This is a genomic window from Chryseobacterium sp. JM1 (genome assembly GCF_000737715.1).
In the GTDB taxonomy this organism is placed as follows: Bacteria; Bacteroidota; Bacteroidia; order Flavobacteriales; family Weeksellaceae; genus Chryseobacterium.
The window spans coordinates 115,344-230,686 of sequence record NZ_JPRN01000001.1; the positions used below are offsets into that span (position 1 = coordinate 115,344).

Sequence of the window (115,343 nt, forward strand, 5' to 3'; positions counted from 1 at the left end):
GAAGGGCATAAAAAAAGCACCTTTTTCAGATGCTTGTGTTTTTAGATATTCTTTTGTTAAACTTCGTCGTCAGAATCAATAGTGAATGATTTGCTTTTGAAGTCTTTGTCGTGTTTTTCTGATATTACATCCTCACCCTTTTCATTAATGATGAAATCTGTGGATTCATTAAACATCTCCTGAAAACTTTTAAAATCTTCTTTGTAAAGATAAATTTTGTGCTTCTCGAATGTAGCTTCCCCATTCTCCCCGAAGTTCTTTTTACTTTCGGTAATCGTAAGATAATAATCTCCTGCTTTCGTCTCGCGCACATCAAAGAAATAAGTTCTTCTCCCTGCTTTTAACACCTTAGTGAAAATTTCATTTTCATGGCGTTCCTTGTATTCACTCATTGTTAGATATTTTTTAATCTTGTTAAGAACAAATATAAAAGAATTCTTTTAATCACAAAATTTTTTTTATGATTTATTTAACAATTGAGAATGAAACGGCTAAGCAGTTACAGAATTGGCAATTTCGGTAAGGTTGATGATTTTATCGGCTTTTTGAGCGCTAGACTCTCTGTGTGTGATAATTATGGACGTGGCATTGTTGATTTTCCTGTCGATATTTTCAAGGATATTCTGTTCCGTTTCCGTATCCAGAGCAGACAGGGAATCATCAAAAATGATGATATTCGGATCCTTTATTAAAGCTCTTGCGATACAAATCCTTTGCTTCTGGCCTCCCGAAAGCATTACCCCGCGTTCACCAACAAGTGTTTTATACTGCTCTTTAAATTCAACAATATTCTTATCTACGTCTGCAATTTTAGCATATTCCACCACTTTTTCATGGGAAGGATGATCAATGGCAAAACCAATATTATTTTCAATAGAATCTGAGAATAAGTAGCTTTCCTGAGGAATATACCCAATGAAATTTCTGTAATTGGTCAGATTATGCTCTTTCAGATTTTTCCCGTCAATCAGGATTTCACCTTCCGTAGGATCAATCAGTCTGCACAGCAGAAGGGCAATCGTAGATTTTCCGCTTCCCGTTTTACCCATGATCGCTAAAGACTCACCTGCTTTGATTGTAAAGCTTAAATTATCTAATGCTTTGATGCCTGTATTCGGATAAACGTAGGAAACATTCCTGAATTCAATATCACCTTTAATAGGGTAGTTTTCAAAGTTGGTGTTAATAACTTCCGACTTTTTATCAAGAAATTCATTAATTCTCTGCATCGAAGCCTCCGCTCTCTGATTCACGGAAGTTACCCAGCCCACCATGGAGAATGGCCAGATCAGGATATTGATATACATAAAGAAATCGGCAATTTTACCCACGCTCAGTTCTCCGGCAATATATTTCTGTCCGCCTACAAGAATAACAGCCACGTTCAGTAGTCCGATTACAAATAAGATAATGGTAAAGAAATACGCTTCTGTTTTCGCTAAATCCAAAGCTTTGTTTTGATAATCAGTAACTTTGATGCCGTAATTCTTCTTGATATAATTTTCTTTAGCAAAAAACTTCACCACTCTGATTCCCGAAAAACTGTCCTGTACAAAAGTAGAAATCGCAGACTGACTTTTCTGCATGATCTTCGACTTCTGATTGATGATCGAACTTACCTTAAATATAATATAGGATAGAATAGGAAGTGGTAGTAACGTCCATACCGTCATAGACGTGTCCGTTTTCAACATATATATACTGGTGATCACAAGCAGAATCACCAAGTTCACAACGTACATCACCCCCGGTCCAAGATACATTCGTACTGCAACCACGTCTTCACTTAACCTGTTCATAAGGTCACCGATGGTAGTTTGCTTGTAGTCTGTAAGCGAAAGTTCCTGATAATGTCTGTAGATCTTGTTTTTCAGTTCATATTCAATTCTTCTGGATGCAACGATGATCGTCTGGCGCATCATAAAAGTGAAAAATCCGGTCAGAAGTGAACAGCCTACAATAATGGCAACATACACCAAAACCTGCTTGTTGAAGCCCAGGTTGCCGCTTTTGGTAAGTTCGTCCACAGATTTTCCTACAAACTGAACTTTATATATATTGAAGAAATTACTGGCAATGATAAATAACAACCCCCAAAACAATAATATTTTGTGCTTCCAAAAGTAAGGGTTTAAGGTTTTTAGCGCTTTCATAAAGTTTTACAAATTTACAAAAATGTAGGCAGACTACGAATTTCATCAATTTTAATTTTTGTATCTTTGCACCCATAAAAAGCTCTTTGAATGTTAGGAAGACGACAAATCCGTGAAAAAGTAGTACAAACAGTGTATTCTTACTATCAGAATCCTGTAAAGTTTGATATTTTAGAAAAAAATATGTTCTCTGGAATAGAGAAAATCTATAATCTCTATATCTATCAGCTTAATTTTTTGGTAGCTCTGAAAGAATTGGCAGAGACTCAGATCGAAATTGGGAAGAATAAATATCTTAAAACCGATGCTGAAATAAATCCTAACCAAAAATTCATCAATAACCAGGTACTGATCAAGCTGGAAGAAAATCCTGAGAGATTGTTTTTCACAGGCCAGCACAAGCAGGTGAAGTGGGATATGCATGATGATATATTGGTGAAAACTTTCCAGAGAATTACTGCAGGAAAGCGTTACCAGGATTTCATGAAGGAAGACGGATATTCTTTTGAAGAAGATCAGAAGTTTATCGGGAAACTGTTTTTAAGATACATCGCTGAGAATGATGATTTTCAGGAATATCTTAGTGATAAAGAACTTTCATGGTACGATGATATCCACATCGCCAACTCTATGGTACAGAAAACAATCGGTTTCCTGAAGGAGGATGAAGAAAGCAGAACATTAATCAAGATGATTAAAGATGAAGAGGATAAAGATTTCGCAGGAAAACTTCTGAGAGATACCCTGAACAACTGGGAAGCTAATGAGAAAAAGCTAAGTGAAAGGTTGGAAAACTGGGATCTTGAAAGAGTTTCTTTAATGGATAAAGTCATTTTGTCTACAGCACTTTCTGAGCTGGATAATTTTCCTTTTACGCCTTCAAGAGTTATTATCAATGAATATATTGAAATTGCAAAAGTATATGCAACGGACCGTTCCAATATCTTCATTAACGGAATTTTGGATAAATATTGTAAAGATCAAAATAGAATTTAACATGAAAAAGACGTTATCAATTATCGCTTTGTCTATTATAGGCCTTGGTTTGGTTTCTTGTAAAAAAGAAAATCAACAAGCTGCTACAGGTGCAGAAGTTGCTAATATTACAGATTCTACAGCGGGTGCTACCAATTTAGCTCCTACTGCCGCTGCTCAGGTTTCGGCTGAAGCTGCTACTACAGCTCCGGCTTCTAACCAGCCATCGACATCTGTTGCTCTATCTGAAAACAACTTCGATTTTGGAAAAATCAAAAAAGGAGATAAAGTACAGCACATTTACGAGATTACAAATACAGGAAAAAATCCTTTAGTAATTTCTGAAGTAAAGCCTGGATGCGGATGTACCGCTCCTGATTTTACAAAAGAGCCAATTCTTCCTGGAAAAAAAGGAAAAATCACTTTGCATTTTGACTCTTCAAGCTTCGACGGAAACGTTCAGAAGTATGCAGATGTATTTGCTAACGTAGATAAGGCTCCTATCAAATTAACGTTCACAGCGAACATCCAACCATAATATAACTATATGTTGACAATCTTTTTACAGGCACAGCAGGGGTCTTCATCTATGATGCTGATCATGATGGGGGTAATGTTTGTGGGGTTTTATTTTCTGATGATAAGACCACAGATGAGAAAGCAGAAGCAGGAGAAAACCTTCCAGGAAACTTTAAAAGTAGGAACCAGAGTAGTCCTTACTTCAGGTCTTCACGGTAGAATTGCTCAGGTTCAGGATGACGGATTCGTGATCGAAACCTTATCTGGAAAACTGAAATTCGAAAAGGCGGCAGTTTCAAGAGAATTTACTGAAACGCGTTTTGGAGAAAAAGCGAAAGCAGCTGCTGAAAAAGCAGCAGAGAAAAAAGAAATTGATACTGAAAAGAAATAATTTTTCAGTTTGAAAATATCGCTCGGCGCGGTGAACGAAGTTCACCGCGCCGAGTTTTTATAGAGCTAAAAGAATCAAGAGCCAAGATTTCAGACACAAGACTTTTCTTAGGTTAAGATTAAGATTGAGAAAGGTCAAGGGTGAATTTTGCTTCGCAAGTGAATGGTGAAACCCTCCAGCTCAGAAACCCACATCAAATAACTCATAACTCATCATTTAAAACTCATAACTTTTAATAATTAGTGTTATCCGTGAACCTATTAGTGAAATTTGTGTTTAAAAATTAAAATCAAATAAAATATCTTTGCACCATGAATCAAATGACAGACAAAACCGTTCTCATTCTGGGCGCCAATTCAGACGTAGCCAAGCAGTGTATCATACAGTACATTCAGAAAGGATTTTCTGTCATTGCAGCTTCAAGAGACACTTCCTCACTTGAAAAATTTTTAGCAGACAACAGACTGGATGCTTCAAAGGTGACCATTCTTTATTTTGACGCTGTAGATTTTGATTCTCATCAGAAATTTTATGATGCTCTTCCGGTAAAACCACATATTGCCGTATATGCAGCAGGTTTTCTTGTTGACAATGAAAAAGCATTGATGGACTTTAAAGGCACCCAACAAATGATGCAGGTCAATTATATGGGAGCCGTTTCCATCCTGAACATCATTGCTATGGATCAGAAAAACACCCATCTGGAAAGAATTATCGGTTTGTCTTCACTGTCGGGAGTAAGAGGAAGGAAAAGCAATTTTGTATATGGAAGTACCAAAGCAGCGTTTACGCAATATTTAGCCGGTTTAAGACAGGAACTGGCTTCAAGAAAAATAAAAGTCAATGCCTTGGTGATCGGTTATATCAGAACAAAAATCAATGAAGGGCTACAGCTCAACGAATCTCTGATTATGGAGCCTGATTATGTCGCAAAACATATTGTCAATGCCGGAAATTCTTTCACTATCGTCCCGAATTTTAAGTGGAAGATGATTTATATGATTTTGAAAATTCTTCCGGAAGGTTTGGTGGCTAAGCTTCCTTAATTTTGTTGTTTTGAATATTTTGCAAGATAGTTTAATACAATGTCAAATTCGTCATTTTTAAATTCTGCTTTTTGAATGATAAAAGATAAAGTATTGATTGGGCTGATGATAATAGTGTCATTTGATCTTATATAGGAAACCTTTTCCCAGACGCAACATATGGTGTAGAATATATTCTTAAATTCAATGCTATGATCATTTAAAATAATGAAAGAAGGTTGGTTTTTGGGTTTGAACTCAGTAATAATCTTATCAACTTCTTTTTTTAATTTCTTCCTGGAAACAAAATAGTGATTAATTAAAATGAAACAGTAGCCGCAGAAAAATATTCCACCATATTTAAATATATAATGAATCAAATTTTTATCAAAATTTTCTATTGGATAGAATCCTAAGAATAAAAAGACTAAGGTAAAAATTGCGATTTTCCACCAGTTTTTTAGCGTTTTATTCCATACATATTTAAAATGAAAATTTTGGTTTTGTCTTTCAAATGTTTCATTAAAAGGAATTTCGATCGTAATAGATTCATTCATAGCTATCAGTAATTATAATCAGTTTTTGACCATGCCAAAAATAGAATTTTATTCCCCATTCTGCAACAATTCCAAGACTTTCATCATATCAATTCCCTTTCCCAAAACGGGTTTAAACAAATCGCCCTTTTCCTTGATTCTCTCCAAAGCGTTATGAATGGTAAAATCAGTTGGTTTCAGACCAGGTTTTACTTCCTCCCACTCCAAAGGCATGGAAACAGAAGCTCCTTCTTTGGGTCTCAAACTGTAGACACTTGCTAAAGTTTGTCCCGTCCGGTTTTGCAGATAATCGAGATATATTTTTTTGTCATCCCTTTTCTGTAAACTTCGTTCAAGAGTGGTCAGTTTCGGCAGCTTTTCATTCACCTGTTTCATCAGGATGTGTGCAAAATCTTTTACCTGGTCAAAATCATATATTCCACCCATTGGAATATAGATATGGATTCCTGTACTTCCGGAAGTCTTACAGTAACCTTTAATTTTAATTGCATCTAAAACTTCATTCACCTGAAGCGCTGTTTCAATCACATCATCAAATGTATTCTTCCTAGAAGGATCTAAATCCAGCACCAGATAATCAGGATGTTCCAGATCAGGAAGCGAACTGTTCCAGGGGTTCAGATCGATGCAGCCTAAATTATTCAGATACGCCAAAGTTGCTTTGTCATTACAGTACACATAATCAATGTATTTATCATTGGATTCCGAGTAGACTTTTGTTGTTTTGATCCAGTCCGGCATACTGTCACCCGCATCCTTCTGATAAAACCCCTGTTCTTCAATGCCGTTAGGGAAACGGTTGAGAGACAGCGGACGGTTTTTCAGATAAGGAAGAATATATGAAGCAACAGACTGATAATAGGCTATCACATCTCCTTTTGTAATGTCATCTTTTGGAAAATAGATCTTATCCTGGTTGGTCAGTTTTACCTTGTGTTTGTCTAAAGTAATTTCCTTTTCTTTTTCAGAATTCTCAGCTTTCTTTAAAGGTGTCTTCGCTTTCATTTCTCTAAGATTTTCGTTGGTTGGGGTATCTGTGTCTTTAGGTTCTTTATCTTCACGGATCGCCACAAAAACAGGATGACGATAAATTCCGTCTTTGGTGATTTCGGAATACTTAATTTCACAAACCAGTTCAGGTTTTGTCCATGTTACAGGCATATTCGTCTTCGGAACCGTTTCAAATGGAGATGTTTTTATGATAAGTTTTTGGAGCCTGTCATGAAGCTGTTTTAAAGATTCATGATTAAACCCTGTTCCTGTATGGCCGCAATAAATCAGCTTTCCTGAAATATATTTTCCCAGAATTAAAGCTCCGAAATTTTCTCGGGAGCCTTTCGGTTCTGTAAATCCACAGATAATGGCTTCATCCGTATTCGTGAATTTTATTTTTAGCCAGTCATTCGTTCTGTGGTTTTCCATATATAAGCTGCCGGCTTTTTTGGCGATCATTCCTTCCAGCTTCATTTTTTTCATTTGGTTAAAAAAAGCAGTTCCTTTTTCAGGAATATGATCGCAATATTTGATCACATCAGTTTCCGTTAAAGCTTCTTTTAAAAGTTCCTTGCGTTGTACGAGAGGGAGTTCTTCTGTAGAATGACCATTCAGCCAGAGAAGATCAAAAACCTGGTAAGTTAAAGCCATGTCAGGATGATCTCCAATCTGTTGCAGAAGCTGAAAATTAGGTTTTCCATGCTCGTCGTAAGCCACAATTTCGCCATCCAGAATCATTTTATGTTTCTGCTGATCAAAGTCTTTCGCAACTTTTTCAAATTTAGATAAAAATGAAATCCCGTTTCTGGAGTAGAACTGGGGATTAGTATGGCTGAGATCGGCAACAGCTCTGTAGCCGTCCCATTTGATTTCAAAAACCCAGTCCTCATCGTCGAATGCCTGATCAAAAGGTTTGGCCAGCATCGGTTTGATGAATGAGCTTAGCTTTTTTTCGTTCGTTAATGAATTGAAATTTTTAAACCTTTTTTCAGAGGTTATGACTTCTTTTTTTCCTTTATTTTTGGGCTTTTTTTTTCCTCTAAGAATTTCGTCACAAGAGATTTGGGTGAAGTGTTTTCCTCAGCATTATAAGGGCTTTCTTCAAATTGGTCTTTGTGTTTAATGAGCAGCCAGGCATTATCCTCCGTGTTTTTCATTTTAACAAGAGCAAATTCTCCCTTCAGCTTTTTTCCGTGCAGAATAAATTTTAATGAACCGGCACCAAGTTCTTTCAGGAGTTCCTTTTCATCCGACAGTTTGCTGTCTTTTTCCAAAGGTTCATACGTTCCACTGTCCCAGACTTCCACCTGGCCGGCTCCGTAATTTCCTTCCGGAATATTTCCTTCAAAATCTTTGTAATCATACGGATGATCTTCCACCATCATCGCCAGTCTTTTATCTTTGGGATCTAATGAAGGGCCTTTCGGAACTGCCCAGCTTTTCAGAACTCCGTCCATTTCCAGACGAAAATCATAATGAAGACGCGATGCGGCATGCCTCTGGATCACGAAAACCAGCTTGTCTTTGCTTTTTTTCGTTTTGCCTTCCGGTTCGGTAGTTTCATCGAACTTTCTTTTATTCTGGTAATCTTTCAGAGCCATTAGGATGCAGATTTAGATTTGGAACTTTGTAAACTGGCTTTCAGCTGAGCCATAAGATCTATCACCTTACCTTCTTTTGCAGGTTCGGCTTTTTTCGTTTTAATGCTTTTGCCTTTTGCTTTTTTTCTGATAATCTTCATCAGTTCATCAGAATAAGTGTCTTTGTACATCGCCGGATCAAAGTCCTGAGAAAGCTGTTTGATAAGACTTACAGCCATTTTCAGTTCTGCGGGTTTGGGGGCTTTTGATGTAGGAATTTTCAGATCTTTATAATCTCTTATCTCCTGATCAAATCTAAGACGGTTCAGAACGAGTATATCTTTGTAAGGCCTGATCATCCCAATCGCTTCACTGTCCCGAAGAACAAAGGTGCCGATTCCTGCCATCTCTGTTTCCTGTAGAGCTTTTAGCAATAGTCTGTATGCGTTTTCACCGTTCTTCTGAGGTTCGAGATAATAAGGATTTTCGAAGTACACACTGTCTACTTCCGCTTCCTTTACAAATTGATCGATGGATAGTATTTTTGTTTTCTCGGGGCTGGCTGCCTCATAATCTTCCTCGTCAAGAACGATATATTTATCATCCATGAGATAGCCTTTCACAATGTTTTCCCATTTCACTTCTTTTCCTGTACTCTCGTTAACTCTTTTAAATTTAATATTGGAAAAATCAGATTTATCGAGCATATCGAGGTCCAGTTTCGTGGTTTCTGTGGCAGAATAGATTTTAACCGGGATATTGACTAAACCGAAGCCAATGGCGCCGTTCCAGATTGCTTTCATTGTCTTACGTTTTTAAAAATCAATCAATTAACATGCCGTGAGGCGGTGATGTGGTATATTTTATATGCTTTGTTGTCAAATGACAATGGCTTCTCCGGCGTATTTTTATACTTTTATAGTTCCGGACTATTCAGGTAAAATAAACATGGAAGAACTTTTTAACTACATCCGCAAATTTGGAATACTCAGTGCCGAGGAAGAACAGCTGATCGCCGAAGGCCTGCAGGAAATCACCATAGAAAAAGGGGAAGCTTTCATAGAAGCCGGAAAGGTAAGCCGAAAGATTGCTTTTGTAAAAGAAGGGGTTTTCCGGTCTCTGTACTACAATAAACTGGGGGATGATTTTACCCGCTACTTCATCTATGAAGGAAGGTTTATTGGAGATTTCCACGGCTTTGCGGATCAGATGCCTTCACTTGAATACATTGAAGCTATCACAGACGGAGTTTTGCTGTCCATAGATCTTGATCATTTTAAAAAGCTGGAAAAAGAAATTACCATCTGGCCCTTTCTCTTCGCCAAAGTACATGCTTTTGTGGCAGAGAACAAACTTAAAGTTGCAAGCACAATGCTCAATCTGGATGCCAAAGCTCGCTACATTCATTTTTTAGATCATTATCCGGGACTTGCCAACAGGGTTCCACAATCTATGCTCGCTTCTTATCTTGGAATTACCCCTTCGTCTTTAAGCCGTATCAGGAGAAGTATTGTATAAAAAATCAATAGGGACAGGTTTTAGCATAAACAAAATTTCCACCAGCTTCAGCCGAAAGTACATCTGTTTAAAGATCAGGTTCTCATCGTCATCAATACTTTTTACATTATACATTAATACACTATACAAAAAAAAGAATTCCTTTTTGCCAAATGACAATGGCCTCATTTCCAAACCATCATAGCTTTGCATCATAAAATTTAAATATATGGACATTGTATTAGGCCTGCAGTGGGGCGATGAAGGTAAAGGAAAATTTATTGATCTCATCAGCGAAGATTATCACATGACGGCCCGTTTTAATGGCGGCGCTAATGCCGGACACAGTATAGAACGAAACGGTAAGAGAATCACTTTAAAATCGCTTCCTTCCGGGATTTTTATGAAAGGCGTTCAGAATGTCATAGGAACAGGAACGGTACTGGATCCGGTAAGCCTGAGAAAAGAAATTTTACATCTTAAACAGTTTGACGAAACGATTGATCCTGAAAACAGTCTGATGATTTCTAAAAAGGCACACCTCGTTCTTCCTACTCATAGACTTTTGGATTGCTTTATGGAAGACAATCCTGATTATACCACCATTGGAACAACGAGAAACGGGATTGCACAGGCGTATTCCAATAAGATCTTAAGACAGAATCTGAGGGTTGGCGATATAGATTCTCCGGATTTTAGCAACAAAGTAGAGCAAATTTTAGAAAGAGATTACAGGCTTCTTGCCGGAGGAGATATGGTGCTTCCTTCATTAGAGAAAATCAGCAGTGAGTTTTTTGAAGCGATAGATTTTCTGAAAAAATTCACCCGTACCGAAACAGAGCTGGTGCTGAATACAGCTTTATCAGAGGGGAAAAAAATTCTTGCAGAAGGATCACAGGCAGCGATGCTGGATATAGATCACGGTACATATCCTTATGTAACTTCCTCATCTACCACAGCGGCAGGAGCATGTGTTGGACTGGGTGTCTCACCTAAGAAAGTCGGTGAGATATTCGGGATTGCAAAAGCATATTGCACAAGGGTAGGGAATGGCATGTTTCCTACAGAAATTTTTGACAGTTTGAGTGAAGAGATCAGACAAAAGGGAAATGAATTCGGCTCCAATACAGGGCGCCCCAGAAGAATCGGATGGCTGGATCTTCCGGCTTTACGATATGCGATTATGATCACTGGAGTTACTCAGGTTATTCTGACTAAAGCCGATGTTTTAAGCGGAATGGAATCCGTGGCCGTCTGTACCCATTATGAGCTTGAAGATGGGAATATGGCCCGAACTTCAGGAACGCTTCCTGATAATGCCCGTCCGGTTTTAAAACAGATGAAAGGCTGGGAAGGAGATATTACCGCTATTCAGGGTTCTTCCAACCTACCCGAAGAATTGAAAGCTTTTCTTTCTTTTCTGAATGATGAACTGGGTGTTCCCATTACTTATCTTTCTACGGGACCTGGAAGAGATGAGATATTGAAATTAAACAGTAAATAATTATAAAACAAAAGAGGTTAAGGAAAATAAATTCCCTAACCTCTTTATCTGGATAAAAAAAATATATTAATTAACTTTTGTAAGTTTAAAACGTTGCTTTGTAGGCGGCTGAACCGTTTGATCCGTACTGCCGATTACAATAGGAGTAAGGTTAGCGGTTAGACCACCCTTCACTTCTAATCTTAGCGATGGTGCATTCTTAGGTGCGAAGCCAAAACCATTATTTCCCAGGTTAAATAATAACCATTTCTGAGCATCGGTATTGGCATTAGATCTTATCTCTACAGCTGTTCCATTCGCTGTTCCGCTACTTTTTACAGTTAAAACCTTTGTAGGATCCAAAGTAGATTTGATGATATAATACCCATGATCTGATTTAGTGAAAGTAAATCTCTGGTTATTTCCTGTAGAGGCTGAATTCAGAACCACGGTTGTACCATCTGTAGTGGAGCTTCCGGAAATATCTAAATTTTTATCATTCGCTAGAGAGGTTGTAAAAGTATAAGTTCCGTTGACTGCAGAAGTCGCGTTAACAGGACCGTACAAATGGTTAATTCCCGCATAGTCACCTGCAGATAATCCTGTTCTTTGTTTGGTAAAAGTAGAACCATCCAGTTTAGTCATTACAGGCTGGCTTGAGTTTATAGCAAAGTCAGTAGACTGATACATCATCACTGAACCGAAATCAAATGCACCATGTCCCGCATAATCATTGTAAAGGTTGAAGTTATGACGGCTTCCTTCTACCGCCCTGTTTACATCTACAATAATATACTGATCTCTGTCCGGACGACACTGTTCATGCATGATTCCCATAGAGTGCATCACTTCATGGGCAATAATGGCCGGATAGGTAATATTATAGATTTTAATACCATTCACCCTGTTTTGTTGCCATCCAAGCGGAGAGCTGTTACCTGTAGAGTAGGTAAAGGTGATATATTCTGTCTGGTTGGTACGTTGAACAAACTGAACACTGGTTTGAGAAGAAATCATATCAAACGCTTTGTTGATGTTGGTAAGAAACGTATTGTAGTTCTGAGTACTCAGTGTTCCCTGGCTGGGTAATGTATAATAGACTGTTGCGCTTGGCCATGTCTTGATAAAGGAGCTTACAATGGTACTTTTCTCCGATGTTGACAGTTCGGAATTGGCCTGCATCTTTAATTTGTTAAACTGTTCAGATGAAATCGTAATGTCATCTGCATAAAAATATTCACCATTGACTTCATTGACATACGTGTAAGTTCCGTTGATTAATAATTTGTGAACCGTCGTATTATCCAGCTTAGCCGTTGTATGATCCATTGGATTGGCTTGGGCATTTTCAATATCCGACCTACAAGAATTCAGTGCCAGGACAAGGCACCCCGATAAGAGTAATAGTTTGCTTTTCATATGATTTAAATATTGGTGTATTGGTATTTTTTTTCAAATATGAACAATGATGTTGTCATCATATTCGCATAAGAATTATAAATGTACTAATAAAACCTGTATTTAAACATAACATAATATAATAGTTGTTTTACTATTTATTTTGTTGAATTGTTTATTTATTTCGTTAATAAATTTATTTCTTGTGATTTTTTACCATTAAACTGCGATTTTAGTTATTTCACATATTTTTGATATAATAACCGAAATGATCCGATGTTATACAAAAACAGAATTAAATAGAATATTATTACAATTTTAGACCTAAAAAAAGCGGAGAAAAATCTCCGCTTTCAGTTTATGCTTTTAAGTTCAGTTGTATTTCCAGTTCATCCAGCTGTGCATCGGCGATAGATGCCGGCGCATCGATCATCACGTCACGCCCTGAATTATTCTTAGGGAATGCGATATAATCCCTGATCACTTCGTTTCCGTCGAGAATAGCCACCAAACGGTCAAATCCGAAAGCTAATCCACCATGAGGCGGTGCTCCGTATTTAAAGGCATTCATCAGGAATCCGAACTGAGCTTTCGCTTCTTCTTTTGTAAATCCTAAAAGGTCAAACATTTTAGACTGAAGATCTTTATCGAAAATTCTGATAGAACCTCCACCGATCTCGTTTCCGTTAAGAACCATATCATAAGCATTGGCTCTTGCTTTGCCCGGATCTGTTTCCAGTAAGTGGATATCTTCAGGCTTAGGAGAGGTGAAAGGGTGGTGCATTGCGTGGTAACGTCCGCTTTCTTCATCGAATTCCAATAATGGGAAGTCTACTACCCAAAGCGGTGCAAATACATCTCCTTTTCTCAGTCCCAAACGGTTTCCAAGTTCCATTCTTAAGGCGGAAAGCTGAGCTCTTACTTTATGTTCGTTTCCGGATAAGATCAGCATTAAGTCACCTTCTTTAGCTCCGAATTTTTCAATGATCTTCGCCAGATCTTCCTCGTTGTAGAATTTGTTGACAGATGAGGTTTTCACACCATCATTCTGGAATTTAGCCCAAACCATGCCGGATGCTCCGATCTGAGGACGTTTTACCCATTCTACCAATTCATCGATCTGCTTTCTTGTATAATCTGCACATCCTGCTACATTGATTCCGATCACCAATTCAGCGTCGTCAAATATTTTGAAATCTTTTCCTTTGACAAGCTCGTTAAGTTCCACGAACTCCATTCCGAAACGGATATCCGGTTTGTCGTTTCCGTATTTTCTCATCGCATCTGCGAAAGTCATTCTAGGGAAAGCACCGAATTCCTGTCCTGTAATATCTTTGATCAGAGTTTTCGTCATGCCTTCAAAGACATTCATAATGTCTTCCTGCTCTACGAAAGCCATCTCACAGTCAATTTGTGTAAATTCCGGCTGTCTGTCCGCTCTTAAATCTTCATCACGGAAACATTTTACGATCTGGAAATATTTATCCATTCCACCTACCATCAGAAGCTGCTTGAACGTCTGTGGCGATTGTGGAAGTGCATAAAACTGTCCCGGATTCATTCTGCTTGGTACCACAAAGTCTCTTGCCCCTTCCGGTGTAGATTTGATTAAAACCGGAGTTTCCACTTCGATAAATCCTTCGTCTGAAAGATAATTTCTCACCTTCTGCGCCATTTTATGACGGAAAATCAGTTTATCTCTTACTGGTGCTCTTCTGATATCCAGGTAACGGTATTTCATTCTTAATTCTTCACCGCCATCTGTTTCATCTTCAATAGTGAAAGGAGGAAGTTGAGACTCATTAAGAACGGCCAGTTTTTCAACTAAAATTTCAATTTCTCCCGTAGGAATATTGGGATTTTTGCTTACTCTTTCGATTACTTTTCCTGTTACCTGAATCACGAATTCGCGTCCCAGTTTTTTAGCTTCTTCCATCAATTGTGCAGAAGAACGGTCCTGGTCAAAAACCAGTTGGGTAATTCCGTAACGATCTCGAAGATCTATCCAAATCATAAATCCTTTATCACGGATAGTCTGTACCCATCCGGAAAGTGTAACTTCTTCATTAAGATTTTTCAGAGATAATTCTCCGTTCGTGTGTGATCGAAACATAATTATTTGTTTAAGGTTCAATGTTTAAGATATAAGGTTAAGCTTTCTGATCGTGAAATTCTCAACCCTAATTTCCGGATGCAAAGATAAGATTTTTGCAGGTTCTGTAAACAAAAAAAACTTCCTTTCGGAAGTCTTGTATATTATTTAAGGGCTTTTTAATTATTGGTAGCGCCTTTTTGTATCAATAGCTGTGCGGTTTCTTCTTTATTTCCCAATTTAGCCCATGAAAGCGGAGTTTTACTATTACACTCTTTATTTACATCTGCTTTATTTTCCAAAAGATATTTTATAATATTATTTCTGCCATAAAGAGAGCTGAAACCCAATGCACTGAACATTTCATCTTTAAGAGCAAAGCATTTGTTGTAATCTGCTTTTGAAAAATTCTTTTTAAATGAAGTAACGTTGTCAGATTGAATAGCCTGCATCTGAGCTGAGCTAAGTGACTGAGCAGAAAGCATACCGGCAGATGCCGAAATGGTAAGTATAAAAACAGTAGAGATTATTTTTTTCATAAGATTCATTTTAAGAATATACAAATCTAAATTATTTTTTTGATATGAGTAACTAAATTTTTATAAGAATTGAATTTGTATTTTTGATAATCAGATAATTATTGATTAGGAAATGACTAGATATATAGATTTTTTGAAAAAAGCATTCAGCGGTGAAGAGGTGGATTATACCAAAATAACGATCAGAAGCGCTGTACTTCTTCTGGCCGTCCCGATGATGCTGGAAATGGCTATGGAATCCGTTTTTGCATTGGTAGACCTGTATTTTGTAGGGCATCTGAAGGAAAGCGGATATGCCATCCAGACGGTAGGTTTGACAGAATCGGTGCTTTCTGTGATGTATTCTATTGCGATAGGGATGAGTATGGCGGCAACAGCTTTGGTGGCCCGGCGGATTGGAGAGAAGAACCCGGAGCAGGCTTCCAGAAGTGCTGCACAGGTCTTGCTCGTTTCATTTGTCATTACTTTTTTGCTGAGTTTATTGGGAGTCATCTATGCAGAAGAAATTTTGATTCTGATGGGTTCAAAGCCTGAAGCTGCGGCTTACGGAAAAGATTTCACGAGGATCATGATGGGAAGCAGTGTTATTATTATGCTTTTATTTTTGATCAACGGAATCTTCAGAGGAGCAGGAAATGCAGCCATTGCAATGAAATCTCTATGGATCGCCAATATTGTGAATATTATTCTTTGCCCTGTCCTGATTAAAGGTTTTGGACCTATTCCTGCTATGGGGCTTACCGGAGCTGCTTTGGCAACTACCATAGGGAGAAGTATCGGGGTGGTTTATCAGCTGTATCACCTTTTGGTTGCGGATACCCAGATTCGTATTGCACTACATTATTTTACTCCGGATTTCAAACAGATTAAATCCATTGTAAAAATAGCAACACCCGGGATTTTCCAATTCGTGATCGCATCATGCAGCTGGATCTTTCTGGCCCAACTGGTAGCAACTACCGGTGGAGAGAATGCTTCCGCAGGATATCAGACGGCTTTGAGACTAATGATGTTCTTTATGCTTCCTGCCTGGGGATTGAGCAATGCCGCGTCTACGCTGGTAGGGCAGAATATGGGTGCTAATGAAATGCTGAGAGCAGAACAGTCGGTGATGAAAACCGTAAAATATAATGTGATCTTCATGCTGGCGGTAAGTTTAATATTTTTCCTGCTTGGAGATTTTCTGGTAGGATTTTTTACGCAAGAAGTCCATATCAAGCAGTTTGCTAAAAATGCACTGCAAATTATGAGTGTAGGATTTATTTTCTATGGAATAGGGATGGTGCTGATCAATGCTTTTAACGGGGCAGGAGATACCTGGACACCTACCTGGGTGAATTTTTTCGGGTTCTGGCTGTTTCAGATTCCGCTGGCTTATTTTCTTTCAAAACATTTCGGAATGGGACCTAAAGGAGTTTTTATCTCCATTCCGGCTGCAGAAACTTTGATTACCATTGTGGCTTTTATCCTGTTTAAAAAAGGGAAATGGAAGACTGTGAAAGTATAATGGGTGAGAAATTGAAAGAGGGAGAAGCTCATGTTTGCGACCTCAATAACTTCCCTCTTCCAGCCTCAAACTTCCTTTCTTGTGTCTATATTTTATAAAAATTTTAACAGCCTTAATTTTTGATTGTAAGCCATATTCCCTAATTTAGTATTTAATCAATAAAACATTTATCATTATGGGAAAAGGAGACAAAAAATCAAGAAGAGGCAAGATCAATTCTGGAAGTTATGGTAAAAGAAGACCTAGAAAAGGTTCTAAGTCCGTTGGTTCCTCTGAAACTAAAGCAAAAAGCTAAAAATAAAAAAGGCTGAAGATCAATCTTCAGCCTTTTTTGATATACAAAATTAAATTATTTTCCTCCTAAAATATTACCAAGGATGCTTCCTAATCCACCTCCCTGCTGCTGTTGCTGTCCTCCGCCACCGCCGAGTACACTTCCTAAAATATCATTAAGCGGATTTCCTCCGGACTGCGATTGGCCGCTTCCCAAAACACTTCCCAAGATATCATTCAATGGACTTGACTGTTGCGTCTGAGCCTGGCTGGATGCATTTCCAAGAATGCCTCCCAAAAGATCTCCTAAACCTCCTGCTCCTACATTATTCTGTTGTTTCTCTTTACCGATATATCCCATGATCACCGGAGCCAGCATGGCTAAAATAGGTCCGATTTTATCGATGGAGATTCCTGTATTCTGAGAAAGTTGATTTTCTACATTGCTTTTCTGCCCTCCGAAAACGTGGTCAAGGATGGATCCTCCTTCAGCCTGTCTTGCTTCAGCCTGTGATGCGTCATCAAGAATACTTCCGTCGTGGTCTTTATCTAGGGCATTGTTTAAGGCTTCTGCTTCGTTGGAATCCTGAGATTTGTTTCTTAGGTAAGAAATTACCAAAGGGGCTGCTACAGCCAATAAGGCAATAATCTGGTTTCTGCTGATCCCGAATTTGTTTTCTGCCTGTTCAGCAACCTGGTTGCTGGTGTTACCTGTAAGTAGGTCAATTAAACTCATAGTTTGTGTTTATTTTAAAGTATTAAGTACATCAAAGTTATCAAAAAATGTGACTCACAAAATCTTTTCACTTCACAATTATTGTTAAAGTTTTTTAATCTCCTCCTCAGTATATCCCTTGCTTTTCATCAGCTTTATGTATTCTACGGCACTTACGGTCATCCAGTTAATAGGTTCCGGTGCGGTCTTTTTATCAATCGTGAACTCCAGGATGCCTTCGTTATTGTTCATCCACGGAAGCATATAATAATTCAGCCCTCCTTTATACTTTTTGAAACTGTGAAATGTTTTTCCTTTTTCTGTCTGCAAAACGGTTTTGTAAATGATGAAATACCCCAGTGGAATAAAAAGGCATGCCCATGAAAGTTTTTTGAGGACAGCGTATTTTGGATGAGTCAATCCATATCCCACAGACAGTGCAAAGATGACATTGAAAGGAAGGAAGAAAACATAATTGTCCGAAACGGCATAAAATGTTGAAAATCCGTATACACAAAGGGATCCGGCGAGAAAAACAAAAAACATTTTTCTATTGGAATTGTACAGAAATACGGCCCCTATCACTCCGAAAAAAGTAAATATATTGAAATTGTAAATAAGGTAAACAAAAGACTGAAAGAAATCTTTTATATACTGCGTAAAAGTCTTTCTGAAAGATTCTTCCACCCAGTTTCCCTGATCGGAGCTGTATGGTGATTTGAAAGGAAGCCCCTGAGACATATTCAGTACGAATAATGACGCGAACAGCAGTCCGAAAATCAATAAGGATGAATAGGCATATTTTTTTTCACTTTTAAAATAAAAAAGGAAAACCAAAAACGCAGGAATCAGTAAAATATTCTGGATATGAACCCAAAGGCTGATGCCAAAAAAGATGCCGGCCCATACGATATACTGTTTTTTATGTTCTGTAAAAGTCTTGATCACTGCAAAGAAAAAAAGGCTTACCCATAAGGTATTGTAGGTATAAACTTCTACTATTTCTGCATTTCTCCAGAACGAGAAACTGAATCCAAACACAAAAGCTGCTGTGATAGAAACCCATTCTGTTCTGGTAATACTTTTAACTGTAAGATAGATCACAGAAACCGTTGCTGCGCCTGAAAGAACGATGAGTAAACGACTGGCATCTATACCATTAAGACTAAATATATTTTTAATTAATATGACAGTATTAATATATAGAAAATGAGAAGTTGCCGTAGCTGTTGTGATGAATGTACCCTTTTCAGCATCCAAAACAAAACCAACGCAGTCTGCAAAAGGAATTTTTGTAAAACTTCCGGCGTAGTACACTGCCAGGCAAATGAAGAATAGAAATAAGGCGGATAAATATCGCTTCATATTAATTCTTTACAATAGGAACAAAGGAGCACGCTTCACCAAACATTAGAGATTTTACTATGGGTTTTAGTTGCTCAACCAGTTCTATATAAGCATTTTCAGGGATTTCTTTATCCGAACAGCCCTTTACCAGAACTCTTTTTCCTCTCATATCTTCAAAATCATGAGTCTGAATAACGTTATGCATAATGATCACTTCCAGATCTTCACGATTCCCGAAAATGATTTTTTTAGCCACATCAGTAAGCTTGGCTGTCAGGACAAAATAAGCCCACAATGGAACAATCGTATCCACAGAATTGTAAATATAGATGTAAGTGTCTTTGTATTCTTCAGGATTTATAGCATCTACTTTCTCCCTGAAGTCTTTTTCCTTCAGGATCATTTCCTGGAAAAGAAAATCCTTAAGGTCAATACCCTTTCTTATCCCCTTAGGAATCAGAGTGGATAAGTCAAAATTCACAAGGCCGCTTTCGGCAACTTTATTTCGGATTTCAAATTCTTCTGACATTTTTTATCATTATCTTTGGACAAATTTACAAATTAAGATCATGTAAACCTTAATTTGTTCTCTATCCTTACCATAGAAACCTCCCATCATTCGAAATCAGTTTGTATAGCGAAATCAGGGAAGGTTTGTGATGGTTATAAAAACAAATAAAAGATTTCGGAAGAAATGAAATATTACATTATTGCAGGAGAAGCCTCCGGTGATCTGCATGGAAGCAATTTAATGAAAGCCCTTTTACAGAAAGATCCGCAGGCGGAAATCAGATTCTGGGGCGGAGATCTTATGACAGCACAGGGTGGTACACTGGTAAAACATTACCGTGATCTTGCATTTATGGGATTCCTGGAAGTGGCGATGAATCTGAGGACCATTCTGAACAATATCAAATTCTGTAAAGAGGACATCAGAAATAATAAACCGGACGTTTTAATCCTGATCGATTATCCCGGATTTAATCTGAGAATTGCCCGTTTTGCAAAAGAACTGGGAATCAAAGTGGTGTATTACATCTCTCCACAGCTTTGGGCGTGGAAAGAAGGCCGCGTAGAGATCATTAAAAAATATGTGGATGAAATGATGGTCATTCTTCCTTTCGAAGAAGATTTTTATAAAAAACATGGGGTTCATTCTCATTTTGTGGGGCATCCGTTGTTAGATGCTATCTCCAGCCTGGAAGAAATCAGCCCGGAAGCATTTAAAAAAGAAAACGGACTGAACGAAAAGGAAATCATAGCCCTTCTTCCCGGTTCCAGAAAACAGGAAGTGGAAAAGATGCTTGAAATCATGCTTTCCGTAAGACCTCATTTTAAAAACTACCAGTTTGTGATTGCAGGCGCACCCAGCCTTCCGAAGGAGTTTTATCAGAAATATGTGGATGACAATGTATATTTTGTTTCCAACAGAACCTATGATCTGCTGCGATGTTCAAAAGCTGCGCTTGTCACTTCAGGAACAGCAACGCTGGAAACGGCCTTGCTGAATGTCCCGGAAGTAGTCTGCTACCGTGGAAGTAAAATTTCATACGCCATCGCAAAAAGGCTGGTGAAAAACATCAAATATATTTCTCTGGTTAATCTGATTATGGATAGAGAGGTAGTAAAGGAATTGATCCAGACTGATCTGAATACCAAAAATCTGGTAGAAGAACTGAATACAATGATAGAAGGCGAAAAAAGAAACAAGGTTCTGGCAGACTACAGTCTTTTAAGAGAGAAACTCGGCGGAAAAGGAGCCAGTGAGAAAGCTGCTGAAGTGATTTTAAGTGTTTAAAAAATAGATAAGACTGTAGAAAAAATCCATGGTTTTTAGATCAGGTGAAATTTATTTTATCGGATAAATTTTTTCTTTTAAAATTTTAATTAAAAATAAGTCTGCATTGGCAGATGTTTTCCAAATATAAAAGCTGTCTCATAAGAGCGGCTTTCTTTTTTGCTTAAATGTAATTTCGTAGTAAATAATCAAGCCGTCAGTTAGTCATTTTGAAGAAGATAGTGTTGGAATTCTGCAAAATCTGTGTTAGTAAAGAATCAGATAAATTAATATTTTTTGATCATCAAGCATGATATCAGTTGAACAAACAGCCACTTCTTATTCTGACCCTATGTTTTATCCTCGGAATCTTTTTTCAGGACGAATTGGTATTGGATAAAATCTTGATTTACATTATTTCTGCTGGCTGCTTATTGATCCTCGTTTTATCTCTTTTTCATTCTTATTTTCTGCATAAAACAAGAGCTTTTCTTCTTTGGCTGATGTTTTTCGGAGCAGGAGTTATTCTTCATTTTCTCAGTACTTTTTCATCTGACCATTCTTCAGTTCCTCAAAACGGAATGATCACTTTTAAGATCTCGAAGAAATTAAATTCTACAGAGAAATATAAAAAATATGAAGCTCTTGTTTCTACAGGAAAAGAAAATTTTAATGCTGTTCTGTATCTCCCGAAAATAGATAAAGAACTGGATTTTAAACATTATTATAAAGCAGATGCCTATCTCTCAAAGCCGAGGTCGCCACAATATGATTTTCAGTTTGATTATGCCGGGTATTTAAAAAGAAAAAAGATTGAATACCAATGCTACCTCTCAAAAGGAATTTCCTCCGTCAAAAGAAATGATCTGACCTTTAATGAAAGGATTCAGCAGCATCGTTTTAAAATACTACGGAAGATCGACCACACGGAAATGTCACCCAAAACCAGAGAGTTTTTAAAAGGAATTATCCTGGCCGACCGAACGGAAACAGATCCGGAAACCGTGCAGGACTTTAACAGGTCCGGAATGGTTCACTTGCTTGCTATTTCAGGAACACATATCGTGGTCATTTTTGGAATATTTTACTTTCTTTTAACCAGATTCAGTCCGGTAAGGTTCAGGAAATATGCAATCATTTCCAGTATTTCATCCATCTGGGTGTTTGCTGCATTTATTGAATTCGGGAATTCTGTGATGCGCTCCTGCATTATGCTGACAATCTATTTTGTGTATGTACTTTTGCAGAGGAAACCTGATTTACTTCACTCACTGTCTTTGTCAGCAATGATTATTCTGGTTGCAGATACACAGCAAATCTTTGACGTAGGTTTTCAGCTTAGCTTTCTGGCCGTTTTAGGAATCTACTGGCTGAATCAGCCACTTTTGAAATACTTTCCCAAACCGGATGGCTACTTTAAAAAGCTCTTCTTTAATATGGTAACGATATCACTTTCTGCACAACTCGCGACACTTCCGTTGGTTCTGTACTATTTTCATCAGTTTTCACTGGTTTCTATTCCTGCGAATATCCTGATTGTCCCGTTTTCAGAGCTGATTATTGTCTTTTCATTTTTGATGACGATTCTTATTGGTCTGCAGGTAAATTTTAGTTTAATCAATGCCATTTACGATGGTTCAATTCAGATTTTACTAAAACTGATCCACTGGTTTGCGGAAACGGATTTGCTCTTTTTTTCCAATATTCCGATGAATATTGCTGAGGTTTTGATTTTATTTGCTGTGGTTTATTGGCTGAGACCATTGCTTTTAAAAATTAATTTTAAAAATTCAATGAAACTTGTAAAAATTGTTCTCCTCTTTTTTATCCTCAGAATCACCTTTACTATTTTTGAAAACAGGAAGAATGAGCTCCTTATTCATGATTTTAATACAACCAAAGTACTGTCCGTAAAGAAGGGAAACAAAGTCTGTTTCTGGACGATTGAAAATTCGGATGAAAAGCAGTTAATGAGTTTTATAGCAGCTCCTTATTGTGCTTCAAGACGTATCCGCAACGTGGAAATTAAGACTTTTCCAAAAGCAGCCCAAAAAGTGGTTTTTAATGGCAAAATATATGATTTAAAATAATAATTGGTATTTTGCATTTTATCCTCACACAATGCCTTAGATTCTTATTTAGAAAGATTACAAACTGGCTAATTGTGAGATTTCTCACTTCCCGATATTGTTAACATTTCTTAATTTTGTGGGAAATTCAAATTTAAACTTATATGGCAGGTTTAACGAGTTCTACGATAGGTAGAAAATATGCGATGGCATTATCAGCTATGTTTTTGCTGATCTTTCTTATACTGCATTTGACGACCAATTTGTTATCAGTCCTGAATCGTGATGCATTCAATACAGCATCAGATTTTATGGGCTATAATCCTTTTGTGCAGTTCTTAATGCAGCCTGTTCTTGGTTTTGCAGTTCTTTTCCATTTCATCATGGGATTTGTACTCGAAATTAAGAACAATAAAGCGCGTCCGGTAAAGTACGCTTCAAACAACCCTTCTGTGAACTCTTCATGGATGTCCCGAAATATGATTATTTCAGGAGCCGTTGTTTTGGCTTTCCTTGCGCTTCACTTATATGATTTCTGGCTACATGAAATCAACTACAAGTATGTGGAAGGAATTGCTCCTGATGCGGAACGTTTCTGGCCGGAGTTACATGAGAAGTTTGCAGACCTTTGGAGAGTAGCACTATACGTGATCTCTTTCGTTTTGCTTGGACTGCATTTGGCTCACGGTTTCCAATCTTCGTTCCAGTCTATTGGTGCCAGACATCCGAAATATACTCCGGTAATTAAAGCTTTTGGAAAATGGTATTCAATCCTTATTCCTGCAGGTTTTATTTTTATTGCAATTTTTCACTTCGTAACTCAATAATATCAATATACCAATATGAGTAAATTAGATTCAAAAATTCCGGCTGGTCCTTTAAAGGATAAATGGAAGCATCATAAAGACCATATGAACCTTGTTGCACCAAACAACAGAGATAAGATTGATATTATTGTTGTAGGTACAGGTTTGGCAGGAGGTTCTGCTGCAGCTACACTGGCTGAGCAGGGATATAATGTAAAAGCATTCTGCTACCAGGATTCTCCAAGAAGAGCACACTCAATTGCTGCACAGGGAGGTATCAACGCCGCTAAGAACTATCAGGGTGACGGTGACTCTACGTACAGATTATTCTATGACACCATCAAAGGTGGTGACTACAGAGCAAGAGAGGCTAACGTTTACAGACTGGCTGAAGTTTCTGCTAATATCATCGACCAGTGTGTTTCTCAGGGAGTACCTTTCGGAAGAGATTACGGCGGTCAGTTAGATAACCGTTCATTTGGTGGGGTTCAGGTAAAAAGAACATTCTACGCAAAAGGACAGACAGGACAGCAGTTATTGCTAGGTGCCTATTCTTCAATGAGCCGTCAGATCGGTAAAGGAAGAATCAAGATGTACAACCGTCATGAAATGCTTGATCTTGTTATTGTAGACGGAAAAGCAAGAGGGATCATCGCAAGAAACCTTGTAACAGGTGAGATCGAAAGACATTCTGCTCATGCAGTAGTTATTGCTTCCGGAGGTTACGGAAACGTATATTTCCTTTCTACCAATGCGATGGGATCCAACGTTTCTGCAGCATGGAAGATTCACAAAAAAGGAGCGTACTTCGCAAACCCTTGTTATGTACAGATTCACCCGACTTGTATTCCGGTTCACGGAACACAGCAGTCTAAACTGACTTTGATGTCTGAATCTCTTAGAAACTCAGGAAGAATTTGGGTTCCTAAGAAAATTGAAGATTCTGTAGCCATCAGAGAAGGTAAATTAAGACCTGAAAATATTAAAGAAGAAGATAGAGATTATTATTTGGAAAGAAGATATCCTGCATTCGGAAACTTAGTGCCTAGAGACGTTGCGTCCAGAGCTGGTAAAGAAAGATGTGATGCTGGTTTCGGAATCGAGAATAATGATACTAAAGAAGGTGTTTACTTAGATTTCTCTACAGAGATTATCAAAAAAGGTAAAGAAGCCGCTATCGAAAAACATATTCACAATCCTACAGATCAGCAGATCTATGATTTAGGAAAAGCTTGGATTGAGGAGAAATACGGTAACTTATTCGTAATGTACGAAAAGATTACAGCCGATGATCCTTATAAAACTCCAATGAAGATCTATCCTGCAGTTCACTACACGATGGGTGGTGTTTGGGTTGATTATAACTTACAGTCTACAATCCCTGGATGTTTCGTAATCGGTGAAGCTAACTTCTCAGACCACGGAGCTAACAGATTGGGAGCTTCTGCTTTGATGCAAGGTTTGGCAGACGGATATTTCGTACTTCCTTACACGATTGCAGATTATCTTTCTGCAGACATCAGAACAGGAACAATTCCTACAAACTCTGCAGATTTTGATCAGGCTGAAAAAGGAATTAAAGATAAAGTAGATTTCTTCTTAAATAATAAAGGAACTCATTCAGTAGATCATTTCCACAAAAAATTAGGACACATCATGTGGAATAAGGTTGGAATGGGAAGAACTCCTGAAGGTTTGAAAGAAGCTATTGCTGAAATCGCTCAGGTGAAAAAAGAATTCTGGGCAGACGTGAAAGTTCCCGGTGATGCCGATGGAATGAATACTGAACTTGAAAAAGCTTTCAGAGTGGCAGATTTCATCGAGCTTGGACAATTGATGGCTATTGATGCTCTACACAGAAACGAATCTTGTGGAGGACACTTCAGAGAAGATCATGCTACTTCAGAAGGGGAAGCAGAAAGAGATGATGTTAACTTCAAATATGTGGGAGCTTGGGAATATCAAACAGATGATATCACCACTGAAGTTCTGCACAAAGAAGATCTGATCTACGAAAACATTGAAGTTAAAGCAAGAAGTTACAAATAATCTCCAACCTATAAATAAATAATTATGAGTGCAAAAAAAGGCCTTCATCTTACCCTAAAAATTTGGAGACAAAAAAATAGCAAAACTAAAGGTCAGTTTGAGACCTACAAAATATCAGATGTTTCTACAGATTCTTCTTTCTTGGAAATGTTAGATATTTTGAACGAAAATATTATTAACGAGGGAAAAGAACCTATCGCTTTCGATCACGACTGTCGTGAAGGAATCTGCGGGATGTGTTCTCTTTACATCAATGGTAGAGCGCACGGTCCGGATACGGGTATCACGACTTGTCAGCTTCACATGAGAATGTTCAAAGACGGTGAAACCATCGTTATTGAGCCTTGGAGAAGTGCTGCTTTCCCGGTTATTAAAGATTTAATGGTAGACAGAAGCGCATTCGATAGAGTAATGGCTGCAGGTGGTTTCATTTCGGTGAACACTTCAGGAAATACTTTGGACGCTAATGCAATTCCGGTTCCTAAAGAAGATGCAGACAAAGCAATGGATGCTGCGGCATGTATCGGATGTGGTGCTTGTGTCGCTACTTGTAAAAACGGATCTGCAATGCTATTCGTTGGAGCAAAAGTTTCTCAGTATGCTCTTTTACCTCAGGGTAGAGTAGAAGCGAGCAGAAGAGTTCTGAACATGGTAAAAGCTATGGACGAAGAAGGATTCGGAAACTGTTCAAATACAGGTGCTTGTGAAGTAGAATGTCCGAAAGGAATTTCTCTTGAAAACATCGCCAGAATGAACAGAGAATATATGGCTGCTATGGTAGACAAAGGATAGAATCTATTCGAAATATATATAAAAATCGTCTTCATTATGGAGACGATTTTTTTTATACTATGCTTTTAGTTGTTAAAATTTGTTAAGTTGTTGAGTACATAAGACATTCTTTATTTAATAAGTCTATATTTGGTGAACACTATTTACGAAAAGAGAAGCAATCCTCATTCATAGATTTTTGTCGAGAAGTAAAAATCTAAGCAGGTAAAATGGCTTCAAAGGCCCTCTCCATAGGATTTCATAAAATTTTCAAAAAAAATAAATAGTGTTAATCAACAAGCCGTAAAAAACGTATTTTTGTGTAATATTAAAATTGAAATGAAAAAATATCTTTTATTGTTTATCATCACAGTATTTGTGATGTCTTGTTCAAAAAAAGTTGAAGTAAAAGGAAAGATTGCCGGAAGTTCACCGCTCGAAAGAATTGAATTCGTTGAAGCTTCTGGTGTAGCAACACTTCCACTTGTTAATATAGGTTTAGATAAAAATGGAAACTTTACAGGAAGCTTTGATGCTCCTAAAGACGGAATGTATGTGATCAACTATGCAGGAAGACAAAATCTGATTTATCTAGAAGGCGGACAGAAATTAAACATTTCTGGAAACTCAATGACCTTTCCAAATGAATTCGTAGTTACAGGAGACGCTAAGAAAAATAATGATTTCCTTCAGGCGAGCCAAAAGTTTTTAGGCGAGTACGGAAGTAAAATCAACATCCAGCAGTTAATGTCAGGTGACGAAAAAACGTTCTTGAAAGGAGCGCAGAAAATCGAAGCTGATATCAACAAAAATGTGGATGATCTTGCTAAGAAAAACAACCCGGGCAAAGGAATGCTTGAGTGGAAAAAGAATGACGTGAAAGTGACTATTCTGAACCTTTTGGCCAACTATGAAATGGCTCAGCGTCAGATGTCAGGAAATCCTTCATTTAAAGTGTCAAAAGCTTTCACGGATTATGAAACTAAATTAGAAGAGAATAAAGACTTAATGGTAAAAACTATCCCATTATACAGACAGTATCTTCTTGTGAAAATGAGTCCGGACTTCCAGAAATTTGCTGAAGCCAAAACGAAAGGAAAAACAGATGTTATCACTTCTGAAGTTTTCGCTCAGTTCCTGAAAGACAGAAAAGAAGTATCGAAGACTGCTAAAGATTATCTTTTGGCATTCGTAGTAGCTCAGGATATTCATCCGGGTGCTCCTGCAAAAAATACCGATAAGATCAAAAAAATCATCGATACAGATATTACTGATGCTGGTATCAAAGCTGACTTAGGTAAAATGCAGATCGCTATCAACGGACTTAAAGTAGGAGAAGTTGCTCCTGAAGGTTCATTGGTAAAAGCAGACGGTAAATCTTACCAGCTTTCTGAAAACAAAGGAAAACCATACATGTTGTTCTTCTATGCATCTTGGAACCCTTACATCAGCGAAGCGACTGTACCGGTATTAAAAGAAGTAGTGAATTTCTACAAATCTAAAATGAACTTTGTTTTTGTCAACGTAGACGATACGAAAGATCAGTTTGTAAAAACAAGCAGCGCATTATTAAAAGGAATTCCTGGAACTAATGTATACGGAGAAAAAGGTTTGGAATCTGATATCGCTAAAAAATATGGCGTGTACGGATTTAAATTACCTTGCTTCATCGTAGTGGATAAAGACGGTAAGATCGCAAGCAGATCTTTTGTAAACTTAGGTGAGCAGGAGGTTGTAACTATCCTTGACAAACTTACAGGTCTTTCTGCACCGAAAGTAGAGCAACAGCCTATGCAGATGCAGCCGGGAATGATGATGGATCCTTCAGGACAACCTGTAAATCCACAGCCCGCTCCTACAAAATAATAAACTTTAATATAGATGGAAACCTTATCTTCGGATAAGGTTTTTTTTTATTGTATTTTTGCAAATTGAAACCGGATGGTTTTCCGGAACATATTAGAAAAAATAGAAATAGAATCAGCGGATGAAACTGGAGAGTTTCGTTCGTAGTTAAAGAAATTGAGTTTACGGATGAGAAAGAAGAAAGATATTATTCTTGAAAATATTAAGCTGTTCGGGGCAGGGGCGAAAGGCGTTGCGATAGGAAGAACAGAAGAAGGTAAAACGGTACTGATCTCTGGAGCCGTTCCCGGAGATGTAGTGAATGCCAGAGTAAAGAAATCCAAGTCCAAATACTACGAAGCGGAAACCGTGGAAGTAGTAGAGCCTTCTCCATACAGAGTGGAAGCCAAATGTATTCATTTCGGAACTTGTGGAGGATGCAAATGGCAGAATATGAGCTATGAAAAACAGCTTGATTTCAAACAGGAAGAAGTATACAATAATATCAAAAGAATCGGCGGAATTGAAGACTTTGAAACCGTTCCGATTTTAGGTGCCGAAGAACAGTATTTCTACAGAAATAAAATGGAGTTTTCTTTCTCCAACGCGAGATGGCTGACCCAATACGAAATAAGCTCTGAAGAGAACTTTGGAAGCAAAGACGCTCTTGGTTTCCATATTCCGGGAATGTGGAGCAAGATCCTGGATCTTAAAGAATGTTTCCTTCAGGAAGAGCCTTCCAATGCGATTCGTCTGGCTGTGAAAAAATTCGGGGTAGACAACGGCCTGGATTTCTTTGATGTGAAAAATCAGGAAGGATTCCTGAGAACGCTGATGATGAGACAGAACTCAAAAGGAGAGTGGATGGTTTTATTCCAGCTGTACAGAGAAGAAAAAGAAAACAGAGAAAAGCTTTTCCAGTTTTTACTTGAAAAATTCCCGCAGATCAAAACGTTGGTGTATGCCATCAATCCAAAACAGAATGATTCCATTTATGATTTAGATGTTAAAATCTATTTCGGAGAAGGATTCCTGATGGAAGAAATGGACGGACTGAAGTTTAAAATCGGACCGAAATCATTCTTTCAGACCAATTACAAACAGGCATTGGAGCTTTACAGAAAAACCCTTGAGTTTGCTGATTTAAAAGGCGATGAAGTAGTATATGATCTATATACAGGGACAGGAACTATTGCCCAGTATGTTGCCAGAAATGCAAAACATGTCATTGGGATAGAATCTGTTCAGGAAGCCATAGACGCTGCCATTGAACATGCTGAATTAAATGGTCTTACCAACACGACTTTCTATTGTGGAGATATGAAAAATGTCTTCAACGATGAATTCCTAGAAAACCACCCGAAAGCAGATGTTTTAATTACCGACCCACCAAGAGACGGAATGCACCAGAAAGTAGTGGAGCAGATTCTGAAACTGGCACCGGAAAAAGTAGTGTATGTAAGCTGTAACTCAGCGACGCAGGCAAGAGATCTGGCTTTGATGAAAGAACATTACACCCTTGTGAAAATACTACCGGTAGATATGTTCCCACAAACGCACCACGTGGAGAATATAGCATTACTAATCAAAAAATAATTACTTAAATTTGAATATATTAATCTGAAAATTTAAATGAAAAGAGTGAAAAACCTGGGTGCCGCTTTCATTGTATTGGTTTTGATGTTGAGTCAGAACGAACTGAAAGGGCAGGAAAAAGATTCTGCAGCGGTAAAAACAGATACTGCAAAAGTAAAAAAAGACGATCCCAAGAAAAAGCCGGTCATAAAATCCTATAAAGAGGTGATTACTGATAAAGCTGTTTCAGACCAGGGCGTTTTCACCGTTCATAAATTGGATGATAAATATTACTTCGAGATTCCTGACAGAATGCTGAAAAAGGAATTTCTTTTAGTAACAAGACTTACAAAAGCTGCTGCCGGCATGCGTTCCGGAAGTACCGGATATGCAGGAGATCAGATCGGCCAGCAGGTAGTGGCTTTTGAAAAAGGTCCCAAAGACAAAATCCTTCTGAGAGCTATTTCTTTTGTAGATTATGCAAAAGATTCCACCTCGGATATGTACAATTCTGTCATCAGAAACAATGTACAGCCTATCATTAAATCCTTTGATGTAAAAACGTACGGAGACAATAAAAAATCTTCAGTCATTGATGTCACGGATCTTCTGAACTCTGATAACGAAACGGTTTCTTTCTCTGTCAATTATAAAGATGCCTTCAAAGTCGGAGCTTTCCAGAAAGATATGTCATTCGTCAACTTTGTAAAATCGTTCCCGAATAATATCGAGATCAATACCACCAAAACTTTCGCCCGTACTTTGGGAAGACCGTTGCCGGGAGCTACTCCTGCCAACACTCCGAAAATAAGCGGAAATTATACAGTAGAGATCAACGCTTCATTTGTTCTTCTTCCGGAAAATAAAATGCAGGCAAGATATTTTGACCCGAGAGTAGGTTATTTCACGGTAGGGTATACAGATTTTGACCTTGATCCTCAGGGTGTAAAAAAGATTTCGCTGGTTAAAAGATGGAGACTGGAGCCAAAACCTCAGGACCTTGAAAAGTACAAAAGAGGAGAACTGGTAGAACCGGCAAAACCAATTGTATTCTATATTGATCCGGCAACCCCAAAAAAATGGGTTCCTTATCTGATTCAGGGAGTGGATGACTGGAAGAAAGCTTTTGAAAAAGCAGGTTTCAAAAATGCCATTTATGCAAAAGTACCGGATTCAAAAGTGGATACGGAATGGAGCCTTGAAGACGCAAGATTTTCTGCCATTGTTTATAAACCTTCAGATGTACCGAATGCTTCCGGACCTTCGATCTCAGATCCTAGAACAGGCGAAATTCTGGAAAGCCATATCAACTGGTATCACAATGTCATGATGCTTCTGAGAAACTGGTATTTTGTGCAGGCTGCACCCAATGATGAAAGAGCACGAAAAATTAAGTTTGATGATAAATTAATGGGTGAGCTGATCCGTTTTGTTTCCTCTCATGAAGTAGGACATACTTTGGGATTAAGACATAACTTCGGTTCAAGTTCTACCGTGCCTGTTGAAAAACTGAGAGATAAAAAATGGCTTGAAAAGAATGGCCACACCCCATCGATCATGGATTATGCAAGATTTAATTATGTGGCACAACCGGAAGATAACATCGGAGATTCAGGAATTATGCCGAGAATCGGAGATTATGATGACTGGGCCATTGAGTGGGGTTACAAAAGATTTTATCAGTACAACACCCCGGATGCAGAAAAAGAATACCTGAATAAATGGGTCATTAAAAATTTAAAAAACGAAAGACTTTGGTTCGGGACAGAATCCAATCCTCTTGATCCGAGATCTCAGAGTGAGCAGGTAGGAGACAATGCCATGATCGCAAGTACCTACGGAATAAAAAACCTGAAGAGAATTGTAGACAATCTTGAAAAGTGGACGGCAAGTCCGAATGAAGATTACGAAAATCTGGGAATGATGTATGATCAGGTAACCGGGCAGTTCAGAAGATATGCCGGTCACGTATCAAAATATATCGGCGGACAGATGGAAACCCCTAAGACCGCTGAACAGTCAGGGCCTGTGTACGAAGCTGTCGCTAAAAAAGATCAGCAGGAAGCGATGAGATTTCTCGAAGAAAACGTTTTCACCACACCACAGTGGCTGATCAAAAAAGAAGTATTTGAGAAGACAGGAAAAACGCCGGTGAAAACCATTGAAGACATTCAGAATGGCGTTCTTTCAAGAATTTTAAGCCCGATTGTTTTACAGAATATGTACCAGATGGAAGCTATTGATCAAAATACCTACACATTGGTTGATCTGTTTTCAGACCTCAATAATTCCATTGTTAAAAAAGCAAATCCGGATGTATACGGAAGAAATGTTCAGAGAAGTTATGTGGATAACCTGATTAAACTTGTTGATGCAAAAAATCCTGATAAATCTGATGTTTCTGCTATTGTAAGAGGAAATCTGATCACAATAAAAAAAGAAATTTCGGCAAAAGCAGATACCAATACAGTAAATAAATACCATTATGAAGATCTTGCTTTCCGAATTGAAAAAGCCTTAGATCCAAAATAAAAAATATGAAATATCTTACATACCTTATAATATTGATAGGCGGTATCTTCATGATCTCATCCTGTGGCGGAGACGATGATATCTGTGAGAGTGGAGAAGGGACACCCCGACTGAAAGTAGCGTTCAAATCTGCAGCAGATGGTAAAACGATGCCTTTGGACTCATTATATGTAGCCGTAGATTATGGTTCCGGAAAGGTGCAGCTGGGTAAGCTTGAGAAGATAGATTCAAGGCTGATCCCGTTAAGGGTAGATGACTCTCCGTATACAGACGTTTATTTCAGGTTAGCAAATAAAGGTTCTGAATCTCACGTACGAATCGGTTATACCACGAAGACTGCCTATGTTTCTCCGGGATGCGGGATCAAAAAAACGTACGAAAATTTAAGTTCGGAATTACAACAATCTAATCCTGTACAGAAAGTAGAAGCAGGGCAAAACCAAATAGTGAATGAAGACAAGATTAATCTTTACCTTCTTTTTTAGCATTTTAGGAATGCTGGGAATGGCTCAGGAAAAAAAGGAAACCAAAGAAACCAAAAAAGTTCAGGAGAAATACAAGCCTAACTTTATGGTGGGCTTTGATGTCCTGAATGCAGGTGTGTCATTTTTCTCAGACAGAGCACTGTATCAGGGATTCATTTCATCCAAGATAAGAGGAAATGTCCATGCAGTTGCCGAAGCCGGCTTCGAGAAAAATGTATACCAGAAGAATGGCTATGATGCAAAAGCAAGCGGTCCATTCGTAAAGCTGGGAGCATTCTATATGCTGGCCAAAGACCCTGAAAATGAATTCAACGGTTTCTATGCCGGAGGTAAAATAGGAGGTGCTTTCTACAATCAGGAGTATATGGCAGTCCCGGTCCGCGGATTTGGGGGTAGTGCATCTTCCGTAGCTTTTCCATCATCATCACAGACCTCTGCATGGCTGGAAGGCACACTGGGAGGAAGAGTACAGTTGTTTGAGTCTAACTTTTATATCGATATCAATCTTCAACCGAAATATTTAGTATATACGTCCAAACAGGATGATATTACACCCATGATTGTCCCTGGATTCGGCAGAAGTTCAGCTAAATTCAATATGGGCTTCGCATGGAATATTGCCTACAAATTTTAAAAAACTGTAAGCATAAAAAAAAATCTCACAGACAATTAATACGGCCTGACAAACGGAGTTTCCGAAAAAATATAAACCTGCAATATATTAATGATTGGAGATTCATATAGAAACTGTTTACTGTAAAATATTCCGGCTACCACCTGTTATACCCAAAGTTGTTCAGGAATTAAAAAACATTTAAATAATATAAAATCCTCAGGCTCTCCTGAGGATTTTATATTTTAATGTATTAAATGTGGAATTATTATAGAATTTTAACAAAAAAATATTTGAATGGATGTATTAATAATGAAAAAATTATTAGATTTGTGTAATTATAAAATTGTTAGCGTATGAATTAAAAAATTATTCTTTTCAATACAGAATATCTGTAAAAAAATGGATGTTTCAAAAAAAACATTTGAACACCAAAAAATAGGAAACACTATACTTACTTACTATTGTTATCACTACTAAACTAAAAAAATATGAGTGGATTTTTACTCTGTAAAATGAGCAGGCCCTTTAGGGTGCTCATAACATTGCTGTGTATGGTCTTCGGGCTATTTTCACAGGCACAAACAGTCACTATTGGTACAGGAACCAGTACTCAGAGATATCCTTTGGCTCCCTATTACGGGCACCAGAGAGATGCTTCACTTTATACTGCAACTGAAATAAACCTTCCGGCAGGCGGAAGTGTCCTGTCAGTAGCATGGAATGCTACAGTAGCTACAACTATAGCTACTCCGGTTAAAATTTATTTAAAAACCGTTCCTGCTGCTACCACTACCATCACGGCACAAAACTGGGCTACGGCTACTACCGGTGCTACCTTAGTGTATGACGGAAACATAGCCAGCATACCTACAGGATGGAATACCGTTACGCTTCAAAACCCTTATTATTATAACGGGGTGGAAAATCTGGTAGTATTGGTTGAAACCAACTACGGAGGAAGTGGAACCGGATCATTGGGTGGAAATTCCTTTACCTATTCCAGTAATACATCAAAACACATGTATATTGAGGCTGACACTACGCCACCTGCGGGTAACGGGACAGTGGATGCCAACAGACCCAATGTTCAGTTAACGTTTGGCCCGCCACCTACTTGTCTGCCACCTATAGGATTAACTCTGGGAGCAATGACAGCAACGACAGCAGCAATCAGCTGGACTGCACCTTCTTCCGCACCGGCAGGAGGATATGATGTATATTACAGTACAACAGCTACAGCACCTACGGCTGCCACTACGCCTTCACAAACGGTTACTACAGGAACAGGGGTGACCCTTTCTCCATTGGTGCCTAGTACAACATACTATGTATGGATAAGATCAAGATGTAGTGCTGCTGACCAAAGTACTTGGATTGGACAGTTAACGGTAACTACACCTCCTTCATGTATGGCCCCGACAGCATTAACTGTAGGAGCCGTTGTGCCTACAAGTGCCAACATCAGCTGGACAGCTCCTTCCATTCCACCTGCACAAGGATATGAAGTATATTACAGTACATCCAATACACCGCCAACAGGTGCAACTGTACCATCACAAACGGTTACAGGAACAACTGCAACACTTTCTCCATTAGTAGCCAATACAACGTATTATGTATGGGTAAGAGCAAAATGTACGGCAACAGATAAGAGTACCTGGACAGGACCTATGACTGTACTTACAGGATACTGTACACCTACAGGAGGTACTTCAACGACATACTTCCTGAAAACGGTTAACACGACAGGAGCTATTACGAATTTAAATTATACAGCGACTTCATATGCAGCATATGTTAACAGTACCGCTTCAGTGATTTCAGCGTTGCCTAGTAACACGGTAACTATGAACCTGAATACCGGAACAAGTACTTATTACTACTATGTTTGGGTTGACTGGAATAATAACATGAACTTTAATGATCCGGGTGAAACTGTTCTGGCAACGACTACTTATGCTACCAATGGAACAGCATTAATTAACATTCCCGCAGCACAGGCACCTGGTAACTATAGAGTAAGAACAGCAACATCATGGTCAGGAGCACTTACTGCTTGTGGACAGGCGACTTCCGGTAATTATGTAGACTTTACATTAAATGTTATCGCGTTACAGCCTTGTACTACGGCGCCTCCGGGGAATATTACCGTGTCAAACCTTACCCCTACTACGGCTCAGATCAACTGGTTGCCTTCAACAGGAGCAACGTATGTACTTCAGTACAGATCGTTACCTGGAGGAGCATGGACGCCGGTAAATATTACAACGCCACTTGCCAGTACTTATACTATTACAAACCTTACGGAGCAGACTCAGTATGAATTTCAGATAGCTACGATTTGTGGAGGAACTCAGGGACCATTCTCTACAGCCACTCCTTTTACAACTCCGGCTATTACCTATTGTACTTCTGCCTCTACAAGTACCACGATTGACGGATTTATCAGCAAGGTTGCCGTAACTCCGAATTCTGCAATACCAATGAACAGTGATTCCGGTTTCAGTAACTATACAGATTATAGCACAGATCCTACAAGACTGGTTACTTTGGTAAGAGGTCTTGGAAGTAATACAGTGACTGTTAATAAAACATGGCCTGGAACTCAATGGTCTTTCGGAACGGGAGTTTGGATTGACTTTAACAGAAACGGGGTTTTTGAAGCCAGTGAGCAGGTATTAAGTTCACCTAGTAATACGACGACTCCGGTCACCGCTACTTTTGCTGTTCCGAACGCTGCCGGCGGTGTTTACATGGGAAATCTTACAACCCGTATGCGTGTAGCATTGAGAGAAAGTGCTGCTGCTGCTGCCTGTGGAACGTTCACTTGGGGTGAAGTAGAAGATTATGCGGTAAAACTTATTGATCAGCCGCCTTGTACTACAGCGCCACCTACAAACATTACAGTAACCAACCTTACAGCAACTACGGCTACAGTATATTGGTTCGGTGCTGCCAATGCTACTTATACCATCAGATGGAAATTAGCAACAGCAGGAACTTATACCATTCCTCCGGTTGTTTTAGCACCTGGTGTCAATACGTATACGATTCCGGGACTTACTGAGCAAACGAAGTATGATGTACAGATTTCCACCACATGTGGAGGTTCTACAGGAGCATACTCTACAGCAGTACAGTTTACAACACCACCACTTTCATACTGTCCTATGACAGGTACAGGAACTAACGACCACATTTCAAATGTAACCGTTACCTCTTCCAACCCTGGCGTACCGGTAATGAATAATACAAGTGTACAGACTAACTATACAAGCTATATAACACCTCAGACACTGATTACCCTTGATGCAGGTTCTGCGAACAATAAGATCTCAGTATCAAAAGGATGGACAGGCGCAACAGCCAATGTGGCGGTTTCAGCTTGGATTGACTATAACAGAAACGGAGTTTTTGAAACATCAGAACAGATTCTGAGTTCGGCAGCGAATACAACAACTCCTGTAACAAATACCAACTTTGCAGTTCCAGCAACCGCTTATACAGGCCCGCTCACAACGACTATGAGAGTTGTGCTTAAACGTACAAGTGCTCCGGTATTGTGTGTGGATGCGGTGAATGGAGAAGTTGAAGATTACGCAGTAAGAATCAGACCATGTGCTAACGGTACACCAAACCAGCCGGGGATTACAGCTACGCATAATTCTGCAACGCTTACCCTTTCTGGTGTTGCGAACACTACTACTTACCTGGTAAGATACAGACTTCAGGGACCTCCTCCGGGAGCCTGGACGGAAGTATATGCTTCAGCATTGCTCAACAACATTCCATTGGTGATTACAGGTTTAACGCCTGCTACCAATTATGAAGTTCAGGTGGCTGCAGTATGTGGAGATGTTATAGGTACATTTACAGCTATTAAGCCATTTGTTACAAGATGTGACCCTACACCTCCGAATGTTACAGTAAGTAATATCACCACCAACTCTGCATTGATTACATGGGCACCGCTTGCTGCGAGCTCTACGTATACACTGGAGTGGAGAAAAGTAGGAGCTCCTACATGGACTCAGGTACCAAACATTGCTCCTCCTACAAACACTTATGCATTAACAAACTTAGACCCATATACTAAATATGAAGTAAGAGTTGCTAACAAGTGTGTTGGTGAAACTGCTCTTAACCCGTATTCAAATCCTAAAGTATTTACTACGGAAAGAACTTGTGATCTTCCTCCTCCGGGATTAACTATTTTACAGCTTACGCCTACATCTGCAGAAGTGACATGGGAAGGTTTCCCTGGTGCAACTTATGTACTGAGATATAGAAAAGTAGGTATTCCTAGCTGGACAAATGTTCCTCTGATTACCAATACATACACCATTACAGGATTATTGGAAGAAACGAAATATGAAATGCAGGTGATGAATATTTGTAACGGTACGCCGGGTACACCTACACCTCCATACTATTTCACAACACCAACGGTGATTTATTGCCAGATGGGATCTCAAAATTCTGTGAACGAGCATATCTCTAAAGTAACAGTGACGCCAAACGGAAGACCTAAAATGGAGAACGCTTCAGGACCGTCAAGCTATACCAATTATACAGGAGTACCTGATACATTTATAGAAATGGTTCAGGGGTCTACAGGAAACCAGATCACGATTGAGAAAAAATGGAACGGAACCAATCATGACGAAGGAATCGCTGTTTGGATTGACTTTAACAGAAACGGATATTTCGATCTTGACGAAAGAGTATTCACCTCACCTCCGAACACGACTAGTCCTGTGACAGGAACATTCAGTGTACCGGTAGATGCTTATGTAAGCATGACAAACTATAAGTATGTGGTGATGAGAGTGGCTATGATGAGAGACGGAGTTCCTGTGAACTGTGCTAATTTTGCCAACGGTGAAGTAGAAGATTACTCAGTAAGAATCGCTAAACCGGGAGTGCCAAACTCTATAAACCAAACTGAAATCCTGATTTACCCTAACCCGGTAAGCTCTGTATTGTATGTGAAAAATATCAGCAAAAAAGCGAAATATAAAATCTACAATTCTGCAGGACAGATTATCGGAGACGGTATCTTACTCAATAACCAGATCAATGTAAGCAAACTGATCAACGGAATTTATGTAATAGATATCGAAGATAACGGTGTAACAGTTCAAAAGAAATTTATCAAAGAATAATATTTAAATTTCAAATAAAAGAAGCCCTCAGAAATGAGGGCTTTTTTTATGATACAAGGTTTTTTTGAAGTGATTATGAATTTTTTTAACTAATAGTTCAATAAATGTTGAATTTTATACATATAAATAGAATTGTTAATTATTTTTTTTAATCTTTTCTGTGTTTTGTTGTTTATTCCTCAATAAATTAATAGTATATGTTTTTTTTTAATAGAAAATAGACTAGATTTGTGAAATTATTACAAAATATTGAAAAAGTTATGAAGAAAATTTCTATTTCTTTCTTTTTCCTTTGTTTGTTTGCAATGATCCATGCACAATGGTCACCTGCAGTATATAATGGAAAAGGAGCTAATGATGGCTCAAAATCAGACAGCTATTACTCTTTGGACATTTCACAGCTGAAATTGCAACTGGCCAAAGCAGAGGAAACTGGTAAAAATGCAAAACCAGTAATCATATCTCTCCCGACCATGAATGGGAAGATTGAAAAATTTGCAGTCTACAGCTTTCCGGTTGTAGTCAAAGAGCTCGCAGATCAGTATCAGTTGGGCTCTTTTGTTGGAGTAGGGATAGACAATCCCTCCAGATACTTAAGATTCAGTTTGGCACCTAATGATTTTCAATCCATGATCATTCAGGACGGGAGCTATGAATTTATAGAGCCTGCCAATGCAGCGAAGACGATCTACAGAGTTCATCCTAAAACAGGAAAAGACAAAAAAGGATTCGTGTGTTCCACTGAGGAAAGCGAAGGCGCCAGACATGATATAGATGAGCTTCGCGAAAAAGGAAAGGCTTTCTTTAATCAGCCCACCGACTTTGCTAAAAACTCAGATAAAAAATACAGAACTTTAAGACTTGCCCTTTCCGTATGCGGAGAATATACACAATTCCACGGAGGGACCGTAGCTGGAGCTCTTGCTGCCATGAATGCTACCCTGACAAGAATCAATGGAGTCTACGAAAAAGATTTTGCACTCCATCTCAATCTACAGAATTATCCGGGCTTAATTTACACCAACGCTGCTACAGACCCTTACTCAGCTACAGAGGGTGGAACTGCCAACGGGATTGTCGGATGGAACTCTCAGGTGCAGAATGTTATTACGGCAGCAGTAGGAAATGCCAACTATGATATAGGACATTTATTTTCTCCTCCGGGAGCCGGTGGAAATGCCGGATGCGTGGGCTGTATATGCCGCGATAATACCGTTCCTACTTCTAATGATAAAGGATCAGGATGGACATCCCCGGGGAATAATCCGCCGACGGGAGATAATTTTGATATTGATTATGTGGCTCACGAAATAGGCCACCAGCTTGGAGGAGTACACAGTTTTTCTTACGACCCTCCACAGTTGGGATCTGCTACCAGTGTAGAACCAGGTTCAGGCTCAAGTATTATGGGTTACGCAGGGATTACGGGCCCTACTACCGATGTGCAGCCCCATTCAGATCCGTACTTTAATGTGACTAATATTACAGCTATTCAGGCGAATCTGATCAATAAAACATGTGATGTGGAAACTGTTATTACCAATACACCTCCGGTAATTGCGGCCCTTCCTACTTACAATATTCCAAAAGGAACAGCTTTCGTCCTTACGGCTTCTGCTACGGATGCTGAGAATGATCCCATGACATTTAACTGGGAAGAAGTAGATATTGCGAACGAAGTAATTAATAATGCTAACTTAGGAAATACAACTTCAGGTCCTTCTTTCAGATCTGTAGCACCAACGGCCAGTCCGACACGTTATTTCCCGAGACTGTCTTCAGTGCTTGCAGGTGTTTTAAATAATGCCAACAGTCTTTGGGAAGCGGTATCTACAGTAGCGAGAACAACCAGATTTACCGTTACTGCCAGAGATAACAATCCTGTGGCCAATCAGCAGCAGACCCAATCTGCAACACAGACGATTATTGTAGGAAACAATGGACCATTTAAAGTAAACCCAACCGTAATATATAACAACGGACCTACCAATGTAACCTGGGATGTAGTGAATACGAACGCGGCACCTTACAATGCGCCCAATGTAAAAATAGATTTTACCACAGATAACGGAACAACATGGAATGTTGTCGCTGCTTCAACACCGAACGACGGAAACCAGGCTGTAGATTTTACTGCCTTTCCTTTAACGGTAGGAGGGACTGCTAAAATTCGTGTAAGTGCGATCAATAATGTATTCTATGCAATCGGAACGGCTTCCATAGAAACGCTTCCTATCTGTACAACTACTGCACCGGGAGGAATTGTGGTTTCGGCCATTACCCAAACGCAGGCAACGATAACCTGGAATGCATCATTTAATGCAACCTATGTTTTCCAGTACCGTCTTGCAGGAACTACAGCATGGACAACAGTTACTCCTGCACCGACTACCAATACAGTTACGCTTTCCACACTTACGGCAGGAACTCACTATGAATTCCAGATCGCTAATGTATGTACCGGAACACAGGGTGCTTTTTCACCGGTTTCAACTTTTGTAACCCTATACTGTGCAGCAACTTCTACGAATACAGATAACGGATATATTTCCAATGTAACCGTAGCTGCTACCAACTCATATACGATGAGTAATACATCAGCAGCAGCTAACTATACCGATTATTCATCCGATGCTACGAAACTGATCACGCTGGTTCGTGGATCAAACAACAACAGTGTAACGATCGCCAAATCATGGCCGGCAGCTGTATCCAGCAAAGCGGTAAGTGTATGGATCGATTTTAATAAGAACGGTACTTTTGAAACGATTGAAAGAGTTCTAAACGCCGCAAATAATACAACGACTCCGGTTACTGCAGCATTTACAGTACCTGCCGGGGCTTACTCAGGACCGCTTACCACCCGTATGCGTGTTGTTCTGAGAGATACTGCCAATCCTGCCGCATGTGGTAACTTTACGAATGGTGAAGTAGAAGATTATGCAGTGAAATTAATAGACCAGCCGGCATGTACAACCGCGGCGCCATCTAATATTACTGTAACAAACCTTAGTCCAGCTACTGCTGACATTTCATGGTCGGCATCAACCGGGGCAACGTATGTATTAAGATATAGAAAAGTAGGAACTGCCACCTGGACTACTGTGGATCCTGTACCTGCTCCTGGAAATACCTACACCATTCCGGGACTTACTGAGCAGACTCTATACGAAGTGCAGATTGCAACAAAATGTAATGGAACTCAGGGAACATTCTCTCCTTCCACACAATTCACAACGCCTCCTGTTACGTACTGCCCGATGACAGGTACCGGAACCAACGACCATATTTCAAATGTAACCGTTACTTCCATCAACCCGGCGCTTGCAGTAATGAACAATACGACGGTACAGAACAACTACACAAGTTACAATACACCGGCTACTCTTATTACCCTGGAAATAGGATCTACCGGAAACAAAATTTCTGTAGCCAAAGGATGGACAGGAGTAACGAGCAGCGATGCTGTGAGTGCCTGGATCGACTTCAACAGAAATGGAGTTTTTGAAACATCAGAACAGATCTTAAGTTCACCATCCAATACAAATACTCCTGTTACCGCTAATTTCGGAGTTCCGGCAGGAGCTTACAACGGACCACTGAACACAACCATGAGAGTGGTATTGAGACGTACAAGTGCTCCTGTAATGTGTCAGAATGCTGTAAACGGAGAAGTGGAGGATTATGTGGTTAAGCTAAGACCATGTAGTACAGATACCCCTACCAATCCTACATTTACAGCAGTAACTCATAATTCAGCTGTCATTAACTGGACAGCAGCAACCAATAACCTTAGTTACCTGCTTCAATACAGAGTACTGGGAACTACTGCATGGACATCGGTATATGTTACAACGGTTCCTCACACTTTAACCAACCTGATTCCTTTTACGACTTATGAGGTACAGATTGCGGCCAACTGTGGAACTTCAACAGGTAGCTTTACAGCGATCAGAGCATTTACTACAAAATGTGATCCTACACCTCCGGGAGTTTCAGTAACGAATATCACAACCAACTCAGCATTGGTTACATGGACCCCATTAGTGACAGGTTCAAGCTACGTGATGAGATGGAGAAAAGTAGGTGCAGCAGCATGGACTCTTGTCAATTTGCCGGCTCCTCCTGCTAATACGTATCCTCTAACTAACCTGGATCCATACACAAAATATGAAGTACAGGTAGCGAATCAGTGTACGGGAGAACCTAATCCGAATCCATATTCAAATCCTGTGGTATTTACAACCCTAAGAACATGTGAATTGCCTCCTCCGGGATTGATGATCACGCAATTGACACCTACATCAGCTGAGGTTACATGGGAAGGATTCACTGGAGCAACTTATATCCTTAGATACAGAAAAGTGGGTATTCCAAGCTGGACTAATATTCCGGTAGCGACTAATGCTCATACAATAACAGGATTACTGGAAGATACGAAATACGAAATGCAGGTAGTGAATATCTGTAACGGAACACCGGGAACTTACACGCCTCCGTATTATTTCACGACACCTACTGTGATCTATTGTCAAATGTCTTCTCAAAATTCTGTGAACGAGCATATCGCTAAAGTGACCGTAACACCGAACGGAAGGCCGAAAATGGAGAACGCTTCGGGACCGTCCAATTATACGGATTATACAGGAGTACCAGATACATTCATAGAAATGGTTCAGGGATCTTCCGGAAACCAAATCACGATTGAGAAAAAATGGAATGGAACCAATCATGACGAAGGAATCGCTGTCTGGATTGATTTCAACAGAAACGGATACTTTGATATTGATGAAAGAGTATTCACCTCACCTCCGAACACGACAAGTCCTGTGACAGGAACATTCAGCATCCCTGCTGATGCCTTTGTGAGCATGACTACTTATAAATATGTTGTGATGAGGGTGGCATTGATGAGAGACGGTATTCCGGTGAACTGTATGAGATTTGCCAATGGGGAAGTAGAGGATTACTCGGTAAGAATCTCTAAACCTGCCACAGCCAATCCAGTGAACCAGACGGATATCATGATTTATCCTAACCCGGTAAGCTCTGTATTGTATGTGAAAAATATCAGCAAAAGAGCGAAGTATAAGATCTACAATGCAGCAGCGCAGATTATTGGCCAGGGTATTTTATTAAACAACCAGATCAATGTAAGCAAACTGATCAACGGAGTTTATGTAATAGATATCGAAGACAACGGTAAATCCGTACAGAAGAAATTCATCAAAGAATAATACGTAAATTTTAAATACAAGGAAGCCCTCAGAAATGAGGGCTTTTTTTATGAGTAATAGGCAAAGAATAATAAGTGATAAATAATAGGTAATGAGTAATAAGATAGGGAATGTTAAATTTTAGATTAATTTTTAGCGGAAGGTTTCAGTCTTGAACTTTTCGTTCTTTTGTTTCAAGACAAAAGGACAAGAAAACTGAAAATAAAAAACCTCGCTAGAGCTATTCTAACGAGGTTCTTTTTTATTCAATACTGAAGATGATCCGTTCGGTCTGTTCCTTAAGGTCCTCCAGGTTGGTATTGTTGTGAATAATGCAGTCTGCCAGTTTGATTTTATCCTTTTCAGACATCTGTTTTTCCATGACGGCTTCTACTTCTCTGTAGGTCTTTCCGTCCCTGTCCATCACTCTTTTGGCTCTGATATTATCTTCTGCAGTCACCAGAAGAGATTTGTAGCATTGTCTGTTCAGTTTTAATTCAAACAGAAGTGCTGTTTCTTTAAAGACTAAATATTTCGTCTGTTTTTTCAGCCATTCTTCAAAATCGATCTTTACAGCGGGGTGTATGATTTCATTTAATTCGTGCAGCTGTTCCTTATTGTTGAAAACCTTTTCTGCGACAAACTTTCTGTCGTAAAGGCCATTGGTATCATACGCTTCCTCGCCAAGGAGTTCTTTGATCCTGATCTTTAAGTCTTCACTCTCATTCACGATCATTTTTGCCCTGTCATCGGAATAATAAACCGGGAATCCGAACTCTTCAATGAAGTGGGCTACGGTCGTCTTTCCTGAACCTATACCACCGGTAAGCCCGATGATCTTGGGTGACGGTTCCGGTTCTGCTTTCTGGGTCTCTGAATGTAATTCTTCCATAATCAAAAATTAATATCCAAAAACATCATTAAAACTGTGGACCGCGTCCAATCTCACTCCTTTTTCAGTCATTTTAAGACTGGCCAGTTCATTATGGGCATCGTGCTCAAAGAACAGTAAATACTCGTTATCTACGCACTGTTTTAGGAACTTTCCTTTCTCTTCCATAGTAAGAAGAGGTCTGGTATCATATCCCATCACATACACCTGGTTGATATGTCCTGCAGTAGGAATAAGGTCTGCTGCGAAAACAATCGTTTTTTCCTGGTACTGGATCACCGGAAGCATTTGTTTTTCCGTGTGTCCGTCTACAAAAATCACATCCATTTTCAGATCAGGAGCAAAACCGTAATTTCCTGTTGTAGGAAGAGGTAAGTAGTTAAGCTGCCCGCTTTCCTGGATCGGAAGGATATTCTCCTTCAGGAAACTTGCTTTTTCTCTTGGATTGGGTTCTGTAGCCCATTTCCAGTGGTTTTCATTGGTCCAGAAATGTGCGTTTTTAAAAGCCGGTCTGTATCCGGTTCTGTCGTCATTCCATTCAATAGCGCCACCACAGTGGTCAAAGTGAAGGTGTGTAAAGAATACATCCGTAATATCTTCTCTTACGAAACCGAATTTCTTTAAATTTTTATCAAGACTGTCATCTCCCCAAAGCGAATAATGCCCGAAGAATTTATCATCTTGTTTATTGCCGAGACCACAGTCCACAAGGATCAGTTTCTTGCCGTCTTCTATAAGCAGGGATCTTGTTCCCAGTTCGATCAGGTTTTTTTCGTCTGCAGGATTGGTTTTTTCCCACAAACTCTTTGGGACGACTCCAAACATGGCACCGCCATCCAGTTTAAATTTTCCACATTGTATTGGATATAGCTTCATATATATTTTGATTATTATTTCTTTATTAATTTCATCTTTTCAGCGATCTTTCTTCCGTTATCATCTGAATTTTCCAGCTCCGAAATGATATTTTGATAATCATGCTCCTTCCTGTTCTGAGAAAGTTTCTGCTTGATGGATATTTCTGTCGGAAATATTTTCATTCCGAAAGCACCTTTCATTTCCTTTTCCACAAACTCACGTCCCATATCTTTGACCATCATCGGACATTTCTGGAAATTTTCGTATTTCGAAGTTAATTTTTCCAGATGACTGTACAGCTCATCGTTATTCATCAACTGTACTTTTCCATGGATCTGTACCGCTTCATAATTCCATGTCGAAACATTGATGTGATCATACCAGCTGCTCGAAATATAGGCATGCGCTCCCAGGAAATCGCAGAGCACTTCATCTCCGTCCTTTATGGTCTTTGCCTGAGGATTGGCTCTGGAAATATGAGTTTCCACATAGATATTCTCAGGATCCTCTTCATTAAGCATCATCATCGCGTGAGTCGCTCTTATTTTATCAACTGAAGAGATAAGTAAGGCAAATGCATTTTCCCTGATGATTTCTTTCATCAGATTGTAATCTTCGCTTCTGTATAATTTGGGAATAAACATAGGTCGTTAAAATAATTCTCCAGGACTTTTCGGTCTGGTTATGTTTAAATGCTGATAAGCTTTGTCGGTCACTTCTCTTCCTCTCGGTGTTCTGATAATGAATCCTTCCTGAATAAGAAACGGTTCGTAAACCTCTTCCAGTGTTTCAGGATTTTCAGCAATGGAAGTTGCCAGTGCGGAAATTCCTACCGGTTTTCCTTTGAAGTTTTCAATCATGACACGCATGATTTTATTATCCATTTCATCTAAACCGAATTCATCCACATTAAGAGAATTCAATGCATATTTTGTAATGTTGATCTCTATTTCTCCATTCCCTTTGATCTCAGCGAAATCACGTACCCTTCTTAGCAAAGCATTCGCAATTCTGGGAGTCCCACGGCTTCTTCTCGCAATTTCTATCGCTGCATCTTCATAAATGGTAGATCCTAAAACCCTTGCACTTCTCTGAATAATCATCGATAAAAGCTCCACCGAATAATATTCAAGTCTGCTTTGAATCCCGAATCTCGCCAGCATTGGCTTCGTCAGCATTCCGCTTCTTGTTGTAGCTCCTACCAAAGTAAAAGGATTCAGCCCGATTTGAACGCTTCTCGCATTAGGTCCGGTTTCCAGCATAATATCTATCTTATAATCCTCCATGGCAGAATACAGGTACTCTTCCACGATAGGAGACAGACGGTGGATTTCATCAATAAAAAGAACGTCATTTTCCTCCAGATTCGTCAGTAGACCAGCTAAACTGCCCGGCTTGTCAAGGACTGGGCCGGAAGTGATCTTACAACTCACTCCAAGTTCATTCGCGATAATATTGGCTAAAGTGGTTTTACCCAGACCCGGCGGACCATGAAGAAGAACATGATCAAGGGCACCACCACGTCTTTTGGCAGCACTTACAAAAACCTCAAGGTTTTCCAAAGTTTTTCTCTGCCCCGCAAAGTCCTTAAAACTCTGGGGACGGATCTGCTCCTCCTGCATAAGCTCATCATGCGAGTAGTTTTCCTTATCTGGATGTAAAAAATCTGGCATTAATTCATTTCATTTACCTCAAAGATAACAAATTTAGACTAAGGTTGAGGTTTAGACTTAGAAATTTCAGAGATAGAAAAAGGCTGAGATAGAGGCTCAGGTTGAGATAAAGGCTAACTTGGATTTAGAGGATTAATATATTTTAAGTATTTTTGAGTGGAAAAATTATAAATCACGATTTGATAAAAGATTTTACCGAAATGCCGGTTTGGCAAAAAGCAATGGATATTGCCGAGCGGTGTTTCCTTATATCTGCTGACTTACCTAAAAAGGAAGATTATGCACTCACTTCGCAACTGAGAAGGTCTGCGCAAAGTATTCCTGCCAATATTGCTGAAGGTTTTGGAAGAAGAAGTGCTAATGATAAAAGCAGATTCTACGATATTTCCAGAGGGTCAGCATTTGAAACGAAAAGTCACCTGATATACGGAAACAGAGTAAAATATTTTTCAGAAAATAATTGTTTAGAAATACAGAAAATGATTGATGAAGTGATATTCGATTTAAATAAAATTACGAACTATCTCAAAAATAACGGTCAGTCTTAACTTAATCTAAACTCAACCTTAGCCTTAATCTAAACCTAAACCTTATCAATGAAATTAATAGGACCCTTTAAACAGATTGTAACATTAGCAGACCTTCCACTGAGAGGAAAATTATCTGATGAACAATTACAAGTTATTACGGACGGAGGAATTGTAGTGAATGACGGTAAAATTCAAAGCATAGGAAATTTCGAAGCACTGAAATCTGAAAATCAAAATATAGAGACTGAAACCATTGAAGGAGAGCAGATTGTACTTCCAGGGTTTGTGGATGCTCATACGCATATTTGTTTTGGAGGAAACCGGGCTAACGATTTCGCGATGCGTAATGCGGGAAAAACCTATCTTGAAATTGCAGAAAGTGGCGGTGGGATCTGGAGTTCCGTACAGCATACAAGAAATGCTTCAGAAGAAGAATTGCTTAGAACTTTACTGGAAAGAATAGGTTTCCTGGTATCACTGGGAATTACGACGATTGAAATAAAAAGCGGTTATGGACTAGACGTGGAAAACGAGCTGAAAATGCTTAGAATAATTAAAAAAGCACAGGATCAGACGAAAGCTAAATTAGTTCCTACGTGTCTTTCCGCACACCTAAAGCCAAGAGATTTTGAAGGAAGTAATACAGAATATTTGAATTATATCCTTACTGAAATTTTACCCAAAGTAAAAGAAGAAGGATTGGCCAGGCGTGTAGATATCTTTATCGAAAAATCTGCGTTCCAGCCGGAAGAAAGTAAAGATTTCCTTCTTAAAACTAAAGATTTAGGTTTTGATATTACCGTTCATGCTGATCAGTTTACACCGGGAAGTTCAAGAATTGCTGTGGAAGTAGGAGCGAAATCTGCAGACCATCTGGAAGCAACCATTGACGAAGATATTGAGTTTTTGGCACAATCAGATACTGTGGCTACGGCACTTCCGGGAGCAAGCTTAGGATTAGGGGAGAAATTTACACCAGCCAGAAAATTACTGGATGCGGGAGCGATCGTAGCGATTGCCAGTGACTGGAATCCGGGATCTGCACCGATGGGAAATTTAATTACCCAGGCTTCTATTTTAGCAACATTTGAAAAACTAACGACCGCTGAGGTATTGGCCGGAATGACTTTCCGTGCTGCCTATGCATTAGGTCTTGAAGACATAGGGAAACTGGAACCCGGTAAAAAGGCAGATTTTGTCACTTTTAAAACCGACAATTTCCAGAATGTTCTTTACAATCAGGGAAGTCTGAATGCAGAACATGTGTATATAGACGGAACTCAAATTCATTAGAGTATGGGAATTTTTGATAAGATTCTGGGTAAAAAACAGCCGGAAAAGGAAACCAGAACCTATAAAGAGTTTTGGGATTGGTTTTTGACCAAAGAGAAGACATTTTTTGAAGTGGTTAAAAACAGAGAACATATTGAAGGACAGTTTTTTGATGTGATGGCTCCGGAGCTTTCCAAAATACATGAGGGGTATTACTTCCTCTCAGGGATGTCTGATGATCATATGGCAGAGCTTATCATTACGGTAGAAGGCGAGATTAAAAAAATGATTTTTGCGGAGGAACTCGTTGCCGCTGCTCCAAAGATGGATCGCTGGAAAATAACCGCTCTTAAACCGGAAACCGATATTGAAAACGTAGGAATCCGGATGAATGACTGCGAGTTCACGAAAGACAATATCTACTTTTACTCCAATGAAATAGAAGGATATCCGGATGAGATAGATCTGGCCTTTGTCTATAGTGATCTGAACGAAGAAAACAGAGGGGCAGCCACAACAGGAATCTGTATTTTTCTGGATAATTTCCTGGGTGAACTGAATTTTGCCACTCAGATTGATACTTTCAGTGTGATGGGTAAAAATGAAGCTGAACAGGAACTTATTCCGATAGAAAAGTTAAAAGAATTTCTTCTCTGGAGAGAAAGGGAATTTACAGAGAAGTATAAAGATATGAAACTGGAAACGGAAGATCAGTTTTCCCTTCTTGAAGCCACTTTGGAAAACGGAATGCCATTGATGGCCACTGTGAATGCTTCTTTGCTGAAATACAATGCAAAAGCTTCCTATCCGTGGATCTCGGTGCTGAAGATTTCTTACGACGGAAACAGGAATGATGGTTTCCCGGAAGAAAAAGATTACAATACGATGAACATCATCGAAGATTATGCAGTAGAAGTTCTGACTCCTGAAAATGGACATCTCTACATCGGGAGAGAAACGGCAGACAGCTGTAAAAGTATTTATTTTGCCAGCAAAGACTTCAGACAACCTTCAAAAGTTTTTGACCGGATCATCAAAGAAAATCCTCAGTATACAATTTCACTTGAAATTTACAAGGATAAATACTGGCAAAGTTTTGAACACTTTAACGTCAGTTAAAGCAGATTTTTAACGGGCTGGGACAGACGGATGAGACCGATTTCCAGCCTTGATTTTTATTTTTTTATATAAGTTTCCTTATATTGTGCCCCCGTTACTGTTCAGTCTTCGAAGAAAACAGTAACTTTCTATAGTTCTTAAGTACACTCCTTGATAAGGAAAATAAAGCAGTCATATTATTCTTTGAGTACTTCAGCCAGGGCTATGCCAGGTGTCTGTCAATATTAAAATACGAAAAAATAAAGGTGATGAAATTTAAAAATCTAAAGTCTACTTTCAATAAAGGTGTAACTGTTCCAAGTCTCATTTTTATTATTGGAACGTGTTTTCTTTCGGCTCTTTATCCCAAACCGACGGAAAATATTCTAAACGGGATTAAGCAGTTTATATTTGTTAATCTCAATTGGGTGTATGTCTGGGCGGTCACTTTATTTGTGGTCTTCCTGGTTTACCTGCTCTTCAGCAAATATGCAAACATAAAGCTGGGCGCTAACGACAGTAAACCGGAATATTCCTTTTTTTCCTGGATTTCAATGCTGTTTGCAGCAGGAATGGGAATCGGGCTGATTTATTTTAGTGTAGCAGAACCTATGCAGCACTATTCTTCTGAAGTTTTTGCCGATAATCATTATGTGAGCAGAGCCAAACAGGCACAATTATATACTTTCTTTCACTGGGGAGTTCATGCCTGGGCGATTTACGGAGTGGTAGGACTTTCCTTATCGTATTTTGCGTATCGCTACAGATTACCGCTTTCCCTACGAAGCTGTTTTTATCCGTTGCTGAAAGATAAAATTAACGGCAAATGGGGAAATGCAATTGATGTATTTGCACTATGCTGTACTTTCTTCGGATTGACCACGACTTTAGGATTTGGCGTGGTACAGATCAGTTCTGGATTAAATATCCTCCACATCACCGCGGAAAACAGTTTTACCAATCAGGTGATAATTGTGATCAGCCTTATTGCGCTTTCTGTTTTTTCAGCGATCAGCGGAGTGGATAAAGGTGTAAAGATCTTAAGTAACATTAATGTAATGAGTGTCATTGTCCTCTTACTTTTTGTCCTGATATTAGGCCCGACGGTCTATCTGATTGGAAGTTTTACAGATGGATTGGGGAATTATATCAATAATTTTTTCAATCTTACTTTCAATACCCATGTTTACGAGAAAAATGCATTGCCATGGTTTTATGACTGGACTATTTTATACTGGGCGTGGTGGATTTCATGGTCGCCTTATGTAGGATTGTTTATCGCAAGAATTTCTAAAGGACGTACCATCAGGGAATTTATTCTGGCAGTTTTGGTCCTTCCTACATTGTTCAATTTTATCTGGATGTCTGTGTTTGGAAACAGTGCCATCTGGTTCGATTTAAATGTAGCCAACGGAAAATTAAGCCAGCTTGCATCTGATCCTGATGCACTGATGTTCCGGTTTTTAGAATATATGCCTTTATCAACCCTGACTGGATTTTTCGTTATTGCCATCATCATTATTTTCTTTGTCACCTCCGCCGATTCCGGAATATTTGTCATGAACAGCATCGCTACTAAAAATTCTACTAAATCTCCGAAATGGCAGATCGTATTTTGGGGTATTTTACTCGCCGTGCTTTCTCTTTTACTGTTAAATGCAGGAGGATTAAAAGCACTCCAAAGCATGACTTTAATTACAGCATTACCCTTTTCAATAATCGTCCTCTTATTTATAGTGAGTCTGATGAAAGGATTGATTATTGACCAGAAATATTATGACACCAACTTTTCTGCTTCAACCGTTCCCTGGTCCGGGGAATTTTGGAAAGAGCGTTTAAAGAATATCGTTTCCTTTAAAGATAATTCCTCAGTAGATCATTTTATTCAGGTTAAAACAAAAGAAGCCTTTACAGATCTCCAGCAGGAATTTGCCGCCAATGGAATTGAAGCGAAAATAAACCATTACGAAAGTCCTGTCAGAACAGAAATAGAAATCCACCAGGGAGTCGTCAACAATTTTATCTATGGTGTTGAAAACAGAGTAAAAACAGTTTCTGAATACATGATCAATGAAGAAAATCTTCCCGATCTGGAGGATAAGAAAACCCACTATCCAAGATCCTATTTTGGAGATGGGAGAGAAGGATATGACGTTCAGTATTTTACAAAGAACGAATTGATTTCTGATGTCCTCAAGCATTATGAGCGGTTCCTGGAAATTGTTTCAGAAGAGCGCAATGAAATGTTCATCAGCAGTAATGCCAATCAGGGAAAAGAATAACCTGAAAAAGCACATTTTTAGGGAATGACGGATGTCATGGAATGCTGTTGAAATTGAATACAGGAGCGTTTTAATATGTTAACAATATTATTTAGATTTACCATATAAAACGATGTCATTAAAAATTTAATTTAAATTCTATGTTTCAGGACACTTGGAAAGGCAGATTAGACGGAGAAGAACTTCTTTTCCACAGAATATTTCAGAGAGTTAAAGAAGAACATAATTACGACCAGATTGCTGCAGATGATTTTGTCCTGCATGGTTTTGCCGTAGATGAAGGAGTTAGACGAAATAAAGGCCGTCAGGGGGCAAAAGATGCTCCGGATGTGATCCGAAAAAATATGTCTAATTTCCCGGTGATCCGTCCGGATTTTTCCCTTCTGGATTTCGGAAATGTGATCTGTGAAGACGGCGACCTCGAAAGTACCCAGAACAGCCTTGCTAAAAATGTATCCAAAGTATTGCTGAAAGGTGGGAAATCACTGGTCTTAGGTGGCGGTCATGAAGTAACATATGCCCATTATTTAGGGGTAAAAACAGCTTTTCCGGAACAGAAAATCGGGATCATTAATATCGATGCTCATTTTGACAACAGACAGCCTGAAGAAGGAGTGGGGCCAAGCTCAGGAACCGGATTCTGGCAGATCGCACAGGAAGGACAGATCAACTCACTGCATATCGGAATTCAGAGAAATTCAAATACCCTGAAACTTTTTGATACAGCCCATCAGTACGGAATGAAATACATTCTTGCAGACGAACTTTTTTTTGAAAATCTTCCTTCGATTTATCAGCGTATTGATGAACTTACGGAAAGTGTAGATTTTATTTATCTTACGATCTGTATGGATGTTTTCAATGCATCCATCGCTCCGGGGGTCTCCGCTTCCGCATATAATGGTATCTTTGCAGATACGCCTTTTATGCATTTGTACAGGCATATTTTAAAAAATAAAAAACTCATAGCGCTGGATGCCGCAGAAGTCAATCCTTCCCTTGATATTCAGGAAAGAACGGCAAGGCTTGCTGCGTGTCTTGTGAATGAATGGTTTATGATCTAGGTAGAAATTATATTATTTCGATAGAGAAAATCATTCCTTTATTTAGCCTTTAAGGAACAAAATTTGTTACTTTCACGGTGCTTTTTAGAATAAAGGCATTAATAAATTCATTTTTGAATTTAAAACAGAAATTAGATTATGGAACAGTTAATTGAAAATAAGCTTATTAAAGCAGATAAGACATTTTCAGAATGGAGAAAAGTACCGTTTGAAGAAAAGCAGAAGCTGATCGCAAAAGCGGCAGAAATTTTAAAGAACAATTCGGAGAAATTTGGCAGGATCATCACGACAGAGATGAATAAACCTATTTCAGAGTCGATTGCTGAGGTGGAGAAATGTGCATTAATGATGAATTATTATGCAAATGCTGAAAATATTTTAAAACCCGAAAAAATTGAATCTGAATTTTCTTATTCTGAAGTTCATTATGTTCCGAAAGGTGTGATTTTAGGAGTAATGCCATGGAATTTTCCTTTCTGGCAGGTACTGAGATTCGCCACACCAGCGATTTTGGCTGGAAATACAGTAGTTCTGAAACATGCTTCCATCTGTTTCGGAAGTGGAAACGCTATTGAACAGGTATTCCTGGAGGCAGGTTTTCCGGAAGGTGTTTTCCTCAATCTGGAAGTGGGACATCAGGCTGTAAAAGAAATTCTTGAGCACGATGCTGTAAAAGGAGTAAGTCTTACCGGCAGCGGAAAAGCGGGTGGAGAAGTAGCTTCCATTGCTGGTTTAAATATCAAAAAATCTTTACTGGAATTAGGCGGAAGTGATGCTTTCATTATTTTCGATGATGCAGATTTAGATGCAGCAGCAAAAGCAGGCGCAAAATCCAGACTTCAGAATTGCGGACAAACCTGTACGGCTGCTAAAAGATTTATTATTGACGAAAAAATTGAAGATGAATTTTTGCCGAAATTCATTGAGGAATATAAAACGTATGAAATTGGAGATCCTTTAAATAAGGAAACTAAATTAGCGGGAATGGCAAGACCGGACCTCGCTGATGAGTTGGAAGCTCAGTTCAACCGCGCACTGGAAAACGGTGCTGAAATTATTATTCCTTTGGAAAGAATTTCTGAAAATGAATTTAAACCCGGTTTAATCCGTGTTCAGGAAGGAAATCCTATTTTAAAGGAAGAACTTTTTGGACCTCTTGGCATGATCATGATTGCTAAAAGTGACGAAGAAGCTTTACAGATGGCGAATGATATCCCTTTTGGACTTTCCAATTCCGTTTGGACGAAAAAAACAGACCGCCAGTTATTTTTTATTGAAAACCTGGAATCAGGAACGGTTAATATCAACAGAATGACGAGTTCTGATCCGCGTTTTCCATTCGGTGGAAGCAAGGCTTCAGGATATGGGACGGAGCTGTCTTTATTGGCTTTAAAAGAGTTTGTAACGGCAAGAACGATTGTGGGAAACTAGTTGTATGGTGTACAATGTAAAAAGTACAATGTACAAAGTATAATGTAAGCTTACGGTTATCAACATAAAAAATCCCGGAAATATCTATTTCCGGGATTTTTTGTATGCTTGTCAAAAAGTAATTTTGCTTATTGCTTATTGCTTATTGCTTATTGCTTATTGCTTATTGCTTATACTGTCGTCAGTCTCAGTGTATTCGTTTTTCCGCCTTCGTAAGATGGAGTAGCATTGATATTGATAACAAAATCTCCGCTTTCGATATACCCATGATTGTGAGTCAGCATATTCACCTGAATGATAGTCTCATCCGTAGACTTTTTCATGTCATAGTAGTAAGCATGAACGCCCCAAAGAAGGTTCAGCATTGTGATTACTCTTCTGTTTCCACTGTATACAATGATTTGAGAATTCGGTCTGTGAGCGGCAAGCTGGAATGCCGTATATCCTGAGTGCGTTAGTGTAACGATTGCAGAAACGTTAGTCGTTTTAGCAATTCTTACCGCTGCAAGACATACTCTGTTCGTGATGAATCTTTCGTCGATGCAATTATAGTCTTTTTCCATTGGCTCATTTTTATGTTGGTAAAAATGAGTGGTCTCGATATTCTTTACAATCTTCGTCATGTTTTCAACGACCTGAATCGGATATCTTCCTACAGAAGTTTCTCCTGAAAGCATTACGGCATCAGCACCGTCCAATACAGAGTTGGCAACGTCATTTACTTCCGCTCTGGTAGGCGTAAGACTGTTGATCATGGTTTCCATCATCTGCGTAGCGATAATCACCGGCTTTGAATAGAATCTTGCCTTCTCTACCAAAGTTTTCTGGATAGCAGGAACTTCTTCCATCGGAACTTCCACACCAAGGTCACCACGGGCAACCATCAGTCCGTCACATTCCAATAGAATTTCGTCAATATTTTTAACGCCTTCCGGCTTTTCAATCTTAGCAATGATCGGCGTTTTGAATTTTCCGTTCGGATGGCTGTCGATTAATTTTTTAAGGTCAATGATATCCTGAGCATGACGTACGAAAGAAAGGGCAATCCAATCAACCTCCATGTCAAGCATGAAATTGGCATCCTGAACGTCTTTTTCCGTAAGAGCTGGCAGAGATACATTGGTATTCGGCAGGTTCACTCCTTTCTTGGAACTTAAAGGTCCTCCTTGGATGGTTTTTGCTTTTACCGTATCTATTTCGTTGGTTTCAATAACTTCCAACATCAGTTTTCCGTCATCAATAAGGATTTTCTCCCCAACTTTTACATCCTGAGGAAACTGCTGGTAAGTCATGTAAACCTTGGTAGAATCTCCCTCTATTTTCTCATTTGTAAAGGTAAGAACATCACCAGGGTTCAGGTAAGAACCTTCCTTTACAACGCCCACTCTCAGTTTCGGGCCCTGAAGGTCTCCTAAGATTCCCACAGAATAACCATATTCCTGATTAAGCTCTCTGATAATTTCAATATTATTTCGAACTAAGTCGTAGTCTGCATGTGAAAAATTTATTCTGAAAATATCAACACCCGCTTTCATTAGTCCTAACATTACCTCCTTCGATGATGAAGCAGGCCCTAGTGTTGCAATAATTTTTGTCTTCTTTAAATACTTATTCATAATACTGGATAATTTGATAAAGTTCCTCTTCAGAACTCAGTGTATAATCTTGTATCGGAAATACAAGATTTTCCGGGAGCAAAATTACGGAAAAATCAGGAATTTGTTCCGATGTATGCAGAATATATTCCACATCTACCTGATTATTTAATAAAAATTTAATGTTTTCTTCTTCTGTGAAGAGCTCGGTCTGCAGTTTTTTTTGCTTACTTTCCGAAGACCGGTTCGAAATGAACGTAAAACACGTTTTCGTAAATTTATGGTAAGCTTCAAATCTTGGAAAATAGTAGTCGTAATAAGCCCCGTGAATGATCACATCTTTTTTTCGGGAAAAAGTGAGGCCATTGATTTGATTAATCTTGTAGAAAAACTCATGAGCAGGTACATCTTTTGCTAATCTTACCAATCCTATGGCAATATCTTCAAATTCTATATCGTCTAGATCATAAAGTTTTTGGATTTCCAAGTATGTTTTCTTTTTTGTTTAAAATATAAAACGCTCTCTGTGCTGCCTTCTCTTCTGCCTTCTTTTTGGAAGTTTCCGTCGCATTAGCGATTTTTTCTTCTCCCAGCCAGACGTGGCACCTGAACACGATTGCTTTATTAGCCTGAATTTCTTCGCAGGTCTCGTATTTTATATTTACTTTTTTCTTCTGGCTCCATTCGAGCAGAAGACCTTTGTAGCTTACAATTTTATTTTCAAGCTTATTAATTTCAGAAGGCGTCAGTAATCTTTCCAGAATGATCCTTTTACAGGCATCATACTGGAAGTCCAGATAAACAGCACCAATAAGTGCCTCAAATAAATTTCCGGAGATATTTTCACCCAATGCCGCGGATCCCTGCTTCTGCAAGAGATCGATAAGCTTCAGGTCTTCACCTAATTTATTAAGATTCTTCCTATTAACAATTTTAGATTTCATCTGCGTGAGATATCCTTCGTTGGCCTGAGGATAAGTCTGGAACAGATGACAGGAAATAATTGTACCCAAAACAGAATCTCCCAAAAATTCAAGTCGTTCGTAATTGCTGTCTTGATTTTTAGAAGAACTTTTTAAAGAAAAAGCTTCCCGGTAAAGAGCCACATTCTGAACCTCGGCGCCCAGCATTTTTTTCAGCTCGGTACTGAGGAAATAGTCTCTCTCCGTTAATTTTCTTTTTCTTTGTCTGAGAAGGAATTTAGAAAAGTATTTCTGTAACTCCATTCATTGAATTTAGATTTTCTTAAATAGAACGCAAGCGTTGTGCCCGCCAAATCCAAAAGTATTGCTCATGGCTACTTTTACATCTTTCTTCACAGCGTCGTTGAATGTGAAATTCAGTCTGCTGTCAATGTTTTCATCATCAGTAAAATGGTTGATGGTAGGCGGAACGATACCATGAATAATAGTTCCTAATGCAGCGATAGCCTCAATAACTCCAGCTGCACCCAAAAGGTGACCGGTCATTGATTTTGTAGAATTGATCTGAATATCAAAAGCGTGCTCGCCTAATAATTTCGAAATTGCGTTGGATTCTGCAATATCTCCTAATGGAGTAGAGGTACCATGCATGTTGATATGGTCTACTTCATCAGCAGTTAAGCCTGCATCTTCCAGACAGTTTTTCATTACCAGATAAGCGCCTAATCCTTCAGGATGCGGAGCAGTCATATGATGTGCATCTGCACTCATACCACCACCTAGCAATTCTGCATAAATTGTAGCGCCACGTTTTACCGCGTGCTCATATTCTTCAAGAATGATTGTTCCTGCACCTTCACCTAACACAAAGCCATCTCTGTCTTTATCAAAAGGTCTTGAAGCGGTGGTAGGGCTGTCATTTCTTGTAGAAAGTGCCATCATCGCATTAAATCCACCGACACCACTTGCTGTAACGGCTGCTTCAGAGCCTCCGCATACAATAACATCAGCTTTTCCTAGCTGGATAATCATCTTGGCATCAATTAAAGCATTGGCTGAAGATGCACAGGCAGATACCGTAGTATAATTCGGCCCGTGAAAGCCATACTCAATTGAAATATGTCCGGGAGTGATATCCGCGATCATTTTAGGAATAAAGAAAGGGTTGAATCTTGGAATTTCCGTATTCGCCCATCCTAAAACCTCAGTTTCGAAAGTCTCTAAACCTCCGATACCGGAACCCCAAATTACGCCGACTCTGTTTTTATCAACATTGTCTTCCATAATTCTGGAGTGTGCTACTGCTTCTCTTGCGGCTACAAGCCCAAGCTGAGTATTTCGGTCCATTTTCTTTGCTTCTTTCTTATCGAAATGCTGCAACGGATCGAAACCTTTCACTTCACAAGCGAACTTAGTTTTAAAGTTTGTGGCATCAAAAAGAGTAATCGGAGCAGCACCGCTCTCACCTTTAAGAAGATTTTCCCAGTATTCTTTTGCATTATTTCCAATCGGTGTTATTGCGCCAAAACCGGTTACAACTACTCTTTTTAATTCCATAAACTTTTAAAATTTTCTTTTTTGTTGAAGAATATTATTTATTTACTACTTCTTCGATGTAAGCGATAGCGTGACCTACAGTAGTAATTTTTTCAGCCTGATCATCAGGGATTTGAATGTTGAATTCTTTTTCAAATTCCATGATTAGCTCAACTGTATCCAATGAATCAGCTCCTAAATCGTTAGTGAAGCTAGCTTCAGGAGTTACTTCTGTTTCTTCAACGTCAAGCTTATCAGCGATGATAGCTTTTACTCTTGATGCAATGTCTGACATAGTAAATTATTTTTTTAATTGTTAGATGGTGCAAATATATAAAATTCTTCACGATAAAACATTTTTTTAGTCTTTTTTGTGGGTAGACTATACTTATTTTATAGTCAGAAGTTTTAGTGTTTTCGTTTTCAGGTATTTATGTTTGCTATGTAAATCATAAGTAAAATAACTTGCGATTTAAGATAGAGACAGTGTGTAAAAGGGTTGTGACACTGCCCCCACGGTGTATATTTCAATCTGAAACAGGAGTAAATGACCGGGAATACTATCTGTTTTATTTTTTGCCGGATGGGTGATAAAAGATCATTTTCAATTTTAGTTGAAAGAATTTTGGACTAATCTTATCCATATTCTGAGCTTTTCAGCAAAGTTGAATTGAGCCATATGACAAAACACTTCCTTCAGATTTGTGGGAACTTTGTCCTGTACAATTAAAATAAACAATATGAAACGTATAGATCAAGCTTACATCAACGGTGAATTGACAGCATTACACGGAACAGAAGTATTCAATCTGATTAATCCCTCCGACCATGAAAAAATAGGAGAAGTGGTTTTAGGAGATGAAAAAGATACTCAAAAAGCTATTGCAGCAGCGAAAGAAGCTTTTAAAACATTTTCAAAAACGACCATTGAAGAACGTATTGAAATTCTTAACAACTTAAAGAAGGCTGTAGAAAAGCGTGAAGAAGAACTCATCGAAACCATGATCCTGGAGTATGGCGGAACCCGACAGTTCTGCACGGCAGGCTATGAGAATATGGTAGGTGCTTTTGAACACATGATAGAAACCCTCAGTGATTTCGAATTTGAAAGAAGAGCTGGCAAAACCCTTGTACAGATGACTCCCATTGGAGTAGTGGGCATTATTACCCCATGGAATTCCAGCAACGGTTTTATATGCAGTAAATTTGCTACAGCGGTTGCCGCAGGTTGTACAGTCGTTGTGAAGCCCAGTGAAATGAGCGCACTTCAGACGCAAATCATTATAGAATGTTTCCACGAAGCTGGCCTGCCAAAAGGAATTTTTAATGTTGTGAACGGATTGGGAGGTGTCGTGGGCAATGAAATTGTGAGCCATCCTGATATTGCTAAAATCTCTTTTACCGGTTCCACCCAAACAGGGAAAATGATTGCTAAAGGCGCTGTAGACAGTATGAAAAGAGTAACTCTGGAACTTGGCGGGAAATCACCTAATGTTATTTTAGATGATGCTGATTTTACGCAGGCCATTCCTCAGGCGGTCTTTGGAGCTTATATGAATAGCGGACAGGCCTGTATTGCTCCGACCCGTTTACTGGTTCCTCAGTCAAGACTGGAAGAAGTCAATAGAATTGCGAAAGAAACAGCGCTTCAGGTTGTCGTGGGAAACCCTGCCAATGAAAATACAAATGTAGGTCCGATGGTTTCTGAAAAACAGTATGAGCGCGTACAAAGCTACATTCAGTTAGGTCTCGAGGAAGGTGCAAATCTGTTAGCGGGTGGTATCGGAAAACCGGAAGGTCTTGAAGATGGAAACTTCGTTAAAGCCACTATTTTCACCAATGTCCGAAATGATATGCGCATTGCACAGGAAGAAATTTTTGGACCTGTACTTTCGATTATCGCTTATGAAAATGAAGAAGAAGCTATCGCGATCGCAAATGATACGCCTTATGGATTGGCTGCTTATGTGACTTCTTCGGATGAGGGGCACGCCATCAGGGTAGCTTCTCAGATTGAAGCCGGAAGAGTTTGTGTGAATGGTTTCAAACATGATCCGCTGGCACCGTTCGGAGGATTCAAACAATCAGGAATTGGTAGGGAATTCGGAGCATTTGGCCTGGAAGAATATTTGGAACCAAAATCAATTTTGGTGTAAATCATTATTAAACTACATTGGTTCGGGATAACATTTTTCAGTTTTCATCATGATGTAAGGAAGTCAGAAGCTCGAAGAGAGAAGTTATTGAAGTCTAAAGATAGAAAAGTAAGGTGTTTTTATTAATCTTTTTAAGACTACTTCAATACATTTAAAAGGAATTGTTAAGTACTTACTGCCCAATAGTAACTTCCATCCTCCAGCTTCCATCTTCCAACCATCTAATCTTAACTTTTTATTCCAAACTCAGGCTAAAAATATTATATTGAACAGTCAAGCCAGAGCTTTTCCGGCTTGACTTTAATTACGAAAAGAAATGTCCGAAAATATCGATTACATCAATTATTCCTGCTACTTCACCGTTTTTCGAGAAGGGGAGCAGTTTGTTTCCTATAATGCTTTGTCGATGGTGATTTCAGGAGAAATGGAACTTAATGACGGCGTTCACCGGAAAATGTTCCGGAGCGGAGATGTTTATCTTGTCCGGAAAAATCAATTGTTGAAATTTCTGAAAAAGCCAGGCGAAGAAGCTGAATTTAAATCATTGTCTATCAGGTTTGACGATGAAATGCTGAAGGAGATGAGCTCGGAAGAACATTTTGTGCTCCCGGAAAGATCAAAAACGTCTGCTTTTACTGATGTTTCAGAAGTAAAACATCTGAAATATTTTATGGAATCCTTGCTGCAGTATCAGGATTTGTTGGAAAATAAACTTCCCGAGTTGGCTCTGTTGAAGCAGAAAGAAGCTTTATTCCTTTTATTTGGGCATGATCCGTCATTGAAAAATATTCTGTATGATATTTCTGATCCGTATAAAATAGATCTTGAAGGCTTTATGCAGAAGAATTATCATTTTAATGTAAAGCTGGACCGTTTTGCTTATCTGACGGGAAGAAGTCTGGCGAGCTTTAAACGGGATTTTGAAAAAATATTCGGAACCGCGCCAAGAAAATGGCTGCTCGAAAAAAGACTGCAGGAAGCCCGCTATCTTCTGGAAAAAGGAAAAAAAGCGACGGATATTTATCTGGATCTGGGCTTTGAAGACCTTTCCCATTTTTCATTTGCTTTTAAAAAACAGTATGGGCTTCCGCCGAGCAGGTTATCCATATAAAGTAAAATAGGCTGTCTCAATTTTGACACAGCCTATTTTAGTTGTCAAAAGGTATCATAACCTTTCATCTCAGTGGAGTTGGAGGGATTCGAACCCTCGTCCAAACAAGCAATACATAAGATTTCTACATGCTTATTCTACCATTGATTTTCGACTGAATGCAGAGGATAGACACCCAACATCCAGCTTATCTTCTAAAGTTTTCGAGTCTCAGCCGAAGCATCTGAAACCTTATTTCTACATTCCTATATCTCAGGATCAAACGCCGTAGAACGGAGCATTTGTGAGATATCTTGCTTCCTTACTATCTTCGGGAAAGCGCTTGAATCTTACTTTATTCGGATTAAGCTGCAAGAGCGAACTCTTCGTTGCCAGTTAAAGTTGTGTAGCAAGGGATTTAAGAGATCGCGCTACGGTTCTCTGCATGCTTACTTACCCATTGATCTTGCTGTCGAAACCAGTCAACCCCATGAATAAAGTGAATGCAAAGATAGAGATTTTTGTTTAAATACAGTTAATATCACATACTGCTTTTTAAATAAGACCGGATTTTCATGAAAATTAAACATAAAATCTGCCGACAGTGATACCGCCGGCAGGTGAAGATTGATTAATCCCTGTTTTTTAACAGAATCCATCCCGATATCTCTACGGGGTTTTTACTGATCCTGTCTTCCCAGAATAATCTATACCAATAGGTGTCGGAAGGAAGAGGGCTGTCTAGGTATCTTCCGTTCCATATTGGAGTTTTTGTATTGATCTTAAAAATTACTTTTCCGTACTTATCAATTATGCTTCCCTGGAAATTTCCATATTTGCTGATCTCGCTGAAATTGATGACATCATTTTTACCGTCGCTGTTGGGTGTGATGACATTTGACATAAAGAAAGTATAATAGGTAACGCTTGTTTCACACGAAGTCTCTCTGTTTCTTACTTTAACAGGATATTGTGTGTTTCTCATAACATTCGTAAATATATTTGAAGACTGCCAGATCACTCCTCCGTCGATGGAATATTCAACAGGAAGGTTTCCGTTGTTCTTTACAGTGATGGTTAATGTAGGGTCTTTATAAACAATACTTAAAATTTCAGGAGTAAGAATGTAGTTTACCGTCGCTGTAAATGTCTTTGAACATATTCCGTTACTTATCATTACAGAATAAGTTCCTGCCAGGTCTACATTGATGGTACGTGTTGTTGCACCGGTACTCCAAAGATACGTGTAGTTAGGTCCACCTCCCGCATCCAGTATAGATTTGCCGCCTTTACAGATCTCAGTATCATGTAATGTGGAAACGATTTCAGGAACAACCTTAATGGTTATGGTAGTTGGTATTTGTGCTGTACATCCATTGGCTCCGATTCCTGTTACCGTATAGGTTGTCGTTGTGGCTGGTGACACCGTTTGTGTATTTCCGCTACCGGTAAGCCCTGTCCATGTATAAGTAGCAGCTCCTGTTGCATTTAATACTGTCGATTCTCCCAAACAGATTGTATGCTTAGGTGTGGAAATACTTATTGTGGGAGGCATTGTGTTTTTTATCACGGTTACGGAAGCCTGACTGCTGCATCCGAAGGGTATCGAACTGGTGATGGTAAGAGTATAGATTCCGCTATTACTGACTGTTGGGGTTAAAGTATTAGCTCCTGAAACAATCACGCCTCCGTTGCTGGCGGTCCATGAAAATATTGAGCCTGGTTGGTAAATTGAAGCCGTTGCATTTAACGTAATTTGTGAGGTTGTACAGGTAATCTGTGAAGGAGGAGTAATATTCACAATAATGGCTGCATCCATAATTACTGTCACGGACTTTTGATATTGGCAGGCGGAAGCGGTTGTCATTGTAACCGTATAAGTTCCGGGTGCAGCAACAGTATTTACAGCTCCGTTCACGCCATTTGACCAGGTAAATGTATTCCCGGTTCCCTGCGCAGATGCAGTGAGTGTCGTTGAAGATCCCTGGCAAAAGGTCAGATTTCCTGAGATGTTGATCGTAGGATTGGTTTCTGATAAAATAGTTACGGATGCCGGTGTACTGACACATGTTCCATTTGATCCGGTTAAAGTATAGATTCCGGGAGTGGTGATTGTAATAGATGGTGTTGTGGCACCTGTAGACCATGTATTTCCTGTTGAATAGCTTGATGTTAAAGTCACACTTCCTCCATAGCAGATCGTTGGAGAGGATGCAGTAATGGTAGGGGTGACGGATGGAATAATGTTTAATTGTAATTGAGCTATTTTAAAACACGTTCCGGATTTTACCCGCACATATAGCGTAGTATTTCCTGAACTGTAAGCTGTCGGAGTTGCAATGGTATTGGTGTTTCCTGCAAGCGCATCTGTCTGATTTGTATAATAATCAAAGCTGACATTAGCGGTGGTGCTGATGGTGGGTTGAGCTGAGGTAACATCAAAAACAGCAGTCGATGAACTGGAGCATTGGCTTAAACTTGAATTCTGGACAACCGGAACGGTCCCTTGAGTTACTGTTACAGATTTTGTATACTGACAGTTGGCGGGTGTTTTTACCGTAATGGTGTAGGTTCCCGGTGTTGTAACTGAAATAGTATTCCCTGTTGTTCCTGTAGACCATGTGTAGGTATTTCCTGTTCCGTTTGAAGAGGCCGTAAGTTGCGTGGCAGTAGATTCACAAAGCGTAAGATTTCCTGTAATTTGTATATTCGGATTGCTTTCTGCGGTAATAGTGGCAGAAGTTGAGACGGGTATGCATATTCCATTAGTATAGGATATAGTATATGTTCCCGGATTGGTTACAGTTATTGACTGTGTTGTTTGGCCGGTTGACCATGTGTTGCCTGTGGTCTGACTGGAAGTTAATGTCACATTTCCTCCATAGCATATGGTATGAGATGAAGCTGTAATGAGTGGTTGTTCACAGGGGCAGGTGCTGATATTGGGATTTAGAGAGGAGCCTATTCCCTGTCCCTGATCAGAGCCAATATCCGCTACTCCTCCGGAATTTACCAAAACAGGAACACCTTGAGAATCGACTACACCTGATATAGCACCGTTTGTATTAAGATGATTTAGAATTACATTTTCATCACCTTCCAGAGCATCAAAACATCCATCGCCGTCAGAATCAAGATCTAACTGATTGGAGATACCGTCCCCGTCAATATCACAGAAGCCTAATTTATATCCGGTTCCTTTTCCTGACATATAGGTGGCACCCTGTATAGTCTGAGTTATTTTTATGATATTATTAGCAGTGGTGTTCCAAATGATATTGTTGAATGATGCACCATTAAATAACACCAAAGGAAGCAGAGGCCCTCCAGAAAATTTACTTCCTGAAATGGTTACCGCTCCATTTGGGCTGATTATAATTTGAAACATAGGGTGGGTTGCAGTCCCTTGTATTTGCCAGACTTCAGGTATTGCTCCTGAGCCATACACTGATCCGTCAGCGAATCTTACATTCGCAGTGGAACCCCAAGAAAATTCTATCTCCTGATTAGATAAATTATTACCATTAATGATTAAATTAAATGAATTGTCCAGATTATAAACGTCAAATACAAATCCCAGATCAGCACTAGGCGCTAGAAAAGTGTAAGGTTGATTATTACTGGTTGAAAAATCAACGCTAACCACTGGATTTGAACATTCATGAATATCAAGAATTCCGTCATTGTCATCATCCCAATCAATATTATCTGGAATTCCATCTCCATCTGTGTCAGTTGACAGGACTGCAGGTAAGGATTTTGCATACTTTTCTGTGGGACTGTGATTTTGCGAAAAAATGGTGGTGTTTCCAAAAAATAAGAGTGAACAGTATAAAAGTAATTTTATCTTCATTTTTGTGTGTATTTATTTTTGTAAATATATTTAATTTAAAATTTAATTGATTGATAATTAATACATTGTGTATATTTTAAATCAGATAATTGTACATTTAGGAAATGTTCAACATCAGATTCTATATTGTAATATTTATTTATCTTTTATGTCGATATTGCAATAAATTCATTATATGATTATTGAAGGTAGGGTATGATTTATCAAAGCAGAAATAAAGGCAGATAATCGTTTTTTATCTAATATAATTGAAGAATCATTTAATAGAAATAATGTCATCACATTCATAAAAATTGCAAACCTCTTTATAGATGAAATGAAATAAAATAAAGAGGTTTAGGCTATATTTTCAGCCCCAATAAGAATTTCTTCAGGGTTTTGATTAAATAAAACAAGAGAAATGTCTTATAAATTTTGTAGTTTAATAAAAAAAGTCTAGTTTTGCAATCCAAAATGAGATGTAAAATATGTTAATAATTCCAGTAAAAGATGGGGAATCCATCGACAGAGCTTTAAAAAAATATAAAAGAAAATTTGATAAAACGGGTACAGTTCGTCAATTGAGATCTAGACAAGCGTTTATTAAGCCTTCTGTAACTTTAAGACAATCTAGACTAAAAGCCGCTTACAAACAAAGAGGCCTTAGTAAGGAAGAACAGGCTTAAGATTTTTCTTAACCACATATAATTCACTTCTTAAATATTCGTATATTTGAGAGGTGAATTTTTGTTTTTATACCTTAAGTGATGTTGGATAAATATATAGAATATGTACAGTTCGAAAAGAGGTATTCTCCTCATACCGTTACAAGTTATAAAAAAGACCTTGACGATTTTTCCCATTTCTACCTCAAAACAGAAGGTTCCGAAGATATTTCCAAAGCCGATAAAAAAGTCATCAGGAATTTTATCGTTGAATTAAGTGAAAATAATATTTCAAAAAGAAGTATCAATAGAAAATTATCCACTTTACGAAGTTTTTATCTTTTTCTTTTAAAAATCGGCGAAATCAAAGTTTCTCCCGCAGAGAGCATCTCCTCCCTTAAGTTTTACGCTGAAAAACAGATTCCTATATCACAGGAAGAAATGCAGACCCTTAGCGATCGTGTCCTTCCGGAGCATCATGATCTCCTCGATCAGTGTATTATTGAAGTACTATATCAGACGGGAATGCGTAAAGCCGAGCTTTGTGGCCTGATGTTTGAGTATGTAAACATAAGCGGAAACGAGCTTAGGGTGATAGGAAAGGGAAATAAAGAACGCTTTATTCCCATCTCCGAAGATCTGTCTCATCTGCTGGAAAGTTACCTCGAAATAAGGAAACCCGAAGACCCATATAAATCATATTTTTTCGTCAATAAAAAGGGGAAAAAACTCTCCGAAAAATTTGTTTATGTGGTAGTTAATAAGTACCTTAGTCTTGTAACTACGAAAGAAAAAAGAAGTCCTCACATCCTTCGGCATAGCTTTGCTACGCATGTTTTGGATAATGGGGCGGAGATCTCCAAAGTAAAAAAAATATTAGGGCATTCCAGTCTTGCAAGTACTCAGGTCTATACGAATGCCAATATTGAACAATTGAAAAAAGTGTTTAATCAGGCTCATCCCAGAGCATCTAAAAAAGAAGAATTATGAAGATCACAGTTCAATCAATTGGTTTAACTCCACACGAACCATTAGAATCACACATTGACAAAAAAGTAAGCAAGTTGGAAACCTTCTATGATAAAATTCATGAGTGTAAGGTGTTCCTAAAAGTTGAAAACGCTTCGGATAGAAACAATAAAACTACCGAACTTATCTTAGCCGTTCCGGGTGACGATATCGTCGTAAAAAAGACATCTGAAACTTTTGAAGAAAGTTTGGACCTTTGCGTTGATACTGCTAAAAAGCTACTAATCAAGAAAAAAGAGATGGCGTAGAAAAAAAAGATAAAAAAAGTCATAAAAAAGTTTGAGAATTCAAAAAAACCGTTCTATATTTGCACTCGCAAAAAGGGAACAGCGTTCTTTTGAATTCTCTTTATTTATGCCTCCATAGCTCAGTTGGCTAGAGCAGCTGATTTGTAATCAGCAGGTCGTGGGTTCGAGTCCCTCTGGAGGCTCTTTTAATATAAACATTCGGGAAGATTCCAGAGTGGCTAAATGGGACTGACTGTAACTCAGTTGCTTCGGCTTCGCAGGTTCGAATCCTGCTCTTCCCACAGTTTATATTTTAAAAAAAAGTCTTGCAGGTTTCAAGAAAGTTTCTTAGATTTGCAAACCGTTAAACCAATAGTTTTGGAAACAAAATTGCGAAAGTAGCTCAGTTGGTAGAGCGTCAGCCTTCCAAGCTGAATGTCGCGAGTTCGACCCTCGTCTTTCGCTCAAAAAATCAGACTGTAAAAGAATGATTTTTTTAACTACTGAAAAGCTTAGAGTAGAATTTTCTCAAAGGCTTTCAGTCACAACATTAAAATTGCCTCCATAGCTCAGTTGGCTAGAGCAGCTGATTTGTAATCAGCAGGTCGTGGGTTCGAGTCCCTCTGGAGGCTCAATTTTAATATAAACATTCGGGAAGATTCCAGAGTGGCTAAATGGGACTGACTGTAACTCAGTTGCTTCGGCTTCGCAGGTTCGAATCCTGCTCTTCCCACAGTTTATATTAAAAAAAAATCTTGCAAATTTAAAAGGATTTTCCTAGATTTGCAAAGCGTTTACCAATAGTTTTGGAAACAAAATTGCGGAAGTAGCTCAGTTGGTAGAGCGTCAGCCTTCCAAGCTGAATGTCGCGAGTTCGACCCTCGTCTTCCGCTCAAAGAAAATCACGCTGATTAGTGTGATTTTTTTTAGTTAGTGCCGACTTAGCTCAGCGGTAGAGTGCTTCCTTGGTAAGGAAGAGGTCACGGGTTCAAGTCCCGTAGTTGGCTCTCCAAATTTCCCGAATTTCCTTCGGGATTTTTTTTTGCCCAAAATTTTCCCAATTTAAAATTTCCTGAAGGATCATACATCAGATCCAAAGATTGTGGACTAAACAAAAATTAATTGCTCTCACAGATGATACGGATAAAGCAAATTATCAAAAAGTAAATCTGCTCAATCTCTATAATCCGCGTGAAATTTTAAAATTATTATATATTCATTCCCTTCATCATACTCAATGCAATTGATTCCTTCTTTGCAACCTTATAGTAGGTCATATTAAAATCAAACTTTACGTGGTCAAAAAAATACTATTTTCTCACCAGCTTGTACATTTGGTTGCTTTTAAAAAATAATAGCTGAGAGTTTTTCGTTCTGAATGATCAGAGCTAATAACAGACTTTAATTATAAATGTAAATGAAAAACGGTTTTCAAAATGTTGTCTGAATTCTTTTATCGTCACAGCAGGTAAGGAGAAATCATAAAATTTTCGTTAAATTCGTATCAAATAAATTTTTGATGAATATTCTTTTATTGGAAGATGACCTTATTCTCTCGGCAGAACTCTGCAGGTTTTTGGAATCGAACAGCTTTACCTGTGACAAAATCTATGACGGTGAAACCTTTCTCCGCCAGATTAAAAACAATACCTACGACCTGTATCTGCTGGATATTAATGTTCCTAAAATAAACGGGCTGGATGTCTGCCAGACTATCCGTTCTTTCGATAAAAATACACCCATCATCATTATTTCTGCTTACGGAGATATTTCCGATAAAAAGGATGCCTTCACAAGACTGGCCGACGATTATCTGGTAAAACCTTTTCAGTTTGAAGAACTGCTGCTAAGGATCAACTCCCTGTTGAGGAGAAAAACACCATCTGACACGGCAGATCAGGATATCATCAGAGTAGATGACCTTATCATCAATAAAACAGAGCAGAAAGTGTACAGAGCAGGTAATGAAATAGCTCTTACACTGAAAGAATTCCAGTTGCTGGTGTATCTTGCCGAAGCGCAGGGAAGGACAGTTTCCAAACAACAGATTACTGAACACGTATGGGAGCATAACTTCAATACGAATACCAATACCGTTGAAGTCTACATCAATTTTCTGAGAAAGAAGATCGATAAAGATTTTAAACTGAAACTTATACATACCCGTTCCGGTTTCGGATATTACCTAAGCCCATTGTAGATGTCTTTAAAAAGAAAGATAGCATTAACGATCAGTATCGCTTTTTCCCTGCTTTTTGCAATGGTGATGGCGGTTATCTATCTGTCTTTTAACGATTTCAGAAGAGATGAATTTAAAGAACGCTTCAGGCAGCGTCTTGAATTTACCACGCACTTCATTTCAAAGTCTAAAGATTTCGAAGAAGAAGCTCCGATTTTTTTTAATGAAAACTCAGATAACATCCTTCTCAACGAAACCATCTTGATTTTCAACAGCGAAAAAGAGCTGATCTACAGCACCATCAAAGACCGTAATGTCACTTGGGACAGCGCCCTTCTCAAAGAACTGGATGAAAAGAAGATCATATACACGGAAAAAACAGTTCCCGAAATCTATGCGGCGCTCCGGAACATTAATGGTGAAAATTATTATATCCTCACCAGTGCGTTTGATACCAACGGAAAATCAAAACTGGAATATCTTAAATATCTACTGATCACGGCGTATGTAATGAGTACCCTGCTGATAGGTTTTTTCAGTTATTACTTCATGGGACAGTTTCTCCGTCCTTTAGAAGATCTGAATACCGAAATTTCAGAAGTCACCGCTCATAAACTGACTACACAGATTCCTGTTCAGGAGTCGAATGATGAAATTAATGTTCTGGCTAAATCATTTAATACCATGATTGCAAGGCTGGACGATGTTTTTCAGTCGCAGAAAGATTTTACGGCAAGTGCTTCCCATGAAATCAGGACTCCTATTACAAGAATGGCATTCCAGCTGGAAAACCTGATCAAGTTTGAGGAGCATTCCCCTGAGACTTTGACTTCCTTAAAACAGATTCAGAAGGATGTATACCAGCTGTCGGATCTTACCAACTCTCTTTTGCTCCTTACCAAATTCGATAAAGAAAATATTCAGAGCATTTATGAAGAAGTAAGAATTGACGAAGTTATTTTTGAAGCCTTCGAAGCGGTAGAGAAAAGCTACCCATCTCTGAAAATGGATTTCCTGATCTCTGAAGATACTTCCGAAAACGGTCTTCTGACCATAAGCGGGATCCAGTCTTTGTTGGTGATTGTCTTTATTAATCTCTTCAAAAATGCCGCGGTTTATTCCGATGATGAGGAAGTGGATGTTCTTATCACGGAAACCAATGATCAGCTTACCGTAGATGTCATCTCCCGTGGAAATACAATTCCTGAAGAAGAACAGAGCAAATTATTTGAAGCCTTTATGCGCGGAAATAATTCCCAAAACATTTCCGGCTCCGGTCTTGGACTCCGAATTGTTAAGAGAATTCTTGAATACCACGGTGCAGAGATTATATATTCTTCTCCTGCTGAACAGACCAATACGTTTAGCGTAATCTTTAGTAAGCACTTATAATTAAGTCCTCACTTTGTACTTCTATAATAAGTGAGCTTCCCATCTTCCATCCTGTAATTTTTCCGACAAATTCAGCATTTATCGATGTTCATAAGCCAAATTTAATTTTTTTTTAAGGCTCCTTTAAGGTCGTTTTAATCGTATAGCGGCAATTTTGTACCATAAATAAAGATAGAATGAACAAAATTGCAGGGCTGTTTATTGCCATTTCCTCATTCATGGCAGGGCAGCAACAGATGTCACTTTTGGACTGTGAAGAGGCTTTTCAGAAAAACAATCTTCAGCTTCTCGCAGAACAGTACAACATCAACATGGCCGATGCAGATATCCTGCAGGCTAAGATATGGGAACTTCCACAACTGAGCGGACAGATCAATGCCTACAATCCTGAAGGTAAGAAAGCCTTTGATATAGGGCACGCCAAAGGGGCAGAGATCACCCAACTGATCTATATGGGCGGAAAAAAGAAAAACGAAATTGCTTTTGCAAAATCAAACAAAGAACTGGCCCAGCTTCAGTTTTCGCAGCTTCTGGTGGATCTCAGAACTCAACTTCATGCAGGGTATTTCAATCTGTATTACGAAAAACTGAAACTGGATAATACCAATAAGCAGTTAGGATACATGAATGACCTTTTAAGTGCTTACCGTGCGCAATCTGCCAAAGGTAACGTGTCCCTCAAAGACGAAGTAAGGCTGCAGAGTCTCGTGATCCAGCTTAATAATGATAAACTGGGGATCAATAAAAACATCCTTGAATTTGAGCAGAGTTTAAAAGTCCTTACGGGAATCTCAGATGATATAGAACCCCAGCTTTCTGAGGTGGATGCCAAAGAAATTCTTGCGGCTCAGCCTTTCGGAGACGAAAATGAATTGAAGAAAAAAGCCCTGGAAAATAATTCTGATTACCAGTATTTCTTAAAATTAATAGACAACAGTAAATTATACGCACAATGGCAGAAATCTCTGAATGTTCCGGATCTTAATGTAGGAGCTGGATGGGACCAGAATGGTGGAACCTTTAAAAACGAGGTGAATCTGATGGTGGGAATTCCGTTACCCTTATGGAAATCCAATCAGGGAAATTTGGTCAAGGCCAATTTCGCGATTCAGCAGAATCAGAAAAATGCTGATTATCAGAAACTGAATCTTGAAACCAAAGTACAGTCTGCCTATAAAACCTGGAAAAGCCAGTACGACCAGCTTGCCGAGATCAAATCTACAGACCTTAGCAATATGGAACTGGTGTATGACGGAATGCTGAAAAATTTCAGAAAAGGAAACGTCAACCTTATAGAATTTACAGATTTCATGGACAGCTACAGACAAACGGCACTCCAGATCTATGATATGAAGAATGAAATCATGCAGTCGGCAGAACAACTTAATCAACTAATACAAACGAAAATCTTCTATTAAGCTATGAAAAAATATATAATCCCTGTACTGATAGCCCTTTCATTATTATCATGTACCAAAAAAGAGGAAGAAAAAGCACCACAGGCAAAGAAAGGTTTTGAACTGAGCAACACCATGCTTAATTCTATCGCTCTGGCCAAAGTGGAAACGAAAAATATAGAAGACCAATACAGTTTTTATGGAAAGATTTCTGCCGATAAAAACAGTTATATCGATGTGTATCCTTTGGTAGGCGGAAATGTTTTGAGCGTAAATGCTGAGCTTGGAGATTATGTGAGAAAAGGGCAGGTGCTGGCTACGATCAGAAGTACCGAGCTGGCCGAAGTTCAGAAAGATGTAAGTGATGCGAAGACAGACCTTGTGGTGGCTCAGAATAATCTGCGTGTTGCCAAAGAAATGTACGAAGGAAAGCTGAATACGGAAAGAGAAGTTCTTGAAGCCAGAAGTGTTGTACAGAAAGCCCAGGACCAGATGCAGAGAGCCACAGCCGTAAGTACGGTTTATAATGTGAAAAAGGGAAATATCTACAGCGTTCTGGCCCCTATCAGCGGATATATCGTTCAGAAAAACATCAATAAAGATATGCAGCTGAGAAGTGACAGAAGCGAAAATATTTTTGATGTAGCCAATACTACCAATGTATGGGCCATCATGAACGTGAATGAAGCTGATATTGAAAAAATAAGCCTGGGAATGAAAGCGCAGGTTTCCACACTTTCCTATCCGGATAAAGTTTTTGACGGAAGAATTGATAAGATATTCAAAATTATCGATCCCGAAACCAACTCCATGCAGGCAAGAGTCGTACTGGATAATGCCAACGGTCTGCTGATTCCGGAAAGTAAGGCAACCATTAAAGTGTCAAGCTCAGAGAACAGCACAGCACTTACAGTCCCTTCAAAAGCCGTTATTTTCGATGACAACAGAAGTTTTGTCGTTGTTTTCAAATCCAGAACCGATATAAAAGTGAAAGAAATAAAGATATTAAAACAGGTGGGAGATATTACCTATGTAGCCGGAGGCCTGTCTGAAGGAGAAGAAGTGATTACCAATAACCAACTGCTGATCTACCGTTCTCTGAACAGTTAAATTTTTATTTTGAATGTAATTTGAAACATTAAGAATTATTGAAACGTTGAAGTAAGAAGTTAAGCTGAATTAAGAAAAACATCGGAGATATTTTTAAGCATTCTCCTTACCAAATTCGCTTGCGAATTGCTTAACTATTCTTCACTTCTTCATTTCCTTAACGGTTCAGAAAACATATTGAAAAAACAGGAAGAATCAACAATTTTTTCAACGGCTTTTTTAGGTCACCAACTTAATCTATCATGAATAAATTCATTAAAAATATAATTGCTTTCTCGTTAAAAAACAAAGCATTTACCTTTATCTGGGTAGCTATTTTGGCCATTGCGGGTTTTATAAGTTTCAAAAATATGCCCATTGAAGCTTTCCCCGATGTTACCAATACCCAGATTGTCATTATAACCCAATGGAATGGACGTAGCGCAGAAGAAGTGGAACGTTTTGTCACTACGCCCATCGAATTGGCCATGAGCCCGGTCCAGAAGAAAACGAGTGTGAGAAGTACTACAATGTTTGGACTCTCTATCGTTAAAATTCTTTTCGACGATGGGGTGGATGATACTTTCGCCAGAAATCAGGTGAATAACCAATTAAGAACCGTAAGCCTTCCTGATGAGGTGGATCCGGAAGTTCAGCCACCCTACGGGCCTACCGGGGAAATTTTCAGATATACCCTGGAAAGTAAAACAAAAGATTCCAGAGAGCTGCTAACCCTGCAGAACTGGGTGATCGACCGTGCACTGAGAGGGGTTCCGGGAGTTGCAGACATCAATGTTTTCGGAGGTCAGGATAAAGTTTTCGAATTAAGTATTGATCCGAGAGCTTTGGATAAATACAATCTGACGCCGCTTCAGGTGTATGATGCCGTTACCAAAAGCAATTTAAATGTTGGAGGTGATGTGATCGAGAAAAACGGACAGGCCTATGTGGTAAGAGGAATCGGTCTTGTAAAATCTGTGGCAGACATTGGAAATATTACCATTCAGAATGACAGCGGAAACCCAGTACTGGTAAGATACGTAGCAGATGTTCACGAAAGTTCTATGCCTAGAGTAGGGCAGGCCGGTCTTAATAAACATGAAGATACGGTAGAAGGAATCGTGGTGATGAGAAAAGGAGAGAACCCGAGAGAAGTTCTGGTTGGTGTAAAAGCGAAGATTAAAGAACTGAATGAAAAGGTCCTTCCGAAAGATGTCAAAATGGTAACGTTCTATGACCGTGACAACCTGATGGACTTCACAACACACACTGTGATGCACAACCTGATCGAGGGAATCATTCTGGTTACTGTGATCGTCCTGATTTTTATGGCCGACTGGAGAACGACATTTATCGTTTCCATTATTATACCGCTTTCCCTGTTATTTGCATTTTTATGCTTAAAACTGGCGGGAATGAGTGCGAACCTGCTTTCATTGGGAGCGGTAGACTTCGGGATCATTATAGACGGGGCCGTCGTCATGGTTGAAGGGCTCTTTGTGATGCTCGACCACAAAGCCCTCAAATACGGAACAGAAAAATTTAATAAACTCTCAAAAGGAGGCTGGATCAAGCAGACGGGAACAGGCTTAGGAAAGGCGATCTTCTTTTCAAAATTAATTATCATCACCTCCCTGATTCCTATTTTCTCCTTCCAGAAAGTGGAAGGAAAGATGTTCTCGCCGCTGGCATTTACATTAGGATTTGCACTAATAGGAGCATTGATATTCACATTGACACTGGTTCCGGTTCTTTCCCACATCTTATTAAACAAGAATGTAAGAGAAAAAAACAACCCGTTTGTGAATTTCTGGGACAGGATTGTACTGAAAGGATTCAACTATACCTTTAGACATAAAAAGATGAGTTTAATTGTTGCCATATCTTTCATGGTGGTCACCTTATTCTCCGGGAAATTCTTAGGAACAGAATTCCTGCCGCAGCTGAATGAAGGTTCACTCTGGATCACCGCAGAAATGCCGATGAGTTCATCATTAAAGGAATCATTGAAAACAGCAGATCTTTTAAAGAAAGATATTATGAGCTTCTCTGAAGTGACCGATGTGCTGGCTCAGACAGGACGTAGTAATGACGGAACAGACCCGAACGGATTCGGATTTGTACAGTTTGCTGTCAACCTTAAGCCTAAAGATGAGTGGAAACGCAAGATCAGCTATGAAGAACTGATCGAAGAGATTGATAAAAAACTCAGAAGCTATCAGGGAATTACCTTTAATTATTCCCAACCGATCTCAGATAACGTGGCAGAAGCCGTAGCCGGTTTCAAAGCGGAGAACGGGATCAAAATTTATGGAGACAATCTCGAAACTTTAGATAAATTGGCTGATCAGGTCTTAAAACAGATCAAAGATGTACAAGGAGTAAAAGATCCGGGAATCATTAAAAATATCGGACAGCCGGAAGTAAGCGTGGTCTTGGACAGAGATAAAATGGCGGCTTACGGTGTAATGCCGGATGATGCACAGTCTGTACTGGAAATGGCTTTTGGTGGAAAAACTGCTTCAGAAATGTTTGATGGCGAAAGAAAATTCCCTATCCGTCTTCGTTACTCCCAGGAATACAGAAAAGATGAGAATGATATCGCTTCATTAATGGTGCCTACGCAAGGTGGCGCAAAAATTCCGCTGAAAGAGATCAGTACCATTGTAAAAGATAACGGAGCCGCATTTATTTACCGAGATGATATTAAACGATACATCGGGGTTAAATTCTCGATCCGTGACCGTGACTTAGGAAGCACCATTGCCGATGCACAGAAAAAAGTAGCCAATATTGATCTTCCGGATGGCTATTCCATCGGTTGGACAGGTCAGTTTGAAAACCAGCAGAGAGCTTCACATAGGCTGGCGCAGGTGGTTCCGATCAGTATTCTGGGAATTTTCTTCTTACTGTTTATCCTGTTTGGAAATATGAAAGACTCATTACTGGTATTGGCGAATGTACCTTTTGCACTGATTGGAGGAATTATTGCCCTTCATCTGACCAGAATGAATTTCGGAATTTCCGCAGGCGTAGGAATGATTGCTTTGCTCGGAATCTGTATCCAGAACGGAGTCATCCTGATCACAGAGTTTCATCAGAATGTCAAGGACGGATTGACTTTAGATAATGCCATATTAAACGGGGTAAAATCCAGAACCCGCCCTGTTATTATGACTGCCCTGATGGCTTCGATAGGATTGATGCCGGCTGCATTGTCCACTGGCATCGGTTCGGAATCCCAAAAACCTTTAGCTATCGTAATTATTGGAGGATTGATTACAGCGACGGTATTAACATTGTTGATCTTTCCGATTATTTTCTGGATCTTCAACAGGACAAAGAAGTCCCAACAGATTTAAAATTTCTTCTATCTATATTAAGTGAAGCGCGGAAAACATAGTTTTCCGCGCTTCTTGGTATCGAAATAATTATTATGAGTCTTTTTAAAATCCTAATCCTACGGCAAAAGCTTTTACGGTATTAGGGTAATCAGAAACGGCTGTTGCAGCTCCCGATGTCGTATTAACGGTGTATAATTTCGTTGAGGTTCCTACAGTAGCCATCAGATACGCTTTCTGGCTTGCACTTCCAATATCAAAACCGTTCGCATTCGTAATATTGATGCCTAAAGAACCGGTTTCTACCAGAGTTCCGTTATTGGGAGGCGTTTGCTGGTATAATTTATCTGTATTATGATCGATCACAAATAGAGTAGTGGATGTAGCGCCTGCAAAATTATTGGTATAAGCTGCAGCACCAATCATCGCTGTAACCGGACTGATAGTCGTGTCTACTGCGGTAATGCCTCCGGTAACAGGATCTAAACGAAGATTTTGCCCGGTATTGCTTACTACACGTATTTTATCAACCATTGGATTGAAGTCAAATCCAAAATCCGTTCCTGCCAGTAAAGTAGCGAAAGGAGAGCTTCCAACAGCCGTTGCAGCTCCGGTTCCTAAATTGATCGTATAAATTCTGCTTGAACTTCCCAAAGCATACAATTGCCCGTTCAAAGGACGGAAATCGATTCCTAAAATATTTTCTCCGGTTTGAAGTCCTGCCACTGTTTTGGAAACCGGCATCGGGCTGTTTGGATTGAAGATTTGAAGATTATTTGAATTATCGATGGCATAAGCTACCGCTTCAGTAGGAATCGCAAGATCTATAACAGCTTGTGGAAACGATCCTATAAAAGTGGCTTTACCGCTATTCAGATCCAGCACATGTAATTTTTCGTTTAAAGCCAGTAAAGAAGTGCTGTTATCAAATTTAATGTCAAAAGCGGCCTGTCCTGAGAAGGTAGCCCCAAGACTTCCTACTTCCACCAAAGTTCCGTTATTCGGCGGATCCTGCTTGAATAATTTTCCGGAAACGGGATCAATATCGTATAAAACAGTGGATGAAGCCCCTGCTTTGCTGTTTGTGTAAGCTACTCCGTTAATGCTTGGCGTTCCGGTACCGGAGATATTGGTATCCGTTGCTGCCACAGCTCCCGTTTCAGGGTGAAGTCTTAAATTTTGTCCTGTATTACTTACCAAACGGATTCTGTCTACTGTTGGATTGAAATCAATGGAAGCTATCGTTCCGGAAACGGCAGGCGTAAAAGCTGTCGCGCTTACCATTCTTGCAGAAGCACTGGCTGTATTGATGATGTATAATTTGCTGGCATTCGACAGTGCGTATAATTCTCCGGTAGCCGGTCTGAAATCTATACTCATGAGTTTTTCGCCGGCTGTAATTCCTGTAATGGCTGTTTTAGCAGCAAATGTTTTAGGATTATTGGCATTGAAAGAAACAAGTTCATTCATTCCTGTAAGTCCGTAAGCCATAAGATCTGGCCCGGTTACATTGCTGTCCGGCATCATCATCGGATCATCGGAATTGTCGCACGAAAAAAATGTCGTCACGGTCATCAGGACCAGAAAGAAGTGTAATAATGTTCTCATAATATTATTTTTAATGGTTTATAGTATGTACGAGAAAACCATTAAAGCGGTTTTTTTGTGGTGAATTTTATGGATAAAAAAAATATTTTAGGCTTCTATACTATTCAGAACGAATCAGATACTTTATAATTTGGACTAAAAAGGGTAGAGATGATTTTTTTCAATCCGGAAATTTGTGTAAATTTGCAGTCTCAATACATTGAAATATAAGGTTTGTGCTTCTTTGATTTGAATATTGAAACTTTTTTAATGAAAAAGGTTTTGGTATTTAAAAAAATCATTATATTTGCACACCGAAAAATTGAAAAATAATAAAATAAATAATTTTAAATCATGGCAAAGGAAACGTTTAATCGTAACAAACCACACTTGAACATTGGTACTATTGGTCACGTTGACCATGGTAAAACTACTCTTACAGCTGCAATTTCTGCTGTATTAGCTAGCAAAGGTCTTGCTGAGAAAAAAGACTTCTCTGCAATTGACTCTGCTCCAGAAGAAAAAGAAAGAGGTATTACTATCAATACTGCTCACATCGAATACGAAACTGAAAAAAGACACTATGCTCACGTTGACTGTCCAGGTCACGCGGATTATGTAAAGAACATGGTAACTGGTGCTGCTCAAATGGACGGAGCTATCGTAGTATGTGCTGCAACTGACGGTCCTATGCCTCAGACTAGAGAACATATCCTACTTTGTCGTCAGGTAAACGTACCTAGAATTGTTGTTTTCATGAACAAAGTTGACATGGTAGATGATGCTGAGTTATTAGAGCTTGTTGAAATGGAACTTAGAGACTTGTTGTCTACTTACGAATTCGACGGTGATAACTCTCCAGTAATTCAAGGTTCTGCACTAGGTGCTCTTACAGCAGCTACAGCAGCTACTCCTGATACTGAAGACAAGTGGTTCAAGAGCGTTGAAGAATTAATGGATGCTGTTGATACTTGGATCGAGCAACCACCAAGAGATACTGATAAGCCTTTCTTGATGCCAATCGAAGACGTATTCTCTATTACAGGTAGAGGTACTGTTGCAACTGGTAGAATCGAGGCTGGTATTATCAACACAGGTGATCCTGTTGATATCATCGGTATGGGTGAAGAAAAATTAACTTCTACTATTACAGGAGTTGAGATGTTCAGAAAAATCCTTGACAGAGGTGAAGCTGGAGATAACGTAGGTCTATTGTTGAGAGGTATTGAAAAAACTGACATCAAGAGAGGTATGGTTATCGCTAAGAAAGATTCTGTTAAGCCACACAAAAAATTCAAAGCATCTGTTTATATCCTTTCTAAGGAAGAAGGTGGACGTCACACTCCATTCCACAACAAGTACCGTCCTCAGTTCTACGTAAGAACTACTGACGTTACAGGTGAGATCTTCTTACCAGAAGGTGTAGAAATGGTAATGCCTGGTGATAACTTAGAGATCACTGTAGAATTGTTACAGCCAATCGCTCTTAACGTAGGTCTTAGATTTGCGATCAGAGAAGGAGGTAGAACAGTTGGTTCAGGTCAGGTAACTGAAATCTTAGACTAATCATCTTAAAATAAATAAGGCTTCCGGAAGGAAACTCTCCGGAAGCTTTTTATCTACGGGCATCGTCCAATGGTAGGATACCGGTCTCCAAAACCGTTGATCAGGGTTCGAATCCTTGTGCCCGTGCAAATATTAATTATGAGTTCATTTGTTGATTTTTTAAAAGGTTCTTATAACGAATTCAGACATAAAGTTGAATGGCCAAAGTGGTCTGATCTTCAGTCTTCCACTATTGTAGTAACTATAGCTACAGTGATTTTGGCATTGTTTACCTTTGGAGTTGATGAGTTGTTTTCAAAAGCAATCAGCAACATAATTGGAATGCTAATTAACGTGTTCAACTAAAAAAGTATTTTCCCATAATGAGCGAATTGAAATGGTATGTGCTGAAAGCGATCAGCGGACAGGAAAATAAAGTGAAAAACTATATTGAGACAGAAATCAAACGTCTAGGGTTTGAGCAGTACGTTACTCAAGTGGTTATTCCTATGGAAAAGGTTATACAGATTAGAAACGGAAAAAAAGTTCCTAAAGAGAAGCCTTACTATCCTGGATACCTGATGATCGAAGCTGATCTGATGGGTGAAATTCCTCACGCGATTAAGAACATTCCGGGAGTAATATCTTTCCTTAGCTTAACGAAAGGAGGTGATCCTGTTCCAATGAGAAAGTCTGAAGTAAACAGAATGTTGGGAAGAATGGATGAGCTTTCAGAATTTGCAAGCGATGTGGAAATCCCATTCATTGTAGGTGAAAACGTTAAAGTAATTGACGGACCTTTCAATGGATTCAACGGAACTGTTGAGAAGATTCTTGAAGACAAAAAGAAAATTGAAGTTTCTGTATTGATCTTCGGTAGAAAAACTCCAATGGAGTTGAGCTATATGCAGGTAGAAAAAGTATAATGCATACTTTTAAAATATATTAAGACCGCTTTTCAGCGGTCTTTTTTTGTGCTTAAACTTTTACAGATCTAATTTATTAAAATACTATATCTTAATTAGGGTTTATTGTAAAGTTCGTACAAATGAGTCTTTTTTTTTGATTAGTTTTTACTGATTTGTAGTGAAGTAGTAGATTTTTATCGAGATAAAGATTTATTTTTTGATTTATTTTCATGTGGCATGCTTCTTGCAAAGTAGTACCCAATTAATCCATAAAGTTTTATCCTTTTAAATGGTATACTGTGCATAGCAGAGTATAGGAAAGCTGTATGCTTTTTTTGAAAAGGTAAAGGAAAATGGAATGACGGAAGATTAATAAAACAAACACAATACAAGTTCAATGACTAAAATTATTTCGATGGTGCTTTTTGCATGCACTGTATTCGTGAGCGCTCAGGTTGGTATAAATACTTCAAAACCTGAAAAAGATCTGACAGTAAACGGAACGATGAAGACCTCAGGAATGATCTTCAAAAAACCTTTGGAAAAACTGGGAGCTGATGAAAATTATACTTTCGTGATCAAGTCTCCGGCTCCGGAAAACAAAATTACGGCTTACAATGATACTTTTGTACCGAACTCTCCCGCACCGATCAATCTTATTCAGTTTAAAATCACCTGTGACCCTTCAGATAAAGACTGGGTGAATCAGTTTGATACCAAGATCAATTCCAATAAGTTTCTTGTTGTGATCTCTTCATTCGGATTTACACAGCCTGTAAGAACCTATTCTGCAGACTGGTTGACCCCAGTGCCACAGATCTTTGCTTATCCTTCCGGTGGAACATGGAAACTGAAAGCGGATTACCAGGGTTTTGCCCCGGATAATTCTTTCCCTACAGGAGAATGGACCCTGAATTTGCTGGTTTTTGACAAAGCGTACGCAAAAGAATTGAATACAACACAGGATTTAGGAACTTCTACTACCGGTGCTGCTACAGCTCCATTAATTCAATAAAAACACAACATAATGAAAAAAATCACCACATTATTCCTTTTAGCAGGTTCTTTTTTAGGGCTTCATGCACAAGTGGGTATTAATACTGCTAATCCTCAGGGAACTTTAGATGTAGCCGGAGAAACTCTTGTGGAATCTTATCTTGTAGACACTGTCAACTCACCGGCAAGGGGAAACTATTTTCTTTTGACCCGTTCAAAAGATACTTCTCCGGTAGGGAAAATTAAGATGCTGGATATTTCGCTTCGTAATGTAGCACCGGTAAATACCTACAATGTTATTCTGAAAAATGTAAGCCAGGATGAAGTTATTAATCTGAACACAGGTTTGGAAACCGGCAAATATGTAGTGGCCATCACTGGCGCTGTATTTTCCAATGCGGTTTCGGCTGTGAATACTTCTACAAGTCCTAAGTCTTTCGGGGCTTATTCAACGGAAGTAACGCAGGTGACCAGTGGAGGAAAAACCTATCATGCGATCAATTTAAGCTTTAAAGGCGCAGGCACGGTATCTTCTACGAACGGAACATGGACGCTTACATTAAACGTCTTCGAAAAATCTCTGGTAAAAGAATGGGGAACATTCACCGGATCTGTTTCTGCATCGGCTTCACCGGTTTATTCAGGAGTTTCAACTAACACGCCTTTAGGGCTTCAATAATGATGATCATGGAAAAAAGAATTTATATTATCACGATATTGTTTCTGGGAATTTTTATGAATGCCCAGTCCGGAAGAGTAGGGATCAAAACCACTGATCCGAAAGAAACACTGGATGTGAACGGTCAAACTTATACAAACACGTTGTATCTTAGAAATCCGGGAGAACCTACAATGACCGGAGGAAGCTTCCTTGCGACTTCCGAAAATTCACTTCAGCTGTATGATCCTACATTGGAGAGCAGCGGACTGTTTAATTATCTTAAACTTTCTCTTACCGGAATTTCGGGAGCTGGAATTACAGATTACGATACCAAAATTGATGCGGACAAGTTCCTTGTTGTAGTTCACAATTACTCATTCAAAATGAATGATGGAACCACCAACGTAGCTCTTGACTATGGGGACAACGGAACGAATGATAACAGACAGGGATCTCCAGATGTGACGGCGTTCAAAAGCAAAGGGACATGGCATATCAGAGCAAGGTTTACAGACAGCAAGCTTATCGCTCTTACCTCTGCCAATCCGGCAAGAACATACAATAATTTTACCATAGATCTTTATCTGATGGCTTACAAAAGACTGATCACCAAACAGAATATCTCCGACATCACGACCGATCTTGGAGGAACAAACGGTTCGGCACGTACAGTAAATAAGCCTTCTGGATTTTAATCGGAATATCAATATTTGAACAATATACTAAGCCATATCTGATGATGTGGCTTTTTTAGTGCCTTAAATCTGTTGTAATGATGAGACAAAAAGTAAGGAGACTGATCTTTACTGTGTGGAATATTCAAAATGGGCAGGCTGTGTCTGAATTAATCCTTTATAAATTTTTTGTGTACTGTATTTTGAGCTTTATCTGTTGCTTTCAGCAGATAAACTCCTTTCGGCAGCGCTGAAACATCGGCTTGTTTTCCAGTTAGATTATTTTTTAACAGTCTTCCTTCTAAAGTGTAGATTTCTATATCAGATACGTCTTCTGTGAAAAATAGAGTGTTTTTTACAGGATTTGGATAGATACTTAAATTATTTTTTTTCACCTCAGAAGTGGTAAGTACATTACATTCCGGATTGTAGGTGTCATTCGTAATGGTCCAGTTTTTAAAATTAATCAGATTGTTTCTAGCTGATAATGCCTGAGGGGTAGAGTAAACCAGGCCGGATGCGCCTAAGGACATGGTGTTGGGACTGGAAATACTGTTAGCCCAACCCTGTAATGTGGAATTATAATGATTGCAGGATAAACCGGAGGAATCCAGCATGGCATTCATTTGCGTAACAGCATATAAATTCCAGGTTCCCAGATCCTGATTGAATGCGCTGGCGTTTTTAAACATGATACGCATATCCTTTACGGCTGAAGTATCCCAGCTGCCAATAGGTTGGTTGAAAATCGGATTGTCGCTGAACATAGCATACATATTGGTTACATTTGAGGTGTTCCAGTTTCCTATAGGCTGATTAAAAAGCAGGGCGCGGGTAAACATGTAGCTCATGTCGGTAACCATTGAAGTATTCCAGTTTCCAATAGGCTGATTGAATTTTTCTGCTTCTGCAAACATATCAAGCATATTGGTGACATTTGAGGTGTCCCAGCCGGCAACAGGCTGATCAAAGGCTCTGGTTTCCCTGAAGACCCCGGACATGTCGGTAACCATTGAGGTGTCCCAGTTTCCGATGGGTTGATTAAATGTATAGGCATTCGTAAACAGAGATTTCATATGGGTAACACTGGATGTATTCCAGTTGGCTAAAGGCTGGTTGAACATCTGCGTGGAATTGAACATATATGAAATATCGGTCACCTTTGAAATATCCCAGTTTTCAATAGGCTGATTGAAGATCATAGCATCAGAAAACATAATGCTCATATTGGTAACTTTTGAAGTATCCCAGTTGGCAAGAGGCTGATTAAACTGATAGGTAAACCCAAAGGTTCCCTGCATATTGGTTACATTCGAGGTATTCCAGATTCCTACAGGCTGATTAAATTGGGTAGCGGCATAAAACAGTAAAGAAATATCTGTAACATTGGAGATGTTCCAACTGCTTATAGGCTGGTTGAATAATGTGGCATTGTAAAAACAGGAGCTCAAATTGGTCACATGGGAGACATCCCAATCACTGAAAGAAGAATTGCCAACCAGCTTATAGCATCCGGCAAACATCCCTGCCATAGTAGTGACAAGGTCTAAAAACGGAATATCAGTAGCGGTGACATCCATTTCAGTACAGTAATTAAACGCGCCCTCCATACTGGACCATTTAATGTTTCCCCATTGTACGACTTCGGTAATTTTGTGAATGTCTCCGCGGCGTATAGTCACAGTGGGTATGAAAAAGCAGATACGGTGAAAATTCCCATTGTCTGAACTTACCTTTAAAGTGTAGGTAGCATTATTCGCGACAGGATTGAGAGGAGTTCCGAAATCGATGAGGAGAGGTAATCCCAGAACAGTTGTTACATTCGTCAATGTTGCATGGTGGGCAGGATAGCCAACTTCTTCCCAGTAAATTTTATAATCTGTTCCTACTCCGGGAAAATAAATCTGGGTAGAGGTACTCTGTGTAGGAATAAAACCGGTATTACTTGGCTTCCATATGGTGATAAACTCATTTTGCGCTTTGATACTCCAACAAAACATTAAAAAAATACTCAGGAGTAAATATTTCAGTTTCATAGATTTCGTTTTTTGTAAATGTAGAAAAAAAAATATTTGTAATTCTTTCTAAAAATCAACACATTCCATTTGCTAATTCAAAAATATTTCATAATTTTGCAGTCCGAAAAGTAGATTTACTGTATGTGAGTCGGTAATCTGCTGAATAATAAATGCTTCCAAACTCATTAATTATTCAAACTAAAAAAATTAAAAATGGCTAAGAAAGTCTTTAAAATGGTAAAGCTTCAGGTGAAAGGTGGCGCAGCTAACCCTTCTCCACCAGTAGGTCCAGCATTGGGTTCTGCAGGTGTGAACATCATGGAGTTTTGTAAGCAATTTAACGGGAGAACCCAAGATAAGCCAGGGCAAGTTTTACCTGTAGTAATTACAGTATACGAAGACAAATCTTTTGAATTCGTTATTAAAACTCCACCTGCAGCGATCCAATTAATGGATGCAGCTAAGATCAAGGGAGGTTCCGGTGAACCAAACAGAAACAAAGTAGGTTCTGTATCTTGGGATCAGGTGAAGAAAATCGCTGAGGATAAAATGACTGACCTTAACTGCTTTACAATCGATTCTGCAGTTTCTATGGTTGCAGGTACTGCTAGATCTATGGGATTAAGAGTAACAGGAACTAAACCAACTTTTAACGCTTAAAACTAATAGAAATGGCAAAATTGACTAAAAAGCAAAAGGAAGCTTTAAGCAAAGTAGAAAAAGGAAGAATCTATAGCCTTGAAGAAGGTTCTGCTCTTGTAAAAGAAGTAAACACTACGAAGTTTGATGCTTCTGTAGATATCGCTGTTAGATTGGGTGTAGATCCAAGAAAAGCAAACCAAATGGTAAGAGGTGTAGTATCTCTTCCTCACGGAACTGGTAAAGATGTTAAAGTTTTAGCTCTTGTTACACCAGATAAAGAAGCTGAAGCTAAAGAAGCTGGAGCTGATTATGTAGGTCTTGACGAATATTTACAGAAAATAAAAGAAGGTTGGACAGACGTTGACGTTATCGTTACTATGCCAGCTGTTATGGGTAAATTAGGTCCATTAGGTAGAGTATTAGGTCCAAGAGGTCTAATGCCTAACCCTAAATCAGGAACTGTAACCATGGAAATTGGTAAAGCAGTAGCTGAAGTAAAAGCAGGTAAAATTGATTTCAAAGTAGACAAGTATGGTATCATCCATGCTGGTATTGGTAAAGTATCTTTCGATGCTGCTAAGATCAAAGAAAATGCTCAGGAATTAATTTCGACATTGATCAAAATGAAACCAACTGCTGCTAAAGGTACTTATGTGAAGAGCGTTTATCTTTCTTCTACAATGAGCCCGGGTATTGCAATTGATAGTAAATCTGTTAACTAATAATAATCCTTAAGACAATGACAAAAGACCAAAAAGTTGTAGCAATACAAGAGATCAAAGATTTGCTTCAGGATGCGAAAGTAGTTTATGTAGCAGATCTAGACGGTTTGAACGCTGCTAAATCTTCTGATTTCAGAAGACAGGCTTTCAAGCAGAATATCAAAGTAAAAGTGGTGAAAAATACACTTTTACAAAAAGCAATGGAGCAAATTGACGGAGTAGATTTCTCTGAAATGTTTGAAACTTTCAAAGGTAACTCTGCTTTGATGATTGCTGAAACAGCTAACGCTCCTGCAAAATTAATCAAAGACTTCAGAAAAAAAGAAGAGAAGCCGGCTTTAAAATCTGCTTTTGTTCAGGAAACTTTCTATGTTGGTGACAACAACCTTGATGCTCTAGTAAGCATTAAGTCTAGAGAAGAAATGATCGGTGAAATCATCGGATTACTTCAGTCTCCAATTCAAAGAGTTGTTTCTGCTCTTCAAAACAAATCTGAAACAGTAGAAGCTACAGCTGAAGAAGCTGCTGCACCTGCTGTAGAAGAAACTCCTGCTGCTGAGGCTACAGAAGCTCCTGCTGCAGAAAGCACTGACGAAACGCCAGCTGCTGAATAATACTCTCAAAAAATTAAATAAATAATCAACAAAAACATTACAACAATGTCAGATTTAAAAAATTTAGCTGAAACGCTAGTAAACCTAACTGTAAAAGACGTAAACGAATTAGCTACTATCCTTAAGGATGAGTACGGAATTGAGCCAGCTGCTGCTGCTGTAGTTGTTGCTGCAGGTGGTGCAGGTGAAGCTGCTGAAGAAAAGACTGAATTCGACGTAATTCTTAAGTCTGCAGGTGCTTCTAAATTGGCTATCGTTAAATTGGTAAAAGATTTAACTGGTGCTGGTCTTAAAGAAGCTAAAGATATCGTAGACGGAGCTCCTGCTGCTATCAAGCAAGGAATCTCTAAAGACGAAGCTGAAGCTCTTAAGAAGCAATTAGAAGAAGCTGGTGCTGAAGTAGAATTGAAATAATTCAATTTACTATAAAATAGGAAGCCCGGACAGTAATGTCCGGGCTTTTTTGTTTTCATTGTCATCAGAAACCGTATCTAATTCCTAATAGTATTTGAATATTTTTGCCGTGTGTTGCTGTATATTCAAATATGATTATTAATTTACTTTAATTTAACATAATTAAATATTTATTATTCATAGAATTGTATATTTTGTTTCAAAATTTAATATTAAAATATTGTTTTGATTGAAAAATTACTATATTTGTACCGAAAAAAAACACACAGACATTTGAAAAGAAGTTACTTTATCTTCTATGGCTCTGCTGTAGCATATTGTATTAGTATGCTGGCCGCACTGCAGATAGGAAGTCTAAGCACCATATCTTCAACAGTACAGCAATCTACTGTCTCCTCGTGCTATTCTCATAAAACAGACTGTTTTGAAACCTCTGCAGAGAGTCTAGGAAAAGATAAAAGTGTAAGTTCCACTATTGAACCATGTATTTCTGCTGTCAGTAATGTTTCTCCGGAAATGGATACTGATAGAGAACAGCAGAAGAATAAGATGAGTTTCAAAAACGCATATCATATGAAAACCGCAAGTGGAGAATCTATTCGTCCTATTTTGGTTCATCATGATTCCTTAAAGAAAATCCTTTCTTTTATGACATCCGATAAGCTGTGTACCAGTCAGTCTTTAGATCTTTTATATGCTGATATGGAAACTGAGCTATACGGGAAAACAGTCAGATATCCCGCCGGAGATTCTAAAAGTCTGGGAGGTTTTGATTCTATTATTGAATTTCCGGATAAATTATCTTAATCCTACCGCAGGCACACTACATCCGTCCACTTTAACGAAAATAAACATTTTCCGCTCCTGAACAGAGTGTAAAAAGAACCTGTATGCCTCTTCTGAACAAATGAAACACACACAAAAAAAGACAAATATCACTAAAAATGAAAAACAGATTATTGACGCTCGCGGCTTTATCCTTTTATATTGGGATAAACGCACAAGTAGGAATTAATACGAACCTGGGCCAGGCCACCCTGGATGTGGTTGGGTCTCCTTCGGTGACAACGAAAATGGATGGGATTATTGCTCCCAGACTGACTGAGACAGAGCTGAATAAAAAAACATATGGAGCGCCTCAGACAGGAGCGTTGGTCTATGTGACACTGGCAGACATTGCTCCGGCTGGACAGACGGTAAATATTACCACTCCGGGATATTATTATTTCGATGGAACACAGTGGCAAAAACAAACAGGAACAGAATGGCAGGTGAAAGGAAATGCCAGCGGTGAAATTTCTACATCAGCAGAGGTTTTGGGAGCTGCACCGGCTTCCGCTAATTATCTGGGAACTAAAGGAACTGCTGATCTTGTTATGATCACGGCCAATAAAGTGCATGCGGTTCTGGATGCTGCAGGAGGTTTGTCAGGAGGAGGTGAAAATGCTTCCGGCCTTTCATGGGGTAGTACGAATGTAATTAATACTACTTCAAATAACATAGCGCTGGGAAGAGGGAATACAGCGACTGCCTCAGCAGCCAATTTCCCTGGAGTTGCCATCGGATCAGCAAATGTAGTGAGCAGCGGAGGGAAAGCCTTTGGTGCCGGAAATACAGCAATATCTGCCAATAATTTCGCTTTCGGAGGATTTAACAAAACGGGAAACTCTGTAGCGGTTGCCGTGGGGTATTCCAATGATGCTTCAGGGGGAGGTTTTGCTTTTGGAGCCAATAATACGGTCACTCTGAATAATTTCGCTTTTGGTAGTAATAACACAGTAGGTGGAACAGGTTCTATTGCCATTGGAATTGGCGGAACCTCCACGGGTAGCCAGTCTACATATGCCAATACCACGCAGGTGTTTTCCGGACAGGGCGCTGCAGGGACAGCCCTTACTGATGTGGGAATCAACATGATTCCGAATTCTACAAACTATGCAGATCTGGAAGTAAGCAAGGCAGTTCAAATCAAGTCTACTGCTACGAGACCTACCTGTGATGCCAGTAATGCAGGATCCATCATTTATGAGGTAACGACTGTGCTGGGTGTAACCTCTGGTAATTTCGTTGGCTGCAGACAGTCCAGCGCTACCACTTACGGATGGCAGAATTTATAAAAGAAAACACAAACTTTAACATAAAACAAAAACAAAACAATGGCAAAAAAATTATTCGATAGATTGGCGGCGATACTCATGGTCTTCATGATGTCTGCAGCATTATCTGCTCAAAAAGGGTACGAACCTATCCGTGGGATGGGGGTAGAGGCAAAACCTGTGAACAATTCAGGAATCTGTCTGGCGTGTTATAGTGGAAGCATGAATCCGGTAGTGGATGCAAACCTGGATAACAGCGTAAGCATGGGGAATTTTGCTTCTCTTTTAAGTGGAAATGGTATTTCTGTAAAGAATACAAACGCAATGTATCCAGCGGGATATATTACCGGATTTAACGTTGACCTTGGAACAAGTTTCATTACAGTAGACTTGCTAAGCTCTCTAAGAATCAGTACCTATAAAAATGGTGTGCTTCAGGAAACAACCAGCAGCAGTACCTTATTATCTGTTCCTGCATTCGGAGGAAGCAAGAACAGAATTTTTCTTCATTTAAAAACAACAAAGGAATTTAATGAAGTAAGATTATATCAAACGAATGCATTGTCTGTATTCAGTTCAATGAATGTGTATTATGCATTTGCATTCGATCCTGCCAAAGTGCCTGTTGACCAAAATGGTATCTGTGATGATATCATTGCGGGAAGTGGTGTAGACGGGAACGTATCGGGAAGCAGTAGTTTCCTGGCTCCGCTTTCGTTCATCCAGAATAAAGAAAGAATCGGAGACGGTGACAAAAACTCTTATGGATCTGTTGTCTTGCCTGTGGGTCTTCTTGGATCTTATTCAGTAGGCGTATTGGACAAAAACCAAGTTTATCCGGCTGGTAACAAAACCGGTTTTGTGATTTCTCCTGATGATGAAGGGAAGCTGTTAAGTGCAGAATTCCTTAAAAATATTACAGTAGAAACGTATTTATATGGTCAGCTTCAGGATTCCAAAACATTATTTGATGGAGGAGGACTGATTAATATTAAAGTTTTAGGATTCGGTTCAGGAAAACAGAAAGTTACATTGACTTCTTCCAAACCTTTTAACGAAGTACGTTTGAAAATTACTCAGACTTTAGGAGTTAATTTAGGATCTCTGAAAGTGTACTATGCATTTGAAGAGCCTGCTTCTTGTGACTGTAATGATAAAATTCAGACCAGTGGTTCTGCTATTCCGGGGAATATTGTGACCGGATCTAACTGGACTTCAGGACCTGGATTTTTAGGTCTTATTTTAGCGAAAATGACAAATGCGTCAGCTATTGTAGATACCAATACTTCTAATTATGCAACGGCAACACTTCCTGCAGCTTCATTTTTGAGCATATTCTCGGCTTATGCTACGGTAGGTACTAATACTTTGCTTCCTGCCAATACGTATGCAGGATTTACATTGGAAAAAGCGGCTAACCTGATCGGGGTAAGTGTGCTTGAAAATATTACGGTAACGCTTTACAACAATAATACACAAACGGATAGTTTTACAAGTACCGGAAGTTTGATCAGTGGAAATTTCTTCACGACAGATTCCAATAAATTCTATGTGGGAGGAAAATCTACAAAACCATTCAACCGTATTAAGGTGACTTTCTACAGTGGTACAGGAGTACGTATCCCTCAAAACTATAATATCTACAATGCTTTTGCGAGCAGAGATGATGATAATGATGGTGTTCCTAACTGTTTTGACCAATGTCCAAACGGTAATGACAGTATTGACTTAAACGGAAACGGTATTCCTGACTGTGCAGAAGGATGTACGGCTGTCAATGACAAATCGCCTACACTGGATACAGATGGAGACGGTATTAAGGATGCTTGTGACCTTGATTCTGATAATGATGGAATTCCAGATGCGTTAGAAGATCTTGACAGAAATGGTAAATTTGAAGATGATGATACAGAAGGAGTATTTGGACCTGTTCAGGTACTGGGAGACGGAATTGCGGCTTATCTGGATCTTGATTCTGATAATGATGGAATCTTAGATTTATTTGAATCCGGTATTCCAACATCGGTGATCAACCAGATTGATACAGACCGTAACGGTATTATTGATAAAGGTGTTGCAGTAGGCGCTAACGGTATTGCAGATATCTTAGAAACTTCTCCGGATTCAGGAATCTTGAAATACCCTCTGAAAAATACAGACGGTGATGATAAACCGGATTTCGTGGATTTGAATTCAAACGGAATTGATTTTGACCTGTACGCTATTGGTAAAGGAGATCTTGATGATTTTGGAGCAGGATTTATTTCCAGAATTGTAGATCTTGACAAAGACGGTATTCAGGCAGTTGTAGATACAGATCTTGTGAATAGAGGAGCGCCAAATTCTCCACTTTCACCTTATGCTACTCTGTTGAAAAACGCTCAGATGAAGTCTGGAAAAGGAATCGATGCTGATATTACAGAAAAGGCTAATGATATTAAAGTATATCCAAACCCTGTAAAATCTGGTGAAAACCTTAATGTAAGATCTGAAGAAAACGGTGTTTATACCTTATTCTCTGCTCAGGGGCAGTTGATCAGATCAGATAAATTCTCAGGTAATGCTGAAATCAATACGGCTTCACTTCCGGCTGGAATCTATGTTGTAAAAATAGAAACTAAGTCAACCGTGAAATCTTATAAGATCATTGTGAAGTAATTTCTCATAATCTATACATGAAAGGCCGTCCCTCAGGGACGGCCTTTCTTATGTAAATATGTTTAACGTTCTCAAAATGAAGCGGTTTTATTTGTCTATGTGGATAAGTTTTTGTACCTTTGTCCCTCTTTTGGCGCGAATCATTGTACGAAAATCTATAAAATACTGGAAATCAGCTCTTTCATCAAAATAATGAAAGGGATTTCTCGTATATAGATACTGCGGCTCATTCCGCCTTAAAAGTAATAAAAATATTTTGCATTACGCTGTGAAAAGATATACCAGCGTTGCAGTTAGAAGTTAGATCAAAGACTTTCTAGAATAAAGAACAAAGAATAAAGACCGATAATTGCGCCAAAATTTTCCCACTTATTCTTCTCTTTTTCCTCTTTTATCTTTTTGTCTTCTTCTGATATTTTTGAATGAATCAAAATATTTTTTAACCCTTTCTTAAAAGTTTTATGAGTAAAACAACAGCAACAACAAGGGGGAATCAGAGAATTAACTTCTCATCAGCAAAAGGAAAAATTATCACTCCTGACTTCCTGGACATCCAGTTAGAGTCTTTCAGAGATTTTTTCCAGCTTGATACCCTTCCAGAAGACAGAACAGACGAAGGTTTATACAGAACCTTCCAGGAAAACTTCCCAATTACCGATTCTAGAAATCAGTTTGTATTGGAATTCCTTGATTATCTGGTAGATTCTCCACGTTATTCAATTAACGAGTGTGTGGAAAGAGGATTGACGTATTCCGTTCCTCTTAAAGCAAGACTTAAATTGTATTGTACAGACCCTGAGCACGAGGATTTCCAAACGGTGGTTCAGGATGTGTATTTAGGCCCGGTTCCTTATATGACGCCTAGTGGATCTTTCATCATCAACGGTGCTGAGAGAGTTATCGTTACGCAGCTTCACCGTTCACCTGGTGTATTCTTCGGACAGACTTACCACGCTAACGGAACTAAACTGTACTATTCAAGAATTATCCCTTTCAAAGGATCTTGGATGGAATTTACGACAGATATCAACAGCGTAATGTATGCTTATATCGACCGTAAGAAAAAGTTACCATTAACTACTCTGTTAAGAGCGATCGGTTATGAGTCTGATAAGGATATCCTTCAGATCTTCGACCTTGCTGAAGAAGTGAAAGTTTCTAAAGCTGCCCTTAAAAAAGTGGAAGGAAGAACATTGGCTGCGAGAGTATTGAACACTTGGTTCGAGGATTTCGTAGACGAAGATACAGGTGAAGTGGTTTCTATCGAAAGAAACGAAATCATCTTAGACAGAGAAACTATTCTTGAAAAAGAACATTTAGATCTTATTCTTGATGCTGGTGTGAAATCTATCCTGATTCACAAAGAAAACAGCAATGAATTCTCTATCATCCAGAATACATTACAGAAAGACCCTACGAACTCTGAAAAAGAAGCAGTAGAGTACATCTACCGTCAGTTAAGAAATGCAGATCCACCAGATGAGGAAACAGCAAGAGGAATCATTGAAAAATTATTCTTCTCTGAACAGAGATATTCATTAGGTGAAGTAGGACGTTACAGACTAAACAAAAAGTTAAGCCTAAACATCCCAACTACAACTGAAGTTCTTACAAAAGAAGATATCATTGCGATTGTAAGACACTTAATTGAGTTAGTAAACTCAAAAACTGATGTGGATGATATTGACCACTTATCAAACAGAAGAATCAAGACTGTTGGAGAGCAGTTAGCAGGACAGTTCGGTGTAGGTCTTTCAAGAATTGCAAGAACAATCAAGGAAAGAATGAACGTTAGAGATAACGAAATATTTACTCCACTTGACCTTGTAAATGCTAAGACATTAACATCAGTAATTAACTCGTTCTTCGGTACCAACCAGCTTTCTCAGTTCATGGACCAGACCAACCCGCTATCAGAGATCACGCACAAGCGTAGACTTTCTGCACTAGGGCCTGGTGGTTTATCAAGAGAAAGAGCAGGTTTCGAGGTTCGTGACGTTCACCATACCCACTACGGAAGAATTTGTCCGATTGAAACTCCGGAAGGACCAAACATCGGTTTGATTTCATCTCTGGGGATTTATGCTAAGATCAATAACCTTGGTTTCATCGAAACTCCATACAGAAAAGTAGAAAACAGTAAGATCGATCTTTCTGCTGACCCTATTTATCTGAATGCAGAAGACGAAGAAGATAAAGTAATTGCTCAGGCGAACGTAGAATTGACTGACAGCGGTGAATTCTTAACAGACAGAATTATCGCAAGACTTGATGGTGACTACCCGGTAGTTGAGCCAGCTCAGGTTAATCTTATCGACGTTGCACCCAACCAGATCTCTGGTATTTCAGCTTCATTAATTCCATTCCTGGAGCATGATGATGCGAACCGTGCATTGATGGGATCCAACATGATGCGTCAGGCCGTTCCATTGTTGAAGCCACAAGCTCCAATCGTAGGTACTGGTCTGGAACAGCAGGTTGCTAAAGATTCAAGAATCTTGATCAATGCTGAAGGTACAGGTCTTGTAGAATATGTAGATGCTGATAGAATCACTATTAAATATGAAAGAAGCGACGACGAAGATTTAGTACAATTCGAGTCTGCTACTAAAACATACAACCTTACTAAGTTCAGAAAAACCAACCAGAGTACGACCATTACCCTAAGACCAAACGTAAGAGTAGGTGAGACGGTACAGAAAGGTCAGGTACTTTGCGACGGTTATGCTACTGAAAACGGAGAGCTAGCTCTTGGTAGAAACTTAGTAGTAGCGTTCATGCCTTGGAAAGGATACAACTTTGAGGATGCAATCGTAATCAACGAAAAAGTTGTACGTGAAGACTGGTTTACTTCAATCCACGTAGATGAATATTCTCTTGAAGTTCGTGATACCAAATTAGGTATGGAAGAGCTTACAGCAGATATTCCAAACGTTTCTGAAGAAGCAACCAAAGATCTTGACGAGAACGGTATGATCAGAATCGGTGCTGAAGTGAAGCCTGGAGATATTATGATCGGTAAGATCACTCCAAAAGGTGAATCTGACCCGACTCCTGAAGAAAAACTTCTTAGAGCGATTTTCGGTGACAAAGCCGGTGATGTGAAAGATGCTTCATTGAAAGCAGATTCATCACTAAGAGGTGTTGTGATCAACAAAAAATTGTTCTCTAGAAACATTAAAGATAAAAAGAAGAGAACTGAAGAAAAACTTAAACTTGAAGAAATTGAAAACACTTACAAGGCTAAGTTTGATGAGTTGAGAAATACTTTAATTGAAAAATTAAACACACTGGTAAGCGGTAAAACTTCTCAGGGAGTTACCAATGACCTTGATGAAGAAATCATCGGTAAAGGTGTGAAATTCACTCACAAATTATTGACTTCAGTTGAAGATTACGTTAACGTAAGCGGTGCAGACTGGACGGTAGATAACGATAAGAATGAATTGATCAAACAATTGATTCACAATTATAAAATCAAGTTCAATGACATCCAGGGGGTTAAAAACCGTGAGAAATTCGCAATTTCTATCGGAGATGAGCTTCCGGCTGGTATCATGAAATTGGCTAAAGTATATATCGCTAAGAAACGTAAGTTGAACGTAGGGGATAAAATGGCAGGACGTCACGGTAACAAAGGTATCGTTTCAAGAATCGTTCGTGAAGAAGATATGCCATTCCTTGAAGACGGAACACCGGTAGATATCGTATTGAATCCACTAGGGGTACCTTCTCGTATGAACATCGGACAGATCTATGAAACAGTTCTTGGATGGGCTGGTCAGAAACTGGGAATGACGTTCGCTACGCCAATCTTTGATGGAGCAACGCTTGATCAGATTACTGAGTACACAGAAAAAGCAGGTCTTCCTAAATTTGGTAACACTCACCTTTATGATGGTGGTACCGGGGAAAGATTTACTCAGCCGGCTACGGTAGGGGTAATCTACATGCTGAAACTTGGACACATGGTAGATGATAAGATGCACGCACGTTCTATCGGACCTTACTCACTGATTACTCAGCAGCCGTTAGGAGGTAAAGCTCAGTTCGGAGGTCAGAGATTCGGAGAGATGGAGGTTTGGGCTCTTGAGGCATTCGGAGCTTCTAACATCCTGAGAGAGATCCTGACAGTGAAGTCTGATGACGTGATTGGTAGAGCGAAAACTTATGAAGCTATTGCAAAAGGTGAATCTATGCCTGAACCAGGTATTCCGGAATCATTCAATGTATTACTTCACGAGCTACAAGGTCTTGGACTTGATGTAAGACTTGAAGAATAATTGACGAGAGACTTTAAGACACGAGACACGGGACTTAAAAAGTCTCAAATCTCAAATCTCTTAATCTTTTAATCTAAAAACAAAACAATGTCAAATAAAAATAAATCAAGTAGATTTAATAAAATAACCATCGGTTTAGCTTCACCGGAATCGATTCTTCAGGAATCAAGAGGGGAAGTTTTAAAACCGGAAACTATTAACTACAGAACGCACAAACCTGAAAGAGACGGGTTGTTCTGTGAAAAAATCTTCGGTCCGGTAAAGGATTACGAATGTGCTTGTGGTAAATACAAGAGAATTCGTTACAAAGGGATCGTTTGTGACCGTTGTGGGGTAGAAGTTACTGAGAAAAAAGTAAGAAGAGAAAGAATCGGACACATCAATCTTGTAGTGCCTATCGCACACATCTGGTATTTCCGTTCTTTACCAAACAAAATCGGTTACCTTTTAGGAATTCCTTCTAAGAAATTAGACATGATCATCTACTACGAAAGATATGTAGTGATTCAGCAGGGTATTGCTAAAAAATTAGACGGTTCTGACTTCGATAACATGGAGTTCCTTACAGAAGAAGAGTACCTGGATATCATGGAAACTCTTCCTGTGGAAAACCAGTATCTTGATGATTCTGATCCAAACAAATTCATCGCCAGAATGGGTGCTGAAGCTGTGGAAGATCTTTTAAAAAGAATCGATCTTGATGCATTGTCTTTCGATTTAAGACACAAAGCTCACAACGAAGGTTCTAAGCAAAGAAGAACTGAAGCTCTTAAAAGATTGAACGTTGTAGAAGCACTAAGAGGTGCTAATACAAGAATGATCAACAGACCGGAGTGGATGATTATGCGTGTGCTTCCTGTAATACCACCAGAACTAAGACCATTGGTTCCATTGGATGGAGGACGTTTCGCAACTTCTGACTTAAATGACCTTTACAGAAGAGTTATTATCAGAAACAACCGTCTGAAAAGACTATTGGAGATCAAAGCTCCGGAAGTAATCTTGAGAAACGAGAAGCGTATGCTTCAGGAATCAGTAGATTCATTATTCGATAATACAAGAAAATCTTCTGCTGTAAAATCTGAATCAAACAGACCATTGAAATCACTTTCTGATTCATTGAAAGGTAAGCAAGGTCGTTTCCGTCAGAACTTACTAGGGAAAAGGGTTGACTACTCTGCGCGTTCCGTAATTGTTGTAGGTCCAAACTTACAGCTTCACGAATGTGGTATTCCTAAAGATATGGCAGCAGAACTTTACAAACCGTTCATCATCAGAAAACTGATCGAGAGAGGAATTGTAAAAACTGTGAAATCTGCAAAGAGAATCATCGACAGAAAAGAGCCTGTAGTATATGATATCCTTGAAAACGTGATGAAAGGTCACCCGGTTCTATTGAACAGAGCACCTACCCTTCACAGACTGGGTATTCAGGCATTCCAGCCTAAGATGATCGAAGGTAAAGCAATTCAGCTTCACCCGTTGGTAACAACAGCATTCAACGCCGATTTCGATGGTGACCAGATGGCGGTACACTTACCGTTAGGCCCAGAGGCGATCCTTGAAGCTCAGTTATTGATGTTAGGTTCTCAGAACATCTTGAACCCTGCAAACGGTTCTCCTATTACGGTACCTTCTCAGGACATGGTTCTCGGTCTTTATTTCATGACTAAAGAATTGAGCTCTACAGAAGATATGAAAGTGAAAGGTGAAGGTCTTGCATTCTATTCTCCTGAAGAAGCGGAAATCGCTTATGCAGAAGGAAGAGTTTCATTAAATGCTAAAGTAAGATGTAGACTACCTGTTAAAGAAAACGGAGAGATTTCGACAAAATTAATCGAAACTTCTTTAGGTAGAATTCTATTCAACCAGATTGTCCCAAAACAATCAGGATACGTTAATGAACTATTGACGAAAAAATCACTGAGAAACATTATCGGTAGAGTTTTAGCTGATACTGATTTCCCTACAACAGTGAAGTTCTTGGATGCAATGAAAGACTTAGGGTATTCTAATGCATTCAAAGGAGGTCTTTCATTCTCACTTGGGGATATTGTAGTTCCTGTGGAGAAGAAAAAGATGATTGCTACATCTATTGAAACGGTAGACGAGATTAGAGCCAACTATAACATGGGTCTTATCACCGATACAGAACGTTATAACCAGGTAATCGACGTTTGGACAAACACCAACGCAGGATTAACTGAAATGATCATGAGCAGAATGAAATCTGACCAAGGTGGATTCAACTCTGTATATATGATGCTTGATTCCGGGGCGAGGGGTTCTAAAGAACAGATCCGTCAGTTATCAGGGATGAGAGGTTTGATGGCGAAACCGCAAAAAGCTGGTTCTACTGGTGCGGAGATCATCGAAAACCCGATCCTTGCAAACTTTAAGGAAGGTCTTTCGATTCTAGAGTACTTTATCTCTACCCACGGTGCCCGTAAGGGTCTTGCGGATACCGCACTTAAGACTGCCGATGCTGGTTACCTTACAAGAAGATTGGTAGACGTTGCTCAGGACGTTATCGTTACTGAGGACGACTGTGGAACGCTTAGAGGTACTGAAGTTACTGCACTTAAGAAAAATGACGAGATCGTTGAAAAAATCTCTGAAAGAATCTTAGGTAGAGTTTCTCTTCATAACATCTATGATCCGGAATCAGACGAGTTAATCGCTGAAGCAGATCAGGTAATTAATGAAGTATTGGCGAAGAGAATTGAAGCAGCAGGATTAGAAGCTGTTGAAGTTCGTTCTCCACTTACTTGTGAAACTAAAAAAGGAATCTGTGCGAAGTGTTACGGTAGAAACCTTGCGACTGGTAAGATGATCCACATGGGTGAAGCTGTAGGGGTTATCGGTGCACAGTCAATTGGGGAACCAGGTACTCAGCTTACGTTGAGAACCTTCCACCAAGGGGGTACTGCAGGTAACGTTTCAGAAAACCCATCTATCGTTGCAAGAAGAGACGGTATCGTTGAAATGGACGAAGTAAGAACGATTACTTCTGAAGATGAAAACGGTAAAACTGCTGAGGTAGTTGTTTCACGTTCAACGGAATTCAGATTGGTAGCGGATAACGAAACCAGAACACCATTGATGATTGCTAACGTACCTTACGGTTCTGAATTAGCAGTGAAGCCAGGTGATAAAGTGAAGAAAGGAGATGTAATCTGTAAGTGGGATCCGTATAACGCGGTAATCATTGCAGAAACTGCAGGTAAGGTTGAATACGAAGACATTATCCAGGGTATCTCATTCCAGCTTGAAATTGATGAACAAACAGGATTCGAAGAGAAAGTAATCTCTGAGTCTAGAAATAAGAAAGCCGTACCTACACTGAAGGTGGTAGATTCTAAAGGAGTTGAGCAGAAAGCATACAACTTACCGGTAGGAGCCCACTTAATGGTAAATGATGGTGAAAAAATTAAGGCTGGTAAAGTCTTGATCAAGATCCCAAGAAAATCTGCAAAAGCAGGGGATATCACCGGAGGTCTTCCGAGAGTTACCGAACTATTCGAAGCAAGAAACCCTTCAAACCCAGCGGTTGTTACTGAAATCGACGGGGTAGTTTCTTACGGAAAAATTAAGAGAGGTAACCGAGAATTGATCGTAGAAGCTAAAACTGGTGAAAGAAAAATTTACTTGGTAAAACTTTCTAACCAGATCCTTGTTCAGGAGAATGACTTCGTAAGAGCAGGAGCACCACTTTCTGACGGTTCTATTACACCGGATGATATCTTAAGAATCAAAGGTCCAACGGCGGTTCAGGAATATCTGGTAAATGAGATCCAGGAAGTTTACCGTCTTCAGGGGGTAAAAATCGACGATAAGCACTTCGAGATCATCGTAAGACAGATGATGACGAAAGTATCTATCGTAGATGGAGGTGATACTCAGTTCCTGGAAGGAGCTCTTGAGCATAAGTTTGACTTCTTGGAAGAAAACAACAGAGTATTCGGTCTTAAGGTTGTAGTAGAAGCTGGTGATTCTAAAGAATTCAAGCCAGGTCAGATGATTACAGCCAGAGAATTAAGAGACGAAAACTCTAAACTGAAGCGTGAAGACCAAGCTTTAGTTGAAGTAAGAGAAGCTTTACCTGCTACAGCAACGCCTGTACTTCAAGGTATTACAAGAGCAGCTCTTCAGACTAAGTCATTCATGTCTGCAGCATCATTCCAGGAAACTACGAAAGTTCTTAACGAAGCAGCAGTAGCTGGTAAAGTTGACTTCTTAAGTGGTCTTAAAGAAAATGTAATTGTAGGGCACAGAATCCCTGCAGGTACAGGTCTTAAAGAATATCAGAATGTAATTGTGGGTTCTAAGAAAGAATTCGAAGACCTTAACTAAAATTAATGATTTGAAATTTGAGGTTTGGATTTATTTTTATATTTTCACAATCTCAAATTTCGAATTTTAAAAACATATTTTATAACAATGGACAACAATCAAAATCCACAAGACGGAAACATCAACATCGAATTGAACGAAATGGTAGCTGCTGGAGTATATGCTAACTTAGCATTGGTAAACCACTCTCCATCTGAGTTCGTAGTAGATTTCATCCAGTTAATGCCGGGTGTTCAACAGGCTAAAGTAAGATCAAGAATCATTCTTGCTCCACTTCACGCTAAAAGAGTATTATCTGCTCTTCAACAGAACATAGCTAACTACGAGCAGCAGTTCGGAGAAATCAAAGAAGTTGAGCCTTTCGTATTAGGAGGTAACAACGTACAAGCATAAGATTTTTCTTACAATACATAAGAATGCCCCGGTAAAAACCGGGGCATTTTTTATGTTCAGTTCTATAGTATAAACTGAAGATAAGATTTAAAATAAGTAAAAAAAAATATATATATTTCGAAAACTCACTACAAATTATAATCATGTATATAACAAATCTATCACCTAATAAAACTATCACAACTATTATTCTTATTTTAAACCAGAGATCATGACAGAGTATTTATTGAAGGAAGTTAGAAATATCATTAATCTCTACGAAAAAGAAATAATAAAAGAAGGAGAAGGATTCAATCTGATTTCAATTTTAGGAATGGAAAATAATGAAAGATATACCCATTCTGCAATTATTGGTGAACTTTTAAATCCTTATGGGAGTCATAATTTTGGAAATCTTTTTCTTAAAGAATTTCTTAATTGTGTTTCCTGTGATTTTTGTATAGATCAGATTGAAGTCATTACTGAAGAATATGTTGGCTTACAATTAGGTAGCAGAACATTCCTCGATATTGTAATAAAGGATAAAAAGAACGGGAACGTAATTCTTATAGAAAATAAAATATGGGCAGAAGATCAGGTAAATCAATTAGAGAGATATCAAAGTTCTTATCGTAATTCAGATCAAACTATTTTTTATCTAACACCGTTTGAAAGTAATTATTACAATACTAGCTTTTCAAACTATACAAAAATATCTTATCATACTCATATTAAAGGATGGATTACAAAATGTATAGAAATAGCAAAAGAAAAGAATAATTCGTTCATAGAAAATTCTTTAAAGGTATACCTAAATATAGTTCATAAAATTACTAATCAATCAATTTATAACAAGATGACAAACGATATATTCCTAACAATATTAGATTCTCCTGAAAATTTTGAGGCAGCAGAAAAAATTTCTCAAGAATTCAGTAAAATCAATACTTTTATAAGAAATGAATTTTTCAATAAACTATATGTAAAAGTGAAAAGTGAAAGTTTTGAGTGTCTTTTTGGGAAAATAAATATTATTATTGATGAGGATAATTATGACCCACTTTATTTAGGAATACAATTATTTAATAGTGAAAATAAAATAATTTTAGACAATGAAAAATTTAATTTGATTTTAAATCAGATTATAGAAGAATTCCCGGAAAACTATCCCCAACCGAGTAATAAATGGTGGAATACTTGGTTTCAGGTTAGTGCTAAAAGTATGCTTCACAAGCATTTTATACATAATCTAGATTCTAAAAGTAAGGCGACATTTTATAAAGATATTGAAAATCAAGTAGAGATTGTTTCGCAGGAATTTTCTAAGATATTAAACCGTTTGCAAGAACTTTTAGATGTTTAATCTATTTAAGATAATCTAAAATTGCAGATCACAAGAAATAATTTTCTGTATTTAGATTTTAAATTAAATATTTGATTTTAATTTAAAATTTACTCATTAATTAATGGATTATTAAGTTTTCGATAGAGATAATTAAAGAATGTTATTTTTCTACTATTTCAATAGTCCAATTTTATATATTTGCTATGAAAATGATATAGCGGATATGATAAATAATCAATTTATTCTTAATAAATTCGGGTTTCTAGGTGAAAATTTTTTAAATGAACTGCATGCAAATGCCATAGTTACGAACATTAAAGCAAAAACCGAAATTATCAGAGAAGGACAGAAAAACAAATATGTTCCGTTTCTGATTAAAGGGTCTATAAAAGTTTTTACTCTCAACGATGGCAGAGAACTCATCTATTACTACATAAAGCCAAACGACAGCTGTCTGATGACGTTTTCGTCTATCTTTACAGATTACACCAGCAGGATATATGCCGTTGCCGAAGAAGAATCCGAAGTGATCCTGATCCCCGTTTCAGTGGTCCACGAATGGCTCATCCGGTTTCCGGAAATCAACAGGGTATTTTATCATGAATACGACAAACGTTTCTCCGATGTCATGAATATGGTAAATGATGCTGTATTTCACAGGCTGGACAAACGAGTACTGAACTACATCCGTCAGCAGATTTCAGCTACCGGAAACAATCCTTTGAAGATTACACACCGTGAAATTGCCAGTAATTTGGGGACTTCCAGAGAAGTGGTGAGCAGAGTTTTAAAAAAGATTGAAAATGAAGGTGAAATTATTCAGACCAAAGAAGGCATCAAAATTCCTGTAAATGAAAATGTTAGATCAATCTAATATATGATGTTTTAATGATTTTATCTTTATCATTGATAAAAACAATTTCTCTGGTGACTTTTATCACATACTTTTGACTTTATAACTCGATAAGTTTGTCATATCATAATTTAATTCAAATAGTATATGACAAAAACTCTCTTATTTTTGTCGGTATTGGCATCAGGTCTTGCCTCCGCGCAGGAAGACTTGCTGAAAGATATTGACACACTCAAAACCAATGCAGAAGTATCCCAGCCGGCCTTTAAAGCCTTACAGATCGTCACCGGACAATCCACCAAACTTTCCGCCAAAAAAGAATGGTACATTGTGGTGGCTCACCGTTTTGGAGACATAAGTACAGGATTTAAAAACTTTTTCGGCCTTGATGATGCCTCCACCAAATTAGGGGTGATCTACGGGGTTACAGACGGAATTTCAGTCAGTCTTTCCAGAGAAACGAATATGAAAACATTCGAAGGAGCTGTAAAGTATAAGCTGGTAAAGCAGAGTGAAAAAAGTCCTGTAGACATAGTAGGGTACAACGTAATGGCTGTCAATACAGATCTGGACAAAGACAACTATCCTTACCTCAAATTCGGAGACAGGCTTGCTTATCTTACCCAGGCGCTGATTTCAAGAAGATTCAACGAAAAGTTTTCTCTGCAGCTGACCCCTTCATACATTCATAAAAACCTTTACGATCCAGCCCTTGAGGACAAGAATCAGTTTCTTGCCGGGTTGGGAGGCCGTTATAAAATTTCCAAAAGAATTTCTCTCAACGCAGAGTATTTTGTGAATTTCGACAATCACAGTTACTATAAAAATCCTCTTTCATTAGGGATGGATATAGAAACCGGAGGACACGTGTTCCAGCTTTTATTCTCGAATTCCCAGATCAATTCAGATATCGGGTATCTCTCCAATGCAGCAGGCAAGTGGGGAAAAGGGCAGATATTCTTTGGGTTTAACCTTTATAGAGTTTTTTAAGATGAAAAAGATACTATACATATTGTCATCAGCGGCTTTATTCATTGCTTGTGACAGCAGGACCTATGAAGAGATTTCGGATAATACACCCATTACGGTAACTGTAAAATACAATACGGAGGTGAAAACCATTGTGGACAACAACTGCATCAGCTGCCACGGTGCAGGAAGTTTTAAACCTCTGGTTACGTACAGCGATGTAAAGAATAATATAGACGGAATTCTCAACAGGATACAAAGACCCAATGGAGACGCCGGAAAAATGCCACAGGGCGGATCCCTATCACAGACCCAAATCAATGTCTTCATAAAATGGAAAGCCGACGGGCTTGCTGAAAATTAAAAAATATTTGATATGAAAAGATTAGTATTAATGAGTGCCGTGCTGTTTTTTACCGGATTGGTTTCAGCCCAGAAATACAGCACCAAAACAGGGAATGTGACCTTTGAGGCATCCGTTCCGCTGTTCGAAGATGTGTACGCGAAGGATGATAATAATGTAGTGATCCTGAATGCAGATAACGGAGAAATGGCTTCTGTTTCAGTGGTGAAAAATTTCCATTTTAAAACCAAATTAATGGAAGAACACTTCAACGAAAGCTATGCGGAAACCGCAAAATATCCAAAAGCAACCTTCAAAGGAAAGATCGCGAATTTTGATAAAACAAAACTGAGTGCTTCCCCACAGAAATACACCGTTCAGGGAACCCTGAATTTTCATGGCGTAGATAAAGCAGTTACTTCTGCAGCTACGGTTTATGCTAAAGACGGGAAAATATATATGCAGGGAAGCTTTATGGCAAGACCTGTAGACCACAACGTGACCATTCCAAAAATGGTGACCAAGAAAGTCGCAGAAAATGTGAAGGTGGAGTATAATTATGTAATGGCAAAACAATGAAAAACGTACTCCTTATCATCAGTATTTTCCTGAGTTTTTCTGTTGCATCTGCCCAGGAGAAAGCAAAATCTATATTTGATATTGCCAGAACCGGAACATTAGCCGAAGTGAAAGATCTCATGAAACAGGATCCGGATGTCATCAACAAAACCAATGAAAATGGCTTTTCTCCTCTGATCCTCGCATGCTACAGAGGAAATACGGAAGTGGCTAAATTTTTGATGGACCATGTAAAAGATGTCAATTATAAAAGCCAGGAAGGAACCGCTTTGGCAGGACTTTCTGTAAAATATAATAAAGAGCTGACCACTTACCTGTTAAGTAAAAATGCTGATCCCAACATCGCTGATTCTGCCGGAGCAACTCCTTTGTTCTGGGCCGTAAAGTTCGGGAACAAAGAGCTGATCGAGTTACTGCTTAAACATAAAGCAGATAAATCCAAGAAAGATTCAATGGGAATGACCCCTTTTGAATATGCATTACAGACCAACAACAAAGAAATCATCAACCTACTAAAAAATTAAAATGAAAAAAGTTTTACTAACATTCAGTTTAGCTCTTGCCAATCTGGTATGGGCACAGTTTTCCACAGGAACGGTCAGTCTTCCTGCTGCCGGCATGACCGTAAAGATTGTAACGACCGCTACTCAGGTGACCCTTACGCTAACCGGTGACAGCAACTCGATGCTGGGAATAGGGTTCGGAGGAAACGGAGTAGATACTGGCGGAATGGCCAGCGGATCAGACGGATTTATCTATAATTCAAATTCTGCCAGCAGAGATTTTAATTTTATTGGAATGACGACTCCTCAGGCAGACCCTGCACAGGACTGGACCGTTACAACGGACAATATTTCCGGAACTACAAGAACCCTTGTAGCAACCAGAAGTCTTACCGGCGGAACAGGAGATCACGTGTTTACCAATGACACTTCCACTATCAATGTATTCTATGCCCGAAGAGCAGGGAATCAGTTATTGGGGTACCATAACGCAACCAGAGGATATGCTGCCCTTACAAGAAGCGTATTGGGTACAAGCGAGGCTGTTGCAGAAAGCAAAAAAATCGGTCTTTATCCAAATCCTGCCAAAGAAACCGTGAGTTTTAAAAATGCAGATAAAATAAAGTCTATCGATATTTATGAAACTGCCGGAAGAAAGATCAGAACCGTACAACCGGACGGAGAAAAGGTAGATGTCCGAGATCTGAAACCTGGAATCTATTATTTCGAGATCACCTTAAAAGACGGAAGCCTGTCTTATGAAAAACTGATCAAAGAATAAATACACAAAGTATAAAACATTCATATAAATGCCTCTGATATCCGGAGGCATTTTTTTATTGCAATATTTAACAATGCTGATGGGTAGAGGGATTGAAAGGTTTTTATATCTTTGTTATTGGACAGAATCTCGATCGAATTTCTCATTCGGTTAATATTGAATGATTTAAAATTAATATATGGAAATCAGAAGCTTAGAAAATACCACTACAGAAGAACTTTTAGCTGTATTCAATACCTCTTTTTCAGATTATATCGTTCCTTTTCACCTGTCATTAGAACAGCTTGAATTAAAAATTACGGCGGATAAAATAGATGTAAAATTGTCTGTAGGGGCTTTCGAATCAGAAAAGCTGGCAGGTTTTATTCTTTTTGCTGAAAAAGAAGAAGACGGAAAACGTATTGTATATAATGCAGGAACAGGAGTCATTCAGGAATTCAGAGGACAGGGACTCGTAAGAAAAATGTATGATTACAGACTTCCCTTATTCAAAGAAAGAAAAACTGATGTGCTGATCCTTGAAGTGATCGAAGGAAACGATCCTGCCATAAGAGCTTATCAAAATTTAGGCTTCAAAATAGTTCGGAGACTTCTTTGCTTTAACGGAATTATTGATATTAAAGAAAAAAAATCTGAAATCGTAATAAAAGAAATAGAAACCTTTCAATGGGAAGTAGTACGGTCTTTCTGGGATATAGAACCATCATGGCAGAGCTCGATACCTGTATTGGATAGAATTCTTCAGGATTGTAGAATTCTTGGAGCCTATAAAGATGAGCAACTTGTTGGATACGCCATTTACAACCCGGCCGTGAGAAAAGTCTATCAGATAGCTGTTGATAAGAATAAAAGAAATCAGGGCATCGGAACCCAGCTTTTCAGCGCAATAGGAGAGATGACTGATGGACAGGCTATATCTGTTAACAACATAGATGATAGTTCAGTAAACACCGCTGCTTTTCTGGAAAATACAGTAGGGCTTAAAAATTGGGGCTCCCAGTTTGAAATGAAGAAGGAACTTAAATAAGGGACAGGAAGCTGCTAATGGTCATTAATCAATTTTGATGAGCTAGTCTAAAAGAGACACTTTGCAGGTATGCTTTCGGGTTTCAGTGACTTCCATCTTCCATCTTCAGACTTCCCAACTTCAACGTTTTAATATACTTTTAATCTGATAAACTTTTTCAGGAGCTTCATTGGCCGTAACTTTGCCGAAAATTTTGACAATGAAGCGAGGAATACAAATTGTTCTGCTGTTTTTTTCTCTGGCCATCTATGCCCAGCAGGCAAAAATGGATACGGCTCAGGTAGTCGTTTCCGGCCGTATCAACAGTGCTGAGGCGCAGGATAAGCCTTATGTGATCATGATCTCTACAGACGGTTTCCGTTATGATTATGCTAAAAAATACCAGGCAGAAAATCTTTTGAAACTTTCATCCGACGGTGTACAGGCTAAAGCCATGATCCCTAGTTATCCCAGTATTACTTTTCCCAATCACTGGAGTCTGATCACCGGACTTTATCCGTCCCATCACGGATTGATCGACAATTTCTTCTACGATTACAAACGGAATGAGCCCTATGCGATGAGCAGTAAGAAAAATGCGGAAGACGGAAGCTGGTATGGCGGAACTCCGCTTTGGGCACTGGCAGAAAAACAGGGAATGGTTTCTGCGACTTTAATGTGGGTAGGTTCGGCAAGCGATGCAGGAGGAATGCGACCTTCGTATTATTATCCGTATCATGAAAAGTTTAAACCTTCTGAAAAAGTAGATAAAGTAGTTAACTGGTTGAAGCTACCGGCAGAAACGAGGCCTCACTTTATCACACTGTATTTTCCTGAAGTAGATGGAAGCGGACATCATTACGGACCAGATGCTCCAGAAACAGAAACTGCGGTTCATTTGGTTGATCAGGCCATTGGAGACTTGGTTCAGAAAGTCAACGATCTTGGACTGAAAAATGTCAACTTTATTTTCGTTTCCGATCATGGGATGATCAAAGTAGATGGCGGCGCTCCATTGGAAATTCCGGCGATGCTTTTAGATAAATCCAGATTTGATTTTTACAATTCCCAGACTTTATTGAGAGTTTATGTTAAAAATCCTGCTGAAGTTAAAAAAGTATACAAAGAACTGAAAGCTAACAAAACATCAGATTACGAAGTGTATCTTGATAAAAGACTTCCAAAATATTTACATTTCGCGACGAGAGACGATACATACGATAGAATCGGGCAAATCCTTCTGATTCCAAAAGCTCCGAAAATATTCCTGGAAGCAGGGAAAAAGACATCCGTAGGAAAACACGGCTACGATCCCAAAATAGTCCCTGAAATGAAAGCAACTTTCTTTGCCTGGGGTCCGGAATTTAAAAATAATCTGGTTATTGATGAATTTGCGAATGTCAACGTTTATCCTTTGGTGACTGAAATTTTAGGGTTGAAAAATGACCAGCCTATCGATGGAAAATTGAAGGTTTTAAAGGAAGTTTTAAAGGAGAAGAAATAAAATAGACTGAGGTTAAGTTTAAGATTAAAAACTTAACTGAAAAGATTGAGTTAAAGATAAAGTTTCGGCGCACCGCAGGTGCGCCGAAACTGTTTTGTAGAAATTTCAATTGAAAACTGTCATAAACGACCTAGGAATTAAAAGCGTTTAAAAAATAAATTTTGTGAACGTTAAGAAAATTCTTCTGTTCGAAGCGCGACACAAAGTTAGAATCGAAGAACTCTGATTAAATTCGCGCGAGTTTAGAATTTTTAGAGAACAAGATTTATTTTTAGCTTTTGATTCCAGTCTTGAACTTTTGATTCTTTTGTTTCAAGACAAAAGAATTTAAAGACCTTAAGAATTAAATTTTGCAGAAAACTCTTTCGCGAAATCTTCCAGTTTAATCTTGCCATCAACAGAAGCTTTATGCTCAATAAAATCCTTCTGTACAACACCCATTCTCACACCTCTTCCCATTTCAGTGTACAGTTCAGCCATTTCCTGTGGAAGACCGGCCTGCAACATTCCGTTTAAAGAATCTTCATCGGAAAACTCTACCCATGGTAATTCCGGTTTTCCTATTGCAGCACCAAAAACGTTGGCAAAATCAGCCGCTTTACGAACGTCGCTTACAATATATCTTATATTTTTACCATCTGTATTTTTTACTAATTCCTCAGCTGCGGCTGCGGCAATATCATTCGGGTGAACCAAGGGAATGCTTATGTCTCCGGAATAATTTCCACCCATAATTCCGGCACCTTTAATCAAAGGAATATCATTAAAGAAATTGAAATAAAAATATCCGGCTCTTAACAAAGTGACTGATGTGTTTTCCAGGTTATTATAAAATTTCTCAATGTGATAAAGACTCTTTATAGGACCGTTTTCCACAGGAGATTCAGCTCCGATACTGCTCAGCATAACCAGTCTTTTTACATTGTTCTTTCTAACAGCTTCAGCGTAATTTTTTCCTGCATTCACCGTGTTTTCAACAATATTGATAGCACCCATATTAGGAGGTGTCATCACAAAAACAGCATCAGCTCCTTCAAATGCTTTCACTAAAAAATCCAGATCAGCAATAGAACCAATAGCGGCTTTAGCCCCTATGGATTCAATTTCACCAATCTTAGATTCATTGCTGCTGATCACCGTAATATCGTGTCCTTCCGCAACGAGTTGCTGTGTTAATGGTTTTGCTACGTTTCCTGTTGAACCTGTGATGATAATTTTCATAATAAATATTTTTTTATTCTGATAACAAAGGTATATTTGTACTTACTTTTATACAAGTACTTACCCTGAAGTATGTAAGATTATGACAGCCATTAAAGAAAGTTCTACCATTCAGCAAAACAAAAAATATGCATTGGACAAGTGTCCCGTTGCCTATGTAATGGAAAAAATAGGAGGATACTGGAAACCGATTATTTTATACCAACTCTCCAACGGTGATAAAAGATACAGCGAATTAAAACGTGCTATTCCTGCCGTGACAGAAAAAGTACTGATCCAGCATCTGAAACAACTGGAAGCGGACGGACTGGTCATCAGAACCGCAAAACCGGTAGTTCCGCCGCATGTTACCTACAAATTAAGCAAAGCAGGAACCGGCCTGATTCCCGTGATTGCAGCTTTAGCTGATTGGGCGTTCCTTGATATGAAGGGGGAGTATAAGTGATTTTTTGTAGAATGTAAAATGTAAAATGTAAAATGTATTTATGATAAAGGTCTGTGATGACCATATTACAATTTTACTTTAACCTGATAACATTTAAACCTAACCCGTATTGGAATTGGCTTTAGCCAAAAAAATATTTCAAAAACAAAAAAGACCACCCAAAGGCAGTCTTTCTGTTAAAATATATGGGTAATTACAAAGATTGCATATCAATCACAAAACGGTATTTCACGTCACTTTTGATCATTCTTTCATACGCCTGATTGATGTCCTGCATTTTGATCAGCTCAATATCTGAAACGATATTATGCTTTCCGCAGAAATCCAGTAATTCCTGAGTTTCAGCAATACCACCGATCAATGAACCGGCTACAGAACGACGTTGGAAAATCATTGGTCTTGTGCTCACTTCAGTCTCGCTGAATTCACCTACAAATCCTACAAGAACCAAAGTTCCGTTCAGAGTAAGCGTCTGCATATAAGGATTGATATCATGTTCGTAAGGAACCGTATCAATGATCAGATCAAATTTTCCTTTGACAGTATCCATTTGTGAATCATCAGTGGAAATAACCACGTGATCAGCTCCCAATTGCTTAGCATCTTCCGTTTTTCCCGGAGTTCTTGAGAATAAAGTCACATCAGCGCCTAATCCTTTTGCCAGTTTGATCGCCATATGTCCTAATCCGCCTAATCCTACAACAGCTACTTTAGAGTTAGGTCCTACATTCCAGTGTCTCAATGGAGACCAGGTTGTAATTCCTGCGCATAAAAGCGGTGCTACTGCAGCAAGGTCAAGGTTTTCAGGGACACTTAATACAAAATGTTCGTCTACAACTACTTTCTGAGAATATCCACCAAAAGTATGACCTCCCAAATGTTTGTCTTTTCCGTTGTATGTTCCTGTAAATCCGTTTAAGCAATATTGCTCAAGATCTTCTTTGCAGCTGTCGCAGTGTCCGCATGAATCTACCATACATCCTACTGCGGCAAGATCTCCTACTTTAAATTTAGAAACATCACTTCCTACACTGGTAATTCTGCCGACAATTTCATGTCCCGGAACCACAGGATACAAAGATCCGCCCCAGTCATTCCTTGCCGTATGGAGGTCAGAGTGGCATACTCCGCAGTATAGAATTTCAATTTCTACATCTTTGGGAGTGGTTGCTCTTCTTTCAATAGTCATTTCTTTAAGGTCTGCCGTCGTAGACTCAGCTCCGAAGGCTTTTACAGTTAATGTGCTCATTGGTTTGGTTTATTTGATTTAAGTTAATTAAGTTCAGTTATAAATTATTGTACTCCTCATCGCTTACAGGTTCCAGCCATTCTACAATACCGTTTTGAGTATTGGGATTGATGGCAATATGGGTGAATTCACCATCCGGGCCCGCACCATGCCAGTGGATGACATCAGGAAGAATATTCACCACATCTCCCGGGTGTAAAACCTGTGCCGGTTTCCCTTTTTCCTGATAAAATCCTGTTCCTGAAGTTACGATTAAAATCTGGCCGCCGCCGTGAGTATGCCAGTTATTTCTGCATCCAGGTTCGAAAGAAACGTTTCCGATCTGGCAGTTCAGATCATCTTCATTAGGTTTTAAAATCTGTACCCAGGCTGTTCCGCCGGAAAAATAAGCTGCTGGGGCTTTTTCTCCTTTTGGAAAAATGTTTGTATTGAATGTTTCCATAACGGTACAAAAGTCGATACTTTTATATAAACACGACTTATACAGATTACCGAAATACTTACCAATTTTACAGACCCTGTACAAGGTACGCAGGAAAGTGGTAATTTTGAATAAGTTTAAAAAGATAGTCAATGCAAGATCAGGAAGTTGATAACATAAAGAGCGTTTCAGATTACAATAAAATGGTAAACAATGAAACCCTTCATCCGCTGGTAAGTGTGGTGGATTTTTCAAAATCCGATCCCATATGCCAGTACAGGAGAACGTATACCTTTTATACCGTTTTCCTGAAAGATGTCATCTGTGGCGATATGCATTATGGTAAGCATAGCTATGACTATCAGGAAGGAACGCTGGTTTTTATTGCTCCAGGACAGGTAAGTGGTGTGACCAATGACGGAAAATCTATACAGCCCGGTGGATATGCCTTGCTGTTTCATCCCGATCTGATCAAAGGAACCAATCTCGGTAAAAATATCAAAGACTACAGTTTCTTTTCCTATGACGTTCACGAAGCACTGCATCTCTCAGAAAAAGAAAGAGAAATTGTTTTGGAATGTTTTAAAAACATCAAGCTTGAACTCGAGCAATCCATTGATAAGCACAGCAAATCACTGATCGTCAATAATATTGAACTGTTTTTAAATTACTGCATGCGTTTCTACGACCGCCAGTTCATTACCAGAGATCATATCAATCAAGGGGTGATCGGGAAATTTGAAAACCTTGTGGATGATTATTTCAAATCTGACAATCCTAAAAACATAGGTTTCCCGATGGTCAATTATTTTGCGGAAAAACTCAACCTGTCAGCCAATTACTTTGGAGATCTGATCAAAAAAGAATTAGGAGTGTCCGCCCAGGAATTCATTCACAATAAACTGATCGATGCGGCGAAGGAACAGATCTTAAATCCCGCAAAATCCATCAGTGAAATCTCCTATGATCTTGGGTTTAAATATCCACAGCATTTCACCAGATTATTCAAAGCAAAAGTGGGAATTTCTCCCAGTGAATATAAAATGCTAAACTGATTGTTTTAAACACAAACAACACGAATTTTTTCACAAATACCACGATTTTTATCCACAATGATTTGTGAAATTAGTGTAAAAAATTAGTGTCACTCGTGTTAAAAAATCAAATACAAATACCTCAAATATGTTCACAAATAGCACCGTTTCTATCCATCATCATTTGTGAATATTAGTGTTAAAAATTAGTGATATTAGTGTTTAAATTTTCTCATTTCAAAAAACTGAATTAATTTTAATAGACAAAATTTTTCAAAGTTTTTAAAATGACAGTTCAGCCGACCAAGACTCACATTTTTCAGACCTCCTTTGGGAAAATTATGGCACTGAAAGAAAATGGCATCATCAGAGCAAAAAGTATCCGCTATGCCCATTCAGAAAGGTTTAAAAGACCCGTTCCGGAACAGCCATCAGCTTCAGAAATTATTTTTCCTCACAAAACACCCGTATGCCCGCAGGTGATAAGTCCGTTGGTGGAAAAGATGATTGGGCCTACTCATATTGAAGATTTTGATGCAGATGAATCTACGCAGTTTCTTTCCGTGTTCCGTCCTGAAAATTTTACAGACCATGAAAAGCTTCCCGTGGTGGTATGGATTCACGGTGGTTCTCATGAGATCGGTTGTGGCGATCTGCCCACTTCTGATCCCAGTGACTGGGTGAAAGAACAGCACATCATTGTAGTTACTGTTTCCTACAGGCTTGGACTTTTTGGTTTTCTCGGAGGAGATGAATCGAGACCTGCTAATTTGGGACTGTTTGATATCATCGAAGCTTTAAAATGGATCAAAAACTATAGCTCAGATTTTGGTGGTGATCCTGAAAATATTACGCTTTTGGGACAATCTTCTGGCGGTGATGCTATTGCTCATCTGATGATTTCCGATGGTGTTAAAGGTTTGTTTAAACGGGTGATTATCCAGAGTGCGCCTTTGGGACTGCGACACAACAGGCAAAAAATGTCTGCAGAATTTTTAAAAAGAACAGAATTTCTTAAAGATGAAACAGATGTTTTAAAAATGGCA

General features: G+C 38.9%; 91 protein-coding genes, 8 tRNA genes and 1 other RNA gene (1 of these 100 only partly in view). 72 read left to right on the forward strand and 28 right to left on the reverse strand.

Going from position 1 to position 115,343, the window contains the following annotated elements; translation table 11 throughout:
• Window positions 1–56 precede the first annotated feature (56 nt).
• Window positions 57–392, reverse strand: coding sequence for a DUF3276 family protein (locus IW22_RS00480; RefSeq protein WP_034701927.1), 336 nt, complete (start codon window positions 390–392; stop codon window positions 57–59).
• Between the two features lie 99 nt (window positions 393–491).
• Complete coding sequence (locus IW22_RS00485) at window positions 492–2,153, reverse strand: ABC transporter ATP-binding protein (protein ID WP_034723289.1); 1,662 nt, start codon at window positions 2,151–2,153, stop codon at window positions 492–494.
• Between the two features lie 90 nt (window positions 2,154–2,243).
• On the opposite strand from IW22_RS00485, the gene IW22_RS00490 reads away from it, so the two are divergent.
• From IW22_RS00490 to IW22_RS00505, 4 genes are all read left to right on the forward strand, one after another.
• Window positions 2,244–3,149: a transcription antitermination protein NusB gene (locus IW22_RS00490; RefSeq protein ID WP_034723291.1), complete on the forward strand. Its 906-nt coding sequence runs from the start codon at window positions 2,244–2,246 to the stop codon at window positions 3,147–3,149.
• A gap of 1 nt (window position 3,150) precedes the next feature.
• Window positions 3,151–3,666: a DUF1573 domain-containing protein gene (locus IW22_RS00495; protein ID WP_034723292.1), complete on the forward strand. Its 516-nt coding sequence runs from the start codon at window positions 3,151–3,153 to the stop codon at window positions 3,664–3,666.
• Window positions 3,667–3,675: 9 nt separating this feature from the next.
• Window positions 3,676–4,038: a preprotein translocase subunit YajC gene (yajC, locus tag IW22_RS00500; RefSeq protein ID WP_034723294.1), complete on the forward strand. Its 363-nt coding sequence runs from the start codon at window positions 3,676–3,678 to the stop codon at window positions 4,036–4,038.
• Between the two features lie 311 nt (window positions 4,039–4,349).
• Window positions 4,350–5,084 (forward strand): SDR family NAD(P)-dependent oxidoreductase, encoded by a 735-nt coding sequence (locus IW22_RS00505; RefSeq protein WP_034723295.1) that lies wholly within the window; start codon window positions 4,350–4,352, stop codon window positions 5,082–5,084.
• Here the strand turns inward: IW22_RS00505 and IW22_RS00510 are convergent.
• The 4 genes from IW22_RS00510 to IW22_RS00525 all read right to left on the reverse strand — a co-directional run bounded on the left by IW22_RS00510 (window position 5,081) and on the right by IW22_RS00525 (window position 8,996).
• The gene (locus tag IW22_RS00510; RefSeq protein ID WP_034723296.1) at window positions 5,081–5,620 is read right to left on the reverse strand and encodes a hypothetical protein; all 540 of its coding nucleotides are present in this window, start codon (window positions 5,618–5,620) and stop codon (window positions 5,081–5,083) included. The two genes, IW22_RS00505 and IW22_RS00510, sit on opposite strands and share 4 nt — an antisense overlap.
• A gap of 48 nt (window positions 5,621–5,668) precedes the next feature.
• Window positions 5,669–7,537 carry a DNA ligase D gene (gene ligD, locus IW22_RS00515; protein ID WP_034723297.1) on the reverse strand — a complete coding sequence of 623 codons (1,869 nt, stop codon included), beginning with the start codon at window positions 7,535–7,537 and terminating at the stop codon, window positions 5,669–5,671.
• Between the two features lie 71 nt (window positions 7,538–7,608).
• Window positions 7,609–8,214 (reverse strand): DNA polymerase ligase N-terminal domain-containing protein, encoded by a 606-nt coding sequence (locus IW22_RS00520; RefSeq protein ID WP_034723298.1) that lies wholly within the window; start codon window positions 8,212–8,214, stop codon window positions 7,609–7,611.
• Window positions 8,214–8,996, reverse strand: a complete 783-nt coding sequence (locus IW22_RS00525) for a Ku protein (protein WP_034723302.1) — start codon at window positions 8,994–8,996, stop codon at window positions 8,214–8,216. Before IW22_RS00525 ends, IW22_RS00520 begins: the two co-directional genes overlap by 1 nt.
• Before the next feature lie 145 nt (window positions 8,997–9,141).
• Here IW22_RS00525 and IW22_RS00530 point away from each other — a divergent pair, with 145 nt between their 5' ends.
• Together IW22_RS00530 and IW22_RS00540 are read left to right on the forward strand one after the other, a co-directional pair.
• On the forward strand, window positions 9,142–9,711 hold the full coding sequence (locus IW22_RS00530; RefSeq protein ID WP_034723801.1) for a Crp/Fnr family transcriptional regulator: 570 nt from the start codon (window positions 9,142–9,144) through the stop codon (window positions 9,709–9,711).
• A 208-nt stretch (window positions 9,712–9,919) separates the two neighbouring features.
• Window positions 9,920–11,194: an adenylosuccinate synthase gene (locus tag IW22_RS00540; protein ID WP_034723305.1), complete on the forward strand. Its 1,275-nt coding sequence runs from the start codon at window positions 9,920–9,922 to the stop codon at window positions 11,192–11,194.
• A gap of 66 nt (window positions 11,195–11,260) precedes the next feature.
• On the opposite strand, the gene IW22_RS00545 is transcribed toward IW22_RS00540, so the two are convergent.
• From IW22_RS00545 to IW22_RS00555, 3 genes are all read right to left on the reverse strand, one after another.
• Entirely contained in the window at window positions 11,261–12,592 is a 1,332-nt protein-coding gene (locus tag IW22_RS00545; RefSeq protein ID WP_034723307.1) for a M12 family metallopeptidase, read from the reverse strand.
• A 337-nt stretch (window positions 12,593–12,929) separates the two neighbouring features.
• Window positions 12,930–14,684 (reverse strand): aspartate--tRNA ligase, encoded by a 1,755-nt coding sequence (aspS, locus tag IW22_RS00550; RefSeq protein WP_034723309.1) that lies wholly within the window; start codon window positions 14,682–14,684, stop codon window positions 12,930–12,932.
• 158 nt (window positions 14,685–14,842) lie between these two features.
• Window positions 14,843–15,202, reverse strand: coding sequence for an ankyrin repeat domain-containing protein (locus IW22_RS00555; protein ID WP_165571852.1), 360 nt, complete (start codon window positions 15,200–15,202; stop codon window positions 14,843–14,845).
• A 112-nt stretch (window positions 15,203–15,314) separates the two neighbouring features.
• On the opposite strand from IW22_RS00555, the gene IW22_RS00560 reads away from it, so the two are divergent.
• Window positions 15,315–16,709 (forward strand): MATE family efflux transporter, encoded by a 1,395-nt coding sequence (locus IW22_RS00560; protein WP_034723313.1) that lies wholly within the window; start codon window positions 15,315–15,317, stop codon window positions 16,707–16,709.
• A 175-nt stretch (window positions 16,710–16,884) separates the two neighbouring features.
• Complete coding sequence (locus IW22_RS23925; protein WP_072921339.1) at window positions 16,885–17,004, forward strand: 30S ribosomal protein THX; 120 nt, start codon at window positions 16,885–16,887, stop codon at window positions 17,002–17,004.
• A gap of 54 nt (window positions 17,005–17,058) precedes the next feature.
• Here IW22_RS23925 and IW22_RS00565 read toward each other — a convergent pair whose 3' ends face one another.
• From IW22_RS00565 to IW22_RS00575, 3 genes are all read right to left on the reverse strand, one after another.
• Window positions 17,059–17,718, reverse strand: a complete 660-nt coding sequence (locus IW22_RS00565; protein ID WP_034723315.1) for a DUF937 domain-containing protein — start codon at window positions 17,716–17,718, stop codon at window positions 17,059–17,061.
• A gap of 84 nt (window positions 17,719–17,802) precedes the next feature.
• A complete protein-coding gene (locus IW22_RS00570) occupies window positions 17,803–19,062 on the reverse strand; it encodes a protein O-mannosyl-transferase family (RefSeq protein WP_034723317.1) in 1,260 nt (419 codons plus the stop codon).
• Window position 19,063: 1 nt separating this feature from the next.
• Window positions 19,064–19,573, reverse strand: a complete 510-nt coding sequence (locus IW22_RS00575; RefSeq protein WP_034723318.1) for a DUF2480 family protein — start codon at window positions 19,571–19,573, stop codon at window positions 19,064–19,066.
• 165 nt (window positions 19,574–19,738) lie between these two features.
• On the opposite strand from IW22_RS00575, the gene lpxB reads away from it, so the two are divergent.
• The 12 genes from lpxB to IW22_RS23430 all read left to right on the forward strand — a co-directional run bounded on the left by lpxB (window position 19,739) and on the right by IW22_RS23430 (window position 43,971).
• Window positions 19,739–20,842: a lipid-A-disaccharide synthase gene (gene lpxB / locus IW22_RS00580; protein ID WP_034723320.1), complete on the forward strand. Its 1,104-nt coding sequence runs from the start codon at window positions 19,739–19,741 to the stop codon at window positions 20,840–20,842.
• 383 nt (window positions 20,843–21,225) lie between these two features.
• On the forward strand, window positions 21,226–22,911 hold the full coding sequence (locus IW22_RS00585; RefSeq protein WP_228383968.1) for a ComEC/Rec2 family competence protein: 1,686 nt from the start codon (window positions 21,226–21,228) through the stop codon (window positions 22,909–22,911).
• A gap of 143 nt (window positions 22,912–23,054) precedes the next feature.
• Complete coding sequence (locus IW22_RS00590) at window positions 23,055–23,717, forward strand: succinate dehydrogenase cytochrome b subunit (protein WP_034723325.1); 663 nt, start codon at window positions 23,055–23,057, stop codon at window positions 23,715–23,717.
• Window positions 23,718–23,732: 15 nt separating this feature from the next.
• Window positions 23,733–25,745, forward strand: coding sequence for a fumarate reductase/succinate dehydrogenase flavoprotein subunit (locus tag IW22_RS00595; RefSeq protein WP_034723327.1), 2,013 nt, complete (start codon window positions 23,733–23,735; stop codon window positions 25,743–25,745).
• 24 nt (window positions 25,746–25,769) lie between these two features.
• Complete coding sequence (locus tag IW22_RS00600; RefSeq protein WP_034723328.1) at window positions 25,770–26,537, forward strand: succinate dehydrogenase/fumarate reductase iron-sulfur subunit; 768 nt, start codon at window positions 25,770–25,772, stop codon at window positions 26,535–26,537.
• A gap of 318 nt (window positions 26,538–26,855) precedes the next feature.
• Window positions 26,856–28,382, forward strand: a complete 1,527-nt coding sequence (locus IW22_RS00605; protein WP_034723330.1) for a TlpA family protein disulfide reductase — start codon at window positions 26,856–26,858, stop codon at window positions 28,380–28,382.
• 168 nt (window positions 28,383–28,550) lie between these two features.
• Window positions 28,551–29,957 carry a 23S rRNA (uracil(1939)-C(5))-methyltransferase RlmD gene (rlmD, locus tag IW22_RS00610; protein WP_034723331.1) on the forward strand — a complete coding sequence of 469 codons (1,407 nt, stop codon included), beginning with the start codon at window positions 28,551–28,553 and terminating at the stop codon, window positions 29,955–29,957.
• A 36-nt stretch (window positions 29,958–29,993) separates the two neighbouring features.
• Window positions 29,994–32,468: a zinc-dependent metalloprotease gene (locus tag IW22_RS00615; protein ID WP_034723334.1), complete on the forward strand. Its 2,475-nt coding sequence runs from the start codon at window positions 29,994–29,996 to the stop codon at window positions 32,466–32,468.
• A 5-nt stretch (window positions 32,469–32,473) separates the two neighbouring features.
• A complete protein-coding gene (locus IW22_RS00620) occupies window positions 32,474–32,953 on the forward strand; it encodes a DUF6452 family protein (RefSeq protein ID WP_034723336.1) in 480 nt (159 codons plus the stop codon).
• Window positions 32,919–33,587: a DUF6048 family protein gene (locus IW22_RS00625; RefSeq protein WP_034723337.1), complete on the forward strand. Its 669-nt coding sequence runs from the start codon at window positions 32,919–32,921 to the stop codon at window positions 33,585–33,587. The genes IW22_RS00620 and IW22_RS00625 overlap by 35 nt, the downstream gene beginning before the upstream one ends.
• Before the next feature lie 533 nt (window positions 33,588–34,120).
• The gene (locus tag IW22_RS23425) at window positions 34,121–38,734 is read left to right on the forward strand and encodes a fibronectin type III domain-containing protein (protein ID WP_051890860.1); all 4,614 of its coding nucleotides are present in this window, start codon (window positions 34,121–34,123) and stop codon (window positions 38,732–38,734) included.
• A 260-nt stretch (window positions 38,735–38,994) separates the two neighbouring features.
• Entirely contained in the window at window positions 38,995–43,971 is a 4,977-nt protein-coding gene (locus tag IW22_RS23430) for a GEVED domain-containing protein (RefSeq protein WP_051890863.1), read from the forward strand.
• A gap of 241 nt (window positions 43,972–44,212) precedes the next feature.
• Here the strand turns inward: IW22_RS23430 and coaE are convergent, their stop codons facing one another.
• The 4 genes from coaE to ruvB are packed head-to-tail and all read right to left on the reverse strand — an operon-like array spanning window position 44,213 to window position 47,373.
• Window positions 44,213–44,842 (reverse strand): dephospho-CoA kinase, encoded by a 630-nt coding sequence (gene coaE, locus IW22_RS00645; protein WP_034723338.1) that lies wholly within the window; start codon window positions 44,840–44,842, stop codon window positions 44,213–44,215.
• Between the two features lie 9 nt (window positions 44,843–44,851).
• Window positions 44,852–45,718, reverse strand: a complete 867-nt coding sequence (locus tag IW22_RS00650; protein ID WP_034723340.1) for an MBL fold metallo-hydrolase — start codon at window positions 45,716–45,718, stop codon at window positions 44,852–44,854.
• 14 nt (window positions 45,719–45,732) lie between these two features.
• Window positions 45,733–46,344, reverse strand: a complete 612-nt coding sequence (locus IW22_RS00655; protein WP_034723342.1) for an FMN-binding negative transcriptional regulator — start codon at window positions 46,342–46,344, stop codon at window positions 45,733–45,735.
• A 6-nt stretch (window positions 46,345–46,350) separates the two neighbouring features.
• Entirely contained in the window at window positions 46,351–47,373 is a 1,023-nt protein-coding gene (ruvB, locus tag IW22_RS00660) for a Holliday junction branch migration DNA helicase RuvB (protein WP_034723344.1), read from the reverse strand.
• A 200-nt stretch (window positions 47,374–47,573) separates the two neighbouring features.
• Between ruvB and IW22_RS00665 the strand changes: the two genes are divergently transcribed.
• The 6 genes from IW22_RS00665 (at window position 47,574) to IW22_RS00690 (ending at window position 55,050) form a co-directional block, all read left to right on the forward strand.
• Complete coding sequence (locus IW22_RS00665) at window positions 47,574–47,921, forward strand: four helix bundle protein (RefSeq protein WP_081873861.1); 348 nt, start codon at window positions 47,574–47,576, stop codon at window positions 47,919–47,921.
• A 48-nt stretch (window positions 47,922–47,969) separates the two neighbouring features.
• Complete coding sequence (hutI, locus tag IW22_RS00670; protein WP_034723346.1) at window positions 47,970–49,196, forward strand: imidazolonepropionase; 1,227 nt, start codon at window positions 47,970–47,972, stop codon at window positions 49,194–49,196.
• Window positions 49,197–49,199: 3 nt separating this feature from the next.
• On the forward strand, window positions 49,200–50,294 hold the full coding sequence (locus IW22_RS00675; protein WP_034723348.1) for a DUF695 domain-containing protein: 1,095 nt from the start codon (window positions 49,200–49,202) through the stop codon (window positions 50,292–50,294).
• Window positions 50,295–50,542: 248 nt separating this feature from the next.
• Window positions 50,543–52,555 (forward strand): BCCT family transporter, encoded by a 2,013-nt coding sequence (locus IW22_RS00680; RefSeq protein ID WP_034723350.1) that lies wholly within the window; start codon window positions 50,543–50,545, stop codon window positions 52,553–52,555.
• 140 nt (window positions 52,556–52,695) lie between these two features.
• Window positions 52,696–53,619 (forward strand): formimidoylglutamase, encoded by a 924-nt coding sequence (hutG, locus tag IW22_RS00685; protein WP_034723351.1) that lies wholly within the window; start codon window positions 52,696–52,698, stop codon window positions 53,617–53,619.
• A gap of 138 nt (window positions 53,620–53,757) precedes the next feature.
• Window positions 53,758–55,050 carry an aldehyde dehydrogenase family protein gene (locus IW22_RS00690; RefSeq protein WP_034723353.1) on the forward strand — a complete coding sequence of 431 codons (1,293 nt, stop codon included), beginning with the start codon at window positions 53,758–53,760 and terminating at the stop codon, window positions 55,048–55,050.
• 170 nt (window positions 55,051–55,220) lie between these two features.
• On the opposite strand, the gene pyk is transcribed toward IW22_RS00690, so the two are convergent.
• The 5 genes from pyk to IW22_RS00715 are packed head-to-tail and all read right to left on the reverse strand — an operon-like array spanning window position 55,221 to window position 59,399.
• On the reverse strand, window positions 55,221–56,666 hold the full coding sequence (gene pyk, locus IW22_RS00695; protein ID WP_034723354.1) for a pyruvate kinase: 1,446 nt from the start codon (window positions 56,664–56,666) through the stop codon (window positions 55,221–55,223).
• Complete coding sequence (locus IW22_RS00700; RefSeq protein ID WP_034723356.1) at window positions 56,659–57,132, reverse strand: IPExxxVDY family protein; 474 nt, start codon at window positions 57,130–57,132, stop codon at window positions 56,659–56,661. The genes pyk and IW22_RS00700 overlap by 8 nt, the downstream gene beginning before the upstream one ends.
• Window positions 57,110–57,871 carry a ribonuclease III gene (gene rnc, locus IW22_RS00705; protein ID WP_034723357.1) on the reverse strand — a complete coding sequence of 254 codons (762 nt, stop codon included), beginning with the start codon at window positions 57,869–57,871 and terminating at the stop codon, window positions 57,110–57,112. The genes IW22_RS00700 and rnc overlap by 23 nt, the downstream gene beginning before the upstream one ends.
• Window positions 57,872–57,880: 9 nt before the next feature.
• Complete coding sequence (gene fabF / locus IW22_RS00710; protein ID WP_034723358.1) at window positions 57,881–59,125, reverse strand: beta-ketoacyl-ACP synthase II; 1,245 nt, start codon at window positions 59,123–59,125, stop codon at window positions 57,881–57,883.
• Window positions 59,126–59,159: 34 nt separating this feature from the next.
• Window positions 59,160–59,399, reverse strand: a complete 240-nt coding sequence (locus IW22_RS00715; protein WP_002976354.1) for an acyl carrier protein — start codon at window positions 59,397–59,399, stop codon at window positions 59,160–59,162.
• Window positions 59,400–59,844: 445 nt separating this feature from the next.
• Between IW22_RS00715 and IW22_RS00720 the strand changes: the two genes are divergently transcribed.
• Together IW22_RS00720 and IW22_RS00725 are read left to right on the forward strand one after the other, a co-directional pair.
• Window positions 59,845–61,260 (forward strand): aldehyde dehydrogenase family protein, encoded by a 1,416-nt coding sequence (locus IW22_RS00720; protein WP_034723359.1) that lies wholly within the window; start codon window positions 59,845–59,847, stop codon window positions 61,258–61,260.
• A gap of 316 nt (window positions 61,261–61,576) precedes the next feature.
• Entirely contained in the window at window positions 61,577–62,371 is a 795-nt protein-coding gene (locus tag IW22_RS00725; protein ID WP_034723361.1) for a helix-turn-helix domain-containing protein, read from the forward strand.
• A gap of 70 nt (window positions 62,372–62,441) precedes the next feature.
• Here the strand turns inward: IW22_RS00725 and ssrA are convergent.
• Window positions 62,442–62,840, reverse strand: a transfer-messenger RNA (tmRNA) gene (ssrA, locus tag IW22_RS23930).
• A gap of 141 nt (window positions 62,841–62,981) precedes the next feature.
• Window positions 62,982–66,203, reverse strand: coding sequence for a T9SS type B sorting domain-containing protein (locus IW22_RS00730; protein WP_051890866.1), 3,222 nt, complete (start codon window positions 66,201–66,203; stop codon window positions 62,982–62,984).
• A 467-nt stretch (window positions 66,204–66,670) separates the two neighbouring features.
• On the opposite strand from IW22_RS00730, the gene rpsU reads away from it, so the two are divergent.
• The 15 genes from rpsU to IW22_RS00805 all read left to right on the forward strand — a co-directional run bounded on the left by rpsU (window position 66,671) and on the right by IW22_RS00805 (window position 77,522).
• Window positions 66,671–66,868, forward strand: a complete 198-nt coding sequence (gene rpsU / locus IW22_RS00735; RefSeq protein ID WP_034723363.1) for a 30S ribosomal protein S21 — start codon at window positions 66,671–66,673, stop codon at window positions 66,866–66,868.
• Between the two features lie 81 nt (window positions 66,869–66,949).
• Window positions 66,950–67,837, forward strand: a complete 888-nt coding sequence (locus tag IW22_RS00740) for a tyrosine-type recombinase/integrase (RefSeq protein ID WP_034723366.1) — start codon at window positions 66,950–66,952, stop codon at window positions 67,835–67,837.
• Window positions 67,834–68,124, forward strand: coding sequence for an HPF/RaiA family ribosome-associated protein (locus IW22_RS00745; RefSeq protein WP_034723368.1), 291 nt, complete (start codon window positions 67,834–67,836; stop codon window positions 68,122–68,124). The genes IW22_RS00740 and IW22_RS00745 overlap by 4 nt, the downstream gene beginning before the upstream one ends.
• Window positions 68,125–68,232: 108 nt before the next feature.
• Window positions 68,233–68,306: transfer RNA gene (locus IW22_RS00750), tRNA-Thr, on the forward strand.
• Window positions 68,307–68,324: 18 nt separating this feature from the next.
• Window positions 68,325–68,405: transfer RNA gene (locus tag IW22_RS00755), tRNA-Tyr, on the forward strand.
• A 90-nt stretch (window positions 68,406–68,495) separates the two neighbouring features.
• A tRNA-Gly gene (locus IW22_RS00760) sits at window positions 68,496–68,568 on the forward strand.
• A gap of 93 nt (window positions 68,569–68,661) precedes the next feature.
• Window positions 68,662–68,735: transfer RNA gene (locus IW22_RS00765), tRNA-Thr, on the forward strand.
• 20 nt (window positions 68,736–68,755) lie between these two features.
• A tRNA-Tyr gene (locus tag IW22_RS00770) sits at window positions 68,756–68,836 on the forward strand.
• An 87-nt stretch (window positions 68,837–68,923) separates the two neighbouring features.
• Window positions 68,924–68,996, forward strand: a tRNA-Gly gene (locus IW22_RS00775).
• Window positions 68,997–69,038: 42 nt separating this feature from the next.
• Window positions 69,039–69,110: transfer RNA gene (locus IW22_RS00780), tRNA-Thr, on the forward strand.
• 512 nt (window positions 69,111–69,622) lie between these two features.
• Window positions 69,623–70,303 (forward strand): response regulator transcription factor, encoded by a 681-nt coding sequence (locus tag IW22_RS00785; protein WP_034723371.1) that lies wholly within the window; start codon window positions 69,623–69,625, stop codon window positions 70,301–70,303.
• Window positions 70,304–71,674, forward strand: coding sequence for an ATP-binding protein (locus IW22_RS00790; protein ID WP_034723372.1), 1,371 nt, complete (start codon window positions 70,304–70,306; stop codon window positions 71,672–71,674). It abuts the gene before it with no gap.
• Window positions 71,675–71,850: 176 nt separating this feature from the next.
• A complete protein-coding gene (locus tag IW22_RS00795; protein WP_081873863.1) occupies window positions 71,851–73,092 on the forward strand; it encodes a TolC family protein in 1,242 nt (413 codons plus the stop codon).
• A gap of 3 nt (window positions 73,093–73,095) precedes the next feature.
• Complete coding sequence (locus IW22_RS00800) at window positions 73,096–74,181, forward strand: efflux RND transporter periplasmic adaptor subunit (RefSeq protein ID WP_034723373.1); 1,086 nt, start codon at window positions 73,096–73,098, stop codon at window positions 74,179–74,181.
• 242 nt (window positions 74,182–74,423) lie between these two features.
• Window positions 74,424–77,522, forward strand: coding sequence for an efflux RND transporter permease subunit (locus tag IW22_RS00805; protein ID WP_034723374.1), 3,099 nt, complete (start codon window positions 74,424–74,426; stop codon window positions 77,520–77,522).
• Window positions 77,523–77,606: 84 nt separating this feature from the next.
• On the opposite strand, the gene IW22_RS00810 is transcribed toward IW22_RS00805, so the two are convergent.
• Window positions 77,607–79,109 (reverse strand): DUF4394 domain-containing protein, encoded by a 1,503-nt coding sequence (locus IW22_RS00810; RefSeq protein WP_034723375.1) that lies wholly within the window; start codon window positions 79,107–79,109, stop codon window positions 77,607–77,609.
• 333 nt (window positions 79,110–79,442) lie between these two features.
• On the opposite strand from IW22_RS00810, the gene tuf reads away from it, so the two are divergent.
• The 7 genes from tuf (at window position 79,443) to IW22_RS00845 (ending at window position 83,893) form a co-directional block, all read left to right on the forward strand.
• The gene (tuf, locus tag IW22_RS00815) at window positions 79,443–80,654 is read left to right on the forward strand and encodes an elongation factor Tu (RefSeq protein ID WP_034723377.1); all 1,212 of its coding nucleotides are present in this window, start codon (window positions 79,443–79,445) and stop codon (window positions 80,652–80,654) included.
• Window positions 80,655–80,709: 55 nt separating this feature from the next.
• Window positions 80,710–80,780: transfer RNA gene (locus IW22_RS00820), tRNA-Trp, on the forward strand.
• 12 nt (window positions 80,781–80,792) lie between these two features.
• Window positions 80,793–80,999 carry a preprotein translocase subunit SecE gene (secE, locus tag IW22_RS00825; RefSeq protein WP_034723808.1) on the forward strand — a complete coding sequence of 69 codons (207 nt, stop codon included), beginning with the start codon at window positions 80,793–80,795 and terminating at the stop codon, window positions 80,997–80,999.
• A gap of 17 nt (window positions 81,000–81,016) precedes the next feature.
• Window positions 81,017–81,559, forward strand: a complete 543-nt coding sequence (nusG, locus tag IW22_RS00830; RefSeq protein WP_034702030.1) for a transcription termination/antitermination protein NusG — start codon at window positions 81,017–81,019, stop codon at window positions 81,557–81,559.
• A gap of 379 nt (window positions 81,560–81,938) precedes the next feature.
• Window positions 81,939–82,556, forward strand: a complete 618-nt coding sequence (locus IW22_RS00835) for a hypothetical protein (RefSeq protein ID WP_034723378.1) — start codon at window positions 81,939–81,941, stop codon at window positions 82,554–82,556.
• 12 nt (window positions 82,557–82,568) lie between these two features.
• Complete coding sequence (locus IW22_RS00840; RefSeq protein ID WP_034723379.1) at window positions 82,569–83,216, forward strand: hypothetical protein; 648 nt, start codon at window positions 82,569–82,571, stop codon at window positions 83,214–83,216.
• Window positions 83,217–83,224: 8 nt separating this feature from the next.
• A complete protein-coding gene (locus IW22_RS00845) occupies window positions 83,225–83,893 on the forward strand; it encodes a hypothetical protein (protein WP_034723811.1) in 669 nt (222 codons plus the stop codon).
• A 149-nt stretch (window positions 83,894–84,042) separates the two neighbouring features.
• Here IW22_RS00845 and IW22_RS23435 read toward each other — a convergent pair whose 3' ends face one another.
• On the reverse strand, window positions 84,043–85,908 hold the full coding sequence (locus IW22_RS23435) for a BspA family leucine-rich repeat surface protein (protein ID WP_051890869.1): 1,866 nt from the start codon (window positions 85,906–85,908) through the stop codon (window positions 84,043–84,045).
• Window positions 85,909–86,103: 195 nt separating this feature from the next.
• Between IW22_RS23435 and rplK the strand changes: the two genes are divergently transcribed.
• The 19 genes from rplK (at window position 86,104) to IW22_RS00945 (ending at window position 109,927) form a co-directional block, all read left to right on the forward strand.
• Window positions 86,104–86,550: a 50S ribosomal protein L11 gene (gene rplK / locus IW22_RS00855; RefSeq protein ID WP_034723381.1), complete on the forward strand. Its 447-nt coding sequence runs from the start codon at window positions 86,104–86,106 to the stop codon at window positions 86,548–86,550.
• Between the two features lie 11 nt (window positions 86,551–86,561).
• Window positions 86,562–87,254, forward strand: a complete 693-nt coding sequence (gene rplA / locus IW22_RS00860; protein ID WP_034723382.1) for a 50S ribosomal protein L1 — start codon at window positions 86,562–86,564, stop codon at window positions 87,252–87,254.
• Window positions 87,255–87,271: 17 nt separating this feature from the next.
• On the forward strand, window positions 87,272–87,868 hold the full coding sequence (rplJ, locus tag IW22_RS00865) for a 50S ribosomal protein L10 (RefSeq protein WP_034723384.1): 597 nt from the start codon (window positions 87,272–87,274) through the stop codon (window positions 87,866–87,868).
• Between the two features lie 45 nt (window positions 87,869–87,913).
• Complete coding sequence (rplL, locus tag IW22_RS00870; protein WP_034723387.1) at window positions 87,914–88,282, forward strand: 50S ribosomal protein L7/L12; 369 nt, start codon at window positions 87,914–87,916, stop codon at window positions 88,280–88,282.
• Between the two features lie 273 nt (window positions 88,283–88,555).
• A complete protein-coding gene (locus tag IW22_RS00875) occupies window positions 88,556–89,089 on the forward strand; it encodes a hypothetical protein (protein WP_131401664.1) in 534 nt (177 codons plus the stop codon).
• A gap of 137 nt (window positions 89,090–89,226) precedes the next feature.
• Entirely contained in the window at window positions 89,227–90,399 is a 1,173-nt protein-coding gene (locus IW22_RS00880; RefSeq protein ID WP_034723391.1) for a hypothetical protein, read from the forward strand.
• 39 nt (window positions 90,400–90,438) lie between these two features.
• Window positions 90,439–93,036, forward strand: a complete 2,598-nt coding sequence (locus IW22_RS00885) for a T9SS type A sorting domain-containing protein (RefSeq protein ID WP_034723393.1) — start codon at window positions 90,439–90,441, stop codon at window positions 93,034–93,036.
• A gap of 461 nt (window positions 93,037–93,497) precedes the next feature.
• Window positions 93,498–97,319, forward strand: coding sequence for a DNA-directed RNA polymerase subunit beta (gene rpoB / locus IW22_RS00890; protein WP_034723396.1), 3,822 nt, complete (start codon window positions 93,498–93,500; stop codon window positions 97,317–97,319).
• An 87-nt stretch (window positions 97,320–97,406) separates the two neighbouring features.
• Complete coding sequence (gene rpoC / locus IW22_RS00895; RefSeq protein WP_034723397.1) at window positions 97,407–101,672, forward strand: DNA-directed RNA polymerase subunit beta'; 4,266 nt, start codon at window positions 97,407–97,409, stop codon at window positions 101,670–101,672.
• 87 nt (window positions 101,673–101,759) lie between these two features.
• A complete protein-coding gene (locus IW22_RS00900; protein WP_034723398.1) occupies window positions 101,760–102,065 on the forward strand; it encodes a DUF3467 domain-containing protein in 306 nt (101 codons plus the stop codon).
• A 211-nt stretch (window positions 102,066–102,276) separates the two neighbouring features.
• Window positions 102,277–103,407, forward strand: coding sequence for a PD-(D/E)XK nuclease family protein (locus IW22_RS00905; RefSeq protein WP_034723399.1), 1,131 nt, complete (start codon window positions 102,277–102,279; stop codon window positions 103,405–103,407).
• A 205-nt stretch (window positions 103,408–103,612) separates the two neighbouring features.
• Entirely contained in the window at window positions 103,613–104,263 is a 651-nt protein-coding gene (locus IW22_RS00910) for a Crp/Fnr family transcriptional regulator (RefSeq protein ID WP_034723400.1), read from the forward strand.
• Between the two features lie 126 nt (window positions 104,264–104,389).
• Window positions 104,390–105,232 carry a DUF5777 family beta-barrel protein gene (locus IW22_RS00915; protein ID WP_034723402.1) on the forward strand — a complete coding sequence of 281 codons (843 nt, stop codon included), beginning with the start codon at window positions 104,390–104,392 and terminating at the stop codon, window positions 105,230–105,232.
• A 1-nt stretch (window position 105,233) separates the two neighbouring features.
• Window positions 105,234–105,575, forward strand: coding sequence for a c-type cytochrome (locus tag IW22_RS00920; protein WP_034723403.1), 342 nt, complete (start codon window positions 105,234–105,236; stop codon window positions 105,573–105,575).
• Between the two features lie 12 nt (window positions 105,576–105,587).
• Complete coding sequence (locus tag IW22_RS00925) at window positions 105,588–106,133, forward strand: YceI family protein (RefSeq protein ID WP_034723405.1); 546 nt, start codon at window positions 105,588–105,590, stop codon at window positions 106,131–106,133.
• The gene (locus IW22_RS00930) at window positions 106,130–106,657 is read left to right on the forward strand and encodes an ankyrin repeat domain-containing protein (RefSeq protein ID WP_034723407.1); all 528 of its coding nucleotides are present in this window, start codon (window positions 106,130–106,132) and stop codon (window positions 106,655–106,657) included. The genes IW22_RS00925 and IW22_RS00930 overlap by 4 nt, the downstream gene beginning before the upstream one ends.
• A gap of 1 nt (window position 106,658) precedes the next feature.
• Entirely contained in the window at window positions 106,659–107,417 is a 759-nt protein-coding gene (locus IW22_RS00935) for a T9SS type A sorting domain-containing protein (RefSeq protein ID WP_034723409.1), read from the forward strand.
• Between the two features lie 178 nt (window positions 107,418–107,595).
• Window positions 107,596–108,444 (forward strand): GNAT family N-acetyltransferase, encoded by an 849-nt coding sequence (locus IW22_RS00940; protein WP_034723410.1) that lies wholly within the window; start codon window positions 107,596–107,598, stop codon window positions 108,442–108,444.
• Window positions 108,445–108,643: 199 nt separating this feature from the next.
• On the forward strand, window positions 108,644–109,927 hold the full coding sequence (locus IW22_RS00945) for an ectonucleotide pyrophosphatase/phosphodiesterase (RefSeq protein WP_034723414.1): 1,284 nt from the start codon (window positions 108,644–108,646) through the stop codon (window positions 109,925–109,927).
• Between the two features lie 336 nt (window positions 109,928–110,263).
• Here the strand turns inward: IW22_RS00945 and IW22_RS00950 are convergent, their stop codons facing one another.
• A complete protein-coding gene (locus IW22_RS00950) occupies window positions 110,264–111,148 on the reverse strand; it encodes an NAD(P)H-binding protein (RefSeq protein WP_034723416.1) in 885 nt (294 codons plus the stop codon).
• An 82-nt stretch (window positions 111,149–111,230) separates the two neighbouring features.
• On the opposite strand from IW22_RS00950, the gene IW22_RS00955 reads away from it, so the two are divergent.
• Window positions 111,231–111,593, forward strand: a complete 363-nt coding sequence (locus tag IW22_RS00955) for a winged helix-turn-helix transcriptional regulator (protein ID WP_034723417.1) — start codon at window positions 111,231–111,233, stop codon at window positions 111,591–111,593.
• Window positions 111,594–111,786: 193 nt separating this feature from the next.
• On the opposite strand, the gene IW22_RS00960 is transcribed toward IW22_RS00955, so the two are convergent.
• Entirely contained in the window at window positions 111,787–112,842 is a 1,056-nt protein-coding gene (locus IW22_RS00960) for an NAD(P)-dependent alcohol dehydrogenase (protein ID WP_034723418.1), read from the reverse strand.
• Window positions 112,843–112,879: 37 nt separating this feature from the next.
• On the reverse strand, window positions 112,880–113,284 hold the full coding sequence (locus tag IW22_RS00965; protein WP_034723420.1) for a cupin domain-containing protein: 405 nt from the start codon (window positions 113,282–113,284) through the stop codon (window positions 112,880–112,882).
• Window positions 113,285–113,415: 131 nt separating this feature from the next.
• Here IW22_RS00965 and IW22_RS00970 point away from each other — a divergent pair, with 131 nt between their 5' ends.
• Together IW22_RS00970 and IW22_RS00975 are read left to right on the forward strand one after the other, a co-directional pair.
• Window positions 113,416–114,318, forward strand: coding sequence for a helix-turn-helix domain-containing protein (locus IW22_RS00970; RefSeq protein ID WP_034723422.1), 903 nt, complete (start codon window positions 113,416–113,418; stop codon window positions 114,316–114,318).
• A gap of 320 nt (window positions 114,319–114,638) precedes the next feature.
• A protein-coding gene (locus tag IW22_RS00975; protein WP_051890943.1) for a carboxylesterase family protein crosses the window boundary here: on the forward strand, window positions 114,639–115,343 show its 5' portion. It continues 579 nt past the right edge of the window; 705 of the gene's 1,284 nt are visible here — the first part of the coding sequence; the start codon lies at window positions 114,639–114,641; the stop codon falls past the right edge of the window.

Bases quoted from the DNA above. Each gene is read 5' to 3' on its own strand.
- IW22_RS00480 (WP_034701927.1), bottom strand. From the start codon at position 392: ATGAGTGAATACAAGGAACGCCATGAAAATGAAATTTTCACTAAGGTG.
- IW22_RS00485 (WP_034723289.1), bottom strand. From the start codon at position 2,153: ATGAAAGCGCTAAAAACCTTAAACCCTTACTTTTGGAAGCACAAAATA.
- IW22_RS00490 (WP_034723291.1), top strand. From the start codon at position 2,244: ATGTTAGGAAGACGACAAATCCGTGAAAAAGTAGTACAAACAGTGTAT.
- IW22_RS00495 (WP_034723292.1), top strand. From the start codon at position 3,151: ATGAAAAAGACGTTATCAATTATCGCTTTGTCTATTATAGGCCTTGGT.
- yajC (WP_034723294.1), top strand. From the start codon at position 3,676: ATGTTGACAATCTTTTTACAGGCACAGCAGGGGTCTTCATCTATGATG.
- IW22_RS00505 (WP_034723295.1), top strand. From the start codon at position 4,350: ATGAATCAAATGACAGACAAAACCGTTCTCATTCTGGGCGCCAATTCA.
- IW22_RS00510 (WP_034723296.1), bottom strand. From the start codon at position 5,620: ATGAATGAATCTATTACGATCGAAATTCCTTTTAATGAAACATTTGAA.
- ligD (WP_034723297.1), bottom strand. From the start codon at position 7,537: ATGCTGGCCAAACCTTTTGATCAGGCATTCGACGATGAGGACTGGGTT.
- IW22_RS00520 (WP_034723298.1), bottom strand. From the start codon at position 8,214: ATGGCTCTGAAAGATTACCAGAATAAAAGAAAGTTCGATGAAACTACC.
- IW22_RS00525 (WP_034723302.1), bottom strand. From the start codon at position 8,996: ATGAAAGCAATCTGGAACGGCGCCATTGGCTTCGGTTTAGTCAATATC.
- IW22_RS00530 (WP_034723801.1), top strand. From the start codon at position 9,142: ATGGAAGAACTTTTTAACTACATCCGCAAATTTGGAATACTCAGTGCC.
- IW22_RS00540 (WP_034723305.1), top strand. From the start codon at position 9,920: ATGGACATTGTATTAGGCCTGCAGTGGGGCGATGAAGGTAAAGGAAAA.
- IW22_RS00545 (WP_034723307.1), bottom strand. From the start codon at position 12,592: ATGAAAAGCAAACTATTACTCTTATCGGGGTGCCTTGTCCTGGCACTG.
- aspS (WP_034723309.1), bottom strand. From the start codon at position 14,684: ATGTTTCGATCACACACGAACGGAGAATTATCTCTGAAAAATCTTAAT.
- IW22_RS00555 (WP_165571852.1), bottom strand. From the start codon at position 15,202: ATGAAAAAAATAATCTCTACTGTTTTTATACTTACCATTTCGGCATCT.
- IW22_RS00560 (WP_034723313.1), top strand. From the start codon at position 15,315: ATGACTAGATATATAGATTTTTTGAAAAAAGCATTCAGCGGTGAAGAG.
- IW22_RS23925 (WP_072921339.1), top strand. From the start codon at position 16,885: ATGGGAAAAGGAGACAAAAAATCAAGAAGAGGCAAGATCAATTCTGGA.
- IW22_RS00565 (WP_034723315.1), bottom strand. From the start codon at position 17,718: ATGAGTTTAATTGACCTACTTACAGGTAACACCAGCAACCAGGTTGCT.
- IW22_RS00570 (WP_034723317.1), bottom strand. From the start codon at position 19,062: ATGAAGCGATATTTATCCGCCTTATTTCTATTCTTCATTTGCCTGGCA.
- IW22_RS00575 (WP_034723318.1), bottom strand. From the start codon at position 19,573: ATGTCAGAAGAATTTGAAATCCGAAATAAAGTTGCCGAAAGCGGCCTT.
- lpxB (WP_034723320.1), top strand. From the start codon at position 19,739: ATGAAATATTACATTATTGCAGGAGAAGCCTCCGGTGATCTGCATGGA.
- IW22_RS00590 (WP_034723325.1), top strand. From the start codon at position 23,055: ATGGCAGGTTTAACGAGTTCTACGATAGGTAGAAAATATGCGATGGCA.
- IW22_RS00595 (WP_034723327.1), top strand. From the start codon at position 23,733: ATGAGTAAATTAGATTCAAAAATTCCGGCTGGTCCTTTAAAGGATAAA.
- IW22_RS00600 (WP_034723328.1), top strand. From the start codon at position 25,770: ATGAGTGCAAAAAAAGGCCTTCATCTTACCCTAAAAATTTGGAGACAA.
- IW22_RS00605 (WP_034723330.1), top strand. From the start codon at position 26,856: ATGAAAAAATATCTTTTATTGTTTATCATCACAGTATTTGTGATGTCT.
- rlmD (WP_034723331.1), top strand. From the start codon at position 28,551: ATGAGAAAGAAGAAAGATATTATTCTTGAAAATATTAAGCTGTTCGGG.
- IW22_RS00615 (WP_034723334.1), top strand. From the start codon at position 29,994: ATGAAAAGAGTGAAAAACCTGGGTGCCGCTTTCATTGTATTGGTTTTG.
- IW22_RS00620 (WP_034723336.1), top strand. From the start codon at position 32,474: ATGAAATATCTTACATACCTTATAATATTGATAGGCGGTATCTTCATG.
- IW22_RS00625 (WP_034723337.1), top strand. From the start codon at position 32,919: ATGAAGACAAGATTAATCTTTACCTTCTTTTTTAGCATTTTAGGAATG.
- IW22_RS23425 (WP_051890860.1), top strand. From the start codon at position 34,121: ATGGTCTTCGGGCTATTTTCACAGGCACAAACAGTCACTATTGGTACA.
- IW22_RS23430 (WP_051890863.1), top strand. From the start codon at position 38,995: ATGAAGAAAATTTCTATTTCTTTCTTTTTCCTTTGTTTGTTTGCAATG.
- coaE (WP_034723338.1), bottom strand. From the start codon at position 44,842: ATGGAAGAATTACATTCAGAGACCCAGAAAGCAGAACCGGAACCGTCA.
- IW22_RS00650 (WP_034723340.1), bottom strand. From the start codon at position 45,718: ATGAAGCTATATCCAATACAATGTGGAAAATTTAAACTGGATGGCGGT.
- IW22_RS00655 (WP_034723342.1), bottom strand. From the start codon at position 46,344: ATGTTTATTCCCAAATTATACAGAAGCGAAGATTACAATCTGATGAAA.
- ruvB (WP_034723344.1), bottom strand. From the start codon at position 47,373: ATGCCAGATTTTTTACATCCAGATAAGGAAAACTACTCGCATGATGAG.
- IW22_RS00665 (WP_081873861.1), top strand. From the start codon at position 47,574: ATGCCGGTTTGGCAAAAAGCAATGGATATTGCCGAGCGGTGTTTCCTT.
- hutI (WP_034723346.1), top strand. From the start codon at position 47,970: ATGAAATTAATAGGACCCTTTAAACAGATTGTAACATTAGCAGACCTT.
- IW22_RS00675 (WP_034723348.1), top strand. From the start codon at position 49,200: ATGGGAATTTTTGATAAGATTCTGGGTAAAAAACAGCCGGAAAAGGAA.
- IW22_RS00680 (WP_034723350.1), top strand. From the start codon at position 50,543: ATGAAATTTAAAAATCTAAAGTCTACTTTCAATAAAGGTGTAACTGTT.
- hutG (WP_034723351.1), top strand. From the start codon at position 52,696: ATGTTTCAGGACACTTGGAAAGGCAGATTAGACGGAGAAGAACTTCTT.
- IW22_RS00690 (WP_034723353.1), top strand. From the start codon at position 53,758: ATGGAACAGTTAATTGAAAATAAGCTTATTAAAGCAGATAAGACATTT.
- pyk (WP_034723354.1), bottom strand. From the start codon at position 56,666: ATGAATAAGTATTTAAAGAAGACAAAAATTATTGCAACACTAGGGCCT.
- rnc (WP_034723357.1), bottom strand. From the start codon at position 57,871: ATGGAGTTACAGAAATACTTTTCTAAATTCCTTCTCAGACAAAGAAAA.
- fabF (WP_034723358.1), bottom strand. From the start codon at position 59,125: ATGGAATTAAAAAGAGTAGTTGTAACCGGTTTTGGCGCAATAACACCG.
- IW22_RS00715 (WP_002976354.1), bottom strand. From the start codon at position 59,399: ATGTCAGACATTGCATCAAGAGTAAAAGCTATCATCGCTGATAAGCTT.
- IW22_RS00720 (WP_034723359.1), top strand. From the start codon at position 59,845: ATGAAACGTATAGATCAAGCTTACATCAACGGTGAATTGACAGCATTA.
- IW22_RS00725 (WP_034723361.1), top strand. From the start codon at position 61,577: ATGTCCGAAAATATCGATTACATCAATTATTCCTGCTACTTCACCGTT.
- IW22_RS00730 (WP_051890866.1), bottom strand. From the start codon at position 66,203: ATGAAGATAAAATTACTTTTATACTGTTCACTCTTATTTTTTGGAAAC.
- rpsU (WP_034723363.1), top strand. From the start codon at position 66,671: ATGTTAATAATTCCAGTAAAAGATGGGGAATCCATCGACAGAGCTTTA.
- IW22_RS00740 (WP_034723366.1), top strand. From the start codon at position 66,950: ATGTTGGATAAATATATAGAATATGTACAGTTCGAAAAGAGGTATTCT.
- IW22_RS00745 (WP_034723368.1), top strand. From the start codon at position 67,834: ATGAAGATCACAGTTCAATCAATTGGTTTAACTCCACACGAACCATTA.
- IW22_RS00785 (WP_034723371.1), top strand. From the start codon at position 69,623: ATGAATATTCTTTTATTGGAAGATGACCTTATTCTCTCGGCAGAACTC.
- IW22_RS00790 (WP_034723372.1), top strand. From the start codon at position 70,304: ATGTCTTTAAAAAGAAAGATAGCATTAACGATCAGTATCGCTTTTTCC.
- IW22_RS00795 (WP_081873863.1), top strand. From the start codon at position 71,851: ATGAACAAAATTGCAGGGCTGTTTATTGCCATTTCCTCATTCATGGCA.
- IW22_RS00800 (WP_034723373.1), top strand. From the start codon at position 73,096: ATGAAAAAATATATAATCCCTGTACTGATAGCCCTTTCATTATTATCA.
- IW22_RS00805 (WP_034723374.1), top strand. From the start codon at position 74,424: ATGAATAAATTCATTAAAAATATAATTGCTTTCTCGTTAAAAAACAAA.
- IW22_RS00810 (WP_034723375.1), bottom strand. From the start codon at position 79,109: ATGAGAACATTATTACACTTCTTTCTGGTCCTGATGACCGTGACGACA.
- tuf (WP_034723377.1), top strand. From the start codon at position 79,443: ATGGCAAAGGAAACGTTTAATCGTAACAAACCACACTTGAACATTGGT.
- secE (WP_034723808.1), top strand. From the start codon at position 80,793: ATGAGTTCATTTGTTGATTTTTTAAAAGGTTCTTATAACGAATTCAGA.
- nusG (WP_034702030.1), top strand. From the start codon at position 81,017: ATGAGCGAATTGAAATGGTATGTGCTGAAAGCGATCAGCGGACAGGAA.
- IW22_RS00835 (WP_034723378.1), top strand. From the start codon at position 81,939: ATGACTAAAATTATTTCGATGGTGCTTTTTGCATGCACTGTATTCGTG.
- IW22_RS00840 (WP_034723379.1), top strand. From the start codon at position 82,569: ATGAAAAAAATCACCACATTATTCCTTTTAGCAGGTTCTTTTTTAGGG.
- IW22_RS00845 (WP_034723811.1), top strand. From the start codon at position 83,225: ATGGAAAAAAGAATTTATATTATCACGATATTGTTTCTGGGAATTTTT.
- IW22_RS23435 (WP_051890869.1), bottom strand. From the start codon at position 85,908: ATGAAACTGAAATATTTACTCCTGAGTATTTTTTTAATGTTTTGTTGG.
- rplK (WP_034723381.1), top strand. From the start codon at position 86,104: ATGGCTAAGAAAGTCTTTAAAATGGTAAAGCTTCAGGTGAAAGGTGGC.
- rplA (WP_034723382.1), top strand. From the start codon at position 86,562: ATGGCAAAATTGACTAAAAAGCAAAAGGAAGCTTTAAGCAAAGTAGAA.
- rplJ (WP_034723384.1), top strand. From the start codon at position 87,272: ATGACAAAAGACCAAAAAGTTGTAGCAATACAAGAGATCAAAGATTTG.
- rplL (WP_034723387.1), top strand. From the start codon at position 87,914: ATGTCAGATTTAAAAAATTTAGCTGAAACGCTAGTAAACCTAACTGTA.
- IW22_RS00880 (WP_034723391.1), top strand. From the start codon at position 89,227: ATGAAAAACAGATTATTGACGCTCGCGGCTTTATCCTTTTATATTGGG.
- IW22_RS00885 (WP_034723393.1), top strand. From the start codon at position 90,439: ATGGCAAAAAAATTATTCGATAGATTGGCGGCGATACTCATGGTCTTC.
- rpoB (WP_034723396.1), top strand. From the start codon at position 93,498: ATGAGTAAAACAACAGCAACAACAAGGGGGAATCAGAGAATTAACTTC.
- rpoC (WP_034723397.1), top strand. From the start codon at position 97,407: ATGTCAAATAAAAATAAATCAAGTAGATTTAATAAAATAACCATCGGT.
- IW22_RS00900 (WP_034723398.1), top strand. From the start codon at position 101,760: ATGGACAACAATCAAAATCCACAAGACGGAAACATCAACATCGAATTG.
- IW22_RS00905 (WP_034723399.1), top strand. From the start codon at position 102,277: ATGACAGAGTATTTATTGAAGGAAGTTAGAAATATCATTAATCTCTAC.
- IW22_RS00910 (WP_034723400.1), top strand. From the start codon at position 103,613: ATGATAAATAATCAATTTATTCTTAATAAATTCGGGTTTCTAGGTGAA.
- IW22_RS00915 (WP_034723402.1), top strand. From the start codon at position 104,390: ATGACAAAAACTCTCTTATTTTTGTCGGTATTGGCATCAGGTCTTGCC.
- IW22_RS00920 (WP_034723403.1), top strand. From the start codon at position 105,234: ATGAAAAAGATACTATACATATTGTCATCAGCGGCTTTATTCATTGCT.
- IW22_RS00925 (WP_034723405.1), top strand. From the start codon at position 105,588: ATGAAAAGATTAGTATTAATGAGTGCCGTGCTGTTTTTTACCGGATTG.
- IW22_RS00930 (WP_034723407.1), top strand. From the start codon at position 106,130: ATGAAAAACGTACTCCTTATCATCAGTATTTTCCTGAGTTTTTCTGTT.
- IW22_RS00935 (WP_034723409.1), top strand. From the start codon at position 106,659: ATGAAAAAAGTTTTACTAACATTCAGTTTAGCTCTTGCCAATCTGGTA.
- IW22_RS00940 (WP_034723410.1), top strand. From the start codon at position 107,596: ATGGAAATCAGAAGCTTAGAAAATACCACTACAGAAGAACTTTTAGCT.
- IW22_RS00945 (WP_034723414.1), top strand. From the start codon at position 108,644: ATGAAGCGAGGAATACAAATTGTTCTGCTGTTTTTTTCTCTGGCCATC.
- IW22_RS00950 (WP_034723416.1), bottom strand. From the start codon at position 111,148: ATGAAAATTATCATCACAGGTTCAACAGGAAACGTAGCAAAACCATTA.
- IW22_RS00955 (WP_034723417.1), top strand. From the start codon at position 111,231: ATGACAGCCATTAAAGAAAGTTCTACCATTCAGCAAAACAAAAAATAT.
- IW22_RS00960 (WP_034723418.1), bottom strand. From the start codon at position 112,842: ATGAGCACATTAACTGTAAAAGCCTTCGGAGCTGAGTCTACGACGGCA.
- IW22_RS00965 (WP_034723420.1), bottom strand. From the start codon at position 113,284: ATGGAAACATTCAATACAAACATTTTTCCAAAAGGAGAAAAAGCCCCA.
- IW22_RS00970 (WP_034723422.1), top strand. From the start codon at position 113,416: ATGCAAGATCAGGAAGTTGATAACATAAAGAGCGTTTCAGATTACAAT.